Genomic DNA, 115,343 nt, shown 5'->3' on the forward strand with positions numbered 1-115,343 from the left:
ATTATTTACTTAAAACCTTTATGCCTTAAGCGGGTGCAAATATAAAACCCTTTTTTAATTCCTACAATACTATTTTAAGTTTTTTTTAAATTATTTTTTATTCAAACTATAAACTAATACTATCACTCAACTTTTACTAAACTTATCTCGCTTAGCGGGTGCAAATATACAACCCCTTATTTCTTTTATCCAAACCTTTTTTAAACTATTTTTAAACTATTTTTTTTTACCACTTCTAACCCCTTAATATGAGTAGGTTGTAGCTCCTAAACCTTAATTAATTTATTAAAATATATACTTTTATACCTTATACATAACTTATTATTGTATCTCAATTTTTAAGATAGCAATAATTTTTTAATAAGATTTTATTACAAAAAGAAATTCCATACAAGTCCAAAACGGATAGCGAAATCTCTATAAGGATAATTTGGAGCAGAAAAATAATTGTAACCAGAAAAAGCTGAATTAAAGTGTTCTGCTTTAAAAAAGATTCTTGTTTGCCTTATTTTTGCATTAATAAAAAAATCTAATCTAGGAAAACCACCAATCTTGGTGTCATTTTGAACATAGAATTCTGCTAGTAATGGATCGTACGCATCCATATTATACTCAGTAAAATAATTCAAAGTTACTCCTGTTTGAAGAAACAGAGCTTTTTTAAAGAAATTATTTGAATAGTATAATGTATTTCTAGTAATAAACTCAGGAACATTCATGATTTGCTCTCCATCAATAACTCTTTGATACATTATGGTATTATCTAAGGCAAACTTTCCATATTTAATTTCTTTATTAAATTGAACTTTAAAATAATTAATTTGCACATGACTTTGAATTGGTTTTATTACATCACTGTCATTTATTTTTCCAAAAAATGTATAATTATCAATATTCGTATATTCAAAAGCGAGATTTGCAATTTTAGTGGATTTCAATTCAAACTTAAACTTCTTAGAAGTTACATTTTTAAAAGAATCTACATTATTCCAATTATAATTAATATAATCACTCATATATAGTAAATAATTATAATTAGGTGCTGACGAATTTAGGGCTAAAGAAGCATCAATATTAAAATCATCACTAAATTTATATTTAGCATTTGCAATAATAAAATTACCATTAAATTCTCCACTAATATTAGTCAGCGCTTCACCAGACAAATACAATCCACCAAATTTCTTTTTATACTTAACACCTAAAGCCAAAGTATTACCTTTAATTCTATTAGGCAGCACCACTTCATTTAAAACTGTTACACTATCATAACCATAATTATAATTATTATAGTCCATACTTACTTGAAACTCTCCTAAAGTTCTATTTTCATAGTTAAAATAAAATCTGTTATAAAAATTCTCAAGTGTAGTTTTATCTAAAATAGAACTAACAAATGCATCTCCAAAAAAATCACTTTGTTGTGTCTGATCAAATTGATAATATTTATCTTCAAAATTAATAGATTGACCAATTGTTAACGTGTTACTAATTGAATCATTTTCTTTAACCAAAGCAAACTCATGATCTAAAACAAAACGTTTACCTTTTAAAATGTTACTAGCGTTTTCGAAATTTGGATCAAAAACACCTCTATCTATAAAAACATCAATTCCGTTTTCAAAATTTATAACATCCTCATCTTTTAATCCTCCATTTTCTTCATTAAACAAATCTTGAGTTACAATATGAGTTCTAGCATTATATCTTCCATTTTTAGTTTTATAATTAGCTGTAAACCTTAAATTACCAGTACTAGTTACTATATGCTGATAATTACCCAATGATCTTAATCCCTTATAAGCTATTGAAAAATTAAACTGAGGAGAAGTATTAACTGTAAAAAACGCATCTAATAGCTGGCCTTGTTCAAAGGCGGTTTTAAAAAATAATTCTGTTAACGGAGTAGGAACATTATAATAGTTAATATCGTCAACTTCTAAATAATTAAAATGTTTAGCTCTAGCACCAAATAATGGAAGAACATTATTTTGTGAAAAATCCTTACTCAAAGAATTATAAGTTTGCCCGATATTAGAAAAAGGAATAAGTCCAAAATTATCCCTTCTTAAATAATTAAACTTATACTCTTTAGTAATACTTAGTGTTGTATCTAAATAAATAGTATCTCTTTCGAAGTTGACGATTTTATACTGTTCAATTTTAGCTATTATTTCCTTTGTCTTTGACTTGCTTTTTATATTTGGCCTAATAGAATCATTTGAAACATTATTCATTTCTGCTCTATTTGATTTCAAAACTTGAGCATAAGAAAGCTGAACAACAAAAATCGTGATTAAGGCACCTATAAATTTATTCATATTTTACTTTAGTTAGACAAAACTATGTATTTAAAACGTAAAATAAATGGTAATATATATTTTTCGAAATAGAAATATATTAATAAATCTTTAAGTGGAAAATACTATTTATCATTTACAATAATTTTAACGTTAGTATACATTTCCATTCCCAACAGAAAAAGTAAAAAACTAATCATTAAAAACGTAAAAAAAAATCTCCAAAAGCAAAATTGCTTTTGGAGATTTAAAATTATTTTGAGAAAATTAAAATTAACTCAAATCAGATTTTCTATTGTCTAGTTAATGTGAATGAAGAATCATAAGGTCCACCACAAGAAGAATCAGGATCTTCAGTATATTTAATAGTAACAACATCATCATCATTACAAATACTCCATAGTGTACTGTTTGCTCCAGCATCTACATAAATATACTCAGGGTTACCAGCACCACATGCAATACCTGAACCTACGAGACCTAATTTAATAGTATCATCATCTGCAAATTCGATAGTAATAAATTGCTGAGCAGGAACAAACGCAGGTAAAATTGCTGCACTAAATGTTCTTGCATTAGGATTAAAAGGATCAATCGCTAAAGTAACAATTCCACTTTCAAAATTTTCTGTTCCATTTCCAGGTCCAATAGTTGCAACTGCATCCATAAGCATATAATCTCCAACGAAATAATCATCAGGAATACTATCTGGATTAGCACATAAAATACTAACTCTTTGAACAATTGGCTTATCGGCTCCAGCTAAACCTACTGTAATATTAGCGTTATTTGTTGCAGTTAATACTACATCAAAAACCATCAATTCAGTAATGAATGGAATTTCAGAAACATCAAATTCGATATTTGCTAAATAAACATACCCTATTCCAGTATTGTTGTCAGGTCCAGCATAACTACTTTCTCCTGCAGGACTAACGATTGTACCATCATTAGAAAATACATCATTAGGATCTAATCCAGAAACAGGAACCAAGTTATAGCTAATTGTTAAATCTTCAGCTACTACAGGAACTTGTATATCTACTGGCACGTTAAATGAAGGCTGTGTTTCAGTATTAACCTGAATTATTGCATCATTAGTTTCAGCAAATTGGATCCAACCAATATTTTCTTCAGCGTTATAACCAATACCATTTTTCTCCTCACATGCAAAGAAAAACGAGACAACCAGTATAAGGCTTGATATTTTTATAAATGTTTTCATATTTTATTATTTAAGTTTTAGTTTTAATCTTATTCAAACTATAAATTAATACAGAAAGGTGTTACATCTTCGCTTCCAAAGTTACCTTCACCAGCTGCATGTGTTATAATTGAACAACTTAATTTATATGTTCCAGTTATATTTCCATCAAATAAACCATCACCAAATGCATCAGTAATAGTGAATGTATAACAACCATCAGGCAAATTAAAGTTATAAGTATAAGTTGCCGCAGCAATAGAACCCGAAGGAGCTCCATTAGGACAATCAGCATAATCAGAACATTGTACAACAATTGAACCATCACTATCATCAGTAATCATCCAATTTCTTTCATCAGCATAAGCATCTTCAACGATTTCAAGTGTCACATCGTTACAGATAAGCTTTTTAAGATAATTAAACGTTGTTGACTCTGAACCTACTACAGAAACACCATCTGGTAAATCTAAGTTTAAGATTAATTCAAATGAAACTGCCTCAGGAAGGTTGTCAAAGTTACCAAAAGTAACGTCTAATGTTCCATCATAAGATCCTGCAGGAATCGAAAGTGATCCAATAGAGTAATCAGCAGCCATACCAGTTGAAGATTCATCTACAGATACATTATAAGACCTTGCCGCATCAGATGTAGTTGTCGACTGTACATTAACTGTTACAGTTATACCTTCTTCAGGTATTACCACAGATGTTGCTGTTGTTGTAAAACCAACACCAACTTGTGATCCATCATAAATCGTATTTATGTTCGCATCTTCCTGATCACATGCCATAAAAGCAAGGACTAAGAAAGAAGCGAAAATCATTTTTATATTTTTCATAATATATTATTTTTTTTTGTTTAGTATTGAGGATTCTGTTGTATCCCTGTATTAGCAGTAATTTCAGCTAAAGGAATAGGCAATGTAAATCTATAATCATTTGCAGGAAGTGTACATCCTGATAATAACGAACATTCTTTAGCATCTCTATCAATAGCTCTGTTACCTCTACTACCTAGACGTTTTAAATCAACCCAACGGTGACCTTCAAACAAGAACTCTAATCTTCTTTCATCTAAAATACCACCAAATGCTTCTGCTTGATTAGAAAACACAAGAGTTGGTTGATCTGAACCAAATCTAGCATCTCTTAACTGATCAATAAAATTAGCTGCAGTAGTTAATTGATTTGCATCAGCAGCAGCTTCAGCTCTAATTAATAACATTTCAGCAGATCTAAATACTTTTAAATCATTCATTAAAGGTTGAGCATTAAAACCTGGGTATTTCCAAACTATTAATACATCATCATTAAGGAAATTATCATTAGTTGCATAACCTGCATCAATTGTAGACTCAGCTAAATTCACTGCTCTTGGCAAACGAATATCACTTGTTCCGTCCATAATATTATAAGTAGAACGCGAGATTTCCATGAATGGTCCTCCACCAGCAGTAGGATCAATAAAAGCAAATAAGCTTCCTGCCCATCCACCTCCAGCAGTACCTTGTCCATCGTAAGAGTCTCCTCTTGCTCTTTCTAAGCTAAAGATAACTTCAGTAAAATCAGCATCATCATACATGTTAAAAAACTGAGCTTGGTTTGCAATAGGATATGAAGCTAATAAACTTGCTGCTAACGCATCAGCAGTAGCATATTGTCCTCTATAAGCAGCCATTCTAGCTCTAAGAGCAGTAATAAAATCTTGCCCCATGAATGTAAACCCTGTTGTATCAGCATCAGTTCCATTGATAAGTCCTGCAGCAGTATTTAAATCAGCAGTAATCTGATCATAAAAAGCTCCATTAGTACTTCTTGGCACGCTTGCAAAAATATCTTCAGTAGGTTGTGTTAATAGAAGTCCTGCTAAAGCATTATCATCTGCATAATCTGTTGAGAAGTAAGTCAAGATTTGAAAGTGACTATAAGCTCTAATCGCATAAGCTTGACCTAAAACATGGTCATAAAGACTAGGATCTTCACTTCTATCTATAGATTGAGCAGCCTCAATAATTCTGTTAGCCATACCTATAGCTCCATAATTATTTGCCCAAATTTGGAAAACATAACCATCACCACTGTTCAAGTTAAAATTCTGAACATTTAGGTTTTGTCCACCATTATCTCTTCCTCTAAAGGATTCGTCTGTAAAAGCAGCTGTAAAGCCCATCTCTGGTGTTACATCTAGGAAATTATAAGCTCCTAATAAGCCTCCTTTAAGATCTGAAACAGATCTAAAAGCATTTTCTGCTCCTAATCGTCCTGGTTGGTCTATCTCAATAGCATCGTTACACGACACTACAGATAGAATCATACAGGCACATATTAATTTATATATTTTTTTCATCTTTATATTATTTTTCTTTAACATTAATTAAAATCCAAACTCGATACCAAGTGAATATGTTTTTGGTGTTGGATAACCGTTTTGTGCTGCTCCAAGAGCTTCAGCATCAAAACCTCTCCATTTACTCCAAGTAACTAAGTTCTCTCCACTTACAAAAGCTCTAAGTGATGTAAATCCAATCTTATCTAATGCTTTTCTAGGAACATTATAACCAAACTGAATAAAACGTAATCTCAAGTAATCAGATTCTCTAAGATGTCTATCAGAAAGTCCTTCATCACTAGCATTTGTAGCATTAAGCGAAGGTATATCTGTAATATCTCCTGGTTGAGTCCAAGCTCTAAGTATATCTCTTGAATGTCTAAACTGTCCAATAGCAGTTGGATCTAAGAATCCTTGTAAATCGAAATCATAACGATCAACTCCTATAGTATAGTTAAATTGGGTAGTAAAGAAGAAATTCTTATAATCAGCATCTAAACCAAAACTACCTTGAAAATCAGGATATATATTTTTATTTGTTGCTCTTTGATCACTATTAGTAATATCCTCAGTAAGGTTACCATCGATATCTAAGAATAATAGATTACCATTAGCAGGATTAACTCCAGCATAAGGTGCAGCATAAATCTCTGCAATTGGTCCACCTACTCTTAAACCAAAAGGCACATCACCACCTGGTCCAAGATCAAGAATTTCTTGCTTGTTGTAGTTACCTACTAAGTTAAGTGTAACATTTAATCCATTATCTTGATTAGATTTGAATAAGTCATAGTGTAATTCTAAATCAACACCTCTGTTTTCTAATTCACCTACGTTTGCACTAATACTAGTAACACCTCCATTTAAAGATGGTGCAATTGGCGTAGCAATGAATAAGTCTTCTGTATTTCTCTTATAAAAATCAACACTACCTCTTACTCTATTATTTGCTAAAGCAAAATCAAGTCCGATGTTAGCTTGTACAATAGTTTCCCATTTAAGATCGTTGTTACCAATTTGACCTACTGTCAAACCATTAACACCTCCATACTGTCCACCAGTATTGAATAAATCTCTAGTTAAATCTGCTGCACCAAAGTAAGCAAACTGACCTGCGAAACTAATAATTCTCTGGTTACCTGTAGTACCGTAAGAACCTCTTAACTTTAATTCGTTAAAAAATGATCCGTTCATAAACTCTTCGTTAGAAATGTTCCAACGTCCAGAAACTGCCCAGAATGTTCCCCATCTGTTAGATGATGCGAAACGGTAAGAAGCATCACGTCTTAAAGTTGCAGAAAAACCATATCTTTTATCATAATCGTAATCAGCATAACCAAAATACGAGAATAAACCTGCATTCTGAATATTTGCTCTACCTGTATCAACGTAGTTATCATCATTTGTATTATCATTAACAAATGCTGAACCATCTCCAGGAGAGAATGTTGCTGGATCAAAACCTAATTGTCTAAAACCAAATGTTTTGTAGTGTGCTTTAAAATATTCTGAGAATAATGACACTTCAACAGTGTGCTTATCATTAAATACTTTTGTCCAAGTTAAAGAGTTGTTGAAGTTCATTGCAACAGTTCTTGTAACGTCTTGATCAGAGAAACCAGGAGTATTATCACCAGTAGCAGCGAATAACAATGCGTTAAACGAGTATGGCGCTTCTACACGAAGTAAATGCTCATCAGTGAAATCTCCACCAAATGAAGTTCTAAACGTTAAGTTATCAGTAAACGCATAACTTGCATTCACATTAGCAATAACTTTAATTTCACTCTCTTTTCTTGTATACGTATCTATTCTGTCTAATAAGAATAATGGCGTATTAGCAAATACAACTGGAATGTTTCCACCTTGATAAATTTCGTAAGAACTAGGTGAGATATAAGGTACACTTTGATTAGCTCCTAATACGAAGTTTCTGTTAATCGCTCCAGAACCAATACTGTTTGGCTCATTTGATTCAGAATAGTTGAATGTAAATGAAGTTCCATAGTTAAATTTCCCATCACTAGATTTACCAGAAACGTTATTTCTAAAGTTGAAACGTTTCAAATCACTCGCTTTTTTCAAGATACCTTCTTGATCTGTATAACCAAAAGAAGTAAATGAGTTCAAGTTAGCTCCACCAGAAGATAAGTTTAAAGTGTGACTCTGAGTTAAACCAGTTCCGAAAAACACATCTAACCACTCTGTATTTACTTGGCGTGCTCTAATAGCAAGTTCAGCATCAGAAAGAGTAGCTCCGAATCCAGAACCAAAATCTTTTTCTAATTGCAACTGCTCTCTTGAGTTCATCAAGTTATAATCATGATTTTGAAGCGTTGAGAAACTTGTTGTTCCTATGTAATTGATTTTAAGTCCAGACTCATATGAACCACGTCTTGTTTTAATCAATACAACACCATTCGCACCTCTATTTCCATAGATCGCTGTAGCACCTGCATCTTTTAAAACAGATAAAGATTCAATATCATTTGGATTCAAACTTCTAAAGTTATCCTCATCTACTGGAACACCATCTATAATAAATAATGGCTCTGTGTTACCAGATAAAGAAGATACACCTCTTAAGTTAATTGTACTATCACCACCTGGTTGACCATTACCTGTTGTAATGTTTAAACCTGCAACTTGACCTTGCAACGTTTGTGCAAAGGATGCATTAGGTCGTCCTTCAACCGTTTTAGCAGTAATCGTTGTTGAAGCAATATTAGAAGTTTCTTTGGTAGAAGTTCTATACGCTTCAATTACCACTTCTTCTAAAGCTTCTAAATTGTCTTCCATTGCAACATCAACCTTTGTAGCGTTACCTACAGCTCTTTCTGTTGTCTTCATAGACAAAAATGAAAATACCAATGTCTCATCAGCACTAGCTTTAATAGTATAATTACCATCAAAATCTGTTTGAACTCCTCTTGAAGTCCCTTTTACAATTACATTCACACCAGGTAATGGTAAACCATCAGATGCTCCAGTAACTGTTCCTGTGATTGTTTTCTCTTGTGCAAAAGAGAATTGCATCACAAACGCCATAAAAAGCGTCATTAACCATGTTAACTTTAATTTCATAAAACAATTATTTGAGTTAGTCTAGCGCAAACATCTTAATAATATATTAAATAAGCAAGTATTTTACCTAAAAAAATGTTAACAAGCTCAGATTTAAAATATTCCAAAAAAATTGCGCAACCTCTGTCTTATTTAGTATGTAGATACATTTTTATACAATTGGTTGCGTTAAAATTTTAACTTTGTCCAAACTTTAACATTCTTGACCCTTTTAGCTAACTTTTCGAAATTAAATTTAGAGTGCGGAACCGATGAAGCAGGTAGAGGTTGTTTAGCTGGTCCAGTCACCGCTTCTGCTGTTATACTGCCTGATAATTTCTCTAATAACCTATTAAATGATTCTAAACTGCTTTCAGAAAAAAAAAGAGAGCATTTGAAACCTATAATTGAGGACGAAGCAATTTCATTTGCTGTGTCTCATGTGTTTCAAGACGATATAGACAGCATCAATATATTAAATGCTTCAATTTTAGCTATGCATAAGTCCATAGATAAGTTAAAACCACAACCCAATTTTATAATTGTTGACGGAAATAGATTTAAACCCTATTTAACAATTCCACACCAAACCATTATTAAAGGTGACAGTAAATTTCTTTCTATAGCTGCTGCTTCAGTTCTAGCCAAAACTTATAGAGATTTGTATATGGCAGAAATTCATAAAGAATACCCAATGTATAATTGGATCAAAAACAAAGGCTATCCGACTAAAGAACACAGAGAGGCTATTAAAAAATATGGCGTCACGAAATACCATAGAAAATCTTTTAGATTATTGCCTGAACAATTCAAATTAGAACTGTAACTTTTTATATTTGTAAAAACCTTTTCAATGAAAAACATTTGGTTGCTAATCGTTTTATGCGTTTTCACTTTAAGTTGTAAGAGAGATAAAAAAAAAGCATCAGACCTTATTAGTTACATTCCTGAAAATTCGTCGGTAATTATTAAGACTAATTCCTTAGAAAGTTTAAAAAGTGCTGTAAACACAAATTTCCTTATTCAAGAATTACTCAATTATTCTGAGATTAAAGATTTAAACAACAAGCTAAAGCCAATTTCTTACCTCAAACCTGAAACAGAATGTTACATCTCATTATCGAAGGACCAAAATGATAGTTTAGAAATAAGCTTCATTACACATTTTAAAACTTCAGTTTTCGAATTAGATTCTATTCCAAATTTAATTTCTGAAAAATTTGCAACTCAAAGCAAGTCGATATCAAAACTCACTATTGACAATTCTATTTTTTACTCCTATATAAAGGACAGCATTTTATTTATTTCAAATAGATTAAAATTGGTTGAAGCTTCGTTTCAACAAAAAGAACTCGATCTAGAATTACAAAAACTAATTAATGTTTCAAATACAAACAAATCTGTTTCTCTATTAATCAATTTGAAACAAAATGAGTTTAAGCCATTGTACTTTAAAGATTCAGTGCTGAATGCTACTCGATTTTCTAATTATGTATTACTTGATGCTGATATTTCACAAAATGACATTGTATTGAACGGAATTTCAAAAGCTACCGACTCAACTAAAAGTATAATAAATGTATTTAAGAACAGTATTCCACAAGAAAATAAAATAGCAAAGGTAATCCCGTTTGATAGTGATTATTTCCTAAGCTTTACATTTAATGATATAAAAGCTTTTGAAGAGCAATTATCACTACATAAGGCTTCAGATTCTTTACAACTAGATTTATCTCCCTTTGAAACTATAATAGAAGGTGGTTATTTTGAAAAAAACAATCAAAGAGGAATTATTCTTCAGTCTATTGATGCATCTGCAACTCAAGAATACTTTTCACAACGTCGTCACTCTACTTTCAGATCGGTTGACATATATAATGTAGAAAATTCTGATCTTATAAGTACGTTGTTTTCGCCTTTTATTCCGGAAACAACCTTGACATACTACGCTAACGTTGAAGACTACTTTGTTTTCACAAAAGATATAGATTTCCTAGAAACAATTATTGCTAATTTTCAAAACAATACAACACTTTCGGAGACAAGCCACTTTAAAGACTTGATGCTCAAATTAAGTGATGAGTCGTCCTTATTTATTTATGCGAATGAAAACGATTTAAACAGTATTTTAAATTTGAATTTTAATGCTGACAAAAATTTAAATTTAAAAGATTATAAAACTTCAGCCATGCAATATATATACGATACAAATTATGCGCATGTTAATGCCGTTTTTAAAACCAACAAATCAGGAGTTAGAAACAATGCTGTTACCGAAGATTTAAATATTACGTTGGATGCAAGTATTTTAACAAAACCTCAACTTGTCAATAATCACAGTAACAACCAAAAAGACATCGCAATACAAGATATCAATAACAATCTTTACCTTATTTCTAACCAAGGAAAGATATTCTGGAAAAAACAACTCGATGGAAGAATACTTGGAAACATCGAACAGATTGACATGTATAAAAACGGACGATTACAACTTGTATTCGCTACAGAAAGCAAATTATATGTTTTGGACAGAAACGGAAAGAACGTTTCACCATTTCCACTACGTTTTAATGACAAAATAACCCAACCAATTTCTGTTTTTGATTATGACAAGAAAAGGAACTACAGATTGATGCTTACTCAAGGAAAAAACATTTTAATGTATGATCAAAAGGGTAAAATTGTCAGTGGATTTAAATATAAATCTGCAAAAAACAACATTACAACACAACCAAAACATTTTAGGGTCTCTCGCAAAGACTATATAGTTTTTGCTGATGGCAACACCATGGAGGTTTTAGATCGTGTTGGGAAAAGGAGAGTTAGCGTTAAAGAAAAAATTGATTTCTCGGAAAATGAAATTTATCTGTATCACAATAATTTCACAACCAGTAATTCATCAGGTGAACTATTAGAAGTTAATCAAAAAGGAAAAATAAGCCACAAAAATTTGAATCTTAGTGAAAAACATTCTATTACAACTACTAGCAAAACCCTTGTTGCATTATCAGATAATAAACTGACGATAAAAACTAAAACTATAAATTTGGATTTTGGAGATTATACAGCGCCAGAAATATTTTATATCAATGATAAAATTTATGTTAGTGTTACAGATTTACAAGCAAAAAAAGTATACCTTTTTGATAGTCAAGCAAAGCCAATAAACAACTTTCCAGTATATGGAAATTCTGCAATTGAAATGGAAGATATTGACAATGACAATTCTTTAGAGGTTATTGTAAAAGGAGATGATAATTCGATTATTATTTACGAAATAAACTAAACAAATCACCACATCTTTACCAAGGTAAAAACGATACAATTACAACATGATTAAACGCACTAAAGCATCCATATCAAAATGCATTCTTCATAAGGTCGGAAACAAATTCAACAGTACAAAAAATGCGTTTTCAGAAAAAGAACTCGAGTTTGATGAAATAAGTTATGACCTTATTCTTCCTTATCTACTCCGTCCTTTTTCAAACTTAGCTGAATCATATCGTTTTAATCATCACTCTAATGTTGATCTCAATGAAATCAACAGTTATGCTTCTCAATTACTTAATGATGATTCAGATTTTATTGCAACTTCTAAACACATTGTAATGCACTTATTTGAACAATCAAATTCGGCTCAAATTAAAACAGGAGATGTTATCATTTGTAAGTTTCATGATCTAGAGTATGAAGATTTCCAAACTGATGCTATTGGGATCTTTAAAGTTGAAAATAAATCACACTTCTTTCAAACCTATTTAGAAAACAACAGCTACGACATTATTACACAAAAAGGGATTGCTACAAAGAAGGTAGACAAAGGCTGTTTAATACTTAATGCAGCAGATGGTGAAGGCAAAATTGTATTAAGTGTTGACCATAATAATTATGATGCTCAGTATTGGATTAAAAGCTTCCTAAACGTTAAATATCCTGATGATTCTAATGAGCATACTAAGAATTATATTGAGATGTGTCGTGAGTTTTCAAAGGAGGTTATGCAACCTCAATTTGGCGGACAAGAACAGAGTAATTTCTTAGCAAAAACGGTCGACTTTTTTAAGGAAAATGAGATTGTAAACATCGAAACATTTAAAGACGATGTTTTTGAAAAAGAAGAGACTATTCAACTTTTTGAAGACTATAAAAAAGTCTATGAAAGTGATCACAACATTCTAATTAGAAACCAATTTGATGTTTCAGAAATTGTACTGAAAAAGCAGAAGCAAAAGATTAAAACTGAAATCAAACTTGACACCAATATTCAAATAAAATTGGATGTTGATGCGCCTGACGCTTCTGCCGAATACTTAGAACGCGGCTATGATGATGAGAAAAAAATGCACTATTACAAGGTGTTTTTCAACGAGGAAGCCTAATTAGTTTCCGTTTAAATAATTACACCTTAAATAGACTATTCTATTACAAACTTTTTCGCTCTCGTCAGACCATCTTTTTGAATAAGCAAAATGTAATTTCCAGAGTTTAAACTAGAGATATCTAGCTTTAATTTGCTGTCTAAAACATTCAGTACTTGTTCTTGAACTAGACGTCCTTGAATATCATATACACGAGTTAATATGTCACTACCTTCGAAGCCAATGTTTTCTGAAAAGCTAACGTTTAATTCAGATGTAGCAGGAATTGGATATACTGAAAACAAGGTTGTATTCAAGCTTATTTCATCAATGTTCAAGACCTCGGCTTCGAGATAATCTGGAATACCATTAATATTAGTATCGTCATCTGTTGGATCTCCATTTCCGTTGTAATCTTCATCTAAAGTCAATACACCGTCACCATCATCATCAAAATCTAAATGATTTGGAATACCATCACCATCAGTATCTAAGGTAGTTGCTGTAGATGTATTATTTCTATCTCCAAATACCAATTCAATATTCGTTAGTACAGTATCACCATCGTCATCATCATCTAAGTAATTAGGAATGCCATCGCCATCTGTGTCGTCATCATTTAAATTACCATTATTATTAACATCTTCTTCTCCATTTGTTAAACCATCGGTATCTCCATCTTCTTCACAGTTGATCAAAACGATATTTAAATCGAATAATTGAGCTCCATTATTGATGTCAATCGTATAAGAATTACCACCAGAAACTACTGTAACATCGCCATTTACTTCTAAATCGCTACTATCTAAAATGGCAATCGTATTTGACGTATCATCTAAATTGAATAACTCTAAAATACTTGTTTTATAAGCATCTATATTAAATGCTTCATTATTATCATTAGCCACATCACAAATAGCTACATTAAAACCATTTAAAAAACTCATTGGTGTAAAACGCCATGCTTCTTCTTGAGCTTCCCAAACACTAGTATTTCTTCCAGGAGCTGCAATGCCTTCCAATTCACCTCCAACCATAGCTTGTAAGCCAACAACAGCTAAACCACCATTCCACAGTTCACAATTAGGTTTATCTGTAATCACAACATCAATAATTCCACTAGTTTCATGTATTATCATTTGACATGTGGAAAGAAATGGTTCACATTGTCCGAATTGTGGATTATTTTCATAGGTTATATGAAAACGTCTATTTGGTGATTCACCTGTTACACCTGTGAAAATAGCCCCAACAGAAGTTGAATTATCCATATCATGAAACACACCAAAAATTGAAGGATAAGGTATATTTAAACTCGGGATCGTATAAACTGGATTACCACTATTATTTGCACCTAAAGACCAAACTTGTCCTTCATTTGCTTCTGTGATATCAAAGGTAACACCACCATTAGTTCCAATTACAAATTGATTAGTAGTTGGTTCTTCAAAAAAATCAACCAAAAAAGGTAAGGTAATGACATCCGAATATCGATCATCAATACTAAACTGAATTACATCTTGTTCTTGATATACTTGATACGGTATGGATTCTACTATATAATGAAATGTGTTTTGAGTAAATCCGTATGCCGTAAAACATATAGCAAATAGAAATGTCATTGATCTTTTCATGGTTGGCAAAATTTAGCTTAGGCATTAAAGATACAAATTGTAGGAAAAAATTACTTGAATTTAGTATAAACTATTTAAAATCAGCTTCAAAAAGCGCTTTAAAATGTTTTAATAGCTTTTCTTTCACTTCGGCTTCATCGACCATCTCTACTCCTAATTCAACATTTAGAGACGTTACAGCCTTACCTCTAATGCCACACGGAATAATGTTATCAAAGTATCCTAAATTAGCATTCACATTCAGGGCAAAACCATGCATGGTTACCCAACGACTTGCACGAACTCCCATAGCACATATTTTACGAGCGAAAGGCGTTCCAACATCCAACCAAACACCTGTTTCTCCTGGACTACGTTCGGTTTTCAAACCGTATTCAGCTAAAGTAAGTATAATCATTTCCTCTAAAAACCTGAGGTATTTATGAATGTCTGTAAAGAAATTATCTAAATCTAATATTGGATATCCTACGATTTGTCCTGGACCATGATAGGTAATATCTCCTCCTCTATTTATCTTGTAGAACGTTGCTCCTTTTTGAGTCAATTGTTCTTCAGAAAGTAACAAATTAGACACATCGCCACTTTTTCCCAACGTATAGACATGAGGATGCTCTACAAATAGAAAATAATTCTCTGTTGGTAAGCTTAAATTTTCTCGCCGATTTCTGATTTTAGAATCGACAATAGCTTTAAAAAGTTGTTCTTGGTAATCCCAAGTATCTTTAAAATCTTTGGTGCCTAAATCTTGTAATTGTATGCTTTTATTCAAAATTCTAATCTTCTAAAACAACATCTAAAGTCATTAATTCTGGCGACTTTATCATTTCTATAAAATTCATTTTTAAAGTCACTGTTTTCCCATCTTCACTAACAACAGCCTCTTTATTGGTTATAGATTTCACAGCTTTAGGGAACCGATATACTAATGTATAACTCATGGCTCCAAACATATCTTTAGCTTCTCCCATTTCTCCTATTTCTTTATTCAAGGCTTCAATATCTTCAGGAGATTGTTTATAATCCTTCATTAAAGCTCTTGAAAAGGTTTTTCCATCATAAGAAAAATCGACATATTCGAACATGTTTTCTGATGCTTTTGAAACAGCACTTTCATCCATTTTAGAATACTGAGCATTATTTTTAGAATTCAATTGTTTTGCTTGCTCTATTTTCTCCAAAACACTAGGTAGCTCATCCAAACTCTTAAATGATGATCCAATTCCAAAATCCATAACACCGTTAGCTTCATCCATTCGCATTTTCATTACGACACTTTCTAGAGCTTTTAACTGCTTTTGTTCTTCAATAGGTAAGGTTGCAATACTATCTGCTTTTTCAACTAGCATATCCTTAAAATAGACTACACTATCTAGTTTCACTTTCTCTTTTCCTTCCTTATTTTGCCCTCCACCCATTTCTTTTTCGAGTGTTTTAATAACTTCACTCATATCATAGCTCATAATGAATTCACCTGAACCATCTTCATTAAAAGTAATTTCTTCAGTGAAATTACAACTGGTGAAAATTGAAAGGCTAAAAAGCAATAGAAAAATATGTTTCATATCTTAAAAAATTAGGTCATTAAATAGGAAACAAAGATAGGTAATTTATCGTTCAGGATTATTCAAAATAACTAGGGCAGCTATGACGCCTGGAACCCAACCGCAAATCCATAATAAGAAGACAATAAAAATAGAACCACAACCCTTACCTATAACAGATAATGGCGGACAAACAATAGCGAGTAGTACTCTCCAAAAACTCATAATTTTAATTTTGATACTGAAACTAGTTCAGCATATTTGATTGATGATGTAACTATCTGACGCCTACATTATACATTTGTTACATAAAGACAATTATCCTTAAGGACATTTTCTATTAAAAGAATTTATAGTAGTTTAGTGCTGTGAGATATTTTATATTCATAACTGTACTTCTGTTCTATGGAAACACCATGACTGCGCAACATCATTTTGATGGCTACATCGATAATGAACGTTGGCAAAGTGATGTGTACTTATCTGTTATTGAAGATTATAGAACATTAAATGGCATTAATGACGAACAAATTATTTCTAAAGTAGATTCTGATGCTTCTGGCTATTTTCAGTTTAAAGGAAATCAATTAGATTCTCAGCAAAAAATCTACAAACTACATGTTGATAATTGCGAAACTTATAATCAAGGTAGTAATCATTTTGATGGTCATTGTGCTGATAGTAGAGATATTTTATTTATTGCTAAAAGCACCGATACTATCACATTTCCGTTATCTTTTGAAGCACAAATGTTTTGTGATATTACCTCAAATAACTCTAAAACTGCAGCCTTCATAAAAATTGATTCTTTAAAGGAAGAAATGAAGTTTGCCTATACCGAATTTAGAAGTAAAGCTAATAGAGAATTGAACAATAAAAAATGGTTTAAAACGCTTCAAGATTATGGTCAAAACCTCAACGAACCCTTAGCTGAACTCTATATTTACGCATTTTTATCAGATAGAAGTAATCAGTTTCATAATTACTATCTCGAAGATTTAAAGACCAACTCCTACTATGATGAATTATTAGAACGTCTAAAAGACAACTATTCAAATTCATCATATGCAATACAGTATGAAGCTGAATTGAATTCAGATAAATACATCCTATCGCCTTCTTCAGAGCATGCATCCAGTTTCAATTGGACTTTCTTAATTATTGGTTTATTATTCGCATCCGTTTTATTAAATCTTTGGTTCGTGTTTTCTGCTAAAAAAAGAAAGGTCAAACAACATACCGAAGCAAGGGATCAATTGACCAAGCAAGAGCAAAATGTTTTAGACCTTTTACTTGACGATAATACCAATAAAGACATTGCTGAAACGCTATTTGTAAGTGTAAGTACAGTAAAAACGCATGTAAACAATGTGTATAAAAAACTAAGAGTCAATTCTAGAGACGAATTAAAGTCACTGTTTGACAGGTAGTTACAAAATTCAACCTAGGGACTAGTACTCAATTCAAACCCTAAACAAACCCCTTTTTTCAGTTCAAACCTTGATGTTTGTGATCGTAATAATCAAAAAACGAACAGACATGAAACATCAAGTATCTATTAAAAAACGAAACAAAACAAATCATCTTTTCACAACGGTAAGCTTATTATGCATAATGCTTTTTAGCTGTAATAATTTTGCGCAAGAACTAGACACAACAGACCAGCTAGGCGTATTCCATTTTGAAGAAGAAGTTATTGATTATGGCAACATTGCTCAAAATGATAATGGCGTTAGGACATTTAAATTCACCAATAGAGGTCGAGCTCCTATTGTTATTTCCAAAGTAAAAACCACTTGCGGATGCACAGTCCCAACCTACCCTAAACAAGCTATTTTGCCTGGTGAATCTGGAACTATCGATATCAAGTATGCAACCAATAGAGTTGGTACGTTCTCAAAATCGATAACAGTTATATCAAACGCAGATAACGCTCAGAAAAAATTACGAATAAAAGGAAACGTCATAGCTAAAGCTAAACCAGCAGTAAACTAAAACCTATGAAAAACTATACTTTAATTCTGTTGACAATTTTATTTTCAATTGTCACAGAAGCTCAAGACATCAATAAAGAAATTGCAATAGAAGAGGAAACACCCTTTTTACTTGGAAAAATCAATAAAGATGGTTTAACCTCAGAAAATTACAATGATTGGTTCTCAAAAAACTTTGAAGATTATGAGGTAGATCAAGCCACAATAAACTCGATTGCCTCCAAACTTAAAGACTATCAAATCACACTATTTATGGGAACTTGGTGTGGTGATAGCAAAAAAGAAGTGCCTCGATTTTATAAAATCTTAGAGGCTTGTAATTTTCCTGAAGATCAGCTAACTGTTATTGCATTGAGCAAGAAGTCTTATATGTACAAACAAAGCCCAAATCATTACGAAGTAGGTTTAAATATACACCGCGTTCCAACTTTTATTTTTTATAAAGACAGAATAGAAGTCAACCGCATTGTTGAACATCCAGTAGAATCTTTAGAAAGAGACATCTTAAAAATAGTGACTTCAAACAAGTATGAATCTAAATATCAAATTGTTACTAAAATCAATACTATTTTAAAAGAAGATGGACTAAACGGGTTGAAAAAACAGAGTAAAAAATTGGTTAAAGCTTTTGATGGGAAAGTAACAAGCATGTTTGAACTCAATACTTATGGTCGCATATTATACTCAACAAACAGAATTGCTGAAGCTATCGAAGTCTTCAAATTAAACACACAATTATTTTCAGATCAACCTAGAACATATATGAGTTTAGCAAATACCAAAGGTATAACTGGCAATTCTGAAGCCGCTATAAAAGTTATTGAAAAAGCTATAAAGTTATTCCCAGATAATCAAGATCTCCTTAACAATTTAAAGAGCCTAAAAAGTGAAGCACAATGAGAACAACCAGCCTAACATTACTGTTATTCTTAGCTGTATGCAGTTTGAGTTCACAGACTCCAATTTTAAATATCAGTGCAGAAATTAAACTTCCAAAAGATAGTTTAGACAGTCAACATTTAATTTCATCTTTAAACAAGTTCTTGGTTGCAGCTCAAGCAGATGCAAAAATAAATGATTGGGTGTATCAACCAGAATTTTTGCAAACTACTCTTTTATTAGACGAAATTGAAGGGATTGAAAAAAAAGAAGATTCTTTATTTTACACACCAACTCTCCTCGATGTAAGCTCCATAGAAAATGAACAATATCTCATTCAAATTGCATATATAAGCACAATAAACGAAACCCCTTCACTGAGAGCAAACATTGAATTAATTGCTCATAAAGTCAAAGACAAATTTCTATTTTCATCACCTTTGGTTCGTAACACAAAACATTGGAAATCAACTTCAGTAGAAAACTACAGGTACTATTATAGAGATACTATGGATCTTCAAAAGGCAATAGAATATCAAAGATTAACTGCTTTTCACGATAAAAAACTAAAAATTGAACCAAAAAACACAACCGTCTATCTTTTTGATGATGACTTAATCGCACAACATTATTTCGGATTGAATTACAAGCTAGACTATAATGGAAGAGGTTCAAGCATCGTTTGGAGTGTTCAGCTAGATAATCAAGATATTTATGTCATTAACAATTCCAGGTTAATTGAATTTGATCCACATGATTTATGGCATAATCGACTAAGTCAAGTGACATCAAGACGAAAAGTAAATCATGCTGTTGACGAAGGTATTGCAACACTTTATGGCGGAAGTTGGGGTGTAAATTGGGAGGATATGTTTACAGAATTTCAAAACCAAATTCAATTTGACAAACATACTAATTGGTTAGAGTTACGTGAACAAAAATCATATTTTGAAACTCCTGGACATAAAAATCCAACAGAATTTATGATTACCGCTTTATTCGTAAAAAAAATAGAAAAAGAGCTTGGGTTTTCAGCGGTTTGGGAATTATTAAATGCAAAAGAGGAAGACGCTTATTTTAAAACCTTAGAAAAACTTACTGGTATTACCAAAAAGAACTATAACAAGGAGGTTTGGAAATTGGTAAATGAAGAGATCACAAAAAAAATTTAAACAATGACCAACTTAAAAAGTCTATTTCTCTTATGCACAGCGTGTTTTTTAATCACCCAACTATTAAGCGGCCAGGAAACACAAAACTTTCTGTTTACAAAGGGAGATCAAAACATCTCAGTCATCACCATGGGTGATATTAGTGCACCACATTGCTCAATTATTGAATATCCCGAATTTTTAGTTATTCATGAAATCCCAAAGATTCCTATCGACAGGAATAAACAAGATTCCATAAAGACAGAAGATGATAAAGCTAAACTTCTAATAACCTTTATAGACAGTATTTATTTAAACAAACCTATAAAGTATATTCTAAATTCACATCATCATACTCATAGCTTATCAACCATTACGTCATTTCTAGAACAAGGCGCAAAACTAGTAACAACAAAAGACAATCTTAAAACCCACAACAAAAAAGGGGTTTTTGGTAACAAAACAAGTGCATATTATTCCGAATCTATTATTGAAATTTCTTCTGACACTACCCTATTAGCAGAAACAAAAAACCCAATAGAAGTGCTATTTCTAGAGAAATCAGATTACAATAGCATTCCAACAACATCCTATTTATTTTTCAATTTTCCCAAGCAAAAATTACTTGCTACTTCCTGTATGACTTATCTGAAAGATACAAATGAAAAATATGGTTATAAAGGAATTGTATTTAACGATAGACTTATCGATGTAAAAAAAATTATAACTGACAAAAATCTAAAAGTTAAAAACACCTTGCAGCTCTATAAATTTACATACGAGAATGGCCAACAAAAACCTCCAATTTTCTCGATATCCCATCTTGAAAATGTATTGGAACATGGATGGCATAGAAGGAAACTTTCTGAACATTTCCAAAAAATGAGCTATGAAGAACTAACAACAAACAAAGACAATTTATTACTCTATCATATTGAAAATGACATCTACCACATCATTCTAAATCATGCAGTTTATGAATTGATTGAGAAGAAGGACTACCCAAAAGCTGTCTTGCTAGCACAAATTTTGCTCTTGTATGAACCCAATAGAATTGACTATATAGACACTTTAGGAGAAGCTCATTTTAACAATGGACAAATCAATATGGCAACATATTATGACGAAATCATAAAACAATCGAAATCAAATACTGAAGAATTAGGCTTAAACATGTGGGAAACAAACCAAAACAATAGACTAAAAAGCAACAACTGATAATTTACTGACTAGACCTAGAACTATTCTTAATAAAATTAGTACTATATATTTTGTAAATAATGTAATTTTGCACCTCAAAATACATTTAGTATGCAGCTTTCAGAACATGAAATAGTACGACGCGAAAAACTCGCAAAAATAAGAGCCTTAGGCATCAACCCTTATCCTGCAGATTTATATCCTGTAGATCATACATCAAAACAGGTTAAAACTACATTTCAAGAAGGCAAGAAGGTTATTATTGCTGGTCGTTTAATGTCTCGTCGTATTCAAGGAAATGCAAGTTTTGCCGAACTTCAAGATAGCGAAGGAAGAATACAAGTGTATTTCAACAGAGATGAAATCTGTACAGGAGATGATAAAAGTAAATATAACAATGTCTATAAAAAACTTTTAGACATTGGAGATTTCATTGGTATTGAAGGTGAATTGTTCACTACCAAAGTTGGAGAAAAAACAGTCATGGTAAAGGATTTTACACTTTTAAGTAAAGCGCTTAAACCATTACCACAACCAAGAGTTGATAGTGAAGGAAAAACACATGATGCCTTTACAGACCCTGAACAACGTTATAGACAACGTTACGCTGATTTAGTGGTTAATCCGCATGTTAAAGACGTATTTGTGAAACGTACAAAACTCTTCAATGCCATGCGTGATTTTTTCAATACAGCTGGTTATTTTGAAGTGGAAACACCAATATTACAACCTATTCCTGGAGGTGCTGCAGCACGTCCTTTTACAACACATCACAATAGTTTAGATATTCCATTATACATGAGAATTGCAAACGAACTATACTTAAAACGATTAATCGTTGGTGGATTTGATGGTGTGTATGAGTTCTCAAAAAACTTCAGAAATGAAGGGATGGACAGAACTCATAATCCGGAGTTCACGGCAATGGAAATCTATGTGTCATACAAAGATTACAACTGGATGATGGATTTCTGCGAGCGTTTATTAGAACATTGCGCAATAGCTGTAAACGGAACAACTGAAGCCACTTTTGGAGACCATAAAATTAACTTTAAAGCGCCTTATGCTCGTGTGACGATGGCAGATTCTATAAAGCATTTTACTGGTTTTGATATTAATGGTAAGTCTGAAGCTCAGATTCGTGAAGCTGCAAAAGGTATGGGAGTTGAAGTAGATGACACCATGGGTAAAGGAAAATTGATTGATGAGATTTTTGGAGAAAAATGTGAAGGCAATTATATTCAACCAACCTTCATTACAGATTACCCGAAAGAAATGAGTCCGTTATGTAAAGAACATCGTGATAATCCAGAATTAACTGAACGTTTTGAGCTTATGGTCTGCGGAAAAGAAATCGCAAACGCATATTCTGAATTGAACGACCCAATTGATCAACGCGAGCGTTTTGAACACCAGTTGAAACTTGCGGCAAAAGGGGATGATGAAGCAACCGAATTTATTGATTACGATTTCCTTCGTGCTTTAGAATATGGCATGCCTCCTACTTCAGGAATGGGAATTGGGATGGACAGACTAGTTATGTTTTTAACCAATAACCAATCTATTCAAGAGGTATTATTTTTCCCTCAAATGCGACCAGAACGTAAGCAAATTGAAATGAGTGAAGATGAAAAAGCGGTGTTTGAAGTGCTTAAATCTAATTCTCCTATCGACCTTAACGAACTTAAAGTTCAATCTGGCTTGAGTAATAAAAAATGGGACAAAACCATTAAAGGTTTAACTAGCAAAAAAGTTGCGAAAGTGATTAAAAATGAAGATGGTTTATTTGTTGAAGTGATTTAAAATAACTTTTATAATTACAAAAAAGAGTCACAATATTTGGCTCTTTTTTTATTTAAATATCATTAAAATTAATTTTGAATCAATCTAAATTTCTTAATTTCAAGGGTTAAAAAGAACTTCACAACGAATTAATGTTTTCATAAAAAACTTTTTTATTACATTCGCAATCAGCTATTAATCAGAAAAATTTACCCAAATTATGAAAAAGCTTAGTTACCTATTTGTATTTGCTTTTGCACTATTTTCATGTAACAATGATGATGACCTCATTGCTGCGTGTGAAAAAGCAACAAACGTTACTGCAACAAACATTTTAACAACATCGGCAACTATCACTTGGAATGACCCAAATAATGTGGCATCATATTTTATTGAATATGGTGTTTCGGGATTTTCTTTAGGTTCAGGAACCACACTTATAGAAAGTACAACAACAGTAGATTTACAAAACTTATCACCAGAAACTACTTACGATGTTTATGTACAAGTCGTTTGTAATACTGATAATTTAAGTATGTATTCTGACGTTTACAGCTTTACTACAGCGACATTGCCAGTAATTCCTGAATTTAAACCAAACCTGTCTGAATTAAATTTATTCTCAGGTAACATAGGAGATTTAAACCCATCGCCTTATGCATTTGAATACGATTTAAGTACAAGACTATTTTCAGATTATGCACATAAACAACGATTAATAGCATTACCTGAAGGAGAAAAAATGACCTATAATGGAGACGGATTCCCTTTATTTCCAGACAACACTTTAATTGCAAAAACATTTTATTATAACAATGATGAAACTGATTTATCTCAAGGAAGACATATCATTGAGACTAGAGTATTGATTAAAATAAATGGATCCTGGGAACTTGGTAACTATAAATGGAATGAATCTCAAACAGACGCTACAATAGACACAGCTGGAGCTGTCGTTCCTGTGACTTGGGTAGATACCGAAGGCGAATCACAAAGTATCAATTACGAAATACCATCAAGTACAGACTGTTTTACATGTCATAGTAATAATTCTGAAGCAACTCCTATTGGACCTAGATTAAGGACATTAAACTTTAATGTTAATGGTTCTAATCAACTACAAACATTAATTGATAACAATATGCTTGAAGGGCTAACAGATCCAACAACAGTAAGTGTTTTACCAAATTGGGAAGACACGAGCTTAGGTTTAGAAAGACGTGCAAGAGCCTACATGGATGTCAATTGTGCACATTGCCATATTGAAGGTGGATTTTGTGAATTACAGTCTGGCTTGAGATTATCTTATGAAACAGCTTTTGAAGAATCAAATATTTCACAAAGCAGTGGTAGTATTTTAGCTAGAATTCAAAATAATATTCCGCAATACGGAATGCCATTAATTGGAACAACAATACTTCATGAAGAAGGCGTATCTCTACTAGTAGACTACATAAATTCATTATGATTAATCTATATAATTCGAATTAATTAAAGCCACTTTCTAAGTGGCTTTTTTTTCGTTAAAAAAGTATTAAATGCTAAATTTGACAAGAAATCTCAATCAAGATTTCTTATTTTCACGAACTAATTTAAAACGATTACATTTTGAAACATCTCTCCACTAAACTACTTTTCGTAGTATCAGTTTTTTTTATTGTATCATGTTCCTCAACAAAAGAAGCTAGTAAATCTAAAAAAGGAGCTACAGTAGCTGCAAAAAAACCAGTAAAAAAACCAGGTAAAAATGACATTCAACCTTATAGTAAAGTCATAACCAAAGACGCAAAAAGTGATGAAGGATTATTTACCGTTCACGCTTTAGACGATAACTTCTTTTATGAAATTCCCGATTCGCTTTTCGATCGAGAAATGCTCATGGTAACCCGTATTTCTAAAACTGCAAGCGGCTTAGGCTTTGGTGGTGGAAAGTTAAACGAACAAGTATTACGTTGGGAGAAAAAAGGAAAAAAAGTCATATTACGCGTTGTGTCATACAATGTATTTGCAGCAGATTCTCTACCTGTAAATGAAGCTGTAAAAAACTCAAATTTTGAACCTGTATTATTCACTTTTCCAATAAAAGCTTTTGGAAAAGATTCTACAAGTACTGTAGTTGATGTAACACCTCTATTTGCGAAAGATGTAAAATCCCTTGGTTTACCAAACTTTGCAAGAAAACCTTATAAAATTTCACGTTTAGAAAGTGATAAATCATTTATTGAAAGTGTAAAAAGCTACCCTAAAAACATAGAAGCTAGGCATGTGAAAACCTATGCTGCTGGTTCTCCTCCATCTAATTCAAGTACTGGAACCATTTCAATAGAAATCAATAACTCAATGATTTTATTACCTGAAAACCCAATGAAACGTCGTTATTTTGATGAGCGCGTTGGATGGTTTACAAGTAGCCAAACAGATTATGGTTTGGAAGAACAAAAAAGTAAATCTTTAGAATTCTTAGACCGTTGGAGACTTGAGGTCCGAGATGAAGATCTAGAGAAATTTAAGCGTGGAGAACTCGTTGTTCCTAAAAAGCAAATCGTTTATTATATCGATAGAGCTACTCCTGTAAAATGGCGTAAGTATATCAAACAAGGTATTGAAGATTGGCAAGTAGCCTTTGAAGCCGCAGGTTTCAAGGAAGCAATTATTGCTAAAGATCCTCCAACTGTTGAAGAAGATCCAGAATGGAGTCCTGAAGATGTTCGTTATTCAGTGGTTCGTTACTTAGCATCACCTATTCCAAATGCAAGTGGTCCTCATGTAAGTGATCCTAGAACAGGTGAAATTCTTGAAAGCGATATCAACTGGTATCATAATGTCATGACATTATTACGCCGTTGGTTCTTTGTTCAAACTGCAGCTATCAATCCTGATGCCCAGAGTTCACAATTTAAAGATGAAGTTATGGGACGACTGATTCGTTTTGTATCATCGCATGAAGTAGGACATACACTTGGATTACCTCATAACTGGGGAAGTAGTGTTGCGTACAAAGTTGAAGATTTGAGAAGTGCTGAATTTACTCAAAAGTATGGCACAGCACCTTCAATAATGGACTATGCTCGATTTAATTATATAGCGCAACCTGAAGACAAAGGTGTGGCTTTAATGCCAAACGTTGGAGTTTATGATAAGTATGCCATTTCTTGGGGTTATCGACCAATTTTAGACAAAACCGCTGAAGAAGAAAAGGAAACTTTGAATAGTTGGATTACAGCTCATGCTGGCGATCCAATGTATCGTTTTGGAAAAGAACAATATGGTAGTGATCTCGTAGATCCTAGCTCTCAAAGAGAAGACCTAGGTGATGATGCAATGTTAGCCAGTGATTACGGAATTAAAAACTTAAAGCGTATTGTTCCCAACCTAATAGAGTGGACAACTAAAGCTGGAGAAGATTATGAAGACTTGCAAGAAATGTATGGACAAGTAATTGGACAATTTAATCAATATACTAATCATGTTTCAAACAATATTGGAGGTGTTTATGAATATTATAAAACAGCTGATCAACCTGGAACTGTTTATAGTTATGTAAATAAAGAACATCAGAAAGAGGCTATTAAATTTCTGCATAAAAATCTTTTTGAAACACCTACTTGGTTAATTGATAAAGAGATCTTTGGAAGGATAGAGTATTCTGGTTCTGTAGAACGTATTAGACGAATGCAAGTACGAGCATTAAACAATATTATGAGCTTAGGTAAAATGCAACGTTTAACAGAAGCCGAAACATTAAATGGAAATGATGCTTATTCACTTTCTACTATGATGAAAGATTTGCGCCAAGGTATTTGGAGTGAACTACGAAGCGGAAAAAGAATGGATACCTACAGACGAAATTTACAACGTGCACACATTGATAGATTAGGCTATTTGATGACCGCTAAAAATCAAATTGGAAGTAGAAATCCTTACCTAAAAGCTACTGCAGTAAACACAAGTCAATCGGATATAAGAGCAGTTGTTAGAGCTGAATTAAAATCCTTACGCACTCAATTACGCTCGGCTCGTGGAGCTGATTCAATGAGTAGAATTCATATTGCTGATGCTTTAGAACGTATTGACGCTATTTTAAATCCGAATGGATAATAAAGATGTTTAAAAAGATTAGAAACGAAACGGCTTCAGATTTCTCTGAAGCTGTTTCGTTTTATTTCGAGTTATTTTAATTCTAATTCTCACCTGTTTGTTTCAAATTCTCTATATCATTTTCAATTGATAATATTAATAAACTAGTAGCTGTGCAAAAAACAGGACTAGTGATACAATGATGTCCATTCCAACTTCCATCATCATTTTGAATGGTCATTAATCGTCCAGAAATATTATCATACCAAGTCATCCATTCATCGTCATCATTTACAACCATAGATTCACCTGTTTGCAAAAAACTTAAAAATTCTTCTCCTCCATTATTACCAAATCCAGCCATAACATCATTTTGTTGTGCTTGAATTTTTGATGCATTATAAACATTATAAGAAGACGTATAAGAAATGGCTTCACTTTCTGAAACGCCAATATCCTGCAAATTTTCCACGGTTACTTTATCTTCTTTTTTAAGCTTACCTTCTTTTTTTGCTTTGGCAATTAATTCTTTCGCTTTCCTTGCATCTTTTGCTGATCCTCTTGCAGAATTACTCACAGAATATAAAATTATTCCAGCGCCATCAGTCGTTTTAACAGATTTAGATTCTTCATCAAAATTGCTTTTTAGGTATTGTTTTTGGCTGGTCACTACAACTTCATCAAGTGTTGCGCCAACAGATTCGGCAGATTCCAGTGCGCTAGTTGCTAAACCAGATTGCAAAACGCCAGCCCAACCTGCTCCTTTCATCTTTCCATCTTTATCTGTTGCCGATTGGATCTTGTCCACACAAACATCTAAACATTTTTGCACGCGCTTTTTAGTATCTCTATCTAACTGTTCCTTTAATAAATTTGAAAAAAACTGAGCTGTCAAAACGGCATCAATATTATTTCCTAACTTTGATTGAATTTGTGTCCCTTTTTCTGAAGTAATAAAAACATCATCCTTAGAAACACTTTCAACTTGCGTTAACAAAAATTCTACTGCTTTTTTTAACTGTTCTTTATACTCACCTCTATTTAATGTGCTGCCACTTCGCAAAATTGCCATGGCTACCATTGAAGTTGTAGCAGGATCGGCATTTACCGCATGTGGATTCATTTCACCTTGTCTGTTATGACTACCTGCTCCATAACCACCGTTTTCAAGTTGTGCGCTAGCCAACCAATTTAGTCCTTCATTTACAATTGGCTGGATATTCTCTCTTATTTTATGCTTGGCATAACCATCAGAAGACTCCTCTCCAAATGTGGTCATAAAGACACAACCCTTTTCCTGTTTCACTAATAATGGCTCTTTTTCTAGACTTTTGTTTAGAAATAAAGCTGCGCCAGACACCATTATAATAACAAGTGTCGATACTACAAATTTTGTTTTTGTTTTCATCTGTTCTTTTTTTTTGATTCTAATCTTTAATTTTTACTTACATAAAAGTATTATGATTACAATACAAAAAGAACATAGAATGAGTGTATAGCTCTTATGAGTGAGTGAAAGTGCTTTTTAAAAAAGAGTAGGATTTAAAAACTAAAACAACAAGGCCTTTATACCTTCTTTGTACAAATCAAAGCTGATAAGATTGTTATGATCGCCACCTTCAATAGTTATAAATGAGGTGGTTTTTTCTGGAGCTACACCCTTTAATTTTTCTGCCGACCTATAAGGAATTACGGTATCATCTGTACCATGTAACATCAGAATTGGACATTCAACATTGGTGATAAATTCATTTGAAGGAAATTCATATTTTAATAATGTTTTTACAGGAAACATAGGGAATCGATGTTTAGCCACATCTAAAATACTGTAATAAGGAGTTTCTAAAATGAGTTGCTTTGGCTGGTATTTTGAAGCTAAAAATGTAGCTATTCCTGTTCCTAAAGAGCGACCATACAACACTATGTCTTCTTCAGTATATGATTTCAAAAGGTAGTTATAACAAAATTCGGCATCATCATAAAATCCTTGTTCACTTAGCTTCCCTTTACTCTTTCCGTAAGTTCTATAATCCATGATGAACACATCATAATTTAGCGATACAAAATGTTCTCCAATAATTCCCCAACGACTTAAATCACCTGCATTTCCATGAAAATACAAAATAACTCCTTTTGGGTTTTGCGTTTTAAAATGAATTGCATTTATAGTAACATCTTCAGCAGTTTTAAGGAATAACTCTTCAAAAGGATATCTGAAATCATATTGATAATCTTGAGCTAAGGTGGTTGGAAGAAATAAAATCTTTTCTTGTAAAAAATAAAGTGATGCTCCAATCATAATATAGAGTACTAATAGAATTTTAAGGACTCTTTTAAGCCTTCTTTTTAGTCGGTTTTGAGGAGTGAATGACATTAATACTTGTGGTTTTTAAATCAATGGTTTTAGGCGTTTTATTAATTATATCATCTAACATACTGTGATAGGATTCAAAATTATTCAAGTTCTTGTGTCCACCACCTATAACCGTATGCAATGTGGTGAGATTAGGATTTACTTGAGACAACTTAACACTTGTTTTATATGGAATGAGTTTATCATGAGTTCCATGAATGATATGAATAGGACATTGTACATATTTTAACCACTTATATGTTGGTAATGGATATTTCATCAACAAAGACAACGGCATAAATGGCGCATAACGAGCAGTTACCTTGGTTAAGCTATAATATGGCGCATCTAAAACAAGCATTTTAGGATGATTCATTGAAGCTAACTTAGCTGCAAAACCAGACCCAAGAGATCTTCCGTAGAGAATGATACGATCTTCTGTAGTCATTTCTTTTAGTTTTTCATAAACCAACTGCAGATCACGTTTAATTGCTTTTTGAGAACGTCTACCAGTACTTTTACCAAAGCCTCTATAGTCTACCATCAAAACGTTATAACCATGTCTTGTGAAATCAATTGCAAATTTTCCCCAACCTTTTATACTTTTTGAATTTCCTTTTAGATATAACACAACACCTTTACTTTCCCCTTTAGGGAAAAACCGCAAACCGTTTATCACAGCGCCATCTCTTGTTTCTAAATTATATTCTTTGGTATCCTGATTTTCATAGTCAAACTGAAAATCTTTAGGCAGTTTTTCTGGCTTAAAAAGCATATAGTCTTGTAGATAGTATAGTGCAATACTAATAGCAATATAAATAACTAATATTGTAATAACTATAGACAACCAATATGGCATGCTGAGGGTTTTAAGTAAAGACAAGATAGGAAATAAAATCAGAATCATTATATGAACGCAATCGGTAAAGAAAATCTAATCTAAAATCGTTTACTTTGCAATTCAATTTATAGATGAAATGTATTTTTTACCTGAAAAATTAGATGAGTATATTGTAGCACATTCTCAGGAAGAACCTGAGTTATTACAACAACTCACCAGAGAAACCTATCAGAAGATTTTGCAACCTATCATGCTTAGTGGACCTTATCAAGGAAGAGTTCTGAGTATAATTTCAAAATTAAAGTCGCCTAAAACCATTTTAGAGTTAGGCACATTTACGGGTTATGCAACGTTATGTTTGGCTGAAGGTCTTCAAAACGAAGGTGAAATTGACACCATAGATGTGAATGAAGAATTGGTAGATTTTCAACGCAAATACTTTGATAAATCTGGCTACGGAAAGCAAATACACCAACATTTAGGAAATGCAACAGATATTATTCCTACATTGAAAAACACTTATGATTTAGTGTTTATTGATGCAGATAAACCTAATTACTCAAACTATTTCCACTTGATAATAGACAAGATGAATCCTGGAGGCATAATTCTTTCTGACAATGTGCTTTGGCATGGAAAAATAATTGAACCTCTGAATGAAAAAGATAGTTCTACAAAAGCTGTTTTAGAGTTTAATACCCTTTTAAAAGAAGATAATCGTATTGAAACCGTAATGCTACCAATTCGAGATGGACTGACTGTGAGTAGAAAAAAATAAAACTATTATTGTTCTCTTTTTATAGAACCTGAGAAATCTTCAATTTCGTCTTTAACTTTGGTGATTTCTTCTTTAATGTCTTGAGTGACATTAGTCTCTAAATTTTTATTATCAGCAGATGACTTCTTAATTTCAGATTTTACTTCATTAGAAGCATCTCTTAAACTTCGCATCCCTTTTCCTAAGCCTTTCGCCACTTCAGGAATTTTATCAGCACCAAAAACCATCACAGCTATAAATAGTATGAACATGACCTCAGTGGTTCCAATAAATAAAAATGTTGCTAATAGATTCACAATGCAAATATACTAAGATGTTTCGATTGGTTGTAGATTGACACCTAAATTATTTTACCAATTTTATTCCTTTTCAATCCTCACCACTTTCTACTTGAATATTGAAGGCTAGTAGCTTATCAATTAAAAATTCAAAAAGTTTAATATCACTTTCAAGATTACAGACCTCTAAAAATTGTGGATCTTCTGAAGCATACAAGAAGAACTCCATCTTTAAGTCTTCTTCTAAAACCAAATGACCAAAAAGCTCATCAGATAATTCAGCAATTGCTTTGTTCATACAGATATCTTGTTGTTCTAGTCTTACAAGATGTTTTAACGTCTTTGTTCGCCCAGAAATTCTATTCAATACCTTATGAATATTAATAACAGCAACCAACCCATAGTAATACACAAACTTTCCTCCATCTGCTTCTCGTAACCGTCTATTTTTTTGAGTAATAGGTTTCCCAGTATAACCTGGTATGCCAACATCATAGAAATTAATATCAGCTTTAGCATCACTATTTTTGATGTCAGATAATAAATCTCCCGTCAGCACTTTTCCAACAATAACCTCATCTAATTCATTAACGCGATCTTCGAGTGTAATGGCTATAAACTTAAAGGTAATCATGTTTTGAGTAACAACAATTGTTTTTGGAATGTATTGAACACTTGACAACAATATAGTATCATTAACTTGTGCAGAAATTTCAAATGCACCTTTACTATTTGTTATGGTGTATTCTTCAGCCGAAATATTTAATATATGAATCCCTTCAAGTTCTGCGCTTGCCTCAACTTGCCCCTTTAAATCAATCGATTGAGCCACACAAACAATAGAATTTAGCCATGCTATAACAAAAAATAATATGTGTTTAGTCGTCTTCAATTTGAGATTTAAATTCTTTCAGTTTTTGTTGTAAAAACTCTAGCATTTTAATGTCATTATCAAGTTTACTTAACGGTAAAAAATTTGGATCATCTGTTACAAAATAAAAAAATTCTACACGTTTTGATTCTTCAAGGTTATCAATATCGAATAACATTTCTGATAAATCAGACATAACCTCACGCATGGCATTATCATTGTTTTCTCTAACGATCTGTCCCTTGAGTTTTTTTGTTCGACCAGAAAGCCAATTGAGAATTGGAGTTAAGGGCACTAAACCACCACCTGAAGTGGCTTCATGCAAGCGTCTTTCGGATTGTGTTTTCTGTTTTCCTGTGTATCCTGGAATCCCTAAATCATAAAAATTCAATTCTCGCTTAACCTCACTATTTTCGATATCTGACAATAAATCTCCAGTTAGTATTTTGCCAACTACAACCTCATCTAACTCTGTAATTTTATCAGTAAGATCTATTGCAACAAATTTAGATTGAATTATTTGTGTTGTCATTACCATCTCTAATGGCTTATACTGAATGGCAGAAATTAAAATGGTATCATTTACTGAAGCAGAAATTAAAAATTCACCATTATCATTTGTGATGGTAAACTTGTGAGCTGTTTTGTTAATGACATGAATGCGATCAATATCTGAGCTTGCAGTAACTTTCCCAAGGATTTCGGTGGATTGCGAAAACGTAACTCCAAACTGAATAAAGCATAAGATTAAAAAAACAAATTTTTTAATCCTTATCATTCTTTTTACCTAAAAATGCTTGGCTTTTCTCACTTAACACTTCAAGAAATTCTAGTTCTTTTCCATAGTTAAGTAAGGTAAAGTCAAAGTTTTCATCATCTTCTACAAACCTAATGAACTCTTCTACACGATGCTCTGGAATGTCAAAATTATCAACTAAAAATGACGAACCAAAATAATATTTAATTGAACTCACTGGTACTTCAGGAATTCCAGCTGCTTTTTTATCCTTTACTTTAGATCTAAATAATGGTAATAATAATTGGTCAACGACATTACGAATATTTAAGCCATTAACCATTGTCTGAGATTGAGAATGCATCGCAATATTATTTATTTGGCTTCTATTATCATCGGTAAATTCATATTCATCACTTTTTTTAATACCAAAGTAAAGTGCATCCAATTTTGGATTGAAGGTTTTTACACTACTAATATCTGTGTCTAAATCGCCCGAAAGCCCTTTAGTCATCACCAATACTTCATCAAGTTTATTAATTTCCTCAATAAGAATTACACGAATTCGTTTTGAACTTAAGATAGCTTGACTCACTTTAAAATCAAAATTTTGATACTGCAAAGCTCTTACTTCTATTAAATCATTTAGAGCAACAGCAATGTTAAATTCGCCATTCTCATCAGTAACGGCTCCTTTATTTGATGATGTGTTGTAGACGGTTATACCTTCAATATCATTACCTTCTACAATGATTTTCCCTTCAACAACAACACGTTTAACATCCTGAGCTATAGCATAAAAGTTTATGCAAAACAGTAATAATGGTAATAGTTTTTTCATAGGTTAGTTATTTCAGATAAAAATAAATTCTATTGAATTAATTACAACATAAAGCCTTGTAAACTTTTGTTAAATTAAAGGTTTACTTAAATTTACGATAAATAAAATGAAGTTTGTAATAGACCTGTAAAGGTTTAAAATTATTTTCAATGAAAAACATCATCATAGCTAGCACATCAACCATCCATGGTAGTGGACCTTTAGAATATTTACTAGATGAACTTTCTGTTTTCTTTAAGGACACTTCTGAAATTCTTTTCATTCCTTATGCGAGACCAGGTGGAATTAGTCATGATGAATATACAGCGAATGTTAATATAGCATTCCGCCAAATAGGAAAAGTAGCCAAAGGCATTCACGAGTTTGAAGACCCTAAAAAAGCCGTTGCAGACGCTAAAGCTATTTTTACAGGTGGTGGAAATACCTTTGTATTAGTTAATCAACTTTATAAAAATGATTTATTATCGTTTATTAAAGAGGCTGTTAATTCTGGCACACCTTATTTAGGAACAAGTGCAGGAAGCAATATTTGCGGACTTACAGTAAACACAACTAACGATATGCCAATTGTGTATCCACCAAGTTTTAAAACTTTTGGTTTTGTCCCTTTTAATATCAATCCGCATTATTTGGATCCAGATCCAACGAGCACTCATAAAGGAGAAACAAGAGAAACTCGAATTAAGGAATTTCATGCGTTTAATACGCAACCTGTTGTAGGAATTCGTGAAGGAAGTTGGTTAGCTGTAAATGGAACTGACATTATTTTAAAAGGTCCTTTAAGTGCTAGAATATTTGAACATGATAAATTACCTTATGAAGTAGATCCCGAAACTAATTTATGCGCTCTTAAATAATTAAAGGGTTTTCAAAAAGTGGTAACCTAAAATCTCAAAACCTTCATTGTAGTAAAACTTATGTGATGGGTAGTTTTGTACATAGGTATTTAGTTCTGCCGTTGTTACGCCTTTCGATTTAACATGTTTGTAAATCCATTCTAAAAACTGGCTTCCCAAGCCTTTATTTCTATAATCTTCTGCAATATACACATGATCTAATTCTACACTTTTTCCAGCGTAATGTCGCGTGCAATACCAAAGTCCAGAAACACCAATTAATAAATCTTTATCATAAATTACGGCACATTCGTAGTTTTCAGTTACCATATCAGCAAAACGTTCTTTCAAAATGGCATCCGAAAATTTATGGCTCGTTAATTGTTGTATCAAAGGTATGATGTCGTTTATTTTGGAAGGTTCTAAAATTTGATAACGAAATGACATATTTATTGATTTTAAAGTGAAGATAATTATTTTTAACTGAAAATGAATTAGTAAATTCACTTGTACATTCATCGAAAAGAAAATTGAAACGTAGACAATTTATAAAAACAACTTTAGCTTCAAGCTTAGCAATAGCTGTAATTCCACATTTTGGATTTCAAACGAATTCAAATGAAATAAGTTATGAAGAACTTATTGGAAAAGGCAATCCTGATCTTTATGGTGATGGATATCTGCTTAGAAAAGAAGCATATGAAGCATTTATAAGACTAAAGGCAGAAGCACTTAAAAGTGACGTTCACATTCAAGTTGTGTCTAGTTATAGAGATTACGATCATCAAAATAGAATTTGGGTACGCAAATACAATGCAAACATTAATAGAGGATTAACTCCTCAGGAAAGCATAAAAAAAATCATAGAATATTCTACCATACCAGGAACGTCACGGCATCATTGGGCAACAGATATCGATATTATTGATGCCAATGTCGCGCAACCTTCATCAGTTCTTCAACCTAGACATTTTGAAGATAATGGCTGTTTTAGAACCTTGAAACTTTGGATGGATGATCATGCAAATGATTTTGGGTTTTATTTAGTGTACACCAATCAACCAAATCGAAAAGGTTTTAAATATGAACCATGGCATTATAGTTATAAGCCACTTTCAAACGTGTATTTATCACAATTCAAGAACCTGAATATTAAGGACAGTATAGCAAATGAAAACCTATTGGGAAATGACCATTTTTCTGATGACTTTATTTCTAACTACTTAAACCATAATATTTTGGATATAAATCCGAAACTTTTGTAAATTTAAAGCACAAATAACCGAAATCATGAGAGGTAAGAATTTTAAAATAAGACTGTTAATTGGTGTAGCAATTGCACTATTTTTCGTGGTCAAAAGATGTAGTCAACGAGAAGAAAACCCGTATACAGGTCGTATGCAAACCATATCGATGACACCAGATAAGGAAATCCAAATTGGTCTTGCAAGTGCTCCAGGAATGGCTCAACAGCATGGCGGTTTACATCCCAATGCTCAATACCAAGCATTCGTAGATGATATTGGAAATAAATTAATTAATAATAGTATCGCTAGAGAAACTCCATATCAATATGAATTTCACTTATTAGCCGATCCAAATACAATTAATGCATTTGCATTACCAGGAGGACAAATTTTTATCACCTATGCCTTGTTTTCTAAATTAGAAAACGAAGATCAATTAGCAGGTGTATTAGGACATGAAATAGGTCATGTTTTAGGTAGACATAGTGCAGAACGAATTGCCGAAAGTGAATATTGGCAAGGCTTAGCAACAGCTGGATCTGTTGGAGGTGACATTGGCGGCTTAGTGAGTGGTATTGGACAAAACACCTTGTTGACAAATGGTAGAGATGATGAATTGGAAAGTGATGATTTAGGTGTGAAATTTATGCTCAAAGCTGGATTTAAACCAGAAGAAATGATTGATGTTATGGAGATTTTAAAAGCTGCGGCTGGACCAAATCGTGTACCAGAAATGCAAAGTACACATCCAGACCCTGAAAATAGAATAGAAAAAATAAAAGAGTCGATTGCTAAATACAAAAAGACGCTTTAAAAATAAAGCGTCTTTTTTAACTAACTAACTCAAATAACTGTCATTTATAATGACCTGTATTTTAAGATTCTAAACTTTGTAAATACGATAAGGCTTCTTTAGCATTTGATGCTTCTGCATATTTTTCTGCAGTCAGACCTTTATCACTTTTAGTCTTCAATTTTGCACCATTTTCAACTAAAATTTTTAAAATATCTAAACGATTATATCTCGCTGCATACATTGCAGGTGTTAAACCATTAGATGTTTTGTTTACATTAGCTCCTAAAGCTATTAACTTCTCAACAGTTTCAATGTCTCCTTTAACGATAGACATACAAAAAGGACTAACGGTTGTTTTTTTCGTAACCATCTCATAATTTGAGGAATTACTAATTACATTTTTTGCATTTAAAGCTGTTACCGAAAATGCCATTGCGATTGCAACAATTACTACTGATTTTTTCATGATGAAAGATTTTAAATTAATTGATTGTTTTTTGATTATACTAAATAGACGACTTAATTTCTAAAGTGTTACATGACAAATCCATAAATAACATTTTTTTAACTATTTGTAAACAAATATGTTAAGAGCATCACAATTCATTTAAAACGCCTAAATCCTTTTGAATCATTACCTAATGACTTTTTAATTCAGATTAATTTTTGAGCTTATTTTTACCATTTCGGTTTAGAAACTTTTATCTTTGAAATTAAATATCAAACTATGAATAAGAAAGTTATTTTGATGATTCTTGATGGTTGGGGAAAATCTCCAGATCCCAAAGTTTCTGCCATAGATAATGCCTATACGCCATTTATTGATTCACTTTACAAAACGTATTCTCATGCTTCTTTAAGAACAGATGGTCTTCATGTTGGTTTACCTGAAGGACAAATGGGAAATAGTGAAGTTGGACATATGAATCTAGGCGCTGGTAGAATAGTGTATCAAGATTTAGTTAAAATTAACTTAGCAGTAGAGAATAATACATTAAAGGATGAACCTGTACTAGTGAATGCATTTGAATATGCTAAAGCAAATAACAAGCCTGTTCATTTTTTAGGATTAGTAAGCGATGGAGGTGTACATTCACACATTAATCATTTATTTGGATTAGTGGATGCAGCAAATAATTCTGGAGTAGAACAATCATTTATTCATGCCTTTACAGATGGTCGAGATGTTGATCCTAAATCTGGATTTGGATTCATCACCTCTTTAGAAAGCCATATCAAAGACACAAATACAAAACTTGCTACTGTCACTGGTCGCTATTTTGCTATGGATAGAGATAAACGTTGGGAGCGCGTAAAATTAGCTTACGATGCCATAGTTAATGGGACTGGTGAGCATTCAAAAAATGCTACAGATGCCATTCAAAATAGTTATGACAATGATGTCACTGATGAATTCATCAAACCCATCATAATGGTTGATGAAAACGATAATCCCATAACAAAAATCCAATCAGGAGACGTTGTCATCTTTTTTAATTTTAGAACAGATAGAGGAAGAGAACTCACAGAAGCACTTTCACAGCATGATTTTCATGAGCAAAACATGCATAAACTAGATTTGTATTACGTGACGCTCACAAATTATGATGATTCATATAAAGGAATTAAGGTAGTTTATAATAAAGATAACCTCACAGAAACTTTAGGTGAAGTATTAGAAAAGCATAACAAGACACAAATACGAATTGCTGAAACTGAAAAATATCCTCATGTTACGTTTTTCTTTTCAGGAGGACAAGAGAACCCATTTAAAGGTGAAACTCGCATTTTAAGAAACTCTCCGAAAGTAGCCACTTACGACTTAAAACCTGAAATGAGTGCCTATGAACTCAGAGATGCTCTAATTCCTGAGTTACAAAAAGGAGATGTTGATTTTGTGTGCTTAAACTTTGCAAATGGAGATATGGTAGGTCATACAGGAGTAATGGAAGCTGCTATTAAAGCTTGTGAAGCTGTTGATGTTTGCGTTAAAGATGTTATAAAAACTGCACTCGAAAAAGATTATACAACCATTCTAATTGCCGACCATGGAAACTGTGAAACTATGATTAATCCCGATGGCTCTCCGCATACTGCACATACAACAAATCCAGTTCCGATTATATTAATTAATAACGATAAAACAACCATCAAAGATGGAATACTAGGTGATATCGCACCAACCATACTTGATCTTATGGATATTGAACAACCTGAAGCAATGACCCAAAAATCATTAGTAACACTTTAAATCTAAAAAAGATTATTATTGTATTTTTGCCAATTATAAGGACTAACCTATGAATTTTTTAGACAAACTTGTTATTGCCGTAGATTTTGATGGAACTATTGTTGAGGATGCTTATCCAAAAGTTGGAAAAGCCCGCATCTTTGCCTTTGAAACCATGAAACGCTTACAGCAAGATGGACATCGTCTTATTTTATGGACCTACAGAAGCGGTTCTAAACTTGACGATGCTGTTGAATTTTGCAAAGAAAACGGTATTACCTTCTACGCAGTTAATCAAAGTTTTCCTGAAGAGCAATATGACAATTCAGTGAGTAGAAAAATTTATGCAGACATCTATATAGATGACAGAAATATTGGTGGTGTTTTAGGTTGGGGCGAGGTGTTTCAAATAATTACCAATGAAACACCAGACATCAAAATTCCAAAACGTAAAAAGGGTTTTTTTGGCTTATTCCGTAAATAACAACTTACATCATATCAAAATAGGCCTTATCCAAAGTTTCTCGATGATCTGGATGAGAAATTTCAACTAAGGCTTTCACGCGCTCTTTAATTGTTTTTCCATATAAATTAGCTACACCATACTCTGTAACCACATAATGTATATGAGCTCTGGTTGTTACCACTCCTGCTCCCATTTTTAAAGCTGGTACAATTCTGCTTATGCCTTTTTTAGTAATTGATGGTAAAGCGATGATAGCTTTTCCGCCTTCACTTAATGATGCACCTCTAATAAAATCCATTTGACCACCTACACCCGAATACATTTTTGAACCAATTGAATCTGCACAAACCTGGCCTGTAAGATCGACTTCAATCGCAGAATTAATCGCTACCATTCTGGGATTTTGTTTAATAACCGACACATCATTTACATAATCTGAAGCTCGCATTTCTATAAACGGATTATCGTTTACATAGTCATACAATCGTTGAGAACCCATTAAAAAAGTAGCCAAAGCTCGACCAGGATTTACACCTTTATAATTTCCGTTGATGACATCTTTCAGAATTAAATCAATTACACCATCTGAAAACATTTCAGTATGCAAACCTAAATCTTTATGGTTATGCAATCTCGACAAAACTGCATTGGGAATATTCCCAATACCCATTTGCAAAGTACTTCTATCTTCAATTAAATTAGCGACATAATCACCAATCTTGGTTTCAACAGCTGTTGGTTTTGAAGCTGGATGCGAGGGCAAAGGCACATCACACTCTACAAAAGCATCAATTTCGGAAATATGAATAATTCCATCTCCAAAAGTTCTAGGCATTTGCTTATTAATTTGAGCAATTACATGATCTGCATTATCAATTGCAGCTAATGTTGCTTCCACTGAAACACCTAGTGAACAGTAACCATGTTGATCTGGTACAGACACATGAATTAAAGCCACTTTTATATCCACAATATTTCGTTTAAACAACAAAGGCACTTCACTCAAAAACACTGGAGTATACGAACCATTCCCTGCTTTTAATGTATGTCTAACATTTTTGCCTATAAAAAAAGAATTGACGTGAAAGCTTTTAGCATATTCCGGATTGGCGTAAGGCGCTTCTCCTTCGGTATGCAACTGGCAAATGGTAACATTACGCAATTCATCATGTCTTTCTGCTAGTGCCTTAATAAGTACAGATGGTGCAGCTGCAGCTGCTTGGATATAAATTTTATCGTTTGATTTTACAACTTTAAGGGCTTCTTCAGCACTGACGGCTTTATACATTTGTTATGTGATTTGTTGATGACACAAAGGTAATATTCAATTCATATTAAAAAACTGCCAAATATCATGTTTAGGTTAAAAGTTTTAAATTTAAGTATCTTTGCCCATATTTTTTAATGATGATTATAGTAAAAACTAAAGAAGAAATTGAATTAATGCGCTTAAGCGCTTTGGTGGTTTCTAAAACCTTAGGAATGCTTGCTAAAGAAGTAAAAGCTGGTGTGACCACAAATCAATTAGATAAACTCGCTGAAGATTTTATAAGGGAACAAGGTGCTGTACCTGGCTTTTTAGGCTTGTATGATTGTCCATCAACCTTACTTTGCAGTGTTAATGAGGCTGTTGTTCATGGTTTGCCCACAGACATTCCTTTAAAAGATGGCGATATTGTATCTATAGATTGTGGTTCAATAATGAATGGTTTTTATGGTGATCATGCCTATACATTTGAAATAGGTGAAGTCGCTCCTGAAACCAAGAAATTGATTCAAATTACCAAAGAATCCTTATATGTTGGTATTCGCGAATTAAAAATTGGTAATCGAGTTGGTGATGTTGGATATGCCATCCAAAACTATTGTGAAGCCCATGGTTATGGAGTTGTAAGAGAATTGGTTGGCCATGGTATAGGTCGAAAAATGCATGAAGATCCTGAAATGCCAAATTATGGTCGTAGAGGTCGTGGAAAAAAATTCGTTGAAGGTATGGTTGTTGCTATTGAACCAATGATAAATGGAGGCACTCACAAGGTTAAGCAACTAAAAGATGGTTGGACTATTGTTACTCAGGACGGAAAACCAAGCGTACATTTTGAGCATGATATTGCCATCGTAGATGGGAAACCTGAAATCTTATCAACCTTTGCTTATGTGCATGAAGCTTTAGGAATTACATCTACTGAAGAAGATGAGTTTAGAAAAGAAGCCTTAGTGCTCTAAAATGAAACGTCTCTTTAAATTTATATTAAATACAATTCCGAGACCTTTATTAATTAGGTTAAGCTACGTTGCTCGTCCTATTCTCGCGTTTATCTTAAGAGGGAACACCTATGTAGATCCTATAGATGGGAAACGTTTTAGAAGTTTTTTACCTTATGGCTATGGCAATCAACGTAACAACGTTTTATCACCTTCTACGCTGTCTTTAGAACGCCACAGATTATTATGGTTGTACCTAAAAAACGAAACAAATTTTTTTACTGAAAATTTAAAAGTTTTACATTTTGCTCCTGAGCAGTGTTTTCTGGAACGCTTTAAAAAACTAAAACATATTGATTATACAACTACCGATTTAGAATCTCCAATAGCAGATGTAAAGGCAGACATTTGCAACCTACCGTTTGAAGATGATAGCTACGATGTGATTTTATGTAATCATGTGCTAGAACATATTCCAGACGACACAAAAGCCATGCAAGAATTGTTTCGGGTATTAAAACCTGGAGGTTATGGTGTGTTTCAAATTCCGCAAGATTTAAATCTTGATGTAACTTTTGAAGACAATACAATTACCGACAGAAAAGAGCGCGCAAAAATATTTGGCCAGTACGATCACGTTCGTGTCTATGGTCGTGACTATTTTAACAAGCTACGACGTATTGGTTTTAAAGTCAATGAAGTTGATTATACGTCTTCACTTTCCGAAGAAGAGGTTACCAAATATTGTTTAGCAAAAGGCGAGATTATTCCTGTGGTTTACAAATAATAACTACTTTTTAAGCACTTTATACGTAGAATCCTTTCCGTTTATACCTACCTGAATTAAGTACAAACCTTGAGATAAGTCAGACATATCAATAGAATTAGGATTAGAACCAATATCCAATGCTTTAATTCTCTGACCTAATAAATTAAAAATTTCAACTTTATCGATAGCTTCATTAGACTGAATATTTAAGACATCATCCACTGGGTTTGGAAAGATCTTGACGGTTTCAAATTGAAAATCTTGAGTTGATAATGTCCCATCTTGAACTGTAAGATTAAACCAAGAAGAACCACCTCTATCGGCTGGATCATCGTTCCAAACTTGAACGTAGTATATTGTATTAGGAGCAACAGGCATATCATCAAGTTGAGTGCCACATGCATTATTCACTTGTGTTAATTCATAACATTCCCCTTCCCAAAGTTGTACATAAAATCCTGCTTGAATTAAGACATCAATAATTGTATTATCTCCGGAATTAAATGCAAACCAAACATCTTTTCTATTAGTAATATCATTGCAGCTAGGTGTTTGAGAAGATGTTGTTGCAAATTCATTATTTGCTGTGATAGGTTCTCCTAAAACTAATTGATTGGCTAGAGTTGGATATCCACAATTATCATTTGAATTTATTCCACAGGCATATTCCACTTCAATATTGGAATTACAACCGGGTGCATTATTTTCAAAAGTTCCAGGATACCAAAAACTTTCTTCAACCCCAACAGAGTAAAGAAAATGACACACCCAATTTGAATTACAAACTGATAAGTTAGGATTGTTTTGAATAGTCACTTCTGGCCACCAACCAATATTATCATCAACGATGTTAATATCTTCAAGAACAGCATTGTTTTCAATATAAAGAGAATATCCTGCCCACATTTGATTCAACCCATTAAAACTTATTAGAGCGTCATTATTAGAAATTCTCACAATTTCAGAGCCACTAGCACAATCTAAACCTGCTAAGTCTACTAAACTATCATTGTCAGAAATTGTTGTTATTTCACCTGCACAATAATCTTCTAAACCATTTAAATTAATAAGTGAATCGTTATTTACAATTGAAAACCATGTTAAAGGATCAAACGTACTGGGTACACCTTCTATATTAATCAACATTGGATTATCACTAATAGTAAATGAACTTTCAAAACCAGATTGACTTACAAAGTTTTCTAGTCCATCAATAGTTAATAATGATGCATTATTGCTTATGCCAAATCCTGTTCCTGTTCCTTCAACATAGCGTATGACTATATTGGAATTTAAACCAATTGTGTTCTGTAATACTAAAGTAGGTCCTAGTCCAAAACTAGTACAAGACACTATCTGATTAAGACCACTTAAATCGGTAATATCATCACCAGAAATGACAAAGGCACCCACTTCTGTACAATTTGGATAGTCTATTGCTAGAGCATCAATTTGCGCCTGAGAGGTAAATATACCACTAGTGGGAGGACATTGACTTAAACATAGAATTGGAAACAAAAAAAGAATGAATAGTAAATGCTTCATTTTAAGATATTTACTATAAATATAGAAAATTAACAACACTAATTTTCTGGAAAGTCATTTAAATTTAAAGTTTCAAGCTCCTTATTTTCATTTTCAAAAACCAAGAACACTTTTAAATCAGGATGTGGAATTAAAAACTCGGTCACCTTTTCGATTCCCATGGCCTGAAAAGCGGTTGCATAGGCATCAGCAGTCATACAGTCTTCAGCAATTACAGACACACTTAAAATGTTAGTTTTTGTAGGATAGCCTGTTTTTGTATTGATGATGTGCGCATAGCGATTGCCGTTGTCATCAGTTTTAAATTTTCTATACGTTCCAGAGGTCGCCATTCCAGCGTTTGACAATGAAATGCCTTTTAAAACGGACTGTTCACCGTCAAATCGTGGTTCGTCCAGCCCGACTCTCCAAGGTGTGCCTTTTTCCATATTCATTCCACTAGCACGAATCTCACCTCCTATTTCAACGAGATAATTAGAAATGTTTTTCGATTCTAAAAAATCAGCAATCACATCAACTCCATAACCCTTAGCAATAGCGTTAAACTCAATGTAAGTCTGCGGTTGCTTATGTACAATCTTGTCAATCATCATCACTTTGTCAAATCCAACAAAGCTCATAAGATTATTTATCGTTGTACTATCGGTCAAGAATTTATTTTTATCAGCTCCAAAACTCCAAGCATTTACTACATCTCCTATGGTTGGATCGAAAGCGCCATCAGTAGCTTTATATATTTTTTTTGATGCAGAATACACATTTACAAAATGTTGATCCATTTCAACAATTTCATTTCTATTTAACTTTGATATGTCAGAATCTGGAAGATATGTGGACATTGACTGGTTTACAACGGCAAACAAACTATCAAACTGTTTTGTGTAGTTTATTTCAGAATTATAAATCACCGAAAAGGAGGTGCCAAAAACTGGTCCTGAAATTTTAGTGTTTTCTAATAACGTCTGTGTTTGTTTAGTGTTTTCTCTACAAGAAAAAAGGACGAATAGTAAGACTACAACCGTAAATTTGTTCATTTAATTTAAATTAGTTTCGATGACTTGAATACCATTGTATTCTAATAGATAATCTTCATTGAGATAGATTGGTAAATCTTCTCCATTTGGGTTTCCCAGACCAACACCAGCATATAATACTTTTGCGTCTTTATCAAAGGCATGTTTTTTAAAAGTTTCCATCCAAACTACATCATAATTATTAGGATTTTCAGGAAGCACAACGGCTTTTACAATCACAAAAAAATATTGACTGTTTTTATCAATACACACAAACTGAGGATGTTTTTTTAATTTGCTATTTATCGCTACAAATTCAAAACCGCGTTGTTCTAAATCTTTTCCAACATGATTCATTGCTAAGTTGTGAAGTTCTTGTTTTGAAAGTGCTTTACTCATGATGCAAAAATACGATAAAAGTTTTTTTGATGACATTTTATTCCCAAAACGATTTAATTGTAAACCCATCACGATGAATAAAATCAAAACCCATTTTATCAGTATTATAGTATTGACCATTCTAGCGTCTTGTACATTTTCAAATTCTGGAAATAGTCAATCTAAATATGGAAATTCAAATTTAGCCACTTCAGAAAACCATCGCGTACTGAAGGAAAGAAATTTAAAAAACAATGCTATTTATGATCACAATAATGGCCTAGTAATTTGTCAAATTCCGTTACCAAAAAATTGGAATTTTAATTCTCAAAAAAATGCTGAGTTTATAATAACTGCACCAAATAATATAAAAGTTGCAAAAACTGAAACACAAAATTATGCGTATGCAAATGATGCTTTTTCTTTACAATCATTACAACAAATGCAAACTCAAGATTTACAAATTGCTCCAGTTGAATCTTTAAGCGACATTTTACAAAATTATATTATTCCATCAGCACAATCTCAAGGTTACGACCTTATTGACCATTATGAATTACCAGATGTTTTACAATTTTGGATACGTTTTGAATCTGGAATGCTTAATACAGGAAGTAAGAGACAATACAATGTACTTGGTACCGATTGGAAAGATGGTAATGGAAACATGTCCTTTATAGTATTTATACAATCAATTATTTATAAAGGCAATTTTGTCTATTGGACCCTTCAGTCTACAGAACTTGAAGCTCCTGCTGCCTATTTCAAAAGTGCTAAAGATGCTTATGTTTTTGGATTAGCCAACACACAACTTAATATGAAATGGCAACATATTAAAAATAATGAATTATTAAAAAGCATTAGATCTAACAATGCATTTTGGGAACATGCAACTAGACAAAGTCAAAATGAGCATAATCAACGAATGGCTGCCATTCAATCTAGAGGTAATAACACACGATCAATTGGCGATACATACAGCGATATTTTAGATATCAATCATTCTGGTTATTTAAAGCGAAATGACATGAATAATGCTGGCCAATCAAAAACAATAAACATGATAGGTGAAAGGTCTACAATTTCAAGTATGGCCACAGGTGAACGTTATAATGTTCAAGCGGGAAGCAAACATTATTGGGTGAATACGAATGGACAATATTTTGGTACAGACAATTCATTTTACGACCCAAGAATTGACAACAGGGTAAATGATACACAATGGACTCAATTTGAAATAGAAAACTAAAATAGAATGATGACATACGATGTTTAAAACGATGTCTTTATATAACCTTAACAACATAATATGAAATCAATACAATTAATGTGCTCCATTTTGTCATTAACACTAATCTTTTCATGTAGCAAAAGTGATGAAAGCACTAATGGAAACAATAGTGACATTCTTAATAATTATGAAACTGAATGTCAAAATGGAAATGGCCCAAACATAATTATGGGCCCAAAAGCTGCCTATTGGGATAATGCAAAAGGGATTTCTCTACCACTTACACAACCACCTTTATTAGCAAATCAAGTAGGTTATTATATTCATAACAGTTTTCCTGCATTAGGATTTCCTCTACCTCAAGGTTATAGTGGTTTTGATGCCTTAGATGAAGAAATTCCTGGTGCGCAAGGGACCATTGGTGTAAATGTAGTACGCGATAATGATAATGCTGCAGTCTGGAGATATGTACCAACCTATTCTATTGTAGGAAATTTTTCAATCACAAATGCGGTTGCAAATGAAGTCAATTTAATGTTTGGTTTTTATCAATTCAATGATGTCAATTTTGAAGTCTTATGTTCTGAAACAGTGCCTGTAAATTTAGGAGGAGGAATTACAAGAATTTTTAGCGCTCGATTAATTCGTTTCGGAAATTTCACAGGTCAGGTCTATGTCATAGCAACTATAGTAGATGGTCTTCCAGGAAGCACCTTTGTCTCTTCTTCAGTTTCCGCTGGACCAACCAATGAATATGATAGTTTAGTTGCAAATATTTTTATACCACTTAATTATCAACTATTAGTAAATGATAATGGTTTACTAGATTCTGATTTAGATGGCGTACCTGATGTAGATGACGCAGCACCAAATAATCCAAACATTCAATAAACAAATTATGAGAACATTAGGCTTAAAGTTCATTTTAATAGTACTCATTAGTTTTATTTCATATTCTTGTAAATCAGATGACGATAGTACTGGTATTGCATGTCCTAAAGTTAATAACACACATCCATTATTACTTGGTGATTGGAATTTTTCTGGAACGTATATAGATGGTGACTTATTCCTTGAAGAATGCGATCTATTAACGACATTAAAAGTGACTTGTGACCTTTTTGAAACCACAAGTTTTGGAGGCAACAATTGTTCTAATTCTGAAACCTATAGTTCAAACTATCGTATAGAAGGCAATAGTTTAATCTCCCTTGATGAAGAGGGCAATGATGTAGGCATTCAACATATTATAATATTAAACGAAACGACACTTATATTACAAAACGATTTTTCAGTACTTGATAATATCACCGAAAACTGGGAAAGACAATAATTTTAATAAAAAGAGGTCAATATGTAGAATACAAACCTTTAATCTCATTATGATAGCACTTTAACAAAATAGATTGTAATCTAATTCATTTTCACATATATTTAATGATGTATGCGAAAAGTTGACTTTACATATAATAAAACAGACAACCAATCTGATATTGTAACTGCAATCAAGGCTAATGACAATAGTGTGTTAAAATCTATCTACACTACAAATTATCATAAGATTGAAGTTTTAGTTCTAAAAAACAATGGCACTAAAGATCATGCAAAAGACATTTATCAAGACGCTTTTCTTGCCGTATGGAAAAACGTTAAGCAAGATAAATTTACACCACAAAGTGAAAGTGCAATACATGGCTATTTATATACCATAGCAAAGAATAAGTGGATGGATTATTTACGTTCCAAAGATTACAAAAAAACAATTGTTTCAGATCAAATCAACGATTTTAATGCTACTGTAACAGATTCTGAAGCAACTGATGATGACATTTTAAAAGAACATCGATTACAAGGAGTAATGCAAGCTTTTAAAGATTTGGGAGAACCGTGTAAATCCCTTTTAAAACAATTTTATTTTGATAAAAAATCAATGAAAGATATTGCAAACGAATTACAATTAGATGCGGCTTCTACAAGAAATAAAAAATATAGATGCATGCAAAAATTACGTGAAATAGCATTAAAAATTGAAAAATAGCAATGAACCCAAATACTAACATATCGCAAGAGTTATTAGAAACCGTCGATCGATATATCAATGAGACCATGTCTATTGATGAATTGGAAACGTTCGAAAATAAACTTAAAAATGATTCAGCTTTTAAAACCCAAGTTGACGATATTAAAACACTTTTACTTGGCATAGAATCCCAATCTTTAAAAGAAGAGCTTGAGAATTTCCATAATGAAATACCACAAAATCTAGTTGAAAAAAAATCAGCAAAAGTTCGTTTTCTACAATTTAGAAAAATTGCAGTTGCAGCATCCTTAGTAATTGCTCTTGGAAGCTTTTGGTTTTTTAATCAAAACTCGAACGATAAATTATTTGCTAATTATTTCTCTCCAGATCCAGGATTAGCAACAACCATGGGAGAAAATTCTAATTATGAATTTTACGATGCAATGGTAAATTACAAACAAGGTGACTATAATACAGCCATTTCTAAATGGCAGCAACTTCAAAGTATCAAACCAGAAAATGATACACTCAATTATTTTTTAGGAGTTGCACATTTAGCAAATAGTAATGAGAATAAAGCTATAATTCATCTTGAAAAAACAACAATGCAAGCAAAAAGTGCATTTATTAATGAAGCCTATTATTATTTAGGTTTAGCGTACTTAAAAACTAACAATTTACAACTTGCAAAAAAAAATCTTACCTTTAGTACTATTGAAAATAGCAAAGCCCTTCTATCTGAACTAAACGACTAAAAACTCATTTAGATGATGAATAAACTTCTATGCTATTTCAAGGCAGTATTATTCTGTGTATTTCTATGTTATACATCAAAAGTAGCATCTCAAAATGATTCCATTTCTGGATTTGAATATGTCGAAGAACTTATAGAAACTAATGCTCTCCAAGAAGCTCAGACAGAATTATATACACAAATAGAGCAGTTTAAATCGCAACAAAACTATGATACATTGGTTGCTTATATCCCTTTAGTTGGAAGTTTTAAATTAGCTAATGGAGATTTTAAAAAAGCAATTGAAAAGGCCCTTCAACTTGTACAGTATTTAGACCAAAAACACGATCCAAGTATTACTACTGATGCCCTTTTGGAGTTGTCAAACTTATATTTTAATGCCAGACAATACGATAAAATATATACCTCCTGTACTGATGCTCTTAAGTATGCCAACCAAATTCAACCTATAGATTCATTTAGGATATCAAAAATTCAGTATAACTTAGGAACTGCTTCTCTTAACCTTGGCAATATTAAAACTGGAAAAGAACATTTATACACTTCAAAAACAATACTAGAAAATCATTCTAAAAAAGAACTCAGCCAATTATATAATACGTACAATTCAATTGGCAGATTTCAAGCTAGTAGTGCACAAATTGACAGCTCTACATTCTATTATAAAAAAGCTTTAAACACCTTAAGTTTAATGGATAGCACTGAAATTAATCGCGATTACTGGAAGGCAATTGTGAACAATAATATTTCTTTAAATTTTCAAAATACTGGAAAAACAGATCAAGCCATTGTTTATATTACAGATGCAATTTTTGATTTTCAGAAATTTATTGATGTCGCTAAGGATGAATCTAAAAAACTGAGGGCTAAGCGCTATCGTCTTTCTACTATAGACAATCTTGCAACTTTTTATGATGGTATGGGTGAATATAATCGAGGTGTTGATTTAATGACGTATTCTTACCAAGAAAAATTAAAGTTTTTAAAAGATGACGATCCAAATGTTGTTTTTTCATTGGTGCTTTTAGGCCATACTAATCTCAATGCAAAAAACTTAGTTAAAGCTGCGGAATATACAGATAAAGGTTTGTCCCTAATCTATAAAAACCCAAGTAATTACACCTTTCTTCATAGCTTTACCTTAACAGTAAGAGCTTCTATTTATGAAGCCATGAATGATAATGAAGGTGCTAAGAGATTATATGAAGAAAGTGAGGCTTTGTACAATGAACAATTTGATGGAAATTATTCTAGAGACTATTTAGATGCCCTTATAGAAATGTCTAAATTTTATACTAAAATAAACGATTCTAATAAAGCTATTGAGCTCGCTTTCAAGGGTTATTCCTATACAAATAGTGATAATTTTGAAAATAATTTAACACAATTTCATCAAACCTTAAATTTATCCAATGTTTATTTGGGATTAGGTAAACACACTGAAGCTTTAAAATATAGCGAGGAAGCACTTGCCTTTTTTAAAGACAAAAAACTTAAGCCTAAAACACTTTCCGATTCTATACAGAATGAATTTAGAAAGCCCAGAGCTTTACTCACTAATGCAAAGTCTAAATACATTCTAAAAGTCAATAAAGATGAGGCTTTTTTAAAATCAATTTTAAATCAGATAGAAGAAGGCATTCGGATTTTAGAACGCAGAAAAATCACTATAAAAACACCAGACGATCTTAATTTACTTATTGAAGAAAATTCTGATTTATTCAATTTTGCTAAACAAATTAGGTTAGATCTATATCAAAACACGAACGATGAATCCTATCTAAATGACCTCGTTTCTATTCATGAATCTAGTATCTATAATCGGATTCGTTCCCGTTTAAATTTAAAAAGTAATATTGCATTTTCAGGTTTACCTAATCAAATAACATCAAGGGAAGATGTATTAAAAGACAAACTTAGATTATCATTAAATTCTTCCGAAAGTACTATTGAAAACTTTATCGATTCTAATTCGGAATGGAATCAGTTTTTAGATTCCCTAAAGCAGAATTATCCTAAATATTACAAAATGCGTTATGCTACAATTGAAGAACCGCTAACACATTTACAATCGAATATTCCAGAGAAAACTACCATTGTACGATACCTTTATATAGAAGATATACTTTATGCTTTTATTGTAACTAAAACGGATAAAAAGATTGTTAAACTAAATTCAGAACATGTAAGAGATGGCATAGCCATTTTAGCAGAAAATCAATCAGACGTTTCTAAAACTAGTACTAAACTGCACAAACTTTACACACAATTATGGCAGCCTTTTAGTGATCAAATTCAAACTGAAGACGTCATTATAATACCAGATGGAGAACTTTTTAATTTAAGCTTTGAAACCTTAACTCCAACAAAAATAAACACCTTTTCAGAATTGGCTACAAACAGTCTTTTAGCCAAACATAATATCTCATATAATTACAGTTTATTATTACTAGACACACCAAATATAACAATAGGTTATAGCAAGGACTTTATTGCATTTGCGCCTGAGTTTTCAAATCAAATGAAAGATGAGTATAGGATTACAGTTACCGATTCTATCAGTCTAGACAAAACTTATCTTACTTTATTACCGCAACCATTTAGTGTAGACTTAGCGAAAAAGTATTCAAAAGTTTTTAAAGGTGACTCTTTCTTGAATGAGAAGGCATCAAAGCAAATTTTTACAAGTGAAGCTAAAGAGCATAAAATTATTCATATTGGAACGCATGCCGAATCTAACAATGTAAGTCCAGAATTGTCCCGATTAATCTTTGCAAAAAACAATTCAGACGAAGACAATTCACTTTACACTTACGAAATTTACAATCAGAATTTAAATTCTAATCTAGCTATACTAACTGCTTGTGAAACTGGGAAACCAACATATCAAGCTGGAGAAGGAATGATTTCATTAGCTCATGCTTTTAATTATGCTGGAAGCGAAAGTATATTAACCAGTTTATGGAAAATAGACGAGCAATCGAGTTCAGAAATTATCAATTACTTCTATGATAATATTTCCAAAGGTATGCCAAAAGGTGATGCTTTAAAACATGCCAAATTAGATTATATAACTAATGCTCAAGGCAGAACAATTTCGCCACAATATTGGGCAGGATTAGTAATCATTGGTGATGCATCACCAATAGAATTAAGCAGTTCTTCCAATTTATTATTCTGGCTTTTTGGAGTTCTGATTATTATTCTTATTGCCATGGCTATTAGAAAAAAACGAAATAAATAAAAGAGAGTTACCTGTTTAGGTAACTCTCTATGACTAAATAATACTCCCTAAAATAATTTTACAATTAATAGCATTAATTCACTTAGTCAATATTATTGTTTGATAAGTCGTTTTGTAATTGTGGAATTGTTTATGGCATTAACTCTTATAAAATAAACACCATTAGCCAATTCCTCTATTAAAATATCTTGAGTTAGTTCCATATCATTTAATTTCATTGTCTTTATTAGCTTTCCAGTAACATCAAAAATTTGGACATTATCTAAATTTAATCTGCTTGCATTTTTCAATGTAATACTATGAGATGCTGGATTAGGGAATAGTAAAATATCGTTTTCGGACAATTCAAAAGTATTAACACTTAATGTGGTGTCTTCTACTTTCAAATCAAATGCACAGGAATTCGTATTTCCAGAATCATCAGTAATTAAAAATTCAATTAAATAATCTCCATCTGGTAATACCGTTCCTGGAGAAGGCGTCTGAACTACACTTTCTACTGTACAATTGTCAGATCCTGTAACCGTTCCATTTCCAAAATAATCAGGTAAGGTAAATTCTCCCGCATTTTCAATAGTAAATCCTAAAGGACACACTATCGATGGAATACTATTATCTTCAACAGTAACAGTAGCTGAAGCAAAATCGCTATTTCCACTTTGATCTGTCACAGTTAAATTAACCGTATTTGAACCTAAATCGGCACATGTAAAATCGGTGACATCTAAACTTAAGGTTCCCATCATACAATTATCTGAGGATCCATCATTAACATCATCTGGAAGAATTGATGCATTGCCAGACGCGTCTAATTGTACTGTAATATCTTGAGTAATTACTGTTGGAAGCATAGCATCTTCAACGGTGACTGTTGCTGAAGCAAAATCACTATTTCCACTCTGATCTGTTACGGTTAAATTAACCGTATTTGAACCTAAATCGGCACATGTAAAATCGGTGACATCTAGACTTAAGGTTCCCATCATACAATTATCTGAGGATCCATCATTAACATCATCTGGAAGAATTGATGCATTGCCAGACGCGTCTAATTGCACTGTAATATCTTGAGTAATTACTATTGGAAGCATAGCATCTTCAACGGTGACTGTTGCTGAAGCAAAATCACTATTTCCACTCTGATCTGTTACGGTTAAATTAACTGTATTTGAACCTAAATCGGCACATGTAAAATCGGTGACATCTAAACTTAAGGTTCCCATCATACAATTATCTGACGATCCATCATTAACATCATCTGGAAGAATAGATGCATTACCAGACGCGTCTAATTGAACTGTAATATCTTGAGTGATTACTATAGGAAGTATAGCATCTTCTACTGTAATTGTTGCTGGTAACGTAGCTTGATTATTATCATTATCTGTAACCGTTAACATCACCGTGTTATCACCTAAATCGGCACATGTAAAGTCTGAAATATCCAAAGCAAATTGCAACTCATTTGTTGGTGTACAATTATCTGTTGAACCATTATCTACATCTGTTGGCAAAATACTAACATTACCAGTTGCATCAAGTTGTAGTGTTAAGTTTTGAGTGATTACATCTGGTGCAAGAATGTCTAATTTGTCAATAATCGTTAGTCTTACCGTGTCATTATTTGGATAAGAAACCTCAAAGGTATATTGTTTTCCATCGTGATCAACTATAATTGGCGAAACCAAATTCTGAGTACTAATTGTTCCTGTGGTTGTCGCTATATCGAAGGTATCATTTTCATTAGCCTCAAATCCCATTGTAATGGCAACACTTCCTTCAAACACAACATTAGTTCCAGAAATTGCTAGGACATCATATTCTGTGCTAGGTAGTAGTCCATCCAATTCAACATCTAAAATTGTAGAAGCCGTTGACATATAATTTCCAATAACAGTAAGCGTTCCGGGTGATGCACCAGGTGCAAATATTCCGTTATTTGTAAAATTTGCAATAGAAGGCAGATCAAAAGTCGCAATGCCTTTTATTACGCCACCTACTTGATGATCTAAGGTGCTTGAAAAACTTAAATTCCCAGTAGCTGCCTCTATTGTTCCTGTGTTAGTCACTTCAACACCAATATTTGTTTTGTCTGTTACAATGTCGTTGGCAAATACAGTTCTAATTACACCTGAATTATTAAGTATTCTAGGCACAGCTCCACTTCCTGAAAAACCAGAATCATCACCAATAAAAAGAATTTCGCCAGTAACTGCATTATTAAGAATGGCATTTGTTGAAATAAACAAATCTCCTCCACCTTCAAAATTAATATTTCCATTATTATTTAATGTAGTATTTGTTGCAAGGATTACATTATTTGCCTGAACTGCAATGTTTGACTCGTTTATTAAAGTTCCACCTCCAGTTAAGGTACCACTTGCCCATGATACAGTTTCATTTCCAGAAAAATTGAAAATAGTTGAGTCAGCTGGAGCGATAACAACATTACTCCTCCAATTTAGAATTCCATCTAGAACGCCAGAAAGTGTTCCTGATACAGTTACAACTGCATCCCAATCTAAGGTACCATCTGGAAATACATTGTAAGTACCATCATTTAATTCTATGCCAGCACTAGTAAAATTTAGTGTCCCATTTTCAACTTGAATCGTACCTCCATTATTTATAAGTTCTACACCAATTGAAGACTTATCTGTAATATCAGAAAATGTAGCTTTTAAAATACCTTCATTATTTAAAATTCTAGGTACTGCACCACTTCCAGAGAAACCAGAATCATCACCCTGCAAATCAATAATACCTGTTGATGTATTGTTTAAAACAGCGTCTGTAGAAATAAATATATCACCTCCTGCAGCAAAATTAATATTACCGTTATTATCTAAAGTGGTATCAGAACCAATGGTGACATTACTTGCTTGTATTTCAATTGTACTTTCATTAGTTAGAATTCCTCCTCCAGACAATATTCCTGATGCCCACCTTATAGTTGAGTTACCAGTAAAATCAAATGTTGCTGAACCCAAAATATTAACTGTGCTTCTCCAATTAAATTCACCATCAACTAAACCTGTAAGTGTTCCTGATAGTAATACAATCGAATCCCAATCAAGTGCTGCTCCAGAAAACACATTATAAGTACCATCTGTTAATTCAATACCATTGCTAGTAAGATTTAGTGTTCCATTTTCAACTTGAATTATTCCATTATTATTATGTAATTCTATTCCAATAGACGCTTTATCTGTAACATCACTAAAAGTCGCTTTAATTAAGCCATCATTATTTAATATTCTGGGCACTGCTCCACTACCTGAAAAACCAGAATCATCAATTTGAAAATCTATAATTCCCGTAGTTGTATTGTTTAAAATGGCATTAGTTGCAATAAAAATATCTCCAGATCCAGCAAAATTAATAGTACCATTATTTATTAGGGTTGTTAAAATTGAAATCGTAACATTACCAGCTTGAATTTCAATAGTACCTTCGTTGGTTAGAGTTCCTTCTCCAGATAGATTTCCACTTGGCCAGTTTATAGTTTCGTTTCCTGTAAACTCTAATACTGCTGAAGTAAATACATTGACTGTACTTCTCCAATTAATTTCACCATCAACGACACCTGAAAGCGTTCCTGATATAGACACTGTAGAATCCCAATCTAAAGCTGCTCCAGAAAACACGTTATAAACGCCTCCAATTAACTCAGTGCCAATGCTTGTCAAATTAAGTGTACCCATTTCAACTTGTAGGGTTCCACCATTATTAATTAATTCAACATTTATAGATGTTTTATCTGTGACATCGCTAAAAGAGGTTTTAATTAAACCTTCATTGTTTAATATTCTAGGTACTACTCCACTTCCACTAAAACCAGAATCATCACCTTCAAAATCAATAACACCACTGACCGTATTATTTACCACGCCATTCGTCGAAATAAAAACATCTCCTCCTCCATTAAATTTTATGGTCCCATTATTAGTTAAAATCGATGATGAACCAACAGTAACGTTACCTGTAAATAAATTGATAACTCCATTATTAGTAAGGGTACTTCCGTTACCTTCAATGATACCAGACGTCCAATTAATTGTAGTATTTGGTCCAAAAGAAGAGTTTTCAAAATAATTCAAATTTGTATTCATCTCAAAGATTGCATTTCCCTGCACATCAATAGATTTTACAGAACCGATAACATTAAGCGTTACCGTAAACCCTGTAGGTATTACAACATCGTCCGCAACTGTTGGCACCAAATTAGTATCCCAGTTATCTGTATTGTTCCAATTAGTAGTTGCACCCAAACCTGTCCATGTAGTTTGCGACATTGCAATCATGCAGGACAATAACAATAAAATTAATAGTAAATCTCGTTTCATAATTAATAGCATTTAAAAGGTTAATATACTTTCACATCGAAACGAGAATGAAATGTGAGCATATAAACCAAATGCTATTTAAATCTTACAAATTTTGAACTCCCAAAAGTGTAATTAGAAACAGGTATTATTTCATCCTTTTTAAGCTGATACCATGGTGTTATCTTGGAATCTTCAAGATTCTTAACCAAATGTACATTTTGAGCTGGTGTATTGCCTTGAAATAATAAAAATAGCCTATCACCTTTATCATTGATAACCTCATCACAGATCATAACAATATGACCTGGAGAACCACCTTTGATGAGCATGTCTCCTAGTTGCAAATCTGAATCATCAATAGATTTGAGTTCGTTAAATAAGGATAACGTTCCTGAATACATATAGATTAAGTTCAGGTACTTGTAAAAATTAGCTTTTGAATGGTCGGCTGAAGCCGTTTTACTAAAAGTAACTTTGTTTTCTTTGATTTTAGGACGATAGCCTTCGGCATAATTGCTCCAAGAACAGTAATCACCAGAAGTAAAATTAAAACCTATCTCATCTTTACGGTTGTTATCCCAAAGGTATTCGCTTCTAATTCTAATGAGTGCATCTGCACATTGTTGCAAGCCATTTATTGGAACCGGAATTTCTAAAATACCAATATGACCACCTTGCCAAAAATATTGAGAACCATCATAGTTAATTATTTTACTTCCAAAAGGTTTTAGTTTGTAATTCCTCAAATACTCTTGAAAGCTACCTTTGGCATAATTAACACGTTTAAATCCATTAGGAACAATAACTCTAGACAAAATAGTAAGCTTATCCTTATTAATTAAATTGTGTGAACTGTTACTCGTAGTAGTTGAAGTCGACTTTACAAATTGCTTAGACTGCATTGCTCCAGCACTTAAAACAATAAGTGTAATTAAAGTCGCAATAACTATAAGCAGGTTCTTCATATAAATATGAACGTAAAAGGAAATCTATTTCGTATGAAATTTTAAAAAATTAACTTTTGATTATGATATATTTTTATCCTTATTGAAAAGTAAGCGCACAAAAAAACCAACTCAATTGAGTTGGTTTTTTTGTTTCATAACATTTGAAGTCTATCCACCAAAGTCATCAAATCTGATGTGTTCATCTGGAATACCAAAATCTTCACCCATTTTTTGAACTGCTTGGTTCATTAATGGAGGACCACAGAAATACAATTCGATATCTTCTGGTGACTCATGGTGATTTAAATAATTTTCTATTACACAATTATGTATAAACCCTACAAAACCGTCACCAGCTTCATCATTAATATCTTTTTTAACTTTCCAATTATCACTTTCCATTGGCTCAGATAATGCTAAATAGAACTTGAAGTTTGGAAAATCTTTTTCTAAGGCTCTAAAATAATGTATGTAAAATAATTCGGCTTTAGATCGACCTCCATACCAATAGGTTACTTTACGACCCGTTTTTAAGGTTCTAAATAATTGGTATAAATGCGAACGCATTGGAGCCATTCCTGCTCCACCACCTACATATAACATTTCTGAATCAGACTCATTGATAAAGAATTCACCATAAGGCCCAGAAATTGTTACTTTATCACCAACTTTTTGATTAAAAATATATGACGAAGCGATACCAGGATTTACATCCATCCAGCCACCTTTTGCTCTATCAAATGGAGGTGTTGCTACACGAACGTTAAGCATAATTCGTCTTCCTTCAGCTGGATAAGAAGCCATGGAATAAGCACGTTCTACCAACTCTGTATTTTTCATGACTAATGGCCATAATCCAAATTTTTCCCAATCTGCTTTAAATTTATCAGGTTCGCCAGGATGATCTTCTGGATGCGCTGAAACATCCATATCTGAATACTTTATTTCACATTCAGGAATTTCAATTTGAATATATCCACCTGCCTTATAATTCATATCTTCAGGAATTTCAACAACAAATTCCTTAATAAATGTAGCGACATTATAATTAGACACAACAGTCGCTTCCCATTTCTTAATTCCAAAGACTTCTTCAGGAATTGTGATTTCCATATTCTGCTTCACTTTCACTTGGCAAGATAAACGTGCACCATGTGCTAGCTCTTTTCTACTAAAATGTGGCACTTCAGTTGGCAATGCTTCACCACCACCAGAAAGTACGTGGCATTCACATTGAATACATGTTCCACCACCACCACATGCTGATGGTAAGAATATTTTTTCTGCACCTAAGGTTGTTAATAATGTATTACCTGAAGCGACTTCAATTTCACGTTCACCGTTAATCAAGATTTTTACTGGACCAGATGGTGATAATTTCTGTTTTACAAATAATAACAACGACACTAGTACTAATGTAACTAGTAAAAACGCTGCTACTGTTGCTAAAACGGTTCCTAATGTTCCTGCTGCTAAAATCATACTACTCTTCTATTTTAGTGTTATTAGCTAATTCTGTATTATCTTCAGTTTGCTGTAATTGTACTTCAACTGTTGCATCTTCTTTTGTTTCCTCATCACCACCAGTCAACATTCCTCCAAAACTCATAAAGCCAATTGCCATAAGTCCTGTGATAATAAATGTTATTCCCAATCCTCTTAAAGCAGGTGGCACATTCGAATATCTTATTTTTTCACGAATTGCAGCAATTGCTAAAATAGCTAAGAACCAACCTATCCCAGAACCAATTCCGTAAGTTGTTGCTAAACCTAAAGTTGCTATTTCTCTAGATTGCATAAATAAAGAACCACCTAAGATGGCACAGTTTACTGCAATTAGAGGTAAGAAGATACCTAATGAGTTATATAATGAAGGAGAGAATTTCTCAACTACGATTTCAACTAATTGTACCATGGTTGCAATGGTTGCAATAAACATGATAAATGATAAGAAACTTAAATCATAATCTGCATACTCTGCTCCCATCCATGATAAAGCACCAGGTTGCAACACATACTGATCTAATAGCCAGTTTAAAGGCACTGTAATTGCTAATACGAAAATCACAGCAGCTCCAAGACCTACTGCTGTAGACACTTTTTTAGATACAGCTAAGTACGAACACATTCCAAGGAACGTGGCAAATACCATGTTATCAATAAATATCGATTTGAAAAATAATTCTAAATGTTCCATATTCTATATTTTGATGACCTTCTGACATACATCAGAATGACAATTCAATTTTTAATCTTCTACTAATGCTTTATTTCTTGTACGTTGTACCCAAATAATGATTCCAACTACGATAAGAGCCATTGGCGACAATAACATGAATCCGTTATTTTCATATCCAAAAGCATACAATCCAGTTTTTTCAATTGGATCTCCTAATACAGGAATTCCTAGTAATGTACCAGATCCTAAAAGTTCTCTAAAGAATCCAACAATTATTAATATCACTGCATATCCTAAAGCGTTTCCAATACCATCCAAGAATGATCTCCAAGGTCCATTTCCTAAAGCAAATGCTTCAAATCGTCCCATAATGATACAGTTTGTAATAATCAATCCTACGAAAACTGATAGTGTTTTACTTAATTCATAAGCGAAAGCTTTCAAAACTAAATCCACAATAATTACCAGTGTTGCAACAACGATAAGTTGCACAATAATTCTAATTTTTGAAGGAATGATATTTCGCATTAAGGAAATCACCACGTTACCAACACCTAATACAAATAGTACAGATATCGACATTACTATTGATGCTTCTAATTCTGCAGTAATTGCTAAAGCCGAGCAAATCCCTAATACCTGAATTGTAATCGGGTTATTATCTGCTAAAGGGTCTTTTATTAAAGCTGCGTCTTTTTTTGAAAGTAAGCCCATACTATTCTTGTTTTAAGTTTTTGAAATAAGGCACATAAAGCTTCAAATCGCTTCTAATCATTGCTGAAACACCGTCACCTGTTATAGTAGCTCCCGCGATTGCATCAACCTCATTATCTGTTTTATCATTGTTTTTAGGATCTGCATTACCTTTAGCAACATTAATCCCTTTAAAACTTCCATTAGACATTAAGTGTTCTCCAATAAAATCATCCATGAAGAAACGTTGTTTAATGTTAGCACCTAAACCTGGAGTTTCTCCTTTGTGATCAAAATAAGCACCCTGAACAACCATGTTTTCATCCATAGCTACATAAGCCCAAATTGCATCCCAAAGTCCTTTACCTCTAATTGGAGCGATGTAGTATTTTTTACCTTTTTCATCTTCTCCTACAAATAAAGGCAATTGCCTTACTTTACCATCTTTAGCTTTAGCCTGCTCCTTTTTTACATCAATTAAGTAAGCTTCATTATTCTCAGTAGCCTGACCGTTTGAGGTTACAACTAATTGTTGTTTGATGTATTTTTTAAATAATTCTGGTGCTTCTTCAGTAGTTACAAAGTTTGCAGAAGTTCCTTCATTATTATTAATTCCCATTGCGTAAAGAATATTTTGTTGCTTCTCTAAGCGCTGATTCTCTGTAATCGTAGGTTTTAAAGATGACGCCAAATACGCCAACAATGAACCAACTACCAATACCATAATTATGGCAAATATTATAGTATACGAATTTTTATCTGTTCTCTTTTCCATCGTTAAGCTGTTTTAACTTTTAGACGTTTCATACGACGTTTTACATTTCCTTGCACTACATAATGATCGATAGTTGGTGCAAAGACATTCATCAATAGAATTGCTAACATCACACCTTCAGGATATGCTGGATTAAAGACTCTAATCATGATTGATATAAATCCAACCAAAAATCCATAAATCCATTTTCCTTTATTCGTTTGCGAAGCCGTTACTGGATCGGTTGCCATAAAGACTGTACCAAAGGCAAATCCACCAATTAGAAGGTGATGCCAAAATTCGGTACTCATTAATCCGAAGAATTTACTGGACTCAGTAATCCATCCAGAACTAACCACACCATTAAAGATTAATCCCATAACTAAAGCTCCAATAGCTGAAGATAACATGATTCTCCAACTTCCTATTTTAGTGAAAACTAGAAATAATCCTGCTAATAGAATTAAAACTGTTGATGTTTCCCCAACTGAACCAGGAATCAACCCATAGAACATATCCATGACTTCATAACCAGCTGCTTTATTTTGTGCTAAACTACCAAGGATAGTTTCTCCTGAAATGGCATCAAGGTTTTCACCGGCTGCAATCATTTGATCACGCTCAACTGCACCTTGTACCCAAACTTTATCTCCAGACATCCATGTAGGATAAGCGAAGAATAAAAAGGCTCTAATCGTTAAGGCAGGATTTAGAATATTCATTCCTGTTCCTCCAAAAACTTCTTTACCTATTACAACACCAAAGGCAACTGCAACTGCTAACATCCAAAGTGGTGTATCGATAGGCACAATTAAAGGCACTAACATTCCTGTTACCAAATAACCTTCTTCAACTTCATGGCTATTTTTTATTGCAAAAATGATTTCAATTGCTAAACCAACTCCATAAGATACGATCACTAGTGGAAGAACTTTCCAGAAGCCAACCATAAAGTTATCCATCGTCCAAAATGCTGAACTAAAGAAACCTCCTGTTGCGCGATCAATCTCCCCAAAAGCCAAATGATGCTGATATCCAGCATTAAACATTCCGAAGATCAAACAAGGTACCATCGCCATAATGACGGTATTCATGGTTCGTTTTAAATCATCTGCAGCTTTAATGTGAGTCCCATTATGAGTCGTCTCATTAGGCAGGAATAAAAATGTATGGATTGCAGAAAACGCAGGTAACCATTTTTTGTCTTTATTCTTTTGTCTAAAATTATGTAAACTATTTTTTAAACCCATTATCCTATCTCTTTAAGCATTAAGTCTAAACCTTTTCTTATAATATCTTGATGCGGCTGTTTAGAAACACATATAAATTCAGTCAATGCAAAATCTTCAGGTGCAACTTCGTACATTCCTAAAGCTTCCATTTCATCCAAATCTTGATACATACAAGCCTTTAATAATTGCATTGGGTACATATCTAAAGGAAATACTTCTTCATATGAACCAGTAACAACAAAAGCACGATGTTCACCATTAGTATTCGTGTTCAAGGCAAATTTTTTCTTTGGTGTTAACCATGAAAACGTTAACGCTCTAGATGTTGAAATTTTATTGAAAATTGGTTTATTCCAACCAAAGAATTCGTAATCGTCACCTTCAGGAATTACAGAGATTACATTATCGTAAAATCCTAAACTTCCATCTGGTTTTAATTGTTTTCCAGATAATACATTACCTGAAATAATACGATCGTTACCATCTTTATCTACACCATTATCATAAACCATGGTAGCAACTTCGCTTCCAATTTTAGTTTTGAAATATCTTGGTTTCTTAACTGAAGAACCAGCTAAAGCAACAACACGCTCAGCATTAAATTTTCCTGTAAGTAATACGTCACCAATAATAACTAAGTCTTGAGCATTAACCGTCCATACTACTTCGCCTTTATTTACTGGATCAATTTTATTGATTTGTGTTCCAACATTTCCAGCAGGATGAGGTCCAGATACTTTATGAATTGAAGCATCACTCATGTTTGCTAACGGTGAATTGTTAGATCCCACAGAAATATGAACTTGACCTTCAGTTAATTTAGCTAATGCAGAAACGGCAGCTTGTAATTGAGCTTCTTTACCTTGTAAAACAAAATCTAAATCGGCTGCTAAAGGTGCCGTTGCATATCCTGAAATAAAAATCGCTTTTGACGATTTTTCTGGGTTAGCAATAACATCATAAGGTCTTTGTTTGATAAAAGGCCAACATCCTGAAGCTAATAGATGAGCTTTAGTTGATTGCGCATCTGAACTCATGTTGAACTTTCCAAAATCGTTATAAGATTGTTCTTTATCTGCTTGAATCTTAACGGCATCAATACGTCGTTTAGGACCTCTTAATACTTCAATCACAGTTCCAGAAACTGGTGAAACAAACTTTACATCTTCATTTGACTTATCATAAAAGATAACATCACCCGCTTTTAAGGTGGCTCCTTCTTTTGCAACAAGTTTTGGAATAACGCTGTGAAAATCTTCAGGTCTGATAGTGCAGAAATTACTTATAATAGCTTGTTCTACTGATTTCTCAGCTTCGCCTATAAGTTTTATATCTAGACCTTTTTTAATCTTAATGTCTTTTGACATACGCTTTTTATTGAAATTAGTTGTCTAAAAATCGGTGCAAAAATACGAATAAATTGAGTAAAACAATAGCATATTAGCGAAGTTTGTTATTTTTATTGGTTCTAAATAAAAGTATTTATACCAAACTCAAAAATTGATAAACTAAATAATGTGAGACGTTGTAAATATTAATTTTACTGAAACGTAAAATTTAAGAAAATGCCACGTGTTTTCATAGTTGTAACATTGCCAGTCCAAGGACTATTTGGGTCGACATCTTTTACAATTTCATCGCTCATCGCGAATATCCCTCTTATTGATGGTGAAAACTTAAACCATTGGTTGTAAAAATCGATTCCAAAACCTAATTCATAAAAGCCGACATTCTTTTTCGATCGAAACTGACCAGCACTATTATCATCAGGATTTTCTTCGTTAGAGGATAAATTTAATGATGTAGATACACCAAAAACAATAAAAGGTTTAATATTATTAACTCGTTTTGTTGATATTTTTAATAGCAATGGAAAATGCACATAAGTCGATTTGACTTCTCGAAGCAAATCTGAAGCATTAAATTCTAGGCCATTAAAATAGCTAGGGTCATAAATAAGATTTCTTTGTGAAATGAAAAGTCCTGGTTCAAATCTTAAATCAAAATAGTCGTTGATACGTAAATTAGAAACTAAACCAACACTAAAACCGGCACTCGTTTCAACAAGAATATCTTTTAAATCTTCTTCGTAAGTAAATTGATAATCGTAATTATTTAAACCTAGATAAAAACCCCATGACAATCGAGCTTTATCAAAGTTTTCGTTATTCTTAATTTTTTCTCTACTAAATAATTGTGCTGACACAGTTTGTGATACAATTAATAAAGCTAAGACTATAAATACTCTCTTCATAAATTTACATTATGCTTTGGATGCACTGTAAATAGTTGCAACACCAAAGGTCTGTGGTTTATCTACAACGTTATTAAACCCAGTTTTACGCAAAATATTGTTTAATGCCTCGCCAAAAGGAAAAACCGAAGCTGATTCGCATAAATACGAATAGGCAGACTGATCTTTTGAAAACACTTTTCCAATAGTAGGCAAAATATATTTAGTATAAAAGTTATACCCTTGTTTAAATGGTGTTTTTGTAGGAAGTGATGTTTCCAGAATTACAAAAATACCTTCTGGTTTTAAAACGCGATAAATTTCGGCTAGTCCTTTCTCTAAGGTCTCAAAGTTACGCACTCCAAAAGCAACAGTTATGGCATCAAAAGAATTATCTTCAAATGGTAAATGTTCAGAATCACCCAACACCATACTAATTTTATCATTCAAGTTTTTAGTGCTTATTTTCTTTCTTCCAACTTCCAACATGCCATCACTAATATCTAATCCAACTATTTTATTAGCATCCGTTTTCGCCAAACTAATTGCCAAGTCACCAGTTCCAGTTGCGATGTCCAAAATAGTCTCAGGATTTGTCTTTGCAACAATATCCACAACTTTGTTTCGCCATTTAATATCAATTCCAAAAGAAATAACACGGTTTAAACCGTCGTACTCTTTTGAAATATTATCAAACATTTGAGTGACCTGCTCCTTCTTATTTAAGTCGCTATTTTTATATGGTTTTACTTTTGACACCTATATTTTTTTTGCAAATATAGATAACTATCCTATAGGATTTAAGAATTTAGTCCACGAATTATTATCAAGCATCATTTACTTTAATTGAGATAATAATATAGTATATTTGTATGTTTTTTCAATACAATTTATTTAATGAAAATTATCATTGCTGGAGCAGGAGAAGTCGGATTTCATTTGGCAAAACTATTGTCTTACGAATCTCAAGAAATTACACTTATAGATATTGACAAGGAGAATCTAACCTATGCCAATGACCATTTAGACATACGAGTTATAAAAGGAGATGTCACCTCTATTGCTATTTTAAAGGAAGCTAGAATTAATACTTCAGAACTATTTATTGCAGTTACATCTTCTGAAACCACAAATATCACAGCCTGTGTACTAGCCAAACAATTAGGTGCAAAACGAACAATTGCTAGAATATCTAATGCGGAGTTTATTGATAACAAAGATGAGGTTGGATTTACAAAATTTGGTATTGATGAGCTTATTTCACCAGAAGCACTAGCAGCTTCAGAAATAGAACTATTACTTAATCAATATGGTTTTAATGACACCTACCAATTTGAAGAAGGTGCATTAACAATGCTTAGTTTACGATTATCAAGAACAGCTTCATTTGTTGGGAAAACTGTAAAAGAAGCTGCTCAAGTATTTCCCGAACTACATTTTATTCCAATAGCTATTCAACGTTTTGGGACGCAATATACTATTATTCCAAGAGGAGATACGCAGTTTAAAGAAGGAGATAAAGTTGTTTTCGTAACGTCGAAAGGTGGTGATGATGAACTTTTTGAACTTTCAGGTCGCGTTAAAGTAGAAGTCAAAAATGTAATGATACTTGGCGGAAGTAAGATTGGATTTAAAACTACTAGAGATCTTTGTGAAAACAAATTCAATGTAAAAATTATTGAAAAAGATAAAGACGCTGCTTATGAGCTTGCTGATGATTTACCAAACGCCTTAGTCATAAATGGCGATGGTAGAAATGTAGAACTTTTAGAAGAAGAAAATATTGGTGACATGGACGCTTTTATTTCTGTTACTGGTAATTCTGAAACTAATATCATGTCATGTCTAGTCGCAAAATCTAAAGGTGTTAAAAAAACCATTGCCCTAGTCGAAAACATGGATTATTACCAGTTATCACAGTCGATTGGTATTGATACGCTTATAAACAAAAAGCTTCTAGCTGCGAATAATATTTTCAGATACATTAGAAAAGGAGAAGTCTTGGCAATGACAAAATTAAGTAATATGAATGCTGAATTGCTAGAGTTTGAAGTCAATTCACCAAATTCAAAAATCACTAAAAAACCCATTAAGGATTTAGATTTCCCTCGATCTGCTATTATTGGAGGAATTATTAGAAATGAAACAGGTGTGATTCCTTTAGGTAATTTCCAAATACAAGAAGGCGACAAAGTTGTTGTCTGTTGTTTACCAAGATCAATCACTAAAGTTGAATCTTTTTTCTTTTAGATTATTCATAAAACGATAGAAATAGACCAATGAAACTCAATTTCAAAATCATATTCCATTTTTTCGGATTGTTATTGTTATTTAATGGTGGTTTCATGCTATTGGCTGCTTTAGTAAGTTTTATATATAAAGATGGTGTAACTACACAAATTCTATTATCAGGAATATTGGTCCTTATAGCAGGAGGGATTTCAATGCTTGCTACAAAAGACCACAGAAAAGAACTCAATAAACGTGAAGGCTATCTTGTAGTTTCTTTTGGCTGGATTGTCATGGCTTTAACAGGAACAATTCCTTACATATTCACAGAATCCATTCCTAGCTTTACTAATGCTTTTTTCGAAACCATGTCGGGTTACACCACTACAGGAGCTTCAATACTAAATGATATTGAATCATTACCTGAAGGTATTTTGTTCTGGAGAAGTCTAACACATTGGATTGGTGGTATGGGAATTATAGTTCTAGCCATTGCCATTTTACCATTATTAGGAATTGGAGGCATGCAACTTTTTGCAGCAGAAGCACCTGGCCCAAACGCAGATAAACTCCACCCTAGAATTACAGATACTGCAAAACGTCTTTGGCTCATTTATTTCGGTTATACTGCTGCCGAAACCATTTTATTACAAGTTGCAGGTATGTCATTTTTTGATGCTATAAATCATTCGTTGTGTACGTTATCCACAGGAGGTTTTTCTACTAAAAATGCAAGTGTAGCCTTTTGGAATGGACAACCAATCATTCAATATATTATTATTGTGTTTATGTTTTTGGCCGGAACCAACTTTATATTGAGTTACTTTGCCTTTAAAGGTAAAGTTCAAAAAGCCATAAGGGATGAAGAGTTTAAACTTTATTTTAAGTTTATTGCTTTATTTACCATTATAGCTGCGCTTATCATATATTTTAGAGCAGACTTCTCCATATCATCAATTGATCATCCAATGGTATTTGGAAAAGGTGAAGCGTCTATTCGTCATGCTCTATTTCAGGTATTAGCTATTATTACAACAACCGGATTTGTTACCGCAGACTATACGTTATGGACTCCATTTCTTGTTGTGTTTTTTTTCGGATTAATGTTTTTAGGAGGTTCTGCTGGGAGTACTTCTGGAGGTGTAAAAGTTGTACGTCATATGATTATGATAAAAAATGGATTCCTAGAATTCAAACGTGCATTGCACCCAAACGCCATTTTACCTGTTCGCTACAATAAGAAAAGTGTTTCTGGAGATATTGTGTTTAATATTTTAGGGTTCTTTATCCTCTATATGATTTCATTTATTATTGGAGCTTTGGTTTTTTCTATGCTACAAATCGATTTTGAATCTGCCATAGGACTTTCTGCTTCAAGTTTAGGAAATGTAGGTCCTGCTCTTGGCAATTTTGGTCCAGTAAATAATTATGCAGAGTTGCCAGCATTTGGAAAATGGTGGTCTTCCTTTTTAATGCTTATTGGTCGTCTTGAACTCTTCACGGTTTTAATTTTATTGACACCTTTTTTCTGGAGAAACAGATAAATCTAAAATTATTTTTCAATTTTAACAATTTCAAAATCAATTAGCATTTATAGGTGATTCGGGAATTTAACACTTGGTTTCTAACAACTTAGAGCTAATGTTGATGTAACATTTATATGAATTGTACGTCTTATTTGTATAATCATAAAAAATCAACCATCATGGAATTATCAATCACACAAGAATTAGAGCCGTTACCCATACGTCGCTTAGAAACAGAATTTGAATCACCATTAGGTATCTTAAATTCAAATTACAAGAAAGTTGTTAAATGCAATTTAAACAACCGCAAATCAACTTCTATCTTTGGTATTAAGCAACGTGTAAAAAGCAGACAATATCAATTTACTTCAAGTATTGAAACTCTTTTAAAAGTGTCTGTTTTTGTAATCGTCCTTGCAGTAATTTTTTAATACTGCTTTACAATTAGACCTTTTAACTGGTATGATTGAGCACTTTCTCAAAACTATCTTTTACATTCTGAATTAATGTTATCTCGATGCGTATTTACAAATCGACAGGCATTATATACACTAACTACAACGTATTGACGTCTGAAGTATTTCAGCATAAAAAAAGATATCATGGGCTCAATCTCATCAATGAATGCTACAATTCAAAATAATAGGAATTTATTAAAAAACGGAAAGCGTAAGCCATTTACTAAAATGAATGGAGGCACAAGTAAAAAAGACGGTTATAAACCTTATGTTTTACCTCAATTACAACCACATGTATTAAAACGCATTCGTTTAAAAGTTAAAAGACAACAACGAAAACTCTTGGTTAAGAAAATAGTTACGGCAGTTATTGGCCTTATAGTTATAACCTATTGGATTTCCAAATTATAAAAAAAGCCAGATTAGTATTACTAAACTGGCTTATAATATTTTTAGATTTATAAATTTAGGCTAAAACATCTTTAATCCTTTTTATAGCTTCAATAATTTGTTCTTGAGAAGCCGCATATGAGATTCTAATGCAGTTAGGGTTTCCAAAAGCTTCACCAGTAACCGTCGCAACATTGGCGTGTTCTAATAAAAATAACGACAATTCTGTAGCGCTATTTATAGTTACGCCTTTAATTGTTTTTCCGAAGTAATAGGAGACATCTGGAAAGACGTAAAAAGCGCCTTCTGGAACATTGGTTTTAAACCCTTCAATATGACTTAATAAGTCTAAAATAAGCTCTCGTCTTACTTTAAATTCGTCAATCATGAATTGCACACGTGAAGGTGATTCGTTTAAGGCAGTGATAACCGCTCGTTGTGCAATACAATTAGCTCCACTTGTTACTTGGCCTTGCATTTTATTACAAGCACGAGCAATTTTGACAGGAGCACCAATATATCCAATTCTCCACCCAGTCATTGCAAATGCTTTTGAAACACCATTAACAGTAACTGTTCTGTCAAACATATCTTCAAATTGAGCCATGCTCGCATGACCTCCTACAAAATTAATATGCTCGTATATTTCATCTGACACCACTATAATATTAGGATATTTCCGAAGTATGTCAGCTAAAGCTCTTAATTCCTCTTTGCTATATACAGATCCGCTCGGATTACACGGAGAACTGTACCAAATCATTTTAGTTTTTGGAGTAATTGCAGCTTCCAATTGCTGTGGAGTGAGCTTAAAATCATTTTCTATTGATGTTTTAACCTCTACTGGAATACCTTCATTTAATTTAACAATATCACTATAACTCACCCAGTATGGACAAGGTAAAATAACCTCATCTCCTTTGTTCAATAAAACAGCTGCAATATTTGCCAAAGCTTGCTTTGCACCTGTTGAAACTACTATTTGATCTAAAGCATAATCAAGCTGATTATCTCTTTTAAACTTCGTAATGATGGCTTGTTTTAATTCGACATAACCATCAACTGGCGTGTATGAATTATAATTGTCATCAATAGCCCGTTTAGCAGCTTCTTTTATGAAATCTGGAGTATTAAAATCTGGTTCTCCAAGACTTAAACCAATGATATCTTTTCCTTCTGCTTTTAACTCTCTTGCCTTAGCAGCCATAGCTAAAGTGGCAGAAGTTGACATATTTAAGACTCTTTCTGAAAGTAGACTCATTCTTGATTAGTTATGTTTAAACTGGAAATTGTATTAAGCCAAACTTGGATTCTTACCTAATGCTTTTAATTGCTGGTAATGTTCAGAAATAGCTGTCCATATTGAATTGTATTCGTTATAAGGCAAACTGAACTCATGAGCTGTTTCTCTTACTATTTTAGCAATATTCTTATAATGAACATGACTTATATTCGAAAACAAGTGATGCTCGACTTGTCTGTTTAGACCACCAGTATAAAACTCAACAATCCAGCTTTTAGGTGAAAAATTAGAAGTGGTAAATAATTGGTGAATTGCCCACGTATTTTTCATGTTTCCATTTTCGTCCGGCAATGGCATTTCGGTATTTGGCATTACATGTGCTAATTGAAATATCACACTAAGAATAATTCCAGCCGTATAATGCATAATTAAGAATCCAATTAAAACTTGCCACCAAGCATAACCTAAAGCGATAGGTAATACGACCCAAATTGAATAATATATTATTTTACCGATGATTAACTTCGTCCATTGCGTCGCAGGATTTGGAAAGTCACCATATGATAATTTTCTTTTAAGGTAGACGTAAGTTTGTTTGAAATCTGTAGTAATAGCCCAATTTACAGTTAATAAACCATATAATAAAAAAGCATAATACTTTTGATATTTATGGATTTTTAACCATTTGGAATGTTTAGAAAAACGGATTATTCTACCAGCATCAATATCTTCATCATGTCCTTGAATATTAGTATACGTATGGTGTAATACATTGTGTTGTACTTTCCAGTTATAATCATTACCAGCTAAGATATGAATACTGCTTCCCATTAATTTATTAACCCATTTTTTACTAGAAAAAGAACCATGGTTTGCATCATGCATAACATTCATTCCAACTCCTGCCATTCCAACACCAATAACCATCATGCATATAATCTGCAACCATGTTGGCAAATCAACTGTTAATAACAACACTAATGGTCCAAGTAATAATGTAAACATTACTATAGCTTTTATGTAAAGCTTCCAATTTCCTGTTTTTTTAATGTTATTTTCTTTAAAATAATCATTTACACGTTTATTTAATGTTCTGAAAAATTTAGCAGAGTCTGTTCTTGAAAAAGATAACGTTTGCTTTGTCATGGTATTCGTGTTTTTAATGCTAACGCAATTTAATTAGCCTTCGTATAATGTGGCAAATATAAATAATTAAAGCTGCCTTAATGCTAATTATTTCGTAAAAATATACACATAAAAATGCATACTTTTGTTGAAAAATCCAAACAATGCAACTCATACAAAATTATTTTCCAGATTTATCTGACCTACAAATTCAACAGTTTCAGTTGTTAGAAACATTATACAAAGACTGGAATTTAAAAATTAATGTAGTATCCCGAAAAGACATCGATGAATTATACTTACGTCATGTTCTTCATTCTTTAGGCATTGCTAAAGTGCTGTCCTTCTTACCTCATTCAAAAATATTAGATGTTGGGACAGGTGGTGGTTTTCCTGGAATTCCTTTGGCCATTTTATTTCCGGAAACTCAATTTCATTTAGTTGATAGCATCGCGAAGAAGCTTAAAGTAGTCAATGAAGTTGTTAATGGATTAGGTTTAACCAACGTAAAAACGTCTCATGATCGTGTTGAAAACATTGACGGTCAGTTTGATTTTATTGTTAGCAGAGCTGTTGCCGCGATGCCAACATTTGTTCATTGGGTGAAGGGAAAAATTGCAAAAGAGCAAAAACACGAACTTAGAAACGGCATTCTGTATTTAAAAGGAGGCGACTTAAGTGAAGAGCTAGAAACTTATAGAACAGCTACAATTTATAATTTAAGTGATTATTTTAAAGAAGACTTCTTTGATACCAAAAAAGTTGTGCATTTACCACTTAAATACAAGGGTTAAAATACACGATAAACAAAAACACTAAGTATTAAAACGATGTTGATAAGTTCAAGGTTACTCCTGAGTTTTTACTAACTGGTCTACAAACACCTCCAACACAGATTAATCCTCCTCGTTGTCTTCCATAGTTTAAAGCTGCTCTAGTGGCACCTTTTGTAAAACTTCCGCCCAGATTAAAGAAATGAATCTTAGAATTTTCAACAATAGGACTATCTTCATAGTTATAGGAGTCATTGAAATACACTCCAAATCTTGGACTAAAGAAATACTCAATAGTTCCTCCAACCCAGTTTCTAGCATCATCATTTGTAGCTAAGTGCTGTCCTTCAAGTCTTAAAGATTTTCCTTTACCAAATTTCACTGTTGTCTCTGCGACGCCAATCCATGCTTTTACAGAAGTTCCGTTAGCTTCAACCAAATAATCTGTATTATAAAACATGTTGATATATGTAAAAATTGAGCTCCAGTTTTTAGACCATTTCTTTTTTACTTCAAGATTAAGGTCTGAATAATTTTTATTTTTAAAATTCAGGAAATCACTTTTATAGGTTAGGTTATCACTACTGAAAAAAGGAACACCATCTGGATCTGAAACTCTCACATTTAAACTAGCCCAATAAGCTAGATTTGCTGATATTTTTGTTCCATATTTTCCTCCAAGTGCAGTTCCCTTAGGAATGTTGTAAAACACATCTATTTGATTACCAATCTCTCCTGCCTTCACTCTTGGCGATTCGTAATTTTCAACATATAAACCAGGTTGAGCTTGGTATAAATAGATATTTGCAAGGGTGTAATCTTGTTGTTTTGTTAACGATGGTATAAAGTTAATTGTTGCTCTTTGGGTTGGGTTATTAATTAAGTTTTTATCTTCCCTTTGCGAAAAGAAACTCATATTCTCAAGCCTTCTGAAGGTATAATTTACTCCAAACCCTCTTCTCGAATAACCAAGATTTAGAAGCATAGCATTTCCATCAAACAGCTTGTTTTCTGAATACGTCACACTATTTGGTCGTATATTATTTAACCTTACATCTTTTTCTTTGTAGACATATTCAGCATTAACGTATAGATTTTTATATCCTAAATTAACTCTAGCTGAATACGCACCAACCTCATTTGGAATCGTTATTTTATTTACGTCTTCACTCGTACTTACAAATCCTTCACTTCTATTAACATAACTCAATCCAAGAGAAATCTCGTCAAAGGTCGAACCAGAAAAAGCTTTATTAATATCAAATTCTACATTAGCAGCCATGATGTTTGAATCTGAAATATCCAAACTTCTACGTTGATTACCATAAAGCGCTTTTACTTCTAAAAAATCAAAAGGTTTATACATTACTTTTCCACCTCGCATGGAATTGTTCAAACCCAAAAAAGTATCTTCCCAAAGTCTTAACACTAAACCGCTTCCATATTGTTCGTAAAAGTAACCAGCTGTTGCATCAATTTTTTCAGTACGGTAATTGACATAATATTGAGCCAGATCAATTTTCTTATTTAAAAGGCGGTCATAATTTAACAGTGATTTTGGAACATAACTTTCTATTTGAATTCCAGCTGTGAAATTTTTTAAAAAGTAATAATTTAGTCTCAGATAACTATTTGCTCTAACGTGGTCTTCATCTTCAAAAGTTCCGGTCTTTTTGTCATTAAGATACCATTGTCCATTACTCTCAAAACTTCCTGACAAATTATTCAAAATCTCCTTGAACGTTGATTTATCTTCTTCTTCATTATTTTCTTCTTCTTGAGCAAAAGTAGGTATTGAAAATAAACAAATAGATATAATTAAAAAGAGTGAACCTTTCATGCTGATGATTGATTTTGATTAGTAAATAAGGAGGTAGATTTATAAATGCTTTTTTAATTCTTCATATATGGCATCTTCAGAACCAGGCGTATATCCAGTATGTCTAAATACAATTTCTCCATCTTTCAAAATCAAGGTATATGGCACAATCGCAGTATTCAAAGCTCTTTTCAAATCATTATTAGTATCTAAAAGAATGGTATAATCCCATGCTTTTCCATTAACTAATGGTTTAACCCTATTTACAGTTCTAGAATCATCAACAGAAACTGCAATTAATTCCACGTTTGTTTCTTCTTTCCAATCGTCATATACATCATTAATGGCATCTAATTCATTTTTACAAGGCACACACCAAGTTGCCCATAAAGAGACTACGACAAGACTATTTTTTTCTGTAACCTCTTTAAGATTAGTAGTTTCACCATCCAATGTTTTAAGAGTTATATCTAAAACTTGATCTTGAGAAAATATATTTAAAGAAAATGTAAAAATAAGAATGAAGAAAATCGATTTCATTATGAGATGTTTTAATACTAAATAATTTGCGTTGTATTTGTCTTAATTATTTAACATATAATTAGTATATTCGTCGCAAATAAACCAAATATTATACCAAAATGAAAGTAAATCACAAATTAAAATTTTTATTAGCATTGTTTATTTCTGCTTCCATGGCAGTAGTATCTTGTAGTTCATCAGATGAAAACACATCAGGTGATGGCGGAGGAGGCACTGCTACATCAATTGTCTTATCTGCAGACGCAACAGCAATTACTGTTGGTAATCCTGTTACTTTTTCTGTAGTTGACGATCTTGGTAACAATGTAACTGCTCAAACAACATTTAAAGTTGATGGTATTACTAGATCAAATCCTTATGTTTTTACTACTCCAGGATCACATGATGTTATAGCAACTTATGGAAGTCTTACATCAAATACTGTAACTGTTGTAGTTTCAACAGAAGATGATTTAACTTTAGTATTTGCTCAAAACCCAATTAATGTTAATGAAGACGCTACTTTTATAGTCTACGATAGTTTAGGAGCTGATGTTTCTGCTTCTTCTACATTTACTGTAGATGGAAATGCTGTAAGTAATCCACATCAATTCGTTGCAGAAGGTGAATATACTGTAGTAGCAAATTATAATGCTTTAACAGCGTCTAATACAATTAATGTTGTAAAAGTATTTACGAAAAAGGCATTATTAGAAGACTTTACTGGAACATGGTGTCCAAACTGTCCTCCTGCTGCATCTGCTATTTCTAGTGCATTAAACACAAATTCAAATGTATTCGGAGTAGGTTACCACGATGGGTTTGCAAGTTATCCTGACCCAATGGAAATACCTGAAACTGGTTTTTGGGCAACTTATTATAATGTAACTGGTTTCCCAACTGTTTATGTTAATGGTCCTGATACACGATGGGATTTCCCAAATATGGCACAAGTGAATGCTGAATTATCTGAGACTGCTACTTGCGGACTTGCATTAGATGCTTCTATTTCAGGTGGTATGTTAAACGTTGAAGTTAAAGTTGGTTTCAATGCTCTTCCAGGTGAAGAAGTTAAATTAATGCTATATTTAATTGAAGATAATGTAACTACAGCGTCTGCACAAGCTGGATCTTCTCAAGGTTCTAGTTATGTACATAAAGATGTTTTAAGAGAAGTTTATACAGATCAACTTGGTGATGTGATTCCTGCTGGAGGCATTTCATTAACACAAGATTATGTTAGAAATTTCACTAATCTAGCTTTACCTGCTAATATTGATAATATGGCTAACTTAAAAGTTATTGCTTTTGTAAGAAACACTTACACTAAAACATTTACAGATTACTTTAATGAAGTTCATACAAATTCTCCTCACTATGACATTTATAATGTTCAGGAAGTGGAAGTGGGAAGCTCAATTGATTTCGATTAAGCGAAACGTTTTATAAACAAATAAAAGAGGCTAGGTTATAAATCTAGCCTCTTTTTTATGCGTCAATATCAGGTAAGATTACTTTACTACTATTTTCGTTTTATAGTTTAGATGGTCTTTAGCTGCCATGTTCAAAACATATAATCCTGAGTCCAAATCCAATGAAATTACAGTTCTATTTGAAAGTGAATTAAAGTTATTTTTATACACTATTTTCCCCGTAACATCATACATTTCAATAAATACATCATTAATAGGAGTTCCACTTAAAATAACAAGTTCATTTACTACTGGATTGCTTTCAATCTGAATTATATTTTCATTTTCAAAAGCAGACATAGATAAGGTTTCTGGTATAATTTCGTTTAACGCAAATGCTACATTGGCATCTGTTAAAGTTACATGTGGTTCATTATCATCTGGCATATACCAACTCACAAAAGGTGTATCATTAGTAGTCACACTTGCGAGTGTGTCAAACCAATTAATTTGGTTGTTTATAGGTTCCAAAGCCATAGCACTAACACTTGGTATGAAATTAAAATAATCTGTACTTAAGGAGCCTAAGAATTCGCCAACTAGTCCGTCAGTGGCTAAGTCCGTCGTTAGTCCAAGAATATCAAATAGTCCACCAGAGCCAGCATCTATTCCATTAGAATAGGTATATGATGCAGCACTAGCATTATTGATTCTGTCGTTCGCTAAAGGAAACCACCATGCAAAATCTAAATGTACTTTACTTGTTTCTATTTGCGTTCCAGCATTTGGAGTAAAATATGTTTCTACTTTTAAATCGGCACCAGTCATTATATTAATATCTGCATCTAAAATTTGGTTTCCTGGTAATAAATCACTTACTGGATTAGCATTATTTTGGTAACGATTATTCATTCCGCTACCATTAATTATAGACACATTTCTGGTAAGCTCAGGAAAACCTGAAGGTGTAAAACTATTTATTCTTGAATCAAATAATGACTTAAAATAGTTAGGTTGTGGCAACGCTAGAGTTCCATTAAAGGTCACACCATCACTATTTGTAATATGCGACTCGAACTGATCGGTAAGCATTTGTCTTGCTGCAGGAGATTTTAACATCCCATCAATTATAGGTTGCAATTCTTCTACATTTTGATCACCAAGGATCCAAAAATCATCTAAACCAAACGCTAAGAAATTAAATTGGTGCTGAAAACCAATTGGCACATTTGCCCCTTGATGAGGAGCATCAAAAGATATCCAAAGTCTAGTGTCGTGAACCATGTTCTGACTTTCCATATAACTAAGAGCATAACGAGAAATAAGTCCACCCATACTTGGTCCGATAACAACATTTTGCTCATTACCTACTTTATCGGAATTAATTGTATTAATCAAATCAACTAATAACATTGCGTTTCGTTCAATAAAATCTGCTCCACCGTCAATAACTGCTCCATCTTGTGTTCTTACATAAATAGGGAAATTTAAAATTACAATATCGAAGCCTTCAGCTCTTACAATATCTCCTAAATTAGAAGTTGTACTTCCATTATCAAAATTTAATAAATCATATATACCTGCAATTGAGCGCCCATCATCTGGGTCAAAACCATCAACTAAAAAAATAGGCTTATCTAAAATATTGTCTGCGCTCAAAAACAGTTCGTATTCACCAGTACCTGGATAAGACGTTGGTTCACTATAAACAGATAAATCGGGAGTAATACTTGATGTAAAAGTGGTTATAATATCACTGGATCTTGAATATATATCTGAATTAGAATATGTAATATCAATCGTAGAATTTCTTAAAATTACCTCTCCTGTATTAAGTACAATTTTGAAACGAATCACCTTTAAACCAGCTTCAAGATAAGTAACTGTTAGGTTTTCATTTAAATTCATGGTTCTAAAATTATTGCCATCATCAAAATCAATTTCTACAGTTATAATAGACGCATTTGAAATATTAAAAATACTTGATGACGCCAAATTATAAGTGGTTTGCAAGCCTTTATGTTTAGAGCGCAGAGCTGAAGCAACCGTTAGCTGTTGTTTTTCAAAAACAAAAGATCCATCATTAACTAAATAACCTTGTGCATCTTTTGAAACTGAATTATTCTGCATGGCTTCATCTGTAATCACATCATATTCAGAATGCAAAATTGCCAACGGAATAACATTAGTGAAATAGCTTTGCTTACTCAGTGTTTTTAAACTTTGTAATGGCAATAATCGTTTTTCGAAATCACCTTGAGCTATTGCCTTATAGGCTTGGTAAAAAACAAATCTATTACTAGTTGTTTCATTATATTTTTGAATATCTACAATTGGAGATTTATGGACTAAAACAGTCGTTTCCATTTGTGAAGTGTCAAATTTTAAAAGTGGATTATTTTTGTCTTGAGCAAAAACTGAAACCGATAATAGTAAAACAATTACTAAGTAATAATTTTTCATGCTGAGGAAGGTTGATTTCAATAAATATACAAAATTCCTAAATGAAAAAAACCCAAAACGTTTAGCTTTGGGTTTGATTATTATTTATTTAATTGAAAGTTATTCACCTAAAAAAGGATAACGATAATCTGTTGGAGTTACAAATGTTTCCTTAATCATTCGTGGAGAAACCCAACGCAATAAGTTTAGTGCGCTACCTGCTTTATCATTAGTTCCAGAAGCTCTAGCTCCACCAAAAGGTTGTTGACCAACCACAGCACCTGTAGGTTTATCGTTGATATAGAAGTTTCCAGCACAATTTTGTAACGCCTTAGTCGCTTCTTGAATAGCATACCTGTCTGTAGATAAAATTGCTCCAGTTAAGGCATATTCACTTGTTTCATCAACTAATTTCAAGGTTTCAGAAAATTGATTTTCATCATATACATATATCGTAATTACAGGTCCGAATAACTCTGTGCACATTGTAGAATACTTAGGGTTATTTGTGACAATTACTGTAGGCTCAATAAAATACCCTTTGCTTTTGTCGTAGTTTCCTCCAACAATAATTTCTGCATCAGCATCAGCTTTAGCTTGATCGATATATTTAGCTAACTTATCAAAAGATCCTTCATGAATTACTGCCGTAACAAAGTTATTTAAATCTGCAGGCGAACCCATTTTGAAAGATTTTACATCGTCAATAACCTGACTTTTAACCTCATCCCAAATATTTGAAGGTACATAAGCTCTAGAAGCTGCACTACATTTTTGACCTTGAAATTCAAATGCACCTCTAGAAATCGCAGTAGCAACTTGTTTTGGATTTGCAGATTTGTGAGCAACAATAAAATCTTTACCTCCTGTTTCTCCAACAATTCTAGGATATGTTTTATAGTTATGAATGTTGTTTCCTATTTTTTTCCAAAGCTCTTTAAAAATATAAGTAGACCCAGTAAAATGTAATCCTGAAAAATCTGGACTAGCCATAACTGTATCTGTAATCATAACTGGATCACCAAAAACAACATTAATTACACCTGGAGGAACTCCTGCCTCTTCAAAGACATCCATGATAATTTTCGCTGAGAAAATCTGACTATCACTTGGTTTCCAAACCACAACATTACCCATCATTGCCATACAAGCAGGAAGGTTTGCCGCAATTGCTGTAAAATTGAAAGGCGTTACAGCATAAACAAATCCTTCTAAGGGACGATATTCTAATCGGTTCCAAGCATCACTCGAACTTTCTGGTTGTTCATGATAAATATCTGTCATAAACTGAACATTAAAACGCAAGAAATCTATCAACTCACATGAGGCATCGATTTCGGCTTGATGTACTGTTTTTGATTGCGCAATCATTGTTGCTGCATTTATTTTTGCTCTATAAGGTCCAGCAATTAATTCAGCTGCTTTCAGAAAAATACCTGCACGTTGTTCCCAAGGTAATTCAGCCCATTCACTTCTTGCAGCTAAAGCTGTAGAAATAGCAGATTCAACATGAGATTTTTCAGCTAAATGATAAGTACCAACAATATGTTGATGATCATGAGGTGCTGACATAGTTCTTGTGTTACCTGTTGTTATGTGTTTTCCATTAATGTACAAAGGCACATCAATTTTTGAATTCCACATATTACTGTAAGTTTCTAATACTGCATCACGTTCTGGCGAACCTGGCGCATAAGATTTCACAGGTTCATTTATAGCTACTGGTACGTTGAAAAATCCTTTTCCCATCTTAAATATTGGTTTAAAATTTGCTTATTGTTTTAAAGCTGCAAAGGTACGATTTTTTGATAACAATTAGATTTAGTAACCATTAAAAGGAAGTTAAAAAACTGAGTAAATTTTTGTAAGTTGCTTTCTTTAATTTTTATATGAATAGCGGAATTATTCTTACACTTGCTTATCCTGAAACCATTGTACATCATCCTACAGAATGGTATTCTTCTATACTTAGGTTTTTATTTGTTGGCAACAAAAAATACGTAAGAGCTGGTCATGCTGCATTAATTCTTATAGAAAAATCTACTGGTAGTTTAGAATATTATGACTTTGGTAGGTATATTACAACTACTGGCTACGGAAGAGTTAGAGGACAAGAAACAGACTTTGAACTTAGTATTCCGATGAGAGCTCAAATTGAAAATGATAAAATTGTCAATCTTAATGAGATTTTAAAGTTTTTTGCATCACAACCAAAACTCACTCATGGTGAAGGCAAATTATATGCTTCGGTTTGTAATGCTATAGATTATCATAAAGCAAAACACTATATTAAAACATTACAAGATCAAGGTTTTGTGCGCTATGCCGTTTTTAAAAAAGAAGCATCCAATTGCTCGCGTTTTGTAACGGATAGTTTAATTACAAGCGTTACAAACGATTCGATTAAATCCAATCTTATAAAATCTAAATGGTTTACACCAAGCACTATTGGAAATGTTATTCTATCAGATACTGAAAATCATGTTTATGTGGTATCTGAATCTAATGAAATTTCAAAATTTAACTCAACCAAGCACAAAGAAAATCGACGCTTATTTTTAGATGTTCTTAAAGATCATAACCCTAGCCTGATTGGTACAATCGAACCAAAGCACAATACTATTAAAAAAAATCATGCGCAATGGTTAAGTGGAATTGGTTCAGGAGCTTGGTTTGAAATTTATGATTTAAATCATCCGATTGAATTTAGATATCGACGAATTTCCCCTTACGGAAATATTGATTGCGATGGTATTTATAAACTTATAACCGAAGGCTTTGATATCAATTCAACTTATTTCTTTGTTCATAATTCCAATTGTAAATTCTTTCATATAAGACAAGATGAATCTATCTACAGATTTGAGTACCTGAGAGATTATAACTAATTAAAAAGAAAATAATTTAGTTAAGAGCGAAAGGTGCGCTTAACTTAAATGAAGGGATAATTACCTTAAATTTATTGGTGTTTGTAAAGTTAACCATGTTGTAATGGCCTTGCATTGCACCAAAAGGAGAGGTAAGCAAACACCCTGAGCTGTAAGTATGTGTCTCACCAGGTTTTAAAACTGGTTTTTTACCAATAACACCTTCACCTTCAATAATTTCTACATTATTAAGAGCATCAAGCACTTTCCAATATCTAGAATTTAATTGTACCGAATCTTTACTTTGGTTTTCAATAGTCACATTATATCCAAACGCAAAATGCACTTTATAATTTTTATAAAATGTGCCTTCGAAAGTTGTTTCGACAGAAATTTTTATGCCACTTGTAACCTGTTGTACCATTAAAGATTTTTAATTAAGGATGTAAAAATAGCTAAATTTTGAATGAATATCTGCGTTTTTTTTTAATTATGCAAAAATTTAACACGATATCGTACTTTCCAGCATTTTGTCTAAAGTCTTTCAGAATCAACAAATTCCTCTAAGGTTTTAAAAAACGACATGAGGTCTTTTTCTTCTACTTGTGTGTTAATCGTCACTAATCTCACAAATGTATCTTCACTAAAAGAACCATAACCAACCATTAATTTTGAATGCTCGTAAAGCTTAGTGCATAAGGTTTTTGCAGAAATCCCTTTGTAATTAAAACACACCGAAATAGAATCTTCAAAACTGTATAACGTATAATTTGGGTTTGATGTAATATAATTCCTTGCTATTTCTGCTAAGTTAAACTGATGGTTCACAATTTTCTCCAATCCAAAATTACCTACCGATTTCCATAATGTCCAAAGTTTTAATGCATCATTACGTCTACCACATTGAAGTGATGTTTTCCCTAAATTAAAAGCATCATCATCTGTTTGGTACAGGTAATCGGCATCATTAGAAAACGATTGATACAAGTGCTTTTTATCTTTAGTGACAATAATTGAACATCCTAAAGGAGTCCCAAGCATTTTATGAGCATTTAAACTGAATGAATCTGTTAACTCAATGCCATTAACTAGATGTTTATACTGTTTGCTAAAAATCACCGAGCCACAATAAGCCCCATCAAGATGCAACCAAAGCTTATGACTTTTACATACTTTACTAATACTAACTACATCATCAAAAGCTCCTAAAACCGTTGTACCTGCTGTAGCATTTACAAAAAATGGATGGTAACCTTTTTTAATATCATCTTGAATTTGCTTTTCTAAATCTTCAGCTAATAATTGGCCTTTAGCATTCGTTTTTATATGTCGAACTTGGTGTCTCCCAATACCAACAAAAGAAGCATTTTTGGTCACCGAGTAATGTGAAGTTTCTGATGTATATGCAATTAATTTAGTTGATACACCTTCATTTCTAATCGACGCATCAAAGGCATCTCTAGCCATTAACATGGCCATATAATTACACATAGAGCCACCAGGAGCAATTGTACCATCACTCGTGTTTCCATACCCAATGCGCGCACAAATTTGTTGCAAAATCATCTTTTCTATTCCCACTTGAACACCTGCAACTTTGTAAGTATACATGCTGTTATTAAGCATAACGGCTAACAAATCTCCTAACGTAGCTCTTGAAATTCGTCCACCAAACAACTGATTAAAAAATGCTTTTGAGGCCGTTTTTGGCGTACTTTTAATAATAGATTTTAAGGTGTCCTTAAAACCGTCGTCTATTGAAGGTTCATCTCGAAGTTCGATATCGATAGCATTATATAGAGTTTTAGTATCTATAGGTGTTGCTACTGGATGATTTGCTTCTTCACTAATTAAAAATTCAGCAAGTTCAATAAACAATTTTAAGTCGTGATGCATACGTGTTTATGATTCTAAAATTTTTGGCTTTGTGTAAATTTATCCCTATTTTTTCGGAAAATTAGAATAAACCCTTTCAAATTTATTGATAGCATATTGAAATCTCCAGAAAACATTCAAGAACTGATACAGCTATTGTCGGAATCTTCAAAAACACATTACAATTCTATATTGAATAGTTTTGATTTTGACGCTATAGATTTCAAAACCTTTGAAAGTTGGTCTTCAGAAAAATACACAAGAAATTGCTTATATAATGATGCGCAATTTGAATTACTTTTATTGTGTTGGAACGAAGGTCAAGAAACTTCAATACACGGTCATGATGGTGAGGATTGTTGGGTATATTTACTAGAAGGTGAAATGGAAGAAGTTTTTTATTGCTTAGACAATTCTGGTGGTTTAAGAGAAGAACGCTCACAAACTATTGTGCCTCATCAGCTATCATTTATGAATGATAGAATTGGTTTTCATAAGCTAAGAAACAGGTTTAAAGGAAAATCATTGAGCTTGCATTTGTACGCAAAACCAATTGAACAGTGCAATTTTTATTGTGAAGACACAGAGCGATTTATAGAAGTAAAACTAAATTACGATACACGAAAAGAATTGATGTTAGACCTAAAACCAAATTCAATTTAATTAGAAATATTGACTGAGCTTGCTTCACCAAAACCGATTAACTCATCATATCTAGCTCCAAGATCTCTGTAGTACACTAATACTTTATAATTATTTTCTGTTTGCCAAAAATTCCCACTAATACGGCCTTCATCTAGATTCCCTTTTGGATCTACAACAACATATTTATAGTTATAAAACCCTTGTTTGAGTTTAAAAGCCGCTTGATAATAATTTTCATCGCTATTGTACACCATTCTGTTCATGTCTTCCAATGCATAATTATTAAAATTACCATAAATATAAATTTTGCTCCCATCATCAAATTCAGGATAAGCTAATGCAAAATGTGTCATAGTATAATCTGCCTCAATACTAACGTCATCAACATCAATTGCGGTAACTAAAAAATTACCATTAATATCTGGATTAAACGTATATGGACGTCGAGCACGTTCAGAATTAACAAACAAATAGTTATGATAAATATCTTTTAAATCAATGAATTGTACACCAACATTTGCCGCTCTAATATCTTTATTTTCAAAAAAACGAAATTCGTTTCCAGCCCAGAAAGCAGTCTCATTAGTATAGCGATACACAAGCTCTTTTCCCAAAGTATATTGAGGTTTTACATTTGTAATAGCAGTATGCAGATTATTGTTTTGAATAATTAAAGTATTAATAGTCTGCAATGGATTATTAATATTTAAACTACTTGAATTTATTGAAATATCGACACTTTGTTTGCCTGCAATAAATCTTACATCTCTAGAACGCTTTATAGCAACTCCTACGCCTACTTTCTGCTCATAAATCATGAATTTTCTAGTAAAAACCAACTCTCTATCATCATTAAAAATTGAAATAATATAGTTCCCAGTTTTGGTCAATGCTCTAGTTTGAGCGTTAGGAATCTGTAATTTATAGTGAGAATATAATTGATAAGCATTATACGAATTGTGATAATCAACAATTCTATAATCATCAAAACCTACCATGTACTCCATTTTTACTAGATTAGATTGGGTCCAGTCGTAATTATAATGTTCTATGGTATAGTAAAAATCTGGTTCCGTCGCGACTAAAGCATCAAATTCTAAAACAAAGGGTTCATTTAATCTTAAAATTGGCAATTCTCCTTGCTGAGTATTTCTACTTTTAAAGGTAATTGTTTTAATATAATTTGGTGGATTTATTTCTTCCTCTTGTGCGCATAAAAACAACGGAAAACATAAAGCGAATAAAAATAGAATACTAAATTTCATTAAAGATGGTTTTATTAAAGCTAAAGATAAGCAAAATCCATGCCTTTTTATTAGTGCAAACGGTATTTTAAAATGTTTATTGGACGCAAAACTATTGCCCTTTAACAGCACTCAATACAATTGCCGTAGCCGTAGCCACATTTAAACTTTCAGTTGCTTTCAGGTTTCCAAAACGAGGAATGCCAATTTTTTTATGGATTAAACGTTCAATATTAGGAGAAATCCCATTGGCTTCATTACCCATAACTATTATTCCTTTTTTTGGTAATGCTTCGGAATAAATACTGCTTCCATCCATAAAGGTTCCGAAGGTTTCAAGTTCTGATTGTTTAAGATAATCTTCCAAATCGGTATACTTAATTTGAACACGAGTTAACGATCCCATCGAAGCTTGTACAACTTTAGGATTGTAACAATCTACAGTTTCTAAACTACACACAAGAGTTTCAATTCCAAACCAATCACATAAACGTATAATGGTACCTAAATTTCCTGGATCTCTTACATCATCAAGTGCTAAAATAAGTGACGATTCTTTTTCAGGTTTTGGTTTGGGTATTCTAAAAATAGCCAATGCCGTATTAGGTGATTTTAATCCGCTAATTCTTTGAAGATCTTTTGATGAAATTAACTTTGTTTCAACATCAAAAATAGCTTCTGTTGCAAATAATTGATAGAGTTCAAACTCAGAATCTAAAAATTCTCGAATACCCTTTACGCCTTCAACTAAAAAAAGCTCCTCTTGCTGTCTAAACTTTTTTTGACCTAAGGATTTAATTAACTTTATCTCATTTTTTGTTATACTCAAAATGTATTTACTTTTGTATCTTATAATAGGATTTACAAAGTAATACTTTTTTGGTCTATTTTTTGTTATGCTATAGCACATTAAAACTGTACATTTGAATTACGTCGTTTTTCTAATTGATTTTTGTTGAAAAAAAGCCTCTACTACATATCGTTTCTAGTAATGATTATCTTGTTTACCACCTCATGTAACGTCATGAAACGCGTAGGTAAAAACGACCATTTATTGACTGAAAACACTGTTTTGGTTGATGGCAAAAAAGATAAAACAGAAACGATTAGCAATCTTATTCATCAAAAACCTAATGGTCAATTATTGGGCATACCGCTTCGACTTCATATATTTAATTTAGCACGACCTAATATAGATTCTATTTTAAATGACAAGTATCGGAATCCAGAAAACCCAAGAACAGGTCAAAAAAAATTATTATCATTAAAACAATATGAAGCCTTAATAAGTTCGAAAAAAGGATTCAATAATTGGCTAAAAAAAACGGGGGAAGCACCAACTATTTTAAATGAAACTAAAGCAGAAAAAACAGTTGCTGGTTTAAAAAAATATTTTTACAGCAAAGGTTGGTTCAATGTAAAAACATCATTTGATATTGAAAAAGATAGTACTCAAAGAGCAAGTGTAACTTACAATGTTACTAGAGGAAATCCTTTTTTTCTTGATTCTATTACTACCAATATTGCTTCTCCAGTAGTTGATTCTTTATATCGTACTAAATTCAAGAAATATGCTCTTATTAAACAAGGACAACAATTTGATGAATTAAATTATACACAAGAACGCAACAGACTAACTGCAGAATTAAGAAATTCTGGTTTGTTTCATTTTGGTCAAGATTATATCAAATTTGACATAGATACTATTTTGCCTGGAGACGTAGTAAACACTGAGTTAATTATAGAAAACAGAGCAATTCGTTCAGAAGATTCGGTTTCTCGAGTGCCTTTTAAAATCTATAAAATAAAGGATGTCAATATCTACAGTGATTATAGATATGAAAACAAAGACAAACCCATTACAGATTCTATTCAATATAAAAACTATAACCTTTATAGTTATGAAAAATTAAAATTCAGACCAAAGGCATTGACAGATGCCGTTTTTATAACCAAAGATTTAATTTTTAGAGATTTAGACCGAACAAGAACCTATAGATATTTAAGTGAATTAAAAGCATTTAACTATCCAAATATTGAATACATTGAAAATGTTCAAGACACCACTTTAACAGCAAATATATATCTGTCACCCAAAAAAAAATACGACTTAGGTTTTGATTTTGATGTCTCTCAAAGTAATATTCAAACGGTTGGGTTTTCAATAAGTACTGGTCTAGTCATTAGAAATGTATTTAGAGGAGCTGAAACATTAGAAATATCTGCCTTAGGTGCCATTGGAGCTTCACGAGATGCATCAGATAGTAAAGATCAATTTTTTGATATTAATGAGTATGGTGGAAATTTAAGACTGAGCATCCCTAGACTATTTTTCCCATTCAATACTGACAAAATCATTCCAAAATACATGTCTCCTAGCACACGAATAAGCATTGGTGCTACTAGCCAACGAAATATTGGACTTGACAAACAAACCTTAACAGGTGCATTTAATTATAATTGGTTTCCTTCAGAAAAAGTAACAAATAATATTGATTTGTTTAATGTTCAATTCGTGAAAAACTTAAATATAAACAACTACTTTGGAGTATATCAAAATTCGTATGATCGATTAAATCAAATTGCAAAAGACATAAACTATATAAGTGATGACACAAATTTATCGCTTCCTGATGGAGCAGATCTATTTATAAATGATGTACTAACTAATAATACGTCATTAAATCCAGAAGATGATAGTTATGAAGATGTCAATAATATTTCCCAACGTAAAGACCGACTTACTGAAGATAACCTTATTTTTTCATCAAGTTTCAACTATATAAAAGATCGAAGAGAAAACTTATTTGATAACGATTTTTCTATTTTAAGATTTAGAGTTGAAACCGCAGGAAACCTCTTAACGAGTTTATCGAAAACACTTAATTTAAACAAAAACAGTAATGGTAAATATGAAATAATAGGTGTTCCTTTTTCTCAATTTATTAAAACGGAAGTTGATTACGTTAAGCACTGGGATTTAGGAAAGAAGAACGTATTTGCCATCCGAAGCTATTTTGGAGTTGCTATTCCTTATGGGAACTCTGATAACATTCCTTTTGCAGAAAGTTTCTTTGCTGGTGGACCAAATGACATTAGAGCTTGGACTGCCTATAATCTAGGTCCAGGAAGTTCATTATCTACAAATGAATTTAATGAAGCAAATATGAAAATCACATTAAGTGCTGAACAACGCTTCAATCTTGTTGGTCGTTTTAATGGTGCAATCTTTTTAGATGCTGGAAATATCTGGAACGTTCTTGATGATGTTGAAGATAAAGAGGCGACATTCGAAGGCTTTAGCTCTTTAAAAAACATAGCTATTGGCTCCGGATTTGGGGTACGTTATGATTTCAGTTTCTTCGTATTACGCCTAGATGTTGGATTTAAAACTTATGATCCTTCACGACCAAATGGCTCGCGTTGGTTTAAGGATTACAATTTCGGAAATGCCGTTTATAATATTGGTATCAACTACCCTTTTTAATCATTCTAACAATAACGTTTTCGTAGATATATTAGTCATCTATGTGATAAATAGGCTTCAATTTATTTAAAAATTACGTATTTTTGATAACTTAATTTTCAACTTAAAAAATCACAAAAATGAGTCATAATATCAAAGGTGGAGTTGCAACAGGACGTGAAGTTCAAGAGATTTTTAAACTAGCTAAAGAAAAAGGGTTTGCCTTGCCAGCAGTTAATGTAATTGGATCTAATACTATTAATGGCGTTTTAGAAACTGCAAAAGCATTAAATGCACCAGTAATTATACAATTTTCAAATGGAGGTGCTCAATTTAATGCAGGTAAAGGATTAAGTAACGAAAATCAAAAAGCAGCTATTGCAGGATCTATTGCAGGAGCAAAACACATACATCTAATGGCTGAAGCTTACGATGTACCTGTAATTTTACATACAGACCATTGTGCAAAAAAATTACTTCCTTGGATTGATGGTTTATTAGATGCGAGTGAACAACATTTTAAAGAAACTGGTAAGTCATTATATAGTTCTCACATGATTGATTTATCTGAAGAACCTATTGAAGAAAATATTGAAATTTGTAAAACATACCTAGAGCGCATGAGTAAAATGGGTATGACTTTGGAAATTGAATTAGGTATTACAGGTGGTGAAGAAGATGGTGTTGATAATACTGATGTTGATGATTCTAAATTATACACACAACCTGAAGAAGTTGCTTATGCTTATGAAGAATTGAGTAAAGTAAGTGATCAATTTACAATTGCTGCAGCTTTTGGTAATGTGCATGGTGTTTACAAACCTGGAAACGTAAAGTTAACTCCAAAAATTTTAAAGAATTCTCAAGAGTTCTTATCGAACAAACATAATGTTCCACATAACCATATCGATTTTGTGTTTCATGGTGGTTCGGGTTCTACAGTCGACGAAATTAGAGAAGCTATTGGTTATGGTGTCATAAAAATGAATATTGATACAGATATGCAATATGCTTTTATGAGCGGAGTACGAGATTACATGGGAGAAAAAGAAGCCTATTTAAAGCAACAAATAGGTAATCCTGATGGTGATGATGTACCTAACAAAAAGTATTATGACCCTAGAGTTTGGTTACGTAAAGGTGAAGATGCATTTGTTGAACGTTTAAAAAAAGCATTTGAAGACCTTAATAACGTAAATACTTTATAACTTTGCACTCTAACTAATTAACTAAATCTAATTAAATGGCTTGGTTTAAAAGAAAAGATAAAGGTATACAAACGACTACCGAACAGAAAAAAGACACACCTAAAGGATTATGGTATAAGTCTCCAACTGGTAAAATTGTAGACACTAAAGAATTAGAGAAAAATTTTTATGTGAGTCCTGAAGATGGGTATCATGTGAGAATTGGTAGCAAAGAATATTTCGAGATTTTATTTGACGATAATAAATTTAAGGAACTTGATATTGATTTAACATCTAAAGATCCTTTAAAATTTGAAGACACCAAAAAATATCCAGACCGTTTAAAAGCTGCTCAAGAAAAAACAAATCTTAAAGACGCTGTTCGTACAGCCGTTGGAAAATCTAACGGACAAGATTTGGTTATCGCATGTATGGATTTTACATTTATTGGTGGCTCTATGGGAAGTGTTGTTGGTGAAAAAATTGCACGTGCTGCCGAATATGCTTTAAAGAAAAAAACTCCATTTATGATTATTTCCAAATCTGGAGGAGCTCGTATGATGGAAGCGGCTTTATCTTTAATGCAATTGGCAAAGACTTCAGTAAAATTAGCGCAATTAGCAGATGCTGGCATCCCTTACATTTCATTATGTACAGATCCAACTACTGGAGGAACTACAGCTTCGTTTGCTATGTTAGGTGATATTAATATTAGTGAACCTGGAGCATTAATCGGTTTTGCTGGACCAAGAGTTGTAAGAGATACTACAGGACAAGAATTACCTGAAGGATTTCAAACTTCAGAGTTTTTATTAGAACATGGATTCTTAGATTTTATAACGCATCGCAAAAATTTAAAAAATAAGGTCAATTTATATATTGATTTAATTAAAAATCAACCATTAAGAACTTAAAAAAAGGACCTCACTTGAGGTCTTTTTTTATATAAGATAAAATAATTTCATACATTCGTAAATATCAATAATTCAAACCTTTAAACATGAAACAAAAATTACTCTTTACATTCTTATTATCTTCTTTCATTAGTTTTGCTCAAGCACCTATAGCTGAGTTTGTAAACAGTATGGAAACAGATTATGCTTTAATAGATTCTACAGTATTATTAGATGAAAGCGCTTCTGGAACTGCAGTAACATGGAATTTTACCTCTTTATCACAAGTAGGTACAAATACGGATACCAATGTAGCTCCAACGTCTGGGGAACTATCAACTTATCCTGGAACAACTGAAGTTTTAGTCGTTACTACAAATTCAATGCCTCCAGCCGAAAGCAGACTCTTTATTAGAGATGTAGCCAATGAAATTTCGATAACTGGCGCAGCTCAAGAAGGACTTGAATTAAATTTAACAAACAATGCAACACTTGGAACTTTCCCATTAAGTTTTGGGGATTCTAATACAGATACTGTTAGTGGAACTTTTGCTGGAAGTGTTGACGGCACAAATGTAAGTGGAACATTTACAGGTAGTTTTGACGCTGACGTTGATGCCTATGGAGCCTTAAATCTTAATGATTTCGGTTTAGGTGCATATAATGGAAATGTCACTAGAATAAAAACTGTATTGGATATTACTTTAGTAGTTGCTGGTATTTTTAATATCGGAACTGTTGTTCAAACTGGATATTATTATTTTGACGATTCAGATGGAAGTCTAGTTTTTAGAAGTTCGACTAATGTTTTTGATATTGATTTTCTTGGAAATATCTTTATGGACACCGTTGCACTGTACGAAGCTCAAGATAGAAGTACTTTAGGTTTAAATGAAATCGCTTTGGCTTCTAATGATGTTAAATTATTTCCAAATCCCACACGTACTATTTTAAATGTAAAATCGTCAAATTCAAATACATTTAAGTCAATTCAAGTTTTAGATTTAAATGGAAGAACCGTATTAAATATTAAAGATAATTATAATACAATTGATGTCTCTAATTTACAATTAGGCTTGTACATTTTGAATATAGAAACAACTAATGGTTATATTTCGAAAAGGTTTATCAAGAAATAACTATCAGTACTTTAATAAAAAAAGCGAGCCAAATGGCTCGCTTTTTAAGTTTTTGCAAACTCTATTCGTATTTGAGAAATTATTTAGAATACTTCTAAATATATAAAAGAACAATATTGTGTAGTAAATTTTCTATATATTTTCGTATATTGTTATTTACAACAACTTTCAGATCCTTCAAATAATGAAAAACAAACTTCTATTATCTCTTTTTATTATGTCCTTTTTTTTGGCTAACAGCCAAGAATTTCTTGTAAAAGACATTCAATTAATTCCATTAAGCGTCTTTCATACAAATAAAAAACAGGACAACTTTAGTACAGGTGGAATTCATTTAGGTTTAGACCTTGGGTTCAAAATACACAAGCAAAACTTTCGTTTGCAACTCAATTCTGGTACAAATGTGAATATTTTAAGCACTAATGATGATAGTTTTACATCGATCAATTTACTCTATGAATTAAGCCCGAAAATTTTTGAATGGATGTCAACCGATATTTATAGTGGTATTGGTATTAATCATATATCTTTTGAAAGAGATTACTCCGTACCAATAAGTAACACATACTTCAATGTGCCTATTGGGATGAGATTTATGTTTCTAACTAAAAATAGAATATCTCTTGGACTTCAATTTCAATCTGATTTCAATTATGATAACAATACACTAATCTATTCAACGGTAATTAGATATAATTTCAAAAAAAATTAAATAAAAAAGCGAGCCAATTGGCTCGCTTTTTTTTATCCCTAATTTTTAAACTCTAATTCAAAACAATATCAATCACATTACCATTATTAGTTGTAAACGTAGCTTGATTATCACATTCTCCATCTCCATAATCAAATGTTCCTCCAAAATTTGTTCGTTGTACATCAACACTTCCACTTACAAAATAAGAACAAACAACTTCTTTTCGTAATGGTGTTAACACCTCATACGAATGCGTATTACCATTCACAAAAGTAGTGGTCCAATTTCCAGACATTTCAAAAACATTATCACTAAAAACACCACTATCAAAACCTTCGACCCACTCTCTTATTTTAAGACCTTCTCTACTCGCTTGTGCTCCATTTGGCCATATAATTGTGAGATCTAAACTATGTGTAAACTGAGGGTTCCCATTCTCGTTAGAGAATTGTCTTAATATAGTTCTACTGCCTATCACTTGTTTTGCATCAAAATAGAAATCAACCAAATTATAACTTATCAATATTTCTTGCGCTTCTATATCTCTAGTGTAAGAGAATATGATTTGACCTTTTAACAAATGACCGTTAATAATACAACCTTCTGAACCAAAGTCTAAGGTAATCTCTCTAAAACCTTGTTCTAAAACTACAGTAACTGTTACGCAATCTGGTAAATACGATTGATCACTAGTGGTTCTGTTTAGCTCATTTCTTTCTTGATTCTCATAAGAATCAATAATGATATCACTAATCGTTGCACCAGCAATATCCACTTCAGACGCAAGTCTAACCTCAGTCATATCTCTGGTTTGGGTATCTGCTTCAACCGATTCATCCTCACTACAACTTACAAATGCAAATGCTAGAACCGAAAGCATTAAAATCGATTTCTTAAAAACATGTCTTTTTTTCATGATTATTTTTTTAATAGTTAATATGATGCTAAGACCATATCAAATATAAAAGGTTTAATCTATAAGCTTAAAAAATAAAAAACAGTGGTATCTAAATTTGGAAATCATTAAAAATGACTATATTTGCCGCTTGAAAGATCGACTTTCAACGTACATAAAAATCATTTACAATAATATTAGCATGTATTTAGATCAAAAAGAAAAAGAAGCCATCTTTAAAAAACATGGCAAAAATGTAAAAGACACTGGAACTGCAGAAGGTCAAATTGCATTATTCACTTACAGAATTAACCACTTAACTGAGCACCTGAAACAAAATCGTAAAGATTATAACTCTGAGCGTTCATTAGTAAAGTTAGTAGGTAAAAGAAGAAGCTTACTTGATTATTTAACAAAGAAAGATGTCTTAAGATATCGTGCAATAGTTAAAGAATTAGGATTAAGAAAATAATATTAAAGAGGCTTCGTGCCTCTTTTTTTATATAATAACTCTTACGACAGAGTATAATAATCGTAAATAAGAAGCTAATTATAGTTTTTCATTGGTCAAGACATCATGTCTCACAACAACTACAACAACACAACGACCATTGTTTAACATTGTTCTGGCACCAAAATAGTGCCTGAACTAGAATTAAAAAATTTATGATTCCAAAAGTATTTAGAGAGGTCATTGACCTTGGTGATGGTAGAGAAATTTCTATCGAAACCGGAAAATTAGCAAAACAAGCGCATGGTAGCGTAGTTGTGCAATCAGGAAAATGTATGTTATTATGTACAGTAGTTTCCAATTACAAACAAAGTCCTGTAGACTTTTTACCACTTACTGTAGATTACAGAGAAAAATTTGCGGCTGCAGGTCGTTATCCAGGAGGTTTCTTTAAAAGAGAAGCAAGACCAAGTGATGGTGAAGTTTTAACAATGCGATTAGTAGACAGAGTTTTACGTCCATTATTCCCAAAAGATTATCACAGTGAAACACAAGTGATGATTCAATTAATGTCTCATGATGATGATGTTATGCCAGACGCAATGGCAGGATTAGCAGCTTCTGCAGCAATTCAATTATCTGATTTCCCTTTTGAATGCCCAATTTCTGAAGCTAGAGTTGGTCGTGTAAACGGAGAATTTGTTATTAACCCAACTCGTGCTCAATTAGAAGAATCTGATTTAGACATGATGATTGGTGCTTCTGCCGATTCGGTAATGATGGTTGAAGGTGAAATGGATGAGATTTCTGAAGAAGAAATGGCTGATGCTATTAAATTTGCACATGAAGCTATTAAAGTACAATGTGCTGCTCAAGTAAGATTAGCAGAAGCATTTGGCAAGAAAGATGTTCGTGAATATGAAGGTGAAAGAGAAGAAGAAGATTTAGCCAAGAAAATTCATGATATGGCTTATGATAAAGTGTATGCAATTGCTAAAGCTGGATCTGCTAAACATGAAAGAAGCAACGCTTTTTCTGAAATCAAAGAAGATATTAAAGCTACGTTTTCTGAAGAAGAATTAGAAGACTTTGGTGATTTAGTGTCTAAATATTACTATAAAGCAGAAAAAGCTGCCATAAGGGATTTAACTTTAAACGAAGGTTTGCGTTTAGATGGTCGTAAGACTGATGAGATTAGACCAATTTGGTGTGAAGTAGATTACTTACCATCAACTCATGGTTCTTCAATCTTTACTCGTGGAGAAACTCAAGCTTTAGCTACAGTAACTCTTGGAACATCTAGAGATGCAAATCAATTAGATATGCCATCTTTTGAAGGTGAAGAGCGTTTCTATTTACACTATAACTTCCCTCCTTTTTCAACAGGAGAAGCTAGACCAATCCGAGGAACATCCCGTAGAGAAGTTGGTCATGGTAACTTAGCACAGCGTGCTTTAAAAGGTATGGTGCCAGATGAATGTCCTTACACTGTACGTGTAGTATCTGAAGTATTAGAATCTAATGGTTCTTCTTCTATGGCGACAGTTTGTGCAGGTACTATGGCACTAATGGATGCTGGAGTTCAATTAAAGAAACCCGTTTCTGGTATTGCGATGGGATTAATTTCTGATGCAGATTCTGGAAATTACGCTGTTTTATCTGATATCTTAGGTGATGAAGATCATTTAGGTGATATGGATTTCAAAGTGACTGGTACTGCAGATGGTATCACAGCTTGTCAAATGGATATTAAAGTAAAAGGATTATCATACGAGATTTTAGTAAATGCACTAAAACAAGCTCGTGATGGTCGTTTACATATCTTAGATAAGTTAACTGAAACAATTGCTACACCAAACGAAGATGTTAAAGAGCATGCTCCTACAATGGTGACCAGACGCGTTCCTAATGAATTTATTGGAGCCTTAATTGGACCAGGTGGAAAAGTAATTCAGGAAATGCAAAAAGAAACTGAAACCACTATTGTTATTAATGAAGATCCAGTAACAGAAGAAGGAATTGTAGAAATTTTAGGTGTAGGTAAAAAAGGAATTGATGCTGTAATGGCAAAAATTGATGCCATATTATTTAAGCCTGAAGTTGGCAGTGTTTACGAAGTAAAAGTTATCAAAATGTTAGATTTTGGTGCTGTTGTTGAGTATGTAGATGCTCCTGGAAATGAAGTGTTATTACATGTAAGTGAATTAGCTTGGGAACGTACTGAAAATGTATCTGACGTTGTAAACATGGGAGATGTATTTGATGTGAAGTACTTTGGTATAGATTCTAGAACGCGTAAAGAAAAAGTTTCTCGTAAAGCAATTTTACCAAAACCTGAAGGTTATGTAGCAAGACCACCAAGAGATGATAAACGTTCTGGTGGACGTGATAATAACAGAGGAAGAGATAATCGTGGACGTGATAACCGTCGTGATGATCGTAAGCCTAGAGAAGATAAATAAGAAGATTAATTTCTTTTAATAATTTTATAAAGCCTTGTAAATTCATTTTACAAGGCTTTATTTATTTAAAGGAAACGGTAAAACTTTAACCTTAGAAACGTTTCATTGCGATATTCGAGTCGTAAAAATTAGGAAAAGTGCTCTATTTTCATTATATTATTAGCTATGATACATTCAGACAAAGATAAATATTCAGACATTTTAAATGATTCTCTTGCTTATTTAGAGCAACATGGTTTTGAAGATATTAAAGCCGATGCCGAAGGTTATGAAACTCCTAAATCTTTTACTAAAAAAGGTAGTGATATTACAATTACACCTGACATTGTCGCTATGAAAAATGGAAGAAAACACTATTTTGATATCAGTCTCAAAAGCGATAAACCTAAATTATTAAAATCGAAATGGATATTTTTAAATACTTTAACTGCTTTAAAATCACATCATTTTAAACTAATTACTACAAAAGGTCATTATAAATTCACTAATGAAATGCTTGAAGACATCAATTTAAACAACAAAAGTTTAATCAAAATTTAAAATAATATTAATTTTATTGTAACATTTTTTGCACTTATTACGTATAACTATATAGTAATTTACATTTACCCAAATTAAAGTAGACATATAAATGAGACAACTAAAAATCACGAAGCAAGTTACCAATAGAGAAACTGCATCGTTAGACAAGTATTTACAAGAGATTGGAAAGGTTGATTTAATTACTGCAGATGAAGAAGTTGAATTAGCTCAACGCATCAAAGCAGGTGATCAAATAGCTTTAGAAAAATTAACTAAAGCTAACCTTCGTTTCGTAGTTTCTGTAGCTAAACAATATCAAAATCAAGGACTAACATTACCAGATTTAATTAACGAAGGTAACTTAGGCTTAATTAAAGCAGCTCAACGATTTGATGAAACTCGTGGGTTTAAATTTATTTCTTATGCCGTTTGGTGGATTCGTCAATCTATCTTACAGGCTTTAGCTGAACAATCTCGTATTGTTCGTTTACCTTTAAACAAAATTGGTTCTATAAATAAAATTAATAAAACATTTGCTTTTTTAGAGCAAAGTCATGAACGTCCTCCAAGTGCTGAAGAAATTGCCAAAGAGTTAGATATGACTATTAACGATGTTAAGGAATCTATGAAAAACTCTGGACGTCACGTCTCTATGGATGCGCCATTAGTTGAAGGAGAAGATTCAAACCTTTACGATGTTTTACGTAGTGGTGAATCTCCAAATCCAGATAGAGATTTATTACACGAATCTTTACGTACTGAGATTGAACGTGCTTTAGAAACATTAACACCTCGTGAAGCAGATGTCATTCGCTTGTATTTTGGTCTTGGAAATCAACATCCAATGACTTTAGAAGAAATAGGAGAAACATTTGATTTAACAAGAGAACGTGTACGTCAAATAAAAGAAAAAGCTATTAGAAGATTAAAGCATACGTCTAGAAGTAAAATATTAAAAACATATTTAGGTTAGTAAATACTTTTATTTACGACCTAATAACAGTAACAAACAGTTACAAAATAACTGTTCGTTTTTTGATTGATGAAAGAACCCACGGCTGATTACCGTGGGTTTGTTTTTTTATCCTATTTTTGCAAAAAAATAATTTATGTCTTCAAAACTTATTGCTCCATCAATTTTAGCTGCCGATTTTGCTAACCTTCAACGAGATATAGAGATGGTTAATTCTAGTGATGCCGATTGGTTTCACATTGATATTATGGATGGTGTATTTGTTCCAAACATTTCATTTGGCATGCCAGTTTTAAAGGCTATTACGACCCATGCAAAAAAACTTGTCGACGTACATTTAATGATCGTAGATCCAGACCGATATATAAAAACATTTGCCAATCTTGGAGCTCATAATCTTACTGTTCATTACGAAGCATGTCCTCATCTTCATAGAACACTTCAAGCAATTAAAGCGGAAGGCATGAAGGCTGGAGTGGCATTAAATCCTCATACTCCTATATCGCACTTAGAAGACCTGATTAATGACATCGACCTTGTATGCATAATGAGTGTAAACCCAGGGTTTGGAGGTCAAAGTTTTATTGAAAACACCATTTCTAAAGTAAGTCAACTAAAAGAGTTGATTAACAAAAAAGGAGCCTCAACAAAAATTGAAATAGATGGCGGTGTTACTAATAAAAATGCCAAGCAACTTATTGAAGCTGGTGCAGATGTGTTAGTTGCAGGCAGTTATGTCTTTAAAAGTAAAAACCAGAAAGACACCATTAAAGGTTTAAAAGATCTAGCTAACAGCTAAGCTAATTCTTTACTTCCGTAACCATAGCCATAACCATAGTTATAACCATAACCATAAGATCTACTTGCTCCAACACCATTGATAACATATGCCATGTTTTTCAGCTTACCTGTTTCAAATAAATCTTGTGAAAAACTAAGAATCTTTTTATCTGTAAAATTTGCTCTTGAAATATACACTGTTACATCAGCGAGTTGAGATATAAGCATAGTATCTGTTACTAAAACCGTAGGCGCAGTATCGACAATAACATAATCATAAATATCTTTAGCCTCTTCAATTAACGCTTTAAACCTACCATTTGTAAGTAAATTTGTTGGGTTTGGTGGAATATTTCCTGAGAGTAATATATCGTGATTTTGATGCTTTTCAAAACCTTTCAATAAATTAGATTTCCAATCTACTGTAGCATCATGTAAATAATCAGAGAGACCTACTGTACTTTTATCAAATTTTGTATGCGTATGAATTTGTGGGTTACGTAAATCAGCACCAATTAGCAAGATTTTTTTATTCATACTTGAAAGCGCTAACGATAAATTTATACTAATAAATGTTTTACCTTCTCCCTTAATTGTTGATGTGCAGTAAATTACTTTACCTTTTTCATCATCTTTGACTGGAAGTAAATAATTTACGTTAGAACTTAAAATCCTAAACGATTCTGCTAATACTGTTCTATCATTAGGATTAGCAAAAATAGCTTTCTCTTTTTTGCTAATATCTGGGATTTCTGCAATTATTGGAATTTTATTATTAAGTCTAAGGATGTCTTCCTTTCCATGTATTTTAGTGTCTAACATGAAAATCAGGTATAATATTCCAAATGGAATTAAAAGTCCTGCTAAAAGTGCTGCGGCATAAGCCACATTAGGCTTAGGTGTAATTGGAGCAGAAGTTGATAAAGCATAGTCTACAACCTTAACTGAAGGTTCAGTAATCGCTAAGTTTATCGCTGCTTCTTCACGTTTTTGAAGTAATAAAAGATATAAACTTTCCTTAATCATTTGCTGACGCTCGATAGCTCTTAATAATTTTTCTTGCTCAGGTATCTGAGACACTCGTCCTACAAATTTTCTGTTTCGACTTCTTAATTGACTTTGAGATACTTCAAGTTGTTTTTGATATGAATTAAGTGATATGGTTATATTAGCTCTTAAATCATCCATATGAGACTGTGTAAACTTAACAGTTGGATTATTTTCTCCACCACTTCGTATTAATTTATCTCTTTGAAGAGCAGCCGTATTATATTCACTAATTAGCGAATTAATATTTCCATTTTCTAGTCCAATATTAGCTGGCAATAAACCTCCACTAAGATTTGATTTCAATGAATTTAATAACATATCAGCAATCATTATCTGACTTTCAATCTGAAATACATCTTCATCAGATTTAGAACGTTGTTCTAATCCAATTTCAGCATCGGCTCCAAGATCTACCAAATTATTGCGCTCTTTGAATTCTTTTCGGTCAATTTCAACCGAATCTAATTCAGTAGCAAGAAAGATAAAACGATCATCAATAAAATCTAAAGTTCGTTGCGACACCAATTGTCTATCTTTTATACCATCTTTATTAAATACATCGATGAGTGTATTTAAAATGCGTTCTGAACGCAACTTACTCTCACCTTTTATCAACAGGCTTAATAAATCACTTTGATCACCAATTGATTCAACCAAAATAGTTGATTTCAATTTTAAAGTCGCAGATTTAAGAGGTCCGAAATACACAATAAAGCGCTTACCTATATTTTCCTCAAATATTTCAGCATCTCCTTTTTTTAATTCAAATGGAAAATTATGTTCCATTTCGTAACTATTATGATTTGGTATTTCAATCGTCTTTTCTGTTCTCAAATTGGTGACTTCAAAATTCTCACTTTGAACATCAATGGAATATGAAAAAGGCTTTGAGATACTATCAATACTTATGAGTTGTTCAAAATTAAATGGTAATTCCGCAATTTGAGCCGTTTGAATCGTACCTTCTTCGTAGAATACTGTATTTAGCTTCAGCTCAGTAGCTACCTGTTCTAAAATTCGGTAAGACGTTAGAATTTCAATTTCGTTTTCTAAGTTAATATTAGAACGCTTAAAAATAAATGCAGAGGTCGGTAATTCTAAACCGTCTGACTCATCTAAAATTTTCATTTTAGCGGTAGTCTCATAAATTCTTGAGGCATATCTAACATAGATATAAGCACTTAACGATGTAATAATTAAAGCCAAAACGAACCAAGGCCAATACCTGAGGTATTTCCTAAATTCTTGTTTTAAGTCCGCTTTATCATCATCAAAATTCGCGAAAGTATTGTTTAATTGCGTATTCATAACTACCTAGACAATAATATGATTGAACTTAAAACTAAAGACGCTATTGTTAGAATTGTCCCAGTTCCATTAATAAACCCAGCATTTTTAACTCTTGGATTGTTAGGGTTAACAATAATAACATCATTGGGTTTTACATAGAAAAACTCAGAATTCATAAAGTCTGTTTTAGTTAAGTCAATATGAGTAATTTTTCTTACACCATCTACATCTCTTGTAATTATAATGTCATCTCTTTTACCGTTAATTGTTAAATCTCCAGCATAACCTAAGGCTTGTAAAATCGTTATATTCTGCTCAGTAAAATTATAGGTCCCAGGAATATTAACCTCTCCCAAAACAGTAATTTTGGCATTAACAAGACGAACACTAATTGTTGGATTATTTAAATGACCTCCTTCAGTTAATAATAATCTTATCTTTTCTTCTGCTTCATTTGTAGTTAGCTTAGATAACAAAATCTCACCTAAGATTGGATAATTAATTGTGCCTTCATTACTAACTAAATAACCTTCTAATTGTAATATTTGTATACTATTATTTGGAACTCCTCCAGCTACACCTCTATTATAAGGAATAGCAGCTTCAGGCACAATACTTTCAACCGTTATTTTTAAAATATCATTAGGTTGTATGGTAGAGTTTTGGTAGCTAATTTCGGTACTACTATTTTCGTTTGCGTCTTGAATGTACAGTATATCTTTCTTGGAAGCACAAGACGATAACGTGAGTATAAATAAAAATACGATACAATTTAACTTCATAATTCTAATATCTGTTGAGGGAGCAAATATAATCTATTTAGAGGAATCACAAAGAAGAGCAAGAGTTGATTTAAAGTAAATTAAAACTAAATCTTTATACTTTTTTTGTTTTTATTCATAACTCTTATAATTACAAATGGCAAACAATACAGTATTGACCCATATATTAAAAGTAAACCAATTTGGGTATTTAAATTTAAATGAAGCATATGAAAAGCAATAATTACGATCAATAAATTTATAAGGACTATCGTAAAAGTAGTCTGGATATGAGAAAATCCCGATTGAATAAATCTATGATGTATGTGGTTTTTATCAGCTTCGAATGGGCTTTTTTTCAGAATAAAAATTCGGATAAAAAAGATTCTTAAAGTATCAATTAAAGGGAAAAACAACATCGCAAATGCAAGTGCTGGTGATGCTCTAAAATATTCTGAATCAACATTAGTTTGCGATTGGGAAATAAAACTAATAGTAAAAAATGCGAGTAAAAACCCAACAATCATTGAGCCAGTATCTCCCATAAAAATCTTGTTCTTGGAAGAAAAATTTGACCTTAAAAACGCAATTAATGCACCAATTAATGCGACAGAAATTGTTGCTAAACTTAAATCTCCAGAATTGTAAAAAAGAATGCTAAATATGATACTTATTAGTAAAGCAATACAACCCGCTAATCCATCAACACCGTCAATAAGGTTATACGCATTTATAATTAATATATACACAAATAACGTAAAACCAATAGATACCCAATACGGAAGCATATCTACATCAAAAATTTTCGAAAACCCAATAATACGTGTGTCTGTAAATACAATTAACAATAAGGCTGCAAACAATTGACCTACAAACTTTTTACGAGCTGAGAGCACTGTTAAATCGTCTTTCAAACCCAGAAAAAACAATATTGTTAAACCACCCATCACAAGAAGTAACACTTTAGTATTAAGCATTGCTCCGACAATAGTCATTACCACAACTAAGCTTAAAAAAATACCAATTCCACCTAATGTTGGAGTGATATTAGAGTGCATACTCCTACTATCTGGCTCATCCATAAGGTGCTTTTCTTTGGCTACATATAAAATAGTTGGAAAGGTTTGATAAGCAATTGTAAATGCCAATGCAAATGCACAAACTAACCAAATTAATGGACTGTCTTCAGGATTAAAATTTTCGAGTAATGTTTTAATCATAAGTGGAATATGACATATGACGACATCATATTTTTAATTAATAGCATTGCAAGATACGAATTTAAAAACTAACACATATAATCTTCGATATAATACAAACTTATGACGAAGACTTGTAATACACTAACTAATTGGTAATAAATCCTTTAAGGATTCGATAATTCTATGGGCCGTTTTACCATCCCATAATGGAATATCATTTCCTTTTTTCCAGTTACCTAAAAACAGTTTTTCTAAGTAAGGTTTCATGTTTTTAGGATTAGTTCCAACCAATTCGTTAGTTCCAAGATTAATTGTTTCTGGTCTTTCAGTATTATCCCTTAGAGTTAAACAAGGAACTCGCATTACCGAAGCTTCCTCTGTTATTCCACCAGAATCTGTAATGACTGCTTTAGCACGTTCAACCAAATAATTAAATTCTAAGTAACTTAAAGGCTCAACCATATGAAGTCTTGGATGACTTATATGTAGTCGTTCTAAAATTTTCGCGGTTCTTGGATGCACAGGAAACACTAAGGGCAAATCCTTGGTGTGTGCTGTAATTTCATCAATCATATCTTTTAACTGAGATTCTTCATCAACATTTGCTGGTCTATGAAGTGTCATTACTATATAATTGCCTTCAGTAAGATTTAAATCACTCCAAACTTGAGGCTGTACAAAATTTGGCTGTTGTTTCAACAAGGTATCAATCATTGTATTTCCAACAAAAAATATTTGATCTTCACGCACTCCACTATGCTTCAAGTTTTCATTAGCGGTATCAGAAGTAGTAAAAAAGTAATTCGTTATACTATCAGTAACTAATCTGTTTATTTCTTCTGGCATTGTCCAATCGTCTGAACGAATTCCGCCCTCAACATGTGCTACTTTAGTCTGTAATTTTTGTGCAACTAAAGCGCAAGCCATAGTAGATGTTACATCACCAACTACAAGTACTAAATCAGCAGGATTAGCTAGTAACTCTTTTTCAAAACTAATCATAATATTTGCTGTTTGTTCTGCTTGAGAACCTCCACTACACTCTAAATTCATATGTGGTTCTGGTATTTCTAATTGTTCAAAAAAACTACCAGACATATTTTTATCGTAGTGCTGACCTGTATGAACCAATCTATAATCCATACTAAAGCCATCTTCTTTAGCTTTTTGTATGGCATGAATAATTGGTGCAATTTTCATAAAGTTTGGTCTTGCTCCAGCAATGATTGTAATTTTATACATATTGAAATTTAATTTTGTAATCGTTTAATAACGATTTAAGTGCAAGTTTACAAAAAATCTTACTAAATGAATTTGTCGCTTAATTCTTGAAGGTTGACTTAAAAGTCTATAAGTCCATTCCATATTATTTTTAACCCACCATTCTGGAGCCCTTTTTACATTTCCAGTATAAACATCGTAACTTCCTCCTAGGCCTTGATAAACGGCTTGATGTGATTGTTGAATTTTCTCCATCAAGTTTTCTTGTTTTGGAGAACCCATAGCAACAAAAACCACATCTGGCTGATGCTTTTTAATGTCCTCAATTAAGGCAAGTTCTTCGTCTTCGGTTTTTATATATCCATTTCTGAAATTGCAAATCTTAATGCCTTTAAATTCAGATTGTAATTTAGCTACTGTTTCTTCAATGATTTCCTGTTTTCCACCAACTAAATAAAAAGATTTTGTTTTGTAATAATTCTGAACGACATCCAACCAAAGTTCACATCCTGGAATTTTAACTACATTCTTAGCTCCTTTTTTTTGAAGTGCCCAAACGGCTCCAATACCATCAGGATAGCCTAAGTTCCTGTTTATAAGTGCTCGACTATCATCTGTTGCATGAAGGATTTTCTCTGCATTCACAGCCACCATAATTTTATGATTATCGAAAGCAAATTGCATGAGTTCTTCTCTAGATTTCGGAGCAAAAGTCATCACTCCATTTAATGACTTAGCTTCCATTTTTAACAGATTTAGTTTCTAATAAATAATGTGCCATTGCATTAAACATAAAAGCATTGCTCCATCTCATATATGATATTTTTGAGCTCATTCCCTTTTTTAATTGGTAATAAAAATAGCCTTTTTTATGTTGCATATTATCGATAGTCCAATCTAAAACTTTTGACAAAAGTACGTCATGGTCTTTAAAAACACCTAACTTAGAAAGTGTAACTATGACCTGTGCTGGACAATGAATATCGATAGGATAAGTTTTATTGTGGTAATACTTTGGCATTCCGTTATCTTCAAAAAAATGTTCTATGTAATATTCGGTGCCTTTATCTATATATTTTTGAAAACTTGTGTCTTCAGTATTTTGTTGGTAGGTTTGAATTGCATCTAAGTTAAATCCTGTGTGAAAACTATCTTTCCATGATTGCACTGAAAGTAATCCGTAAATCCAAGAACCATCGTCTTCTTGCAGATCGCAAGCAGCAGTAATCGCTTTCTTTGCCATATCTGCATGGTTTTGATTTTTGGTATACTTATAAGAATAACTTAATATTTTCGCACCTAAAAGTGATGCATTAATAACCGTATTATTACCATCCTTAATGCTGTAAGAAAAAATAACTCCATTACCATGTGGTGTCCTTGATAAGTCCTTAAGAACAAAATCTGCAGCCGATAATGTCTCTTTTAAAACGGATTCATTTTTAGTGATTTCGTAGCTTTCTAATAAAGCTTCAACACAAAAACAGGTTGCTACAACGGTTGGTGTATGTTTTTTAAAAAGAAATAAACGTCGTGCTTGCCAATCAAAATTATAACCCCAAGCTGATCCAGAATAACCTTGACTTCTTAAACTCAATAATAATTCGGTAATATCTTCTATTCGCTTTAATAATTCAGCCTTTGTTCCGAAGTCTTCACAACCTTTTTCTGCTAATTTATAGAGACGACAATATCCTAAAAGAAAAAGTCCAACACCTTTTGCATTGTGTTCTTTAGGTACTAATAATACTTTTCGGAAGTTAATTGGACTTCTTTTAAATCCTTGAATCCAAGCTAATCGTGCTAAATCCCAATGTTTTAATGGCAAAGCTTGAAAGATTTTAGAATTCATCCCATCATAAGGATCCCAACCTTTAAAGTTTTCGCTTTCACAATAGGCTTTCAATTTTAAAAAACTTGAATCTACCTTATATTTCAACTTGCTGTCCTCCACGTTTTACAGATTCTAAAACTCCAAAAGAGGCTTTTGTTACAGCAACGATATCTTCGAAAGGTATTGGTGCTTTACCATCATTAAGTAACCCATTTACAAATGCAGTTACCATTTCTTTCTGGCCTTTATTCTGATTTAATAGTTTATCTTTTTTTGGCTTTCCTTTTCCGAAAATTTTCAATTCTTTAAAATCGTTAAGTGTTGCAGACATTCCAGCTGAAAACACCTCAACGTATTCTTTAGTCAGAGATTTTGATCCATTAGCATAATAGCCAATAACACCAGATGATCCATTTTCAAATTGTACTAAAATATTCAGGGTATCATTTAATTGATTAGCATCTGGTAAAGCTGAAGCAGAAATTTTTGTTGGTAGACTTCCGTTTAAGTACGTCAAGTAATCAATAAAATGACAGACTTCACCTAAAACACGTCCACCTCCAATTTCTAAATCTTGTATCCAATTATCTCCTGGTATTGCACCTGAATTAATTCTATAAATCATAGTCATTGGATTATTTCCAACGGCCTTTTTCAATTTTGCAGTTAATGGTGAAAATCGTCTGTTAAAACCAACCATAACCGCTTTATTGGTTTTTGATTGTAAAGCGATAATAGCATCTAATTCAGATTCTAAAAGACATAGCGGTTTTTCGACAAATACATTTTTATTCGCTTCTAAACTTTTTAAAACATAAGGTCCATGCGAATCATGACGTGTTGCAACAAAAACAGTATTTGTTTTATCATCTAACACATCGTCTTCATTTGTTGCACAAAACTGAAATTTAAACTTCTCAGCAACTCGCTTAGATGTGGTACCTGTATTGGTCAATACACCTACTCGTCCAACTTCATTCGTATCTGGAATATTAGGCAAAAGGTTTCCTTGTGCATAACTTCCTGCACCTATAAAAGAGATATTTATCTTACCAAGTTGCTCAGTTTCAGAAGTAGAAATTTTAGATTTCGAAACCGTTTTATTTAAATCATATTTTAGAGCAATCCCAGTAAATGGTTCTGTTTTTGATACGACAAGATCGAAAGCGTCCTTAGCCTTTTCAAATTCGAATTCATGCGTCGTTAAATAATCAATATCGATGCGTTTGGTAGCAATCAAATTCTGAAACGCTTCCATGTTTCGTTTTTCAGTCCAACGCACATAAGGCAATGGATAATCGATTCCTTTTTCTTCGTAATTTAAATCATATCGTCCAGGACCATAAGAACATGCCATTTTCAATTCTAATTCTTTACGATACCAAAACGGATCTCTATCAAAACCTGTAGGAACTGCACCTAACACAACTACTTTCCCTTTTTTACGAGCAATCGCTCCTGCAAAATTTATGGGATCTAAACTAGATGTTGCAGCTGCAATAATGACTGCATCAGCTCCATAACCATTTGTTGCGTTCTGAATTTGTTCTTCAACACCTGCTGCATTTCTGGTAAGTCCTAAATCTACTACATTATTATCTGCGGCTTGCTTAACGGCAGCTTCAGAAACATCAATTCCAATAACTGTTACGCCTGATGCTTTTAGAATTAAGGCTGCTAATTGTCCTAGAAGTCCAAGACCAATAATAACACAAGATTCTCCCAATCGTAAATCGGCTTGACGTACACCTTGCATAGAGATTGCGCCTAACGTATTGTATGCCGCATCTTTTAGATTTGTATTTGAATCTAACTTTACACAAAGGTTAATTGGCACAGTAACAATTTCGGCATGATTTGCATAACCAGCTCCAGCGCAAGCTACTTTATCACCAACTTCAAATTCGGTAACGCCTTCACCTACTTCAATAACCTCACCAGCAGAACTATATCCTAAAGGAGAATACGCATCGAGTTTTTTCATTACTGCTCTATAGGTTTGAACTGGACCTTGTTTTTTTAGGGTATCAATAACTTGCTTCACTTGTTGTGGACGCTCTTTAGCTTTTCCAAGCAAACTTTTTCGAGCAGCGACAACAGTTGAGCCTTCAGTACCTGCACTTATTATTGAGTAATGATTTTTAACTATGACCATACCTTTTCCTAATTGCGGATAAGGTACATCTTGAATTATCATATCACCAGAACCTAATTTTTGTGTGAGTTGTTGCATTATAGTGTTTTACTTTTAATAAATAATTGTGGACTTAATAATAAAGTGCCAAAGATACCCCAAACTATTATATTATAATAATAATATGATCCTGGAACTAAACCAATACAGTCAAAAAAGTACATTCCGAATAACATCATCCCAAACACCCTAATATTTTTATTTATCTGAAATACATGTTTAATCATTCGGATAAAAAACATAATTAATAAAATCACACCAATTATACCGTTAATTACTAATATTCTAAAGAATTCGTTGTGAACCGCTCTATCAATTCCGTCACCAAACCATTGAAAAAATACGCTCTGATGATTTAACCATTGATCCCAATATTCTTGCCAAATATAACCGCGACCAGCCAATGTATATCGTGCATCCTTTACCTCACCACTTTGGTAACCAGTTTCTTTACTAAATAACTGTTCAATATTATCGAATACTACATCTCCAAATACAAGTAAAACAATACTTAAACCAATAAGAATTGAAATGGTTTGTTTTATTTTAGCTTGCGAAAAGAATAAAATAAGTATAAACCAAAATACTACAATACCAACAGCTGCCTTGCTAAATGCCAAATAAATGGAAAGGGACGCTCCACCTGCCAAAGCAATTAAAAACACTTTAAAATACGGATTCTTAATAGTAAAAACTGCTTGATATATTAGAATGGCTAAGATGGTAGTTAAACCATAAAACCTAACAGGAAAACCATCATGGTAAAAACCAACATAACGCACTAAACCTACAGTTGTACGTTCCCTAAATAGAATTCCTGTTTGTAACTGAAAAAAGCTAACTGCAATTGGAAAAATCCCGCAAATCATGACAGCCAACAAAAACTGTTTTAAGCGTTTTTTATCATTTACGAGTAATGGAATTAGAAAAAATCCGAGATAATTATTTAGGTTTAGCACAATAATTTCAAAGGATGGCACAGGTCTCACAGCAATAGCCCAAACCACTCCTAAAGACAACGCAACAAGGTAGATTTTAGCTGTTTTTATCCAAACCTTAGGTATGATATTCTTTTTAAATAAAATACTATAAAATAGAATAGGAATTAATGCACCTTGAACAGACATTACAGTCAAAGGACCAAAACGATAATCCCAAAAAGCATCAATAATTGATTTTGTAGCTACTATAACTAAAAAACAAGCAAATAGGCCTCTTTGGCTTTTCGCAACAATCATTGCGAGGTATATTAATATAGGAATTAAAATCATGTTACATTAATATGTTTCTTTGGTAATGGTCTATATGGTTTTTCTAATTCCTTTATAATTTTAATTGGACTACCAGCTGCCACAACGCCTTCAGGAATATCTTTATTTACAACTGAACCTGCACCTATAATAGAGTGACTTCCAATAGTTACATTTCGCATTACAACCGTATTAACGCCAATAAAAACATGATCACCAATAGTTACATACCCTGTTCCATTATCTTCAGGATTAATGATATGTGCTGCGCCATCATGAGATAAAACATAGCAACCATGTGTTATCAAACAATGATCTCCTATGATTACTTTACCTCGCCTTACGTCTATTTTAGCGCCAAGACTGATCATGGTGTTTTTTCCAATTTTTGCTCCAGAAGCTCTCAGGAAAGACATTTGGAAAAATCTAAGAAGATTACCCAAATGATGAATCATTTTTCTAATAATAATTTTCATGACGCCAATGTATTTAAGATAATGACTTTAAAATCATTAGCGATTTTTTCAATTGAAAAATTTGAAACTACATGACTCCTATTTACAGTCCCAATTTCTTGTCGTTTATCTTGATTTGATAACAGTTTTTTTAATGCTAGCTTTAAATCATCTAACTGTCCTGGAACGAACGAAAATCCGTGTACACCATCTTTATAAACCTCACGATGTGCACCAACAGGTGTAAATACAGCGGGTTTACCAATAGCCATAGCTTCTAGTAAAGATCTTGAAAAACCTTCAGAATATGAGGCCGTCAAAAATATATCTGTTGACTGCAAATGTTTCATTTTATCGTCTCCACTAATGATACCTAGGTTTACGTAATTATTTTTATATACTGAATTCAGTAAAATTTGTTCAGCTTCAAAAGGATCTTCGTAGTCTATTTTTTCTCCTGTATATTGATTATAGAATACACCTCGTTCTCCTTTTCTAATATTTCCAGCAAAATAAAACTTTGCAAAAGGAAATTCGTGGCAAAGGTCAGGAATTATTTTTAATATATCTGTATAACCTTTAGCTTTAGTCATATGACCCATGACAAGTATCTTTCCTTTTTCAACCTCAACATCATATACATCAGAATATTGATTTACATCCATAGCTTGATACAATACTGAAACCTTAGTAGAGTCAATGAACGGAAAAAATTGATCATCAAGATATTTTGCTTGAACAATAGCACAATCTACTCTTTTCAAACTAAAGCCTACTAGTTTTTTAATTAAGCCATTAAACTGTTGAAAATTTAATTTGAAGTGACTTCCTCTTAAATGAATAATAACTTTAGCGCCAAATAGTTTACTTAGAAGAATGGTCCAAACATCTCGACCTATCCAGCCAACTTGAGTAGGCGTAATAGGATAATACACACATTTAAGTCTGTTTGAGATTAATAATTTAAGTAGTTTAGAAAAGAAAATAAAGAAGTTGGTTAGCATGGAAAAATCAAGTTTTCCCTTTTTGGTGTTATCGCTTCTAAAATTTGTTTTAAGGAATTTTATGTCAAAAGTTTCATTTAAGGTGTCAGATTCCAAAAACTGTTGCATACTCAATTCAGGCCCAGAATAAGGAGGTGGTGTTGGTCCTATAAATAATATTTTAGGTTTTTTATTAGTCATCTATGAGACTTTGTTTCATCTGTTCTACCCATTTTTGCACTGAAAGATAGTCTCCTTTTTGTTTAGCATTAGTACAAAAACGCTCTAATACCGTTCTATTAGTTAAAAGGTCTTTAATGGTATTAATATTAGATTCAAAATCATTGCCAAGCACATAGCCATTTTGACCTTCATCAAGATAATCCAATTCGGGTGCATGACTAGGACCTTGCAATGTTACATATGGCCTGCCGTAAGAAAAGGAATGATTTACTGAGAGTCCAGAATGTCCAGGAATAAAAACCAACGAGGCTTTTTTCATTAAAGGCGCAATAGCTGCTTCGTCAATTAATGTGCCGTGCCAATTAATATTTGCATCTGATTTTAAAGCCGATTTAATAAGGTTGTTTTCTGGACCATCACCAATAATATCCAATACTAGATTTGGAATATGTTTTTTCAATTCTGAATAGTAATGAATTAAATCTGGAATTCGTTTTGATGAAATTAAACGACCAATAAATACAATAGATGGCGTATTTTCAGGAGGCAATTGATAGGTGTAGTGTTTTTTTATTTCTGTGTTATCGACAGTGTTGTTTGCCCAATACGCCTTGTCCTTAACAATAAACTTGTTTTTTAATGCCCATTCGCAGCTATGTTCTGTGTAAAAAACGACGCGATCAAGTTTTCTGTAATAAAATTTTGTAAGCAACTTGTCAAGTAGTGTGATCTTACCATTTCCAGATTTAAGAACAGGATGGTTATAAGAAAACAAACGTACATTTTTATTTTGTCTTCGGAGTTTCATTACATAGAAAAAGAGTGCAAGATTCTTTTTTTCTGCAGGTATCATTACCCAATCGAACTCATTAAAAATCGATTTCAGTTTGTGTTTTACAAGCTTAGAGTTACCAAAGGCTTTTTTTGGAACATCCACATATATTTGTGTAAAACTCCAATCTCCTTTTAATTCTTGGTCACCCATTTTTGTTCGTCCAGCACCAGAAAACACACAGAGATCAATCGATGCATCAACTGCCAAGTGATTAAGGAATCTTGATTTGTAGTGATTCAAGTTAGGAGATAACCAAAGAATTTTTGTTTTCATAAGACAAATCTAACTAATCTAAAACCTTCTTTATTTCATTTATAAAATAATCAGGGATTTCTTCATCTTCTTGAAGTGTTAACTCCAAATTAGGAGTGTCGTAGTACAGGTTTAAAAAGTTTTTTTCTGGAAAAATAATGGGCATCCTCCCAAGAAAACTTGCCCATTTATTAAATGTACTTCCTTTTGAAGCTATAATCATTTTCGACTTACTCAATCCTAAAATATCTGAAATACTACTTCCAAAAGTAATTCTTTCCACGTTTTCTAACTTCAAGAGTTCTTCAAGTTCACCGTCTTCGGCATCAGAAAATATATAGCACTTAATATTTGAATTCAGTTTTTTTCTAATTTCAGTTAAGGTTTTAATGAAAAACGTGAGTTCTGTACTTCTAGAGTAACGCTTAAAATCACCAAATCTAATATGCATTGAAATCGCATTAGAAAAATCAAAATTTAATCCTTTTTTATGCTTTGGCCTTGTAATTTTAATCAGTTCATCATAAATTAATTGATGATCATGTAAAAACGCATTAAAACCAGATTTGCCATCAATTTCAAAGGTTTTAACATGCTTTTTCGAGGAGCTTGCCTCACTAACCTCCAGTTTTGGATGGGTATTTAACAAGTACTGCTTCCGCAATCCATTAATGTAATACTTATTTGTGAATAAATCAGCGTACAATCGTTTATCCTTATCGTTATGTTTCCATTGGTTAAATGAAAATTGAGCCCAAGTTGGAGCGATCATATTTTTGACATTTCCCTTCTTAGACGCATATACATAACATCTAGCCCAAGCATTCAATAAATTACCTAAACCATGCGCATAACCAATTCTAATTACACCTGTATCGATACCTTTTTCACTTAGCTTTGGCCAATAATATTCCATAATAAATCAATCGATTTTTAAGTTCCTTTAATTAATTGCTTGTAAACATCATTATAGTCTGAAGACATTCTCTTCATACTAAAATTAGTCTTTGCGTACATAATCCTTTCATTTGCTTTATCACCAATGTGCTGCCTGTTTTTAAAATAAAAGCCTAATCGTTCAGCCAATTGTGTTTCATTTTCTATAATGTTTTCTGGCTCTATAGGAAACACCACTTCAACTAATCCTCCTGAGTCATTAAACGCTACAACAGGTAAGCCGTGAAGATAGGCTTCAACGGCAACTAAACCAAAACCTTCATTATCTGAAGGATGCACACAAATATCAAACTGTTTGTAATAGTCTGATACTTTATCTGTATAACCTACTAATTCTATGTGGTCTGAAAGCGAGAGTTTCTCTATCTGACTTTTTATGTCATCAATTGCTTGGCCATCTCCAACTAAAATTAATTGACCTTCTCCTTCATTTTTCAAGAACATATCAAAGGCATTAATAAGTCTATCAATACGTTTTCTTGCTGTAAACCTAGACACTAAACCAATTGTAAAAATAGAGTTTGTATTCTGAAATTCGTGGGATTCACCAGATGGAATGGGAATACCATTTAAAATTGCTTTAGCGTATGTTTTTTTTAAACCGTAATGAGATTTAGCTTTACCTAAGGTATATTCAGAATTTGCTATAAAGACATCTACTTTATTTAAAAAATAATTTTTTAGAGACTCTCTAAATGTGTATTTAATAATATTCTCTTTTCGCACTCCTTTTGACAGCCCATGAATGGTATACACAGAATTTGAAGAGCTGATAGCCATCAATCTTAACATTGAGAAATTATGCAGGTGTACAATTTCAAACTTCGAGAAAATGGATTTTAATTTTTTCAATTTCGAAAAACTAAAATCATAACCACCAGAAATTCCAGAATCAATTATTTCGACATTATTATCAAGTAACAGTTTAAGATATGCGCCTTCTCTAGAATCAAGCATTACGGAAACATCTATGCCTTGATTTTTTTGTTCAACGGCCAGATCAATTACCAACTTTTGAATGCCACCAATACTCGGACTATTGATGCAGTGCAAAACGGTCATAAATGTTTCTTTTTAAAATTCCCTAAATTCATATTCAAAAACATTTATTCAGTATTACTTTGGTTTCGGTATTTTATCACCTTTGCAGGATTACCTCCTACAATTGCATACTCAGGAACATCTTTAGTAAGAACAGATCCTGCGGCAACAATTGCGCCTTTGCCTATTTTATTCACTGATGCTAATATGATAACTCTAGAACCAATCCAAACATCATCTTCAATATGTAAAATTCTAATTTCTCCAGCACCTTGTTTAGACATTGGTTTAACCAAATCTGAAAAATTATGATTTGATGGAAAAATTAAAACATCTTGTCCCATCATCACATAACTTCCCATAACCACATTATTTAAATAACAGTTTCGTCCTATTCCTGAGTGACTTCCAATTTCGATGGTTGCGCCAGAACCAATTGAAGCGCCTCTACCAACAATTACCTTCTGTCCACATGATTTAAACATTT

General features: G+C 32.6%; 100 protein-coding genes. 43 read left to right on the forward strand and 57 right to left on the reverse strand.

Annotated elements, in window-relative coordinates:
- Nucleotides 1-371: 371 nt before the first annotated feature.
- The 5 genes from VOI25_RS00005 to VOI25_RS00025 form a co-directional block, all read right to left on the reverse strand.
- Nucleotides 372-2,321 (reverse strand): putative porin, encoded by a 1,950-nt coding sequence (locus tag VOI25_RS00005; RefSeq protein WP_323786816.1) that lies wholly within the window; start codon nucleotides 2,319-2,321, stop codon nucleotides 372-374.
- A 271-nt stretch (nucleotides 2,322-2,592) separates the two neighbouring features.
- The gene (locus VOI25_RS00010) at nucleotides 2,593-3,525 is read right to left on the reverse strand and encodes a hypothetical protein (RefSeq protein WP_323786817.1); all 933 of its coding nucleotides are present in this window, start codon (nucleotides 3,523-3,525) and stop codon (nucleotides 2,593-2,595) included.
- Between the two features lie 38 nt (nucleotides 3,526-3,563).
- On the reverse strand, nucleotides 3,564-4,346 hold the full coding sequence (locus tag VOI25_RS00015; RefSeq protein WP_323786818.1) for a hypothetical protein: 783 nt from the start codon (nucleotides 4,344-4,346) through the stop codon (nucleotides 3,564-3,566).
- A gap of 20 nt (nucleotides 4,347-4,366) precedes the next feature.
- Nucleotides 4,367-5,854 carry a RagB/SusD family nutrient uptake outer membrane protein gene (locus VOI25_RS00020; protein WP_323786819.1) on the reverse strand — a complete coding sequence of 496 codons (1,488 nt, stop codon included), beginning with the start codon at nucleotides 5,852-5,854 and terminating at the stop codon, nucleotides 4,367-4,369.
- Nucleotides 5,855-5,881: 27 nt separating this feature from the next.
- Nucleotides 5,882-8,920, reverse strand: a complete 3,039-nt coding sequence (locus tag VOI25_RS00025; protein WP_323786820.1) for a TonB-dependent receptor — start codon at nucleotides 8,918-8,920, stop codon at nucleotides 5,882-5,884.
- A 202-nt stretch (nucleotides 8,921-9,122) separates the two neighbouring features.
- Here VOI25_RS00025 and VOI25_RS00030 point away from each other — a divergent pair, with 202 nt between their 5' ends.
- Genes VOI25_RS00030 through VOI25_RS00040 form a run of 3 tightly spaced genes read left to right on the forward strand, consistent with a single transcriptional unit; the run spans nucleotide 9,123 to nucleotide 13,281 of the window.
- The gene (locus tag VOI25_RS00030) at nucleotides 9,123-9,725 is read left to right on the forward strand and encodes a ribonuclease HII (RefSeq protein ID WP_323786821.1); all 603 of its coding nucleotides are present in this window, start codon (nucleotides 9,123-9,125) and stop codon (nucleotides 9,723-9,725) included.
- A gap of 27 nt (nucleotides 9,726-9,752) precedes the next feature.
- Complete coding sequence (locus VOI25_RS00035) at nucleotides 9,753-12,185, forward strand: ribonuclease HII (RefSeq protein ID WP_323786822.1); 2,433 nt, start codon at nucleotides 9,753-9,755, stop codon at nucleotides 12,183-12,185.
- Nucleotides 12,186-12,231: 46 nt separating this feature from the next.
- The gene (locus VOI25_RS00040; RefSeq protein WP_323786823.1) at nucleotides 12,232-13,281 is read left to right on the forward strand and encodes a nucleoid-associated protein; all 1,050 of its coding nucleotides are present in this window, start codon (nucleotides 12,232-12,234) and stop codon (nucleotides 13,279-13,281) included.
- Between the two features lie 35 nt (nucleotides 13,282-13,316).
- Here the strand turns inward: VOI25_RS00040 and VOI25_RS00045 are convergent, their stop codons facing one another.
- The 4 genes from VOI25_RS00045 to VOI25_RS00060 form a co-directional block, all read right to left on the reverse strand.
- Nucleotides 13,317-14,894 carry a T9SS type A sorting domain-containing protein gene (locus VOI25_RS00045; protein ID WP_323786824.1) on the reverse strand — a complete coding sequence of 526 codons (1,578 nt, stop codon included), beginning with the start codon at nucleotides 14,892-14,894 and terminating at the stop codon, nucleotides 13,317-13,319.
- 70 nt (nucleotides 14,895-14,964) lie between these two features.
- Complete coding sequence (lipB, locus tag VOI25_RS00050) at nucleotides 14,965-15,663, reverse strand: lipoyl(octanoyl) transferase LipB (protein WP_323786825.1); 699 nt, start codon at nucleotides 15,661-15,663, stop codon at nucleotides 14,965-14,967.
- A gap of 4 nt (nucleotides 15,664-15,667) precedes the next feature.
- Nucleotides 15,668-16,456: a hypothetical protein gene (locus tag VOI25_RS00055; RefSeq protein WP_323786826.1), complete on the reverse strand. Its 789-nt coding sequence runs from the start codon at nucleotides 16,454-16,456 to the stop codon at nucleotides 15,668-15,670.
- A 45-nt stretch (nucleotides 16,457-16,501) separates the two neighbouring features.
- Nucleotides 16,502-16,660 (reverse strand): YqaE/Pmp3 family membrane protein, encoded by a 159-nt coding sequence (locus tag VOI25_RS00060; protein ID WP_323786827.1) that lies wholly within the window; start codon nucleotides 16,658-16,660, stop codon nucleotides 16,502-16,504.
- Between the two features lie 191 nt (nucleotides 16,661-16,851).
- On the opposite strand from VOI25_RS00060, the gene VOI25_RS00065 reads away from it, so the two are divergent.
- From VOI25_RS00065 to VOI25_RS00100, 8 genes are all read left to right on the forward strand, one after another.
- The gene (locus tag VOI25_RS00065; protein ID WP_323786828.1) at nucleotides 16,852-17,865 is read left to right on the forward strand and encodes a helix-turn-helix transcriptional regulator; all 1,014 of its coding nucleotides are present in this window, start codon (nucleotides 16,852-16,854) and stop codon (nucleotides 17,863-17,865) included.
- Between the two features lie 109 nt (nucleotides 17,866-17,974).
- Nucleotides 17,975-18,430: a DUF1573 domain-containing protein gene (locus tag VOI25_RS00070; protein ID WP_323786829.1), complete on the forward strand. Its 456-nt coding sequence runs from the start codon at nucleotides 17,975-17,977 to the stop codon at nucleotides 18,428-18,430.
- 5 nt (nucleotides 18,431-18,435) lie between these two features.
- Entirely contained in the window at nucleotides 18,436-19,329 is an 894-nt protein-coding gene (locus VOI25_RS00075) for a hypothetical protein (protein ID WP_323786830.1), read from the forward strand.
- The gene (locus tag VOI25_RS00080; protein WP_323786831.1) at nucleotides 19,326-20,480 is read left to right on the forward strand and encodes a hypothetical protein; all 1,155 of its coding nucleotides are present in this window, start codon (nucleotides 19,326-19,328) and stop codon (nucleotides 20,478-20,480) included. Before VOI25_RS00075 ends, VOI25_RS00080 begins: the two co-directional genes overlap by 4 nt.
- A gap of 3 nt (nucleotides 20,481-20,483) precedes the next feature.
- Nucleotides 20,484-21,677 carry a hypothetical protein gene (locus VOI25_RS00085; protein ID WP_323786833.1) on the forward strand — a complete coding sequence of 398 codons (1,194 nt, stop codon included), beginning with the start codon at nucleotides 20,484-20,486 and terminating at the stop codon, nucleotides 21,675-21,677.
- Between the two features lie 93 nt (nucleotides 21,678-21,770).
- Nucleotides 21,771-23,462 carry a lysine--tRNA ligase gene (gene lysS / locus VOI25_RS00090; RefSeq protein WP_323786834.1) on the forward strand — a complete coding sequence of 564 codons (1,692 nt, stop codon included), beginning with the start codon at nucleotides 21,771-21,773 and terminating at the stop codon, nucleotides 23,460-23,462.
- 199 nt (nucleotides 23,463-23,661) lie between these two features.
- Nucleotides 23,662-24,909: a fibronectin type III domain-containing protein gene (locus VOI25_RS00095; protein ID WP_323786836.1), complete on the forward strand. Its 1,248-nt coding sequence runs from the start codon at nucleotides 23,662-23,664 to the stop codon at nucleotides 24,907-24,909.
- A 137-nt stretch (nucleotides 24,910-25,046) separates the two neighbouring features.
- Complete coding sequence (locus VOI25_RS00100) at nucleotides 25,047-27,539, forward strand: zinc-dependent metalloprotease (RefSeq protein WP_323787617.1); 2,493 nt, start codon at nucleotides 25,047-25,049, stop codon at nucleotides 27,537-27,539.
- 82 nt (nucleotides 27,540-27,621) lie between these two features.
- Here the strand turns inward: VOI25_RS00100 and VOI25_RS00105 are convergent, their stop codons facing one another.
- The 3 genes from VOI25_RS00105 to VOI25_RS00115 all read right to left on the reverse strand — a co-directional run bounded on the left by VOI25_RS00105 (nucleotide 27,622) and on the right by VOI25_RS00115 (nucleotide 30,730).
- Nucleotides 27,622-28,926 carry a hypothetical protein gene (locus VOI25_RS00105; protein WP_323786837.1) on the reverse strand — a complete coding sequence of 435 codons (1,305 nt, stop codon included), beginning with the start codon at nucleotides 28,924-28,926 and terminating at the stop codon, nucleotides 27,622-27,624.
- A 141-nt stretch (nucleotides 28,927-29,067) separates the two neighbouring features.
- On the reverse strand, nucleotides 29,068-29,817 hold the full coding sequence (locus VOI25_RS00110) for an alpha/beta hydrolase (RefSeq protein ID WP_323786838.1): 750 nt from the start codon (nucleotides 29,815-29,817) through the stop codon (nucleotides 29,068-29,070).
- Between the two features lie 34 nt (nucleotides 29,818-29,851).
- On the reverse strand, nucleotides 29,852-30,730 hold the full coding sequence (locus tag VOI25_RS00115; RefSeq protein ID WP_323786839.1) for an alpha/beta hydrolase: 879 nt from the start codon (nucleotides 30,728-30,730) through the stop codon (nucleotides 29,852-29,854).
- Nucleotides 30,731-30,848: 118 nt separating this feature from the next.
- On the opposite strand from VOI25_RS00115, the gene VOI25_RS00120 reads away from it, so the two are divergent.
- Entirely contained in the window at nucleotides 30,849-31,490 is a 642-nt protein-coding gene (locus VOI25_RS00120) for an O-methyltransferase (protein ID WP_323786840.1), read from the forward strand.
- Between the two features lie 5 nt (nucleotides 31,491-31,495).
- On the opposite strand, the gene VOI25_RS00125 is transcribed toward VOI25_RS00120, so the two are convergent.
- The 4 genes from VOI25_RS00125 to VOI25_RS00140 form a co-directional block, all read right to left on the reverse strand.
- On the reverse strand, nucleotides 31,496-31,786 hold the full coding sequence (locus tag VOI25_RS00125; RefSeq protein WP_323786842.1) for a twin-arginine translocase TatA/TatE family subunit: 291 nt from the start codon (nucleotides 31,784-31,786) through the stop codon (nucleotides 31,496-31,498).
- A 73-nt stretch (nucleotides 31,787-31,859) separates the two neighbouring features.
- Nucleotides 31,860-32,660 carry a hypothetical protein gene (locus VOI25_RS00130; RefSeq protein WP_323786843.1) on the reverse strand — a complete coding sequence of 267 codons (801 nt, stop codon included), beginning with the start codon at nucleotides 32,658-32,660 and terminating at the stop codon, nucleotides 31,860-31,862.
- Nucleotides 32,647-33,417, reverse strand: a complete 771-nt coding sequence (locus VOI25_RS00135) for a carboxypeptidase-like regulatory domain-containing protein (RefSeq protein WP_323786844.1) — start codon at nucleotides 33,415-33,417, stop codon at nucleotides 32,647-32,649. Before VOI25_RS00135 ends, VOI25_RS00130 begins: the two co-directional genes overlap by 14 nt.
- Complete coding sequence (locus VOI25_RS00140; protein WP_323786845.1) at nucleotides 33,404-34,216, reverse strand: carboxypeptidase-like regulatory domain-containing protein; 813 nt, start codon at nucleotides 34,214-34,216, stop codon at nucleotides 33,404-33,406. The genes VOI25_RS00135 and VOI25_RS00140 overlap by 14 nt, the downstream gene beginning before the upstream one ends.
- Before the next feature lie 149 nt (nucleotides 34,217-34,365).
- On the opposite strand from VOI25_RS00140, the gene pepE reads away from it, so the two are divergent.
- Complete coding sequence (gene pepE, locus VOI25_RS00145) at nucleotides 34,366-35,073, forward strand: dipeptidase PepE (protein ID WP_323786846.1); 708 nt, start codon at nucleotides 34,366-34,368, stop codon at nucleotides 35,071-35,073.
- Here the strand turns inward: pepE and VOI25_RS00150 are convergent, their stop codons facing one another.
- A complete protein-coding gene (locus VOI25_RS00150; RefSeq protein ID WP_323786847.1) occupies nucleotides 35,074-35,499 on the reverse strand; it encodes a GNAT family N-acetyltransferase in 426 nt (141 codons plus the stop codon). It abuts the gene before it with no gap.
- Between the two features lie 83 nt (nucleotides 35,500-35,582).
- On the opposite strand from VOI25_RS00150, the gene VOI25_RS00155 reads away from it, so the two are divergent.
- Both VOI25_RS00155 and VOI25_RS00160 read left to right on the forward strand, forming a co-directional pair.
- On the forward strand, nucleotides 35,583-36,317 hold the full coding sequence (locus VOI25_RS00155) for a M15 family metallopeptidase (RefSeq protein ID WP_323786848.1): 735 nt from the start codon (nucleotides 35,583-35,585) through the stop codon (nucleotides 36,315-36,317).
- Between the two features lie 25 nt (nucleotides 36,318-36,342).
- A complete protein-coding gene (locus VOI25_RS00160) occupies nucleotides 36,343-37,113 on the forward strand; it encodes a M48 family metalloprotease (RefSeq protein ID WP_323786849.1) in 771 nt (256 codons plus the stop codon).
- A gap of 61 nt (nucleotides 37,114-37,174) precedes the next feature.
- Here the strand turns inward: VOI25_RS00160 and VOI25_RS00165 are convergent, their stop codons facing one another.
- Nucleotides 37,175-37,561, reverse strand: coding sequence for an ankyrin repeat domain-containing protein (locus VOI25_RS00165; RefSeq protein WP_323786850.1), 387 nt, complete (start codon nucleotides 37,559-37,561; stop codon nucleotides 37,175-37,177).
- A 261-nt stretch (nucleotides 37,562-37,822) separates the two neighbouring features.
- Between VOI25_RS00165 and gpmI the strand changes: the two genes are divergently transcribed.
- Nucleotides 37,823-39,346 carry a 2,3-bisphosphoglycerate-independent phosphoglycerate mutase gene (gene gpmI, locus VOI25_RS00170; protein WP_323786851.1) on the forward strand — a complete coding sequence of 508 codons (1,524 nt, stop codon included), beginning with the start codon at nucleotides 37,823-37,825 and terminating at the stop codon, nucleotides 39,344-39,346.
- A gap of 49 nt (nucleotides 39,347-39,395) precedes the next feature.
- Nucleotides 39,396-39,809 carry a BT0820 family HAD-type phosphatase gene (locus tag VOI25_RS00175; RefSeq protein ID WP_323786852.1) on the forward strand — a complete coding sequence of 138 codons (414 nt, stop codon included), beginning with the start codon at nucleotides 39,396-39,398 and terminating at the stop codon, nucleotides 39,807-39,809.
- Nucleotides 39,810-39,813: 4 nt separating this feature from the next.
- On the opposite strand, the gene VOI25_RS00180 is transcribed toward VOI25_RS00175, so the two are convergent.
- A complete protein-coding gene (locus tag VOI25_RS00180) occupies nucleotides 39,814-41,079 on the reverse strand; it encodes an acetyl-CoA hydrolase/transferase family protein (protein WP_323786853.1) in 1,266 nt (421 codons plus the stop codon).
- A 119-nt stretch (nucleotides 41,080-41,198) separates the two neighbouring features.
- Between VOI25_RS00180 and map the strand changes: the two genes are divergently transcribed.
- Nucleotides 41,199-42,017 (forward strand): type I methionyl aminopeptidase, encoded by an 819-nt coding sequence (map, locus tag VOI25_RS00185; protein WP_323786855.1) that lies wholly within the window; start codon nucleotides 41,199-41,201, stop codon nucleotides 42,015-42,017.
- Between the two features lies 1 nt (nucleotide 42,018).
- Nucleotides 42,019-42,783, forward strand: a complete 765-nt coding sequence (locus VOI25_RS00190) for a class I SAM-dependent methyltransferase (protein ID WP_323786856.1) — start codon at nucleotides 42,019-42,021, stop codon at nucleotides 42,781-42,783.
- Between the two features lie 3 nt (nucleotides 42,784-42,786).
- Here VOI25_RS00190 and VOI25_RS00195 read toward each other — a convergent pair whose 3' ends face one another.
- Genes VOI25_RS00195 through VOI25_RS00205 form a run of 3 tightly spaced genes read right to left on the reverse strand, consistent with a single transcriptional unit; the run spans nucleotide 42,787 to nucleotide 45,722 of the window.
- Nucleotides 42,787-44,310 (reverse strand): T9SS type A sorting domain-containing protein, encoded by a 1,524-nt coding sequence (locus VOI25_RS00195; RefSeq protein ID WP_323786857.1) that lies wholly within the window; start codon nucleotides 44,308-44,310, stop codon nucleotides 42,787-42,789.
- 38 nt (nucleotides 44,311-44,348) lie between these two features.
- Nucleotides 44,349-45,344, reverse strand: coding sequence for an FAD:protein FMN transferase (locus tag VOI25_RS00200; protein ID WP_323786858.1), 996 nt, complete (start codon nucleotides 45,342-45,344; stop codon nucleotides 44,349-44,351).
- Nucleotides 45,345-45,722, reverse strand: coding sequence for a Na(+)-translocating NADH-quinone reductase subunit F (locus VOI25_RS00205; RefSeq protein WP_323787618.1), 378 nt, complete (start codon nucleotides 45,720-45,722; stop codon nucleotides 45,345-45,347).
- A 73-nt stretch (nucleotides 45,723-45,795) separates the two neighbouring features.
- Between VOI25_RS00205 and VOI25_RS00210 the strand changes: the two genes are divergently transcribed.
- From VOI25_RS00210 to VOI25_RS00235, 6 genes are all read left to right on the forward strand, one after another.
- A complete protein-coding gene (locus tag VOI25_RS00210; RefSeq protein ID WP_323786859.1) occupies nucleotides 45,796-46,950 on the forward strand; it encodes a hypothetical protein in 1,155 nt (384 codons plus the stop codon).
- Between the two features lie 60 nt (nucleotides 46,951-47,010).
- Nucleotides 47,011-47,823, forward strand: coding sequence for a hypothetical protein (locus tag VOI25_RS00215; protein ID WP_323786860.1), 813 nt, complete (start codon nucleotides 47,011-47,013; stop codon nucleotides 47,821-47,823).
- Nucleotides 47,824-47,830: 7 nt separating this feature from the next.
- Entirely contained in the window at nucleotides 47,831-48,265 is a 435-nt protein-coding gene (locus VOI25_RS00220; RefSeq protein WP_323786861.1) for a lipocalin family protein, read from the forward strand.
- Nucleotides 48,266-48,376: 111 nt separating this feature from the next.
- Nucleotides 48,377-48,970 carry a sigma-70 family RNA polymerase sigma factor gene (locus tag VOI25_RS00225; protein WP_323786862.1) on the forward strand — a complete coding sequence of 198 codons (594 nt, stop codon included), beginning with the start codon at nucleotides 48,377-48,379 and terminating at the stop codon, nucleotides 48,968-48,970.
- Nucleotides 48,971-48,972: 2 nt separating this feature from the next.
- Nucleotides 48,973-49,707 carry a hypothetical protein gene (locus tag VOI25_RS00230; RefSeq protein WP_323786863.1) on the forward strand — a complete coding sequence of 245 codons (735 nt, stop codon included), beginning with the start codon at nucleotides 48,973-48,975 and terminating at the stop codon, nucleotides 49,705-49,707.
- A gap of 12 nt (nucleotides 49,708-49,719) precedes the next feature.
- Complete coding sequence (locus tag VOI25_RS00235; RefSeq protein WP_323786864.1) at nucleotides 49,720-52,950, forward strand: CHAT domain-containing protein; 3,231 nt, start codon at nucleotides 49,720-49,722, stop codon at nucleotides 52,948-52,950.
- A 92-nt stretch (nucleotides 52,951-53,042) separates the two neighbouring features.
- Here VOI25_RS00235 and VOI25_RS00240 read toward each other — a convergent pair whose 3' ends face one another.
- From VOI25_RS00240 to ubiE, 10 genes are all read right to left on the reverse strand, one after another.
- Nucleotides 53,043-57,296, reverse strand: coding sequence for a T9SS type A sorting domain-containing protein (locus tag VOI25_RS00240; protein WP_323786865.1), 4,254 nt, complete (start codon nucleotides 57,294-57,296; stop codon nucleotides 53,043-53,045).
- Between the two features lie 74 nt (nucleotides 57,297-57,370).
- Nucleotides 57,371-58,243 (reverse strand): DUF4846 domain-containing protein, encoded by an 873-nt coding sequence (locus tag VOI25_RS00245; RefSeq protein ID WP_323786866.1) that lies wholly within the window; start codon nucleotides 58,241-58,243, stop codon nucleotides 57,371-57,373.
- A gap of 150 nt (nucleotides 58,244-58,393) precedes the next feature.
- Nucleotides 58,394-59,707 carry an NADH:ubiquinone reductase (Na(+)-transporting) subunit F gene (gene nqrF, locus VOI25_RS00250; protein WP_323786867.1) on the reverse strand — a complete coding sequence of 438 codons (1,314 nt, stop codon included), beginning with the start codon at nucleotides 59,705-59,707 and terminating at the stop codon, nucleotides 58,394-58,396.
- Nucleotide 59,708: 1 nt separating this feature from the next.
- A complete protein-coding gene (gene nqrE, locus VOI25_RS00255; RefSeq protein ID WP_323786868.1) occupies nucleotides 59,709-60,422 on the reverse strand; it encodes an NADH:ubiquinone reductase (Na(+)-transporting) subunit E in 714 nt (237 codons plus the stop codon).
- A gap of 51 nt (nucleotides 60,423-60,473) precedes the next feature.
- On the reverse strand, nucleotides 60,474-61,118 hold the full coding sequence (locus VOI25_RS00260; protein WP_040247764.1) for an NADH:ubiquinone reductase (Na(+)-transporting) subunit D: 645 nt from the start codon (nucleotides 61,116-61,118) through the stop codon (nucleotides 60,474-60,476).
- A gap of 1 nt (nucleotide 61,119) precedes the next feature.
- Nucleotides 61,120-61,872 carry a Na(+)-translocating NADH-quinone reductase subunit C gene (locus VOI25_RS00265; RefSeq protein WP_323786869.1) on the reverse strand — a complete coding sequence of 251 codons (753 nt, stop codon included), beginning with the start codon at nucleotides 61,870-61,872 and terminating at the stop codon, nucleotides 61,120-61,122.
- Between the two features lie 2 nt (nucleotides 61,873-61,874).
- Nucleotides 61,875-63,101, reverse strand: a complete 1,227-nt coding sequence (locus VOI25_RS00270) for an NADH:ubiquinone reductase (Na(+)-transporting) subunit B (RefSeq protein ID WP_323786870.1) — start codon at nucleotides 63,099-63,101, stop codon at nucleotides 61,875-61,877.
- Nucleotides 63,101-64,450, reverse strand: a complete 1,350-nt coding sequence (locus VOI25_RS00275; RefSeq protein WP_323786871.1) for a Na(+)-translocating NADH-quinone reductase subunit A — start codon at nucleotides 64,448-64,450, stop codon at nucleotides 63,101-63,103. The genes VOI25_RS00270 and VOI25_RS00275 overlap by 1 nt, the downstream gene beginning before the upstream one ends.
- 173 nt (nucleotides 64,451-64,623) lie before the next feature.
- Nucleotides 64,624-65,337, reverse strand: a complete 714-nt coding sequence (locus tag VOI25_RS00280) for a porin family protein (protein ID WP_323786872.1) — start codon at nucleotides 65,335-65,337, stop codon at nucleotides 64,624-64,626.
- Between the two features lie 9 nt (nucleotides 65,338-65,346).
- Nucleotides 65,347-66,075: a bifunctional demethylmenaquinone methyltransferase/2-methoxy-6-polyprenyl-1,4-benzoquinol methylase UbiE gene (gene ubiE, locus VOI25_RS00285; RefSeq protein WP_323786873.1), complete on the reverse strand. Its 729-nt coding sequence runs from the start codon at nucleotides 66,073-66,075 to the stop codon at nucleotides 65,347-65,349.
- Between the two features lie 138 nt (nucleotides 66,076-66,213).
- Between ubiE and trkA the strand changes: the two genes are divergently transcribed.
- From trkA to VOI25_RS00305, 4 genes are all read left to right on the forward strand, one after another.
- A complete protein-coding gene (trkA, locus tag VOI25_RS00290) occupies nucleotides 66,214-67,566 on the forward strand; it encodes a Trk system potassium transporter TrkA (protein ID WP_323786874.1) in 1,353 nt (450 codons plus the stop codon).
- Nucleotides 67,567-67,595: 29 nt separating this feature from the next.
- Nucleotides 67,596-69,089, forward strand: a complete 1,494-nt coding sequence (locus tag VOI25_RS00295; RefSeq protein WP_323786875.1) for a TrkH family potassium uptake protein — start codon at nucleotides 67,596-67,598, stop codon at nucleotides 69,087-69,089.
- 161 nt (nucleotides 69,090-69,250) lie between these two features.
- Complete coding sequence (locus tag VOI25_RS00300) at nucleotides 69,251-69,502, forward strand: hypothetical protein (protein WP_323786876.1); 252 nt, start codon at nucleotides 69,251-69,253, stop codon at nucleotides 69,500-69,502.
- 171 nt (nucleotides 69,503-69,673) lie between these two features.
- Nucleotides 69,674-69,940 carry a hypothetical protein gene (locus VOI25_RS00305; protein WP_323786877.1) on the forward strand — a complete coding sequence of 89 codons (267 nt, stop codon included), beginning with the start codon at nucleotides 69,674-69,676 and terminating at the stop codon, nucleotides 69,938-69,940.
- A gap of 55 nt (nucleotides 69,941-69,995) precedes the next feature.
- Here the strand turns inward: VOI25_RS00305 and VOI25_RS00310 are convergent, their stop codons facing one another.
- Nucleotides 69,996-71,180: a pyridoxal phosphate-dependent aminotransferase gene (locus VOI25_RS00310; protein ID WP_323786879.1), complete on the reverse strand. Its 1,185-nt coding sequence runs from the start codon at nucleotides 71,178-71,180 to the stop codon at nucleotides 69,996-69,998.
- A 33-nt stretch (nucleotides 71,181-71,213) separates the two neighbouring features.
- A complete protein-coding gene (locus VOI25_RS00315) occupies nucleotides 71,214-72,308 on the reverse strand; it encodes an acyl-CoA desaturase (RefSeq protein ID WP_323786880.1) in 1,095 nt (364 codons plus the stop codon).
- 143 nt (nucleotides 72,309-72,451) lie between these two features.
- Between VOI25_RS00315 and rsmG the strand changes: the two genes are divergently transcribed.
- Complete coding sequence (gene rsmG / locus VOI25_RS00320) at nucleotides 72,452-73,081, forward strand: 16S rRNA (guanine(527)-N(7))-methyltransferase RsmG (protein ID WP_323786881.1); 630 nt, start codon at nucleotides 72,452-72,454, stop codon at nucleotides 73,079-73,081.
- 28 nt (nucleotides 73,082-73,109) lie between these two features.
- On the opposite strand, the gene VOI25_RS00325 is transcribed toward rsmG, so the two are convergent.
- Both VOI25_RS00325 and VOI25_RS00330 read right to left on the reverse strand, forming a co-directional pair.
- The gene (locus VOI25_RS00325; RefSeq protein ID WP_323786882.1) at nucleotides 73,110-74,900 is read right to left on the reverse strand and encodes a DUF6029 family protein; all 1,791 of its coding nucleotides are present in this window, start codon (nucleotides 74,898-74,900) and stop codon (nucleotides 73,110-73,112) included.
- Between the two features lie 39 nt (nucleotides 74,901-74,939).
- A complete protein-coding gene (locus VOI25_RS00330) occupies nucleotides 74,940-75,419 on the reverse strand; it encodes a TlpA disulfide reductase family protein (RefSeq protein WP_323786883.1) in 480 nt (159 codons plus the stop codon).
- Between the two features lie 101 nt (nucleotides 75,420-75,520).
- Here VOI25_RS00330 and VOI25_RS00335 point away from each other — a divergent pair, with 101 nt between their 5' ends.
- Nucleotides 75,521-76,834 (forward strand): Omp28-related outer membrane protein, encoded by a 1,314-nt coding sequence (locus tag VOI25_RS00335; protein WP_323786885.1) that lies wholly within the window; start codon nucleotides 75,521-75,523, stop codon nucleotides 76,832-76,834.
- Nucleotides 76,835-76,912: 78 nt separating this feature from the next.
- Here VOI25_RS00335 and VOI25_RS00340 read toward each other — a convergent pair whose 3' ends face one another.
- Both VOI25_RS00340 and pruA read right to left on the reverse strand, forming a co-directional pair.
- Nucleotides 76,913-79,276, reverse strand: coding sequence for a T9SS type A sorting domain-containing protein (locus VOI25_RS00340; RefSeq protein WP_323786886.1), 2,364 nt, complete (start codon nucleotides 79,274-79,276; stop codon nucleotides 76,913-76,915).
- A gap of 99 nt (nucleotides 79,277-79,375) precedes the next feature.
- Nucleotides 79,376-81,004 (reverse strand): L-glutamate gamma-semialdehyde dehydrogenase, encoded by a 1,629-nt coding sequence (pruA, locus tag VOI25_RS00345; protein ID WP_323786887.1) that lies wholly within the window; start codon nucleotides 81,002-81,004, stop codon nucleotides 79,376-79,378.
- 140 nt (nucleotides 81,005-81,144) lie between these two features.
- Between pruA and VOI25_RS00350 the strand changes: the two genes are divergently transcribed.
- Nucleotides 81,145-82,143: a DUF6695 family protein gene (locus tag VOI25_RS00350; protein WP_323786888.1), complete on the forward strand. Its 999-nt coding sequence runs from the start codon at nucleotides 81,145-81,147 to the stop codon at nucleotides 82,141-82,143.
- A 16-nt stretch (nucleotides 82,144-82,159) separates the two neighbouring features.
- On the opposite strand, the gene apaG is transcribed toward VOI25_RS00350, so the two are convergent.
- Nucleotides 82,160-82,546 (reverse strand): Co2+/Mg2+ efflux protein ApaG, encoded by a 387-nt coding sequence (gene apaG / locus VOI25_RS00355; protein WP_323786889.1) that lies wholly within the window; start codon nucleotides 82,544-82,546, stop codon nucleotides 82,160-82,162.
- A 110-nt stretch (nucleotides 82,547-82,656) separates the two neighbouring features.
- Complete coding sequence (locus VOI25_RS00360; RefSeq protein ID WP_323786890.1) at nucleotides 82,657-84,018, reverse strand: pyridoxal phosphate-dependent decarboxylase family protein; 1,362 nt, start codon at nucleotides 84,016-84,018, stop codon at nucleotides 82,657-82,659.
- 96 nt (nucleotides 84,019-84,114) lie between these two features.
- Between VOI25_RS00360 and VOI25_RS00365 the strand changes: the two genes are divergently transcribed.
- Nucleotides 84,115-84,660: a cysteine dioxygenase family protein gene (locus tag VOI25_RS00365; RefSeq protein ID WP_323786891.1), complete on the forward strand. Its 546-nt coding sequence runs from the start codon at nucleotides 84,115-84,117 to the stop codon at nucleotides 84,658-84,660.
- Here VOI25_RS00365 and VOI25_RS00370 read toward each other — a convergent pair.
- Both VOI25_RS00370 and VOI25_RS00375 read right to left on the reverse strand, forming a co-directional pair.
- Nucleotides 84,657-85,907: a DUF5103 domain-containing protein gene (locus tag VOI25_RS00370; RefSeq protein ID WP_323786892.1), complete on the reverse strand. Its 1,251-nt coding sequence runs from the start codon at nucleotides 85,905-85,907 to the stop codon at nucleotides 84,657-84,659. The genes VOI25_RS00365 and VOI25_RS00370 overlap by 4 nt on opposite strands.
- Before the next feature lie 91 nt (nucleotides 85,908-85,998).
- Nucleotides 85,999-86,715: an RNA methyltransferase gene (locus tag VOI25_RS00375; protein ID WP_323786893.1), complete on the reverse strand. Its 717-nt coding sequence runs from the start codon at nucleotides 86,713-86,715 to the stop codon at nucleotides 85,999-86,001.
- Between the two features lie 195 nt (nucleotides 86,716-86,910).
- On the opposite strand from VOI25_RS00375, the gene VOI25_RS00380 reads away from it, so the two are divergent.
- The 5 genes from VOI25_RS00380 (at nucleotide 86,911) to VOI25_RS00400 (ending at nucleotide 93,283) form a co-directional block, all read left to right on the forward strand.
- Nucleotides 86,911-89,373: a BamA/TamA family outer membrane protein gene (locus VOI25_RS00380; RefSeq protein WP_323786894.1), complete on the forward strand. Its 2,463-nt coding sequence runs from the start codon at nucleotides 86,911-86,913 to the stop codon at nucleotides 89,371-89,373.
- Between the two features lie 119 nt (nucleotides 89,374-89,492).
- Nucleotides 89,493-90,560 carry a class II fructose-bisphosphate aldolase gene (gene fbaA / locus VOI25_RS00385; RefSeq protein WP_323786895.1) on the forward strand — a complete coding sequence of 356 codons (1,068 nt, stop codon included), beginning with the start codon at nucleotides 89,493-89,495 and terminating at the stop codon, nucleotides 90,558-90,560.
- Between the two features lie 35 nt (nucleotides 90,561-90,595).
- Nucleotides 90,596-91,453 (forward strand): acetyl-CoA carboxylase, carboxyltransferase subunit beta, encoded by an 858-nt coding sequence (gene accD, locus VOI25_RS00390; protein WP_323786897.1) that lies wholly within the window; start codon nucleotides 90,596-90,598, stop codon nucleotides 91,451-91,453.
- Nucleotides 91,454-91,539: 86 nt separating this feature from the next.
- Nucleotides 91,540-92,571: a T9SS type A sorting domain-containing protein gene (locus VOI25_RS00395; protein WP_323786898.1), complete on the forward strand. Its 1,032-nt coding sequence runs from the start codon at nucleotides 91,540-91,542 to the stop codon at nucleotides 92,569-92,571.
- A gap of 184 nt (nucleotides 92,572-92,755) precedes the next feature.
- A complete protein-coding gene (locus VOI25_RS00400; protein ID WP_323786899.1) occupies nucleotides 92,756-93,283 on the forward strand; it encodes a hypothetical protein in 528 nt (175 codons plus the stop codon).
- A 52-nt stretch (nucleotides 93,284-93,335) separates the two neighbouring features.
- Here the strand turns inward: VOI25_RS00400 and VOI25_RS00405 are convergent, their stop codons facing one another.
- Complete coding sequence (locus VOI25_RS00405; RefSeq protein WP_323786900.1) at nucleotides 93,336-94,181, reverse strand: hypothetical protein; 846 nt, start codon at nucleotides 94,179-94,181, stop codon at nucleotides 93,336-93,338.
- Nucleotides 94,182-94,362: 181 nt separating this feature from the next.
- On the opposite strand from VOI25_RS00405, the gene rpsO reads away from it, so the two are divergent.
- The 5 genes from rpsO to rpe all read left to right on the forward strand — a co-directional run bounded on the left by rpsO (nucleotide 94,363) and on the right by rpe (nucleotide 99,367).
- Nucleotides 94,363-94,632, forward strand: a complete 270-nt coding sequence (gene rpsO, locus VOI25_RS00410; RefSeq protein ID WP_323787619.1) for a 30S ribosomal protein S15 — start codon at nucleotides 94,363-94,365, stop codon at nucleotides 94,630-94,632.
- Nucleotides 94,633-94,826: 194 nt separating this feature from the next.
- Nucleotides 94,827-97,073 (forward strand): polyribonucleotide nucleotidyltransferase, encoded by a 2,247-nt coding sequence (locus tag VOI25_RS00415; protein ID WP_323786902.1) that lies wholly within the window; start codon nucleotides 94,827-94,829, stop codon nucleotides 97,071-97,073.
- A gap of 165 nt (nucleotides 97,074-97,238) precedes the next feature.
- On the forward strand, nucleotides 97,239-97,613 hold the full coding sequence (locus VOI25_RS00420) for a hypothetical protein (protein WP_323786903.1): 375 nt from the start codon (nucleotides 97,239-97,241) through the stop codon (nucleotides 97,611-97,613).
- A 91-nt stretch (nucleotides 97,614-97,704) separates the two neighbouring features.
- Nucleotides 97,705-98,568 (forward strand): sigma-70 family RNA polymerase sigma factor, encoded by an 864-nt coding sequence (locus tag VOI25_RS00425; protein WP_008270568.1) that lies wholly within the window; start codon nucleotides 97,705-97,707, stop codon nucleotides 98,566-98,568.
- A gap of 136 nt (nucleotides 98,569-98,704) precedes the next feature.
- Entirely contained in the window at nucleotides 98,705-99,367 is a 663-nt protein-coding gene (gene rpe / locus VOI25_RS00430; protein WP_323786904.1) for a ribulose-phosphate 3-epimerase, read from the forward strand.
- Here rpe and VOI25_RS00435 read toward each other — a convergent pair.
- The 14 genes from VOI25_RS00435 to VOI25_RS00500 form a co-directional block, all read right to left on the reverse strand.
- Nucleotides 99,364-101,706 (reverse strand): GumC family protein, encoded by a 2,343-nt coding sequence (locus VOI25_RS00435; RefSeq protein ID WP_323786905.1) that lies wholly within the window; start codon nucleotides 101,704-101,706, stop codon nucleotides 99,364-99,366. The two genes, rpe and VOI25_RS00435, sit on opposite strands and share 4 nt — an antisense overlap.
- A 2-nt stretch (nucleotides 101,707-101,708) precedes the next feature.
- Nucleotides 101,709-102,470 (reverse strand): polysaccharide biosynthesis/export family protein, encoded by a 762-nt coding sequence (locus tag VOI25_RS00440; protein ID WP_323786906.1) that lies wholly within the window; start codon nucleotides 102,468-102,470, stop codon nucleotides 101,709-101,711.
- Nucleotides 102,471-102,556: 86 nt separating this feature from the next.
- A complete protein-coding gene (locus VOI25_RS00445; protein ID WP_323786907.1) occupies nucleotides 102,557-103,669 on the reverse strand; it encodes an MraY family glycosyltransferase in 1,113 nt (370 codons plus the stop codon).
- Between the two features lie 123 nt (nucleotides 103,670-103,792).
- Nucleotides 103,793-104,893 carry a non-hydrolyzing UDP-N-acetylglucosamine 2-epimerase gene (gene wecB / locus VOI25_RS00450; protein WP_323786908.1) on the reverse strand — a complete coding sequence of 367 codons (1,101 nt, stop codon included), beginning with the start codon at nucleotides 104,891-104,893 and terminating at the stop codon, nucleotides 103,793-103,795.
- A gap of 24 nt (nucleotides 104,894-104,917) precedes the next feature.
- Nucleotides 104,918-105,616 carry a WecB/TagA/CpsF family glycosyltransferase gene (locus VOI25_RS00455; RefSeq protein WP_323786909.1) on the reverse strand — a complete coding sequence of 233 codons (699 nt, stop codon included), beginning with the start codon at nucleotides 105,614-105,616 and terminating at the stop codon, nucleotides 104,918-104,920.
- Nucleotides 105,606-106,778, reverse strand: coding sequence for a delta-aminolevulinic acid dehydratase (locus VOI25_RS00460; protein ID WP_323786910.1), 1,173 nt, complete (start codon nucleotides 106,776-106,778; stop codon nucleotides 105,606-105,608). The genes VOI25_RS00455 and VOI25_RS00460 overlap by 11 nt, the downstream gene beginning before the upstream one ends.
- Nucleotides 106,779-106,800: 22 nt before the next feature.
- The gene (locus tag VOI25_RS00465; protein ID WP_323786911.1) at nucleotides 106,801-108,939 is read right to left on the reverse strand and encodes a bi-domain-containing oxidoreductase; all 2,139 of its coding nucleotides are present in this window, start codon (nucleotides 108,937-108,939) and stop codon (nucleotides 106,801-106,803) included.
- Nucleotides 108,939-110,138 (reverse strand): hypothetical protein, encoded by a 1,200-nt coding sequence (locus tag VOI25_RS00470; protein WP_323786913.1) that lies wholly within the window; start codon nucleotides 110,136-110,138, stop codon nucleotides 108,939-108,941. The genes VOI25_RS00465 and VOI25_RS00470 overlap by 1 nt, the downstream gene beginning before the upstream one ends.
- 29 nt (nucleotides 110,139-110,167) lie before the next feature.
- Complete coding sequence (locus tag VOI25_RS00475; protein ID WP_323786914.1) at nucleotides 110,168-110,626, reverse strand: acyltransferase; 459 nt, start codon at nucleotides 110,624-110,626, stop codon at nucleotides 110,168-110,170.
- The gene (locus VOI25_RS00480; protein ID WP_323786915.1) at nucleotides 110,623-111,789 is read right to left on the reverse strand and encodes a glycosyltransferase family 4 protein; all 1,167 of its coding nucleotides are present in this window, start codon (nucleotides 111,787-111,789) and stop codon (nucleotides 110,623-110,625) included. The genes VOI25_RS00475 and VOI25_RS00480 overlap by 4 nt, the downstream gene beginning before the upstream one ends.
- A complete protein-coding gene (locus tag VOI25_RS00485; protein WP_323786916.1) occupies nucleotides 111,782-112,879 on the reverse strand; it encodes a glycosyltransferase family 4 protein in 1,098 nt (365 codons plus the stop codon). Before VOI25_RS00485 ends, VOI25_RS00480 begins: the two co-directional genes overlap by 8 nt.
- Nucleotides 112,880-112,892: 13 nt before the next feature.
- A complete protein-coding gene (locus VOI25_RS00490) occupies nucleotides 112,893-113,774 on the reverse strand; it encodes a hypothetical protein (RefSeq protein ID WP_323786917.1) in 882 nt (293 codons plus the stop codon).
- Between the two features lie 17 nt (nucleotides 113,775-113,791).
- Nucleotides 113,792-114,877: a glycosyltransferase family 4 protein gene (locus VOI25_RS00495; protein WP_323786918.1), complete on the reverse strand. Its 1,086-nt coding sequence runs from the start codon at nucleotides 114,875-114,877 to the stop codon at nucleotides 113,792-113,794.
- 44 nt (nucleotides 114,878-114,921) lie between these two features.
- Nucleotides 114,922-115,341, reverse strand: coding sequence for an acyltransferase (locus tag VOI25_RS00500; RefSeq protein WP_323786919.1), 420 nt, complete (start codon nucleotides 115,339-115,341; stop codon nucleotides 114,922-114,924).
- Nucleotides 115,342-115,343: the final 2 nt, after the last annotated feature.

Source organism: Psychroserpens sp. (genome assembly GCF_034670085.1).
In the GTDB taxonomy this organism is placed as follows: Bacteria; Bacteroidota; Bacteroidia; order Flavobacteriales; family Flavobacteriaceae; genus Psychroserpens.

Bases quoted from the DNA above. Each gene is read 5' to 3' on its own strand.
- VOI25_RS00005 (WP_323786816.1), bottom strand. From the start codon at position 2,321: ATGAATAAATTTATAGGTGCCTTAATCACGATTTTTGTTGTTCAGCTT.
- VOI25_RS00010 (WP_323786817.1), bottom strand. From the start codon at position 3,525: ATGAAAACATTTATAAAAATATCAAGCCTTATACTGGTTGTCTCGTTT.
- VOI25_RS00015 (WP_323786818.1), bottom strand. From the start codon at position 4,346: ATGAAAAATATAAAAATGATTTTCGCTTCTTTCTTAGTCCTTGCTTTT.
- VOI25_RS00020 (WP_323786819.1), bottom strand. From the start codon at position 5,854: ATGAAAAAAATATATAAATTAATATGTGCCTGTATGATTCTATCTGTA.
- VOI25_RS00025 (WP_323786820.1), bottom strand. From the start codon at position 8,920: ATGAAATTAAAGTTAACATGGTTAATGACGCTTTTTATGGCGTTTGTG.
- VOI25_RS00035 (WP_323786822.1), top strand. From the start codon at position 9,753: ATGAAAAACATTTGGTTGCTAATCGTTTTATGCGTTTTCACTTTAAGT.
- VOI25_RS00040 (WP_323786823.1), top strand. From the start codon at position 12,232: ATGATTAAACGCACTAAAGCATCCATATCAAAATGCATTCTTCATAAG.
- VOI25_RS00045 (WP_323786824.1), bottom strand. From the start codon at position 14,894: ATGAAAAGATCAATGACATTTCTATTTGCTATATGTTTTACGGCATAC.
- VOI25_RS00055 (WP_323786826.1), bottom strand. From the start codon at position 16,456: ATGAAACATATTTTTCTATTGCTTTTTAGCCTTTCAATTTTCACCAGT.
- VOI25_RS00060 (WP_323786827.1), bottom strand. From the start codon at position 16,660: ATGAGTTTTTGGAGAGTACTACTCGCTATTGTTTGTCCGCCATTATCT.
- VOI25_RS00065 (WP_323786828.1), top strand. From the start codon at position 16,852: ATGACTGCGCAACATCATTTTGATGGCTACATCGATAATGAACGTTGG.
- VOI25_RS00070 (WP_323786829.1), top strand. From the start codon at position 17,975: ATGAAACATCAAGTATCTATTAAAAAACGAAACAAAACAAATCATCTT.
- VOI25_RS00075 (WP_323786830.1), top strand. From the start codon at position 18,436: ATGAAAAACTATACTTTAATTCTGTTGACAATTTTATTTTCAATTGTC.
- VOI25_RS00080 (WP_323786831.1), top strand. From the start codon at position 19,326: ATGAGAACAACCAGCCTAACATTACTGTTATTCTTAGCTGTATGCAGT.
- VOI25_RS00085 (WP_323786833.1), top strand. From the start codon at position 20,484: ATGACCAACTTAAAAAGTCTATTTCTCTTATGCACAGCGTGTTTTTTA.
- lysS (WP_323786834.1), top strand. From the start codon at position 21,771: ATGCAGCTTTCAGAACATGAAATAGTACGACGCGAAAAACTCGCAAAA.
- VOI25_RS00095 (WP_323786836.1), top strand. From the start codon at position 23,662: ATGAAAAAGCTTAGTTACCTATTTGTATTTGCTTTTGCACTATTTTCA.
- VOI25_RS00105 (WP_323786837.1), bottom strand. From the start codon at position 28,926: ATGAAAACAAAAACAAAATTTGTAGTATCGACACTTGTTATTATAATG.
- VOI25_RS00110 (WP_323786838.1), bottom strand. From the start codon at position 29,817: ATGATTGGAGCATCACTTTATTTTTTACAAGAAAAGATTTTATTTCTT.
- VOI25_RS00115 (WP_323786839.1), bottom strand. From the start codon at position 30,730: ATGCCATATTGGTTGTCTATAGTTATTACAATATTAGTTATTTATATT.
- VOI25_RS00120 (WP_323786840.1), top strand. From the start codon at position 30,849: ATGTATTTTTTACCTGAAAAATTAGATGAGTATATTGTAGCACATTCT.
- VOI25_RS00135 (WP_323786844.1), bottom strand. From the start codon at position 33,417: ATGATAAGGATTAAAAAATTTGTTTTTTTAATCTTATGCTTTATTCAG.
- VOI25_RS00140 (WP_323786845.1), bottom strand. From the start codon at position 34,216: ATGAAAAAACTATTACCATTATTACTGTTTTGCATAAACTTTTATGCT.
- pepE (WP_323786846.1), top strand. From the start codon at position 34,366: ATGAAAAACATCATCATAGCTAGCACATCAACCATCCATGGTAGTGGA.
- VOI25_RS00150 (WP_323786847.1), bottom strand. From the start codon at position 35,499: ATGTCATTTCGTTATCAAATTTTAGAACCTTCCAAAATAAACGACATC.
- VOI25_RS00160 (WP_323786849.1), top strand. From the start codon at position 36,343: ATGAGAGGTAAGAATTTTAAAATAAGACTGTTAATTGGTGTAGCAATT.
- VOI25_RS00165 (WP_323786850.1), bottom strand. From the start codon at position 37,561: ATGAAAAAATCAGTAGTAATTGTTGCAATCGCAATGGCATTTTCGGTA.
- gpmI (WP_323786851.1), top strand. From the start codon at position 37,823: ATGAATAAGAAAGTTATTTTGATGATTCTTGATGGTTGGGGAAAATCT.
- VOI25_RS00175 (WP_323786852.1), top strand. From the start codon at position 39,396: ATGAATTTTTTAGACAAACTTGTTATTGCCGTAGATTTTGATGGAACT.
- VOI25_RS00180 (WP_323786853.1), bottom strand. From the start codon at position 41,079: ATGTATAAAGCCGTCAGTGCTGAAGAAGCCCTTAAAGTTGTAAAATCA.
- map (WP_323786855.1), top strand. From the start codon at position 41,199: ATGATTATAGTAAAAACTAAAGAAGAAATTGAATTAATGCGCTTAAGC.
- VOI25_RS00190 (WP_323786856.1), top strand. From the start codon at position 42,019: ATGAAACGTCTCTTTAAATTTATATTAAATACAATTCCGAGACCTTTA.
- VOI25_RS00195 (WP_323786857.1), bottom strand. From the start codon at position 44,310: ATGAAGCATTTACTATTCATTCTTTTTTTGTTTCCAATTCTATGTTTA.
- VOI25_RS00200 (WP_323786858.1), bottom strand. From the start codon at position 45,344: ATGAACAAATTTACGGTTGTAGTCTTACTATTCGTCCTTTTTTCTTGT.
- VOI25_RS00205 (WP_323787618.1), bottom strand. From the start codon at position 45,722: ATGAGTAAAGCACTTTCAAAACAAGAACTTCACAACTTAGCAATGAAT.
- VOI25_RS00210 (WP_323786859.1), top strand. From the start codon at position 45,796: ATGAATAAAATCAAAACCCATTTTATCAGTATTATAGTATTGACCATT.
- VOI25_RS00215 (WP_323786860.1), top strand. From the start codon at position 47,011: ATGAAATCAATACAATTAATGTGCTCCATTTTGTCATTAACACTAATC.
- VOI25_RS00220 (WP_323786861.1), top strand. From the start codon at position 47,831: ATGAGAACATTAGGCTTAAAGTTCATTTTAATAGTACTCATTAGTTTT.
- VOI25_RS00225 (WP_323786862.1), top strand. From the start codon at position 48,377: ATGCGAAAAGTTGACTTTACATATAATAAAACAGACAACCAATCTGAT.
- VOI25_RS00230 (WP_323786863.1), top strand. From the start codon at position 48,973: ATGAACCCAAATACTAACATATCGCAAGAGTTATTAGAAACCGTCGAT.
- VOI25_RS00235 (WP_323786864.1), top strand. From the start codon at position 49,720: ATGATGAATAAACTTCTATGCTATTTCAAGGCAGTATTATTCTGTGTA.
- VOI25_RS00240 (WP_323786865.1), bottom strand. From the start codon at position 57,296: ATGAAACGAGATTTACTATTAATTTTATTGTTATTGTCCTGCATGATT.
- VOI25_RS00245 (WP_323786866.1), bottom strand. From the start codon at position 58,243: ATGAAGAACCTGCTTATAGTTATTGCGACTTTAATTACACTTATTGTT.
- nqrF (WP_323786867.1), bottom strand. From the start codon at position 59,707: ATGATTTTAGCAGCAGGAACATTAGGAACCGTTTTAGCAACAGTAGCA.
- nqrE (WP_323786868.1), bottom strand. From the start codon at position 60,422: ATGGAACATTTAGAATTATTTTTCAAATCGATATTTATTGATAACATG.
- VOI25_RS00260 (WP_040247764.1), bottom strand. From the start codon at position 61,118: ATGGGCTTACTTTCAAAAAAAGACGCAGCTTTAATAAAAGACCCTTTA.
- VOI25_RS00265 (WP_323786869.1), bottom strand. From the start codon at position 61,872: ATGGAAAAGAGAACAGATAAAAATTCGTATACTATAATATTTGCCATA.
- VOI25_RS00270 (WP_323786870.1), bottom strand. From the start codon at position 63,101: ATGGGTTTAAAAAATAGTTTACATAATTTTAGACAAAAGAATAAAGAC.
- VOI25_RS00275 (WP_323786871.1), bottom strand. From the start codon at position 64,450: ATGTCAAAAGACATTAAGATTAAAAAAGGTCTAGATATAAAACTTATA.
- VOI25_RS00280 (WP_323786872.1), bottom strand. From the start codon at position 65,337: ATGAAGAGAGTATTTATAGTCTTAGCTTTATTAATTGTATCACAAACT.
- trkA (WP_323786874.1), top strand. From the start codon at position 66,214: ATGAAAATTATCATTGCTGGAGCAGGAGAAGTCGGATTTCATTTGGCA.
- VOI25_RS00295 (WP_323786875.1), top strand. From the start codon at position 67,596: ATGAAACTCAATTTCAAAATCATATTCCATTTTTTCGGATTGTTATTG.
- VOI25_RS00300 (WP_323786876.1), top strand. From the start codon at position 69,251: ATGGAATTATCAATCACACAAGAATTAGAGCCGTTACCCATACGTCGC.
- VOI25_RS00305 (WP_323786877.1), top strand. From the start codon at position 69,674: ATGGGCTCAATCTCATCAATGAATGCTACAATTCAAAATAATAGGAAT.
- VOI25_RS00310 (WP_323786879.1), bottom strand. From the start codon at position 71,180: ATGAGTCTACTTTCAGAAAGAGTCTTAAATATGTCAACTTCTGCCACT.
- VOI25_RS00315 (WP_323786880.1), bottom strand. From the start codon at position 72,308: ATGACAAAGCAAACGTTATCTTTTTCAAGAACAGACTCTGCTAAATTT.
- rsmG (WP_323786881.1), top strand. From the start codon at position 72,452: ATGCAACTCATACAAAATTATTTTCCAGATTTATCTGACCTACAAATT.
- VOI25_RS00325 (WP_323786882.1), bottom strand. From the start codon at position 74,900: ATGAAAGGTTCACTCTTTTTAATTATATCTATTTGTTTATTTTCAATA.
- VOI25_RS00330 (WP_323786883.1), bottom strand. From the start codon at position 75,419: ATGAAATCGATTTTCTTCATTCTTATTTTTACATTTTCTTTAAATATA.
- VOI25_RS00335 (WP_323786885.1), top strand. From the start codon at position 75,521: ATGAAAGTAAATCACAAATTAAAATTTTTATTAGCATTGTTTATTTCT.
- VOI25_RS00340 (WP_323786886.1), bottom strand. From the start codon at position 79,276: ATGAAAAATTATTACTTAGTAATTGTTTTACTATTATCGGTTTCAGTT.
- pruA (WP_323786887.1), bottom strand. From the start codon at position 81,004: ATGGGAAAAGGATTTTTCAACGTACCAGTAGCTATAAATGAACCTGTG.
- VOI25_RS00350 (WP_323786888.1), top strand. From the start codon at position 81,145: ATGAATAGCGGAATTATTCTTACACTTGCTTATCCTGAAACCATTGTA.
- apaG (WP_323786889.1), bottom strand. From the start codon at position 82,546: ATGGTACAACAGGTTACAAGTGGCATAAAAATTTCTGTCGAAACAACT.
- VOI25_RS00360 (WP_323786890.1), bottom strand. From the start codon at position 84,018: ATGCATCACGACTTAAAATTGTTTATTGAACTTGCTGAATTTTTAATT.
- VOI25_RS00370 (WP_323786892.1), bottom strand. From the start codon at position 85,907: ATGAAATTTAGTATTCTATTTTTATTCGCTTTATGTTTTCCGTTGTTT.
- VOI25_RS00380 (WP_323786894.1), top strand. From the start codon at position 86,911: ATGAAACGCGTAGGTAAAAACGACCATTTATTGACTGAAAACACTGTT.
- fbaA (WP_323786895.1), top strand. From the start codon at position 89,493: ATGAGTCATAATATCAAAGGTGGAGTTGCAACAGGACGTGAAGTTCAA.
- accD (WP_323786897.1), top strand. From the start codon at position 90,596: ATGGCTTGGTTTAAAAGAAAAGATAAAGGTATACAAACGACTACCGAA.
- VOI25_RS00395 (WP_323786898.1), top strand. From the start codon at position 91,540: ATGAAACAAAAATTACTCTTTACATTCTTATTATCTTCTTTCATTAGT.
- VOI25_RS00400 (WP_323786899.1), top strand. From the start codon at position 92,756: ATGAAAAACAAACTTCTATTATCTCTTTTTATTATGTCCTTTTTTTTG.
- VOI25_RS00405 (WP_323786900.1), bottom strand. From the start codon at position 94,181: ATGAAAAAAAGACATGTTTTTAAGAAATCGATTTTAATGCTTTCGGTT.
- rpsO (WP_323787619.1), top strand. From the start codon at position 94,363: ATGTATTTAGATCAAAAAGAAAAAGAAGCCATCTTTAAAAAACATGGC.
- VOI25_RS00415 (WP_323786902.1), top strand. From the start codon at position 94,827: ATGATTCCAAAAGTATTTAGAGAGGTCATTGACCTTGGTGATGGTAGA.
- VOI25_RS00420 (WP_323786903.1), top strand. From the start codon at position 97,239: ATGATACATTCAGACAAAGATAAATATTCAGACATTTTAAATGATTCT.
- VOI25_RS00425 (WP_008270568.1), top strand. From the start codon at position 97,705: ATGAGACAACTAAAAATCACGAAGCAAGTTACCAATAGAGAAACTGCA.
- rpe (WP_323786904.1), top strand. From the start codon at position 98,705: ATGTCTTCAAAACTTATTGCTCCATCAATTTTAGCTGCCGATTTTGCT.
- VOI25_RS00435 (WP_323786905.1), bottom strand. From the start codon at position 101,706: ATGAATACGCAATTAAACAATACTTTCGCGAATTTTGATGATGATAAA.
- VOI25_RS00440 (WP_323786906.1), bottom strand. From the start codon at position 102,470: ATGAAGTTAAATTGTATCGTATTTTTATTTATACTCACGTTATCGTCT.
- VOI25_RS00445 (WP_323786907.1), bottom strand. From the start codon at position 103,669: ATGATTAAAACATTACTCGAAAATTTTAATCCTGAAGACAGTCCATTA.
- wecB (WP_323786908.1), bottom strand. From the start codon at position 104,893: ATGTATAAAATTACAATCATTGCTGGAGCAAGACCAAACTTTATGAAA.
- VOI25_RS00455 (WP_323786909.1), bottom strand. From the start codon at position 105,616: ATGGAAGCTAAGTCATTAAATGGAGTGATGACTTTTGCTCCGAAATCT.
- VOI25_RS00465 (WP_323786911.1), bottom strand. From the start codon at position 108,939: ATGCAACAACTCACACAAAAATTAGGTTCTGGTGATATGATAATTCAA.
- VOI25_RS00470 (WP_323786913.1), bottom strand. From the start codon at position 110,138: ATGATTGTTGCGAAAAGCCAAAGAGGCCTATTTGCTTGTTTTTTAGTT.
- VOI25_RS00475 (WP_323786914.1), bottom strand. From the start codon at position 110,626: ATGAAAATTATTATTAGAAAAATGATTCATCATTTGGGTAATCTTCTT.
- VOI25_RS00480 (WP_323786915.1), bottom strand. From the start codon at position 111,789: ATGACTAATAAAAAACCTAAAATATTATTTATAGGACCAACACCACCT.
- VOI25_RS00485 (WP_323786916.1), bottom strand. From the start codon at position 112,879: ATGAAAACAAAAATTCTTTGGTTATCTCCTAACTTGAATCACTACAAA.
- VOI25_RS00490 (WP_323786917.1), bottom strand. From the start codon at position 113,774: ATGGAATATTATTGGCCAAAGCTAAGTGAAAAAGGTATCGATACAGGT.
- VOI25_RS00495 (WP_323786918.1), bottom strand. From the start codon at position 114,877: ATGACCGTTTTGCACTGCATCAATAGTCCGAGTATTGGTGGCATTCAA.
- VOI25_RS00500 (WP_323786919.1), bottom strand. From the start codon at position 115,341: ATGTTTAAATCATGTGGACAGAAGGTAATTGTTGGTAGAGGCGCTTCA.